This is a genomic window from Acidovorax sp. BLS4 (genome assembly GCF_032929295.1).
In the GTDB taxonomy this organism is placed as follows: domain Bacteria; phylum Pseudomonadota; class Gammaproteobacteria; order Burkholderiales; family Burkholderiaceae_C; genus Paracidovorax.
In genome coordinates, this window is record NZ_CP136797.1 from 3022218 (window position 1) to 3137245 (window position 115028).

At 68.2% G+C, this 115028-nt stretch carries 93 protein-coding genes and 4 tRNA genes; 45 read left to right on the forward strand and 52 right to left on the reverse strand.

What is annotated here, in order from left to right:
- The first annotated feature begins 194 nt into the window (after positions 1-194).
- Positions 195-2045 (forward strand): M48 family metallopeptidase, encoded by a 1851-nt coding sequence (locus R1Z03_RS14035; protein WP_317351889.1) that lies wholly within the window; start codon positions 195-197, stop codon positions 2043-2045.
- A gap of 57 nt (positions 2046-2102) precedes the next feature.
- Here R1Z03_RS14035 and R1Z03_RS14040 read toward each other — a convergent pair whose 3' ends face one another.
- Positions 2103-2729 carry a VOC family protein gene (locus tag R1Z03_RS14040; RefSeq protein WP_317351891.1) on the reverse strand — a complete coding sequence of 209 codons (627 nt, stop codon included), beginning with the start codon at positions 2727-2729 and terminating at the stop codon, positions 2103-2105.
- Positions 2730-2952: 223 nt separating this feature from the next.
- On the opposite strand from R1Z03_RS14040, the gene R1Z03_RS14045 reads away from it, so the two are divergent.
- Complete coding sequence (locus R1Z03_RS14045) at positions 2953-4707, forward strand: ATP-binding cassette domain-containing protein (RefSeq protein WP_317351894.1); 1755 nt, start codon at positions 2953-2955, stop codon at positions 4705-4707.
- A gap of 81 nt (positions 4708-4788) precedes the next feature.
- Here R1Z03_RS14045 and R1Z03_RS14050 read toward each other — a convergent pair whose 3' ends face one another.
- Genes R1Z03_RS14050 through hemC form a run of 4 tightly spaced genes read right to left on the reverse strand, consistent with a single transcriptional unit; the run spans position 4789 to position 9007 of the window.
- Positions 4789-6066: a heme biosynthesis HemY N-terminal domain-containing protein gene (locus R1Z03_RS14050; protein WP_317351897.1), complete on the reverse strand. Its 1278-nt coding sequence runs from the start codon at positions 6064-6066 to the stop codon at positions 4789-4791.
- 22 nt (positions 6067-6088) lie between these two features.
- Entirely contained in the window at positions 6089-7195 is a 1107-nt protein-coding gene (locus tag R1Z03_RS14055) for a uroporphyrinogen-III C-methyltransferase (RefSeq protein WP_317351900.1), read from the reverse strand.
- Positions 7192-8037: a uroporphyrinogen-III synthase gene (locus R1Z03_RS14060; RefSeq protein WP_317351903.1), complete on the reverse strand. Its 846-nt coding sequence runs from the start codon at positions 8035-8037 to the stop codon at positions 7192-7194. The genes R1Z03_RS14055 and R1Z03_RS14060 overlap by 4 nt, the downstream gene beginning before the upstream one ends.
- A gap of 31 nt (positions 8038-8068) precedes the next feature.
- Positions 8069-9007 (reverse strand): hydroxymethylbilane synthase, encoded by a 939-nt coding sequence (hemC, locus tag R1Z03_RS14065; RefSeq protein ID WP_317360372.1) that lies wholly within the window; start codon positions 9005-9007, stop codon positions 8069-8071.
- Between the two features lie 154 nt (positions 9008-9161).
- Here hemC and ppc point away from each other — a divergent pair, with 154 nt between their 5' ends.
- The 4 genes from ppc to R1Z03_RS14085 all read left to right on the forward strand — a co-directional run bounded on the left by ppc (position 9162) and on the right by R1Z03_RS14085 (position 15840).
- Positions 9162-12029, forward strand: a complete 2868-nt coding sequence (ppc, locus tag R1Z03_RS14070) for a phosphoenolpyruvate carboxylase (RefSeq protein ID WP_317351906.1) — start codon at positions 9162-9164, stop codon at positions 12027-12029.
- Positions 12030-12166: 137 nt separating this feature from the next.
- Positions 12167-14362 (forward strand): YccS family putative transporter, encoded by a 2196-nt coding sequence (yccS, locus tag R1Z03_RS14075; RefSeq protein ID WP_317351909.1) that lies wholly within the window; start codon positions 12167-12169, stop codon positions 14360-14362.
- Positions 14363-14557: 195 nt separating this feature from the next.
- Positions 14558-15445, forward strand: coding sequence for a DUF6402 family protein (locus tag R1Z03_RS14080; RefSeq protein ID WP_317351912.1), 888 nt, complete (start codon positions 14558-14560; stop codon positions 15443-15445).
- Positions 15442-15840, forward strand: coding sequence for a hypothetical protein (locus R1Z03_RS14085; protein WP_284425082.1), 399 nt, complete (start codon positions 15442-15444; stop codon positions 15838-15840). Before R1Z03_RS14080 ends, R1Z03_RS14085 begins: the two co-directional genes overlap by 4 nt.
- 37 nt (positions 15841-15877) lie before the next feature.
- Here R1Z03_RS14085 and R1Z03_RS14090 read toward each other — a convergent pair whose 3' ends face one another.
- Together R1Z03_RS14090 and R1Z03_RS14095 are read right to left on the reverse strand one after the other, a co-directional pair.
- Positions 15878-16504, reverse strand: a complete 627-nt coding sequence (locus R1Z03_RS14090) for a LysE family translocator (RefSeq protein ID WP_317351916.1) — start codon at positions 16502-16504, stop codon at positions 15878-15880.
- Positions 16505-16737: 233 nt separating this feature from the next.
- Positions 16738-18201, reverse strand: a complete 1464-nt coding sequence (locus R1Z03_RS14095; RefSeq protein WP_317351919.1) for an AI-2E family transporter — start codon at positions 18199-18201, stop codon at positions 16738-16740.
- Between the two features lie 173 nt (positions 18202-18374).
- Between R1Z03_RS14095 and R1Z03_RS14100 the strand changes: the two genes are divergently transcribed.
- The gene (locus R1Z03_RS14100; RefSeq protein WP_317351922.1) at positions 18375-19091 is read left to right on the forward strand and encodes a hypothetical protein; all 717 of its coding nucleotides are present in this window, start codon (positions 18375-18377) and stop codon (positions 19089-19091) included.
- On the forward strand, positions 19088-19633 hold the full coding sequence (locus R1Z03_RS14105; RefSeq protein ID WP_284405918.1) for a FlgO family outer membrane protein: 546 nt from the start codon (positions 19088-19090) through the stop codon (positions 19631-19633). The genes R1Z03_RS14100 and R1Z03_RS14105 overlap by 4 nt, the downstream gene beginning before the upstream one ends.
- 184 nt (positions 19634-19817) lie before the next feature.
- Here the strand turns inward: R1Z03_RS14105 and flhC are convergent, their stop codons facing one another.
- From flhC to R1Z03_RS14130, 5 genes are all read right to left on the reverse strand, one after another.
- The gene (gene flhC, locus R1Z03_RS14110) at positions 19818-20360 is read right to left on the reverse strand and encodes a flagellar transcriptional regulator FlhC (RefSeq protein ID WP_272564393.1); all 543 of its coding nucleotides are present in this window, start codon (positions 20358-20360) and stop codon (positions 19818-19820) included.
- Between the two features lie 67 nt (positions 20361-20427).
- Positions 20428-20757 (reverse strand): flagellar transcriptional regulator FlhD, encoded by a 330-nt coding sequence (flhD, locus tag R1Z03_RS14115; RefSeq protein ID WP_092740590.1) that lies wholly within the window; start codon positions 20755-20757, stop codon positions 20428-20430.
- Positions 20758-20990: 233 nt separating this feature from the next.
- Positions 20991-21890: a sulfurtransferase gene (locus R1Z03_RS14120; protein ID WP_284428964.1), complete on the reverse strand. Its 900-nt coding sequence runs from the start codon at positions 21888-21890 to the stop codon at positions 20991-20993.
- 131 nt (positions 21891-22021) lie between these two features.
- Positions 22022-22933, reverse strand: a complete 912-nt coding sequence (locus R1Z03_RS14125) for a DMT family transporter (RefSeq protein WP_284428963.1) — start codon at positions 22931-22933, stop codon at positions 22022-22024.
- Between the two features lie 89 nt (positions 22934-23022).
- On the reverse strand, positions 23023-24162 hold the full coding sequence (locus R1Z03_RS14130; protein ID WP_284428962.1) for an aromatic ring-hydroxylating dioxygenase subunit alpha: 1140 nt from the start codon (positions 24160-24162) through the stop codon (positions 23023-23025).
- A gap of 298 nt (positions 24163-24460) precedes the next feature.
- Here R1Z03_RS14130 and xseB point away from each other — a divergent pair, with 298 nt between their 5' ends.
- From xseB to R1Z03_RS14150, 4 genes are all read left to right on the forward strand, one after another.
- Positions 24461-24703: an exodeoxyribonuclease VII small subunit gene (gene xseB, locus R1Z03_RS14135; RefSeq protein WP_284428961.1), complete on the forward strand. Its 243-nt coding sequence runs from the start codon at positions 24461-24463 to the stop codon at positions 24701-24703.
- Positions 24704-24711: 8 nt separating this feature from the next.
- A complete protein-coding gene (locus R1Z03_RS14140; protein ID WP_317360373.1) occupies positions 24712-25653 on the forward strand; it encodes a farnesyl diphosphate synthase in 942 nt (313 codons plus the stop codon).
- 134 nt (positions 25654-25787) lie between these two features.
- A complete protein-coding gene (gene dxs / locus R1Z03_RS14145; RefSeq protein ID WP_317351934.1) occupies positions 25788-27677 on the forward strand; it encodes a 1-deoxy-D-xylulose-5-phosphate synthase in 1890 nt (629 codons plus the stop codon).
- A gap of 293 nt (positions 27678-27970) precedes the next feature.
- The gene (locus R1Z03_RS14150) at positions 27971-29050 is read left to right on the forward strand and encodes a TRAP transporter substrate-binding protein (protein WP_272548513.1); all 1080 of its coding nucleotides are present in this window, start codon (positions 27971-27973) and stop codon (positions 29048-29050) included.
- Positions 29051-29299: 249 nt separating this feature from the next.
- Here R1Z03_RS14150 and R1Z03_RS14155 read toward each other — a convergent pair whose 3' ends face one another.
- From R1Z03_RS14155 to modA, 10 genes are all read right to left on the reverse strand, one after another.
- Positions 29300-29827 carry a hypothetical protein gene (locus R1Z03_RS14155; RefSeq protein WP_317351937.1) on the reverse strand — a complete coding sequence of 176 codons (528 nt, stop codon included), beginning with the start codon at positions 29825-29827 and terminating at the stop codon, positions 29300-29302.
- Positions 29824-31410 (reverse strand): TRAP transporter large permease subunit, encoded by a 1587-nt coding sequence (locus R1Z03_RS14160; protein WP_284425072.1) that lies wholly within the window; start codon positions 31408-31410, stop codon positions 29824-29826. Before R1Z03_RS14160 ends, R1Z03_RS14155 begins: the two co-directional genes overlap by 4 nt.
- 48 nt (positions 31411-31458) lie before the next feature.
- On the reverse strand, positions 31459-31998 hold the full coding sequence (locus tag R1Z03_RS14165) for a TRAP transporter small permease subunit (protein WP_272564385.1): 540 nt from the start codon (positions 31996-31998) through the stop codon (positions 31459-31461).
- Positions 31999-32284: 286 nt separating this feature from the next.
- Entirely contained in the window at positions 32285-32995 is a 711-nt protein-coding gene (locus R1Z03_RS14170; protein WP_284405925.1) for a hypothetical protein, read from the reverse strand.
- Positions 32996-33058: 63 nt separating this feature from the next.
- Complete coding sequence (treS, locus tag R1Z03_RS14175; RefSeq protein WP_284428957.1) at positions 33059-36460, reverse strand: maltose alpha-D-glucosyltransferase; 3402 nt, start codon at positions 36458-36460, stop codon at positions 33059-33061.
- Between the two features lie 15 nt (positions 36461-36475).
- On the reverse strand, positions 36476-38635 hold the full coding sequence (locus R1Z03_RS14180) for an alpha-1,4-glucan--maltose-1-phosphate maltosyltransferase (RefSeq protein ID WP_317351943.1): 2160 nt from the start codon (positions 38633-38635) through the stop codon (positions 36476-36478).
- A complete protein-coding gene (gene glgB / locus R1Z03_RS14185) occupies positions 38622-40547 on the reverse strand; it encodes a 1,4-alpha-glucan branching protein GlgB (protein WP_317360375.1) in 1926 nt (641 codons plus the stop codon). The genes R1Z03_RS14180 and glgB overlap by 14 nt, the downstream gene beginning before the upstream one ends.
- Before the next feature lie 225 nt (positions 40548-40772).
- Positions 40773-41891, reverse strand: coding sequence for a molybdenum ABC transporter ATP-binding protein (modC, locus tag R1Z03_RS14190; RefSeq protein WP_317351946.1), 1119 nt, complete (start codon positions 41889-41891; stop codon positions 40773-40775).
- Positions 41888-42574 (reverse strand): molybdate ABC transporter permease subunit, encoded by a 687-nt coding sequence (gene modB, locus R1Z03_RS14195; protein ID WP_317351949.1) that lies wholly within the window; start codon positions 42572-42574, stop codon positions 41888-41890. Before modB ends, modC begins: the two co-directional genes overlap by 4 nt.
- A gap of 45 nt (positions 42575-42619) precedes the next feature.
- The gene (gene modA, locus R1Z03_RS14200) at positions 42620-43384 is read right to left on the reverse strand and encodes a molybdate ABC transporter substrate-binding protein (RefSeq protein ID WP_372588150.1); all 765 of its coding nucleotides are present in this window, start codon (positions 43382-43384) and stop codon (positions 42620-42622) included.
- A gap of 82 nt (positions 43385-43466) precedes the next feature.
- Between modA and R1Z03_RS14205 the strand changes: the two genes are divergently transcribed.
- Entirely contained in the window at positions 43467-44228 is a 762-nt protein-coding gene (locus R1Z03_RS14205) for a TOBE domain-containing protein (RefSeq protein WP_317351952.1), read from the forward strand.
- A 22-nt stretch (positions 44229-44250) separates the two neighbouring features.
- Here R1Z03_RS14205 and R1Z03_RS14210 read toward each other — a convergent pair whose 3' ends face one another.
- From R1Z03_RS14210 to R1Z03_RS14220, 3 genes are all read right to left on the reverse strand, one after another.
- Positions 44251-44898 carry a hypothetical protein gene (locus tag R1Z03_RS14210; RefSeq protein ID WP_317351955.1) on the reverse strand — a complete coding sequence of 216 codons (648 nt, stop codon included), beginning with the start codon at positions 44896-44898 and terminating at the stop codon, positions 44251-44253.
- Between the two features lie 53 nt (positions 44899-44951).
- Positions 44952-45533, reverse strand: coding sequence for a hypothetical protein (locus tag R1Z03_RS14215; RefSeq protein ID WP_317351957.1), 582 nt, complete (start codon positions 45531-45533; stop codon positions 44952-44954).
- A 257-nt stretch (positions 45534-45790) separates the two neighbouring features.
- A complete protein-coding gene (locus R1Z03_RS14220; protein ID WP_317351959.1) occupies positions 45791-46159 on the reverse strand; it encodes a hypothetical protein in 369 nt (122 codons plus the stop codon).
- Positions 46160-46307: 148 nt separating this feature from the next.
- On the opposite strand from R1Z03_RS14220, the gene R1Z03_RS14225 reads away from it, so the two are divergent.
- A complete protein-coding gene (locus R1Z03_RS14225; protein ID WP_317351961.1) occupies positions 46308-46949 on the forward strand; it encodes an ATP-binding cassette domain-containing protein in 642 nt (213 codons plus the stop codon).
- A 133-nt stretch (positions 46950-47082) separates the two neighbouring features.
- Entirely contained in the window at positions 47083-47715 is a 633-nt protein-coding gene (locus R1Z03_RS14230; RefSeq protein ID WP_284394813.1) for a LysE family translocator, read from the forward strand.
- Positions 47716-47786: 71 nt separating this feature from the next.
- Here the strand turns inward: R1Z03_RS14230 and R1Z03_RS14235 are convergent, their stop codons facing one another.
- The 3 genes from R1Z03_RS14235 to R1Z03_RS14245 form a co-directional block, all read right to left on the reverse strand.
- Positions 47787-48626: a LytTR family DNA-binding domain-containing protein gene (locus R1Z03_RS14235; RefSeq protein ID WP_317351965.1), complete on the reverse strand. Its 840-nt coding sequence runs from the start codon at positions 48624-48626 to the stop codon at positions 47787-47789.
- A complete protein-coding gene (locus tag R1Z03_RS14240) occupies positions 48623-49693 on the reverse strand; it encodes a sensor histidine kinase (RefSeq protein ID WP_272564364.1) in 1071 nt (356 codons plus the stop codon). The genes R1Z03_RS14235 and R1Z03_RS14240 overlap by 4 nt, the downstream gene beginning before the upstream one ends.
- A gap of 74 nt (positions 49694-49767) precedes the next feature.
- Positions 49768-50076, reverse strand: coding sequence for a 2TM domain-containing protein (locus R1Z03_RS14245; RefSeq protein WP_272564362.1), 309 nt, complete (start codon positions 50074-50076; stop codon positions 49768-49770).
- A gap of 258 nt (positions 50077-50334) precedes the next feature.
- Between R1Z03_RS14245 and R1Z03_RS14250 the strand changes: the two genes are divergently transcribed.
- The 5 genes from R1Z03_RS14250 to R1Z03_RS14270 all read left to right on the forward strand — a co-directional run bounded on the left by R1Z03_RS14250 (position 50335) and on the right by R1Z03_RS14270 (position 60786).
- Positions 50335-51801, forward strand: coding sequence for an efflux RND transporter periplasmic adaptor subunit (locus R1Z03_RS14250; protein ID WP_317351970.1), 1467 nt, complete (start codon positions 50335-50337; stop codon positions 51799-51801).
- A gap of 19 nt (positions 51802-51820) precedes the next feature.
- Positions 51821-54943 (forward strand): efflux RND transporter permease subunit, encoded by a 3123-nt coding sequence (locus R1Z03_RS14255; protein ID WP_317351973.1) that lies wholly within the window; start codon positions 51821-51823, stop codon positions 54941-54943.
- Positions 54940-58143, forward strand: coding sequence for an efflux RND transporter permease subunit (locus R1Z03_RS14260; protein ID WP_317351976.1), 3204 nt, complete (start codon positions 54940-54942; stop codon positions 58141-58143). The genes R1Z03_RS14255 and R1Z03_RS14260 overlap by 4 nt, the downstream gene beginning before the upstream one ends.
- A complete protein-coding gene (locus R1Z03_RS14265; RefSeq protein ID WP_317351979.1) occupies positions 58140-59582 on the forward strand; it encodes an efflux transporter outer membrane subunit in 1443 nt (480 codons plus the stop codon). Before R1Z03_RS14260 ends, R1Z03_RS14265 begins: the two co-directional genes overlap by 4 nt.
- Before the next feature lie 202 nt (positions 59583-59784).
- On the forward strand, positions 59785-60786 hold the full coding sequence (locus R1Z03_RS14270; protein ID WP_317351982.1) for a hydrogen peroxide-inducible genes activator: 1002 nt from the start codon (positions 59785-59787) through the stop codon (positions 60784-60786).
- 19 nt (positions 60787-60805) lie between these two features.
- Here R1Z03_RS14270 and map read toward each other — a convergent pair whose 3' ends face one another.
- Positions 60806-61618, reverse strand: coding sequence for a type I methionyl aminopeptidase (gene map / locus R1Z03_RS14275; RefSeq protein ID WP_317351985.1), 813 nt, complete (start codon positions 61616-61618; stop codon positions 60806-60808).
- Entirely contained in the window at positions 61618-61872 is a 255-nt protein-coding gene (locus tag R1Z03_RS14280) for a ParD-like family protein (protein WP_272564350.1), read from the reverse strand. Before R1Z03_RS14280 ends, map begins: the two co-directional genes overlap by 1 nt.
- Before the next feature lie 453 nt (positions 61873-62325).
- On the opposite strand from R1Z03_RS14280, the gene R1Z03_RS14285 reads away from it, so the two are divergent.
- Complete coding sequence (locus R1Z03_RS14285) at positions 62326-63588, forward strand: GGDEF domain-containing protein (protein WP_317351989.1); 1263 nt, start codon at positions 62326-62328, stop codon at positions 63586-63588.
- 86 nt (positions 63589-63674) lie between these two features.
- Positions 63675-64613, forward strand: a complete 939-nt coding sequence (locus tag R1Z03_RS14290; RefSeq protein WP_317351992.1) for a LysR family transcriptional regulator — start codon at positions 63675-63677, stop codon at positions 64611-64613.
- A gap of 209 nt (positions 64614-64822) precedes the next feature.
- On the opposite strand, the gene R1Z03_RS14295 is transcribed toward R1Z03_RS14290, so the two are convergent.
- The gene (locus R1Z03_RS14295; protein WP_317351995.1) at positions 64823-64981 is read right to left on the reverse strand and encodes a hypothetical protein; all 159 of its coding nucleotides are present in this window, start codon (positions 64979-64981) and stop codon (positions 64823-64825) included.
- A 38-nt stretch (positions 64982-65019) separates the two neighbouring features.
- Complete coding sequence (locus R1Z03_RS14300) at positions 65020-65451, reverse strand: VOC family protein (RefSeq protein WP_284428934.1); 432 nt, start codon at positions 65449-65451, stop codon at positions 65020-65022.
- Positions 65452-65655: 204 nt separating this feature from the next.
- On the opposite strand from R1Z03_RS14300, the gene R1Z03_RS14305 reads away from it, so the two are divergent.
- Both R1Z03_RS14305 and R1Z03_RS14310 read left to right on the forward strand, forming a co-directional pair.
- Complete coding sequence (locus R1Z03_RS14305) at positions 65656-66480, forward strand: undecaprenyl-diphosphate phosphatase (RefSeq protein WP_272564344.1); 825 nt, start codon at positions 65656-65658, stop codon at positions 66478-66480.
- 186 nt (positions 66481-66666) lie between these two features.
- A complete protein-coding gene (locus R1Z03_RS14310; protein WP_317352000.1) occupies positions 66667-68007 on the forward strand; it encodes a diguanylate cyclase domain-containing protein in 1341 nt (446 codons plus the stop codon).
- A 72-nt stretch (positions 68008-68079) separates the two neighbouring features.
- On the opposite strand, the gene R1Z03_RS14315 is transcribed toward R1Z03_RS14310, so the two are convergent.
- From R1Z03_RS14315 to R1Z03_RS14330, 4 genes are all read right to left on the reverse strand, one after another.
- Positions 68080-69564: an FAD-binding oxidoreductase gene (locus tag R1Z03_RS14315; protein WP_317352003.1), complete on the reverse strand. Its 1485-nt coding sequence runs from the start codon at positions 69562-69564 to the stop codon at positions 68080-68082.
- A gap of 85 nt (positions 69565-69649) precedes the next feature.
- Positions 69650-71449 (reverse strand): diguanylate cyclase, encoded by a 1800-nt coding sequence (locus R1Z03_RS14320; protein WP_317352006.1) that lies wholly within the window; start codon positions 71447-71449, stop codon positions 69650-69652.
- A 463-nt stretch (positions 71450-71912) separates the two neighbouring features.
- Positions 71913-72728, reverse strand: a complete 816-nt coding sequence (locus R1Z03_RS14325; RefSeq protein WP_317352009.1) for an alpha/beta hydrolase — start codon at positions 72726-72728, stop codon at positions 71913-71915.
- A gap of 43 nt (positions 72729-72771) precedes the next feature.
- The gene (locus tag R1Z03_RS14330) at positions 72772-73599 is read right to left on the reverse strand and encodes a proteasome-type protease (protein ID WP_284394794.1); all 828 of its coding nucleotides are present in this window, start codon (positions 73597-73599) and stop codon (positions 72772-72774) included.
- Between the two features lie 283 nt (positions 73600-73882).
- On the opposite strand from R1Z03_RS14330, the gene R1Z03_RS14335 reads away from it, so the two are divergent.
- Positions 73883-74752 (forward strand): cysteine dioxygenase family protein, encoded by an 870-nt coding sequence (locus tag R1Z03_RS14335; RefSeq protein ID WP_317352013.1) that lies wholly within the window; start codon positions 73883-73885, stop codon positions 74750-74752.
- 61 nt (positions 74753-74813) lie between these two features.
- On the opposite strand, the gene mutS is transcribed toward R1Z03_RS14335, so the two are convergent.
- Positions 74814-77396: a DNA mismatch repair protein MutS gene (gene mutS / locus R1Z03_RS14340; protein WP_317360378.1), complete on the reverse strand. Its 2583-nt coding sequence runs from the start codon at positions 77394-77396 to the stop codon at positions 74814-74816.
- A 439-nt stretch (positions 77397-77835) separates the two neighbouring features.
- Between mutS and R1Z03_RS14345 the strand changes: the two genes are divergently transcribed.
- Positions 77836-80085 carry an aminotransferase class V-fold PLP-dependent enzyme gene (locus tag R1Z03_RS14345; RefSeq protein ID WP_317352016.1) on the forward strand — a complete coding sequence of 750 codons (2250 nt, stop codon included), beginning with the start codon at positions 77836-77838 and terminating at the stop codon, positions 80083-80085.
- Between the two features lie 151 nt (positions 80086-80236).
- Here the strand turns inward: R1Z03_RS14345 and R1Z03_RS14350 are convergent, their stop codons facing one another.
- From R1Z03_RS14350 to R1Z03_RS14370, 5 genes are all read right to left on the reverse strand, one after another.
- Positions 80237-80704, reverse strand: coding sequence for an Lrp/AsnC family transcriptional regulator (locus R1Z03_RS14350; RefSeq protein ID WP_272564333.1), 468 nt, complete (start codon positions 80702-80704; stop codon positions 80237-80239).
- A 196-nt stretch (positions 80705-80900) separates the two neighbouring features.
- The gene (locus tag R1Z03_RS14355; RefSeq protein WP_284428927.1) at positions 80901-81389 is read right to left on the reverse strand and encodes a dihydrofolate reductase; all 489 of its coding nucleotides are present in this window, start codon (positions 81387-81389) and stop codon (positions 80901-80903) included.
- 43 nt (positions 81390-81432) lie between these two features.
- On the reverse strand, positions 81433-82038 hold the full coding sequence (locus R1Z03_RS14360) for a DUF4337 domain-containing protein (protein ID WP_272564330.1): 606 nt from the start codon (positions 82036-82038) through the stop codon (positions 81433-81435).
- A gap of 132 nt (positions 82039-82170) precedes the next feature.
- The gene (locus R1Z03_RS14365; RefSeq protein ID WP_317352019.1) at positions 82171-82737 is read right to left on the reverse strand and encodes a phosphonate degradation HD-domain oxygenase; all 567 of its coding nucleotides are present in this window, start codon (positions 82735-82737) and stop codon (positions 82171-82173) included.
- Positions 82738-82739: 2 nt separating this feature from the next.
- Entirely contained in the window at positions 82740-83486 is a 747-nt protein-coding gene (locus tag R1Z03_RS14370) for a phosphonate utilization associated transcriptional regulator (RefSeq protein WP_317352022.1), read from the reverse strand.
- Between the two features lie 157 nt (positions 83487-83643).
- On the opposite strand from R1Z03_RS14370, the gene R1Z03_RS14375 reads away from it, so the two are divergent.
- The 7 genes from R1Z03_RS14375 (at position 83644) to R1Z03_RS14405 (ending at position 91250) form a co-directional block, all read left to right on the forward strand.
- Positions 83644-84690 (forward strand): putative 2-aminoethylphosphonate ABC transporter substrate-binding protein, encoded by a 1047-nt coding sequence (locus R1Z03_RS14375; protein WP_317352024.1) that lies wholly within the window; start codon positions 83644-83646, stop codon positions 84688-84690.
- A gap of 7 nt (positions 84691-84697) precedes the next feature.
- Positions 84698-85798 carry a putative 2-aminoethylphosphonate ABC transporter ATP-binding protein gene (locus tag R1Z03_RS14380; RefSeq protein WP_317352027.1) on the forward strand — a complete coding sequence of 367 codons (1101 nt, stop codon included), beginning with the start codon at positions 84698-84700 and terminating at the stop codon, positions 85796-85798.
- Positions 85795-87516 (forward strand): putative 2-aminoethylphosphonate ABC transporter permease subunit, encoded by a 1722-nt coding sequence (locus R1Z03_RS14385; protein WP_317352030.1) that lies wholly within the window; start codon positions 85795-85797, stop codon positions 87514-87516. Before R1Z03_RS14380 ends, R1Z03_RS14385 begins: the two co-directional genes overlap by 4 nt.
- 67 nt (positions 87517-87583) lie before the next feature.
- A complete protein-coding gene (locus R1Z03_RS14390) occupies positions 87584-88708 on the forward strand; it encodes a TIGR03364 family FAD-dependent oxidoreductase (RefSeq protein ID WP_317352033.1) in 1125 nt (374 codons plus the stop codon).
- A 50-nt stretch (positions 88709-88758) separates the two neighbouring features.
- Entirely contained in the window at positions 88759-89580 is an 822-nt protein-coding gene (gene phnX / locus R1Z03_RS14395; RefSeq protein WP_317352036.1) for a phosphonoacetaldehyde hydrolase, read from the forward strand.
- 58 nt (positions 89581-89638) lie between these two features.
- Positions 89639-90625, forward strand: coding sequence for a thymidylate synthase (locus R1Z03_RS14400; protein WP_317352040.1), 987 nt, complete (start codon positions 89639-89641; stop codon positions 90623-90625).
- A gap of 112 nt (positions 90626-90737) precedes the next feature.
- Entirely contained in the window at positions 90738-91250 is a 513-nt protein-coding gene (locus R1Z03_RS14405; RefSeq protein WP_317352044.1) for a hypothetical protein, read from the forward strand.
- A 30-nt stretch (positions 91251-91280) separates the two neighbouring features.
- Here the strand turns inward: R1Z03_RS14405 and R1Z03_RS14410 are convergent, their stop codons facing one another.
- Both R1Z03_RS14410 and R1Z03_RS14415 read right to left on the reverse strand, forming a co-directional pair.
- The gene (locus R1Z03_RS14410; RefSeq protein ID WP_284407721.1) at positions 91281-92708 is read right to left on the reverse strand and encodes an FAD-binding oxidoreductase; all 1428 of its coding nucleotides are present in this window, start codon (positions 92706-92708) and stop codon (positions 91281-91283) included.
- Between the two features lie 67 nt (positions 92709-92775).
- The gene (locus R1Z03_RS14415; protein WP_317352050.1) at positions 92776-93228 is read right to left on the reverse strand and encodes a DUF2069 domain-containing protein; all 453 of its coding nucleotides are present in this window, start codon (positions 93226-93228) and stop codon (positions 92776-92778) included.
- Positions 93229-93249: 21 nt separating this feature from the next.
- Here R1Z03_RS14415 and R1Z03_RS14420 point away from each other — a divergent pair, with 21 nt between their 5' ends.
- On the forward strand, positions 93250-94500 hold the full coding sequence (locus R1Z03_RS14420; protein WP_284428914.1) for a YihY family inner membrane protein: 1251 nt from the start codon (positions 93250-93252) through the stop codon (positions 94498-94500).
- Positions 94501-94563: 63 nt separating this feature from the next.
- On the opposite strand, the gene hpnE is transcribed toward R1Z03_RS14420, so the two are convergent.
- The 3 genes from hpnE to R1Z03_RS14435 form a co-directional block, all read right to left on the reverse strand.
- Positions 94564-95907, reverse strand: coding sequence for a hydroxysqualene dehydroxylase HpnE (gene hpnE / locus R1Z03_RS14425; protein ID WP_317352055.1), 1344 nt, complete (start codon positions 95905-95907; stop codon positions 94564-94566).
- Between the two features lie 14 nt (positions 95908-95921).
- On the reverse strand, positions 95922-96761 hold the full coding sequence (hpnD, locus tag R1Z03_RS14430) for a presqualene diphosphate synthase HpnD (protein ID WP_284407717.1): 840 nt from the start codon (positions 96759-96761) through the stop codon (positions 95922-95924).
- 509 nt (positions 96762-97270) lie between these two features.
- Positions 97271-97612 carry a hypothetical protein gene (locus R1Z03_RS14435; protein WP_317352059.1) on the reverse strand — a complete coding sequence of 114 codons (342 nt, stop codon included), beginning with the start codon at positions 97610-97612 and terminating at the stop codon, positions 97271-97273.
- 94 nt (positions 97613-97706) lie between these two features.
- On the opposite strand from R1Z03_RS14435, the gene R1Z03_RS14440 reads away from it, so the two are divergent.
- Complete coding sequence (locus R1Z03_RS14440; protein ID WP_317352063.1) at positions 97707-98453, forward strand: hypothetical protein; 747 nt, start codon at positions 97707-97709, stop codon at positions 98451-98453.
- Positions 98454-98518: 65 nt separating this feature from the next.
- On the opposite strand, the gene R1Z03_RS14445 is transcribed toward R1Z03_RS14440, so the two are convergent.
- The 3 genes from R1Z03_RS14445 to hpnC form a co-directional block, all read right to left on the reverse strand.
- The gene (locus R1Z03_RS14445; RefSeq protein WP_317352066.1) at positions 98519-99421 is read right to left on the reverse strand and encodes an amino acid ABC transporter substrate-binding protein; all 903 of its coding nucleotides are present in this window, start codon (positions 99419-99421) and stop codon (positions 98519-98521) included.
- A 179-nt stretch (positions 99422-99600) separates the two neighbouring features.
- Positions 99601-101001, reverse strand: a complete 1401-nt coding sequence (locus R1Z03_RS14450) for an L-serine ammonia-lyase (RefSeq protein WP_317352070.1) — start codon at positions 100999-101001, stop codon at positions 99601-99603.
- Between the two features lie 238 nt (positions 101002-101239).
- Positions 101240-102169 carry a squalene synthase HpnC gene (gene hpnC / locus R1Z03_RS14455; RefSeq protein WP_372588151.1) on the reverse strand — a complete coding sequence of 310 codons (930 nt, stop codon included), beginning with the start codon at positions 102167-102169 and terminating at the stop codon, positions 101240-101242.
- 50 nt (positions 102170-102219) lie between these two features.
- On the opposite strand from hpnC, the gene R1Z03_RS14460 reads away from it, so the two are divergent.
- The 10 genes from R1Z03_RS14460 (at position 102220) to R1Z03_RS14505 (ending at position 113353) form a co-directional block, all read left to right on the forward strand.
- Positions 102220-103479: an efflux RND transporter periplasmic adaptor subunit gene (locus tag R1Z03_RS14460; RefSeq protein ID WP_372588152.1), complete on the forward strand. Its 1260-nt coding sequence runs from the start codon at positions 102220-102222 to the stop codon at positions 103477-103479.
- Positions 103480-103489: 10 nt separating this feature from the next.
- Entirely contained in the window at positions 103490-106657 is a 3168-nt protein-coding gene (locus tag R1Z03_RS14465; RefSeq protein ID WP_317352075.1) for an efflux RND transporter permease subunit, read from the forward strand.
- 93 nt (positions 106658-106750) lie between these two features.
- A tRNA-Leu gene (locus tag R1Z03_RS14470) sits at positions 106751-106837 on the forward strand.
- 55 nt (positions 106838-106892) lie between these two features.
- Complete coding sequence (gene tig, locus R1Z03_RS14475; protein WP_272564309.1) at positions 106893-108203, forward strand: trigger factor; 1311 nt, start codon at positions 106893-106895, stop codon at positions 108201-108203.
- A gap of 124 nt (positions 108204-108327) precedes the next feature.
- A complete protein-coding gene (gene clpP, locus R1Z03_RS14480) occupies positions 108328-108936 on the forward strand; it encodes an ATP-dependent Clp endopeptidase proteolytic subunit ClpP (RefSeq protein WP_092740460.1) in 609 nt (202 codons plus the stop codon).
- 100 nt (positions 108937-109036) lie between these two features.
- Positions 109037-110302 (forward strand): ATP-dependent Clp protease ATP-binding subunit ClpX, encoded by a 1266-nt coding sequence (clpX, locus tag R1Z03_RS14485; protein WP_317352082.1) that lies wholly within the window; start codon positions 109037-109039, stop codon positions 110300-110302.
- 139 nt (positions 110303-110441) lie between these two features.
- A complete protein-coding gene (lon, locus tag R1Z03_RS14490) occupies positions 110442-112865 on the forward strand; it encodes an endopeptidase La (protein WP_317352085.1) in 2424 nt (807 codons plus the stop codon).
- Between the two features lie 85 nt (positions 112866-112950).
- Positions 112951-113026: transfer RNA gene (locus tag R1Z03_RS14495), tRNA-Gly, on the forward strand.
- A gap of 54 nt (positions 113027-113080) precedes the next feature.
- Positions 113081-113154, forward strand: a tRNA-Cys gene (locus R1Z03_RS14500).
- Between the two features lie 123 nt (positions 113155-113277).
- A tRNA-Gly gene (locus R1Z03_RS14505) sits at positions 113278-113353 on the forward strand.
- A 184-nt stretch (positions 113354-113537) separates the two neighbouring features.
- Here the strand turns inward: R1Z03_RS14505 and R1Z03_RS14510 are convergent.
- Together R1Z03_RS14510 and R1Z03_RS14515 are read right to left on the reverse strand one after the other, a co-directional pair.
- A complete protein-coding gene (locus tag R1Z03_RS14510; RefSeq protein WP_317352087.1) occupies positions 113538-113669 on the reverse strand; it encodes a hypothetical protein in 132 nt (43 codons plus the stop codon).
- A 331-nt stretch (positions 113670-114000) separates the two neighbouring features.
- Positions 114001-115026: an OmpA family protein gene (locus tag R1Z03_RS14515; protein WP_284428904.1), complete on the reverse strand. Its 1026-nt coding sequence runs from the start codon at positions 115024-115026 to the stop codon at positions 114001-114003.
- Positions 115027-115028 lie beyond the last annotated feature (2 nt).

Consider the following 115028-nt stretch of genomic DNA (forward strand, 5'->3'; position numbering starts at 1 on the left):
GCGGGCGCTGGGCCCGGCGGGCGGGCCGGATCTGCTATCGCTTTGTTACCTTTTGCCGAAGGCTGCAAGGGGATGTGAGCAAGATGGCTGCCGATAATCGTCGGCCTCGGAGCCATCGGGCGCACCCGCCAGGGGGTGGCCGGCTCCGTGCCGTGCCGCCAAGGTCCCATTCCCATTCCAACAAATCCGCACCCATGGCCCTTCACCCCTCGCTGCGCGCCGGTCTCGGCAAAGCCTTTCTCTGGTCGGTGCTGTCGCTGTTCGCGGTGCCGCTGGTCACCCTGTTCTTCGCAAACCATGTGCAGCGCGACCTGGACGCCAGGTTCCTCGCCGCCATCGAATCGCGCATCGACGCCGCCACGGACCTGTCCCCAGCGGACCGGCAGGAACAGAAGGACTACTACCGGGCGCATCCACCCTCCACGATCTGCACCGACCGCACGCCCGATGCCCAGGAATACCGCGAGGCCATGTGCCCGCCGTATTCCAACAACTGGCAGTTCTTCGTGGCGCGCACCGTGGCACTGTGGACGTTGGTGGCTGGCGCGCTGGTGCTGGTGGCCGCGCTGGCGCTCGGGGCGCTGGCCTTCGTCAACCGCCGGCTGCAGCACGCGAGCTTCGTGGCCGGCTGGCGCCTGATGACCGCCGCGAGCGCGCTGGAGGTGGTGGTGCAGGGCGCGATGGTGGCCTGGCTGTCGTTCTGGGTGACGGCGTATTTCTGGCACCGCTATTCGCCCAAGCTCATCATGGCGGTGGCGATCGGCGTGGCGGTGGCCGTGGTGCTGGCGGTGGTGGGCATCTTCAAGCGGGTGAACCGCCACAGCGAGGTCGAGGGCGAGCTGGTGCAGGAGGCCGACGCGCCGCTGCTGTGGCAGCGCATCCGCCACATGGCCGCGCGGCTGCAGACCGCGCCGCCGCAGCACATCGTGGCCGGCATCGACGCCAATTTCTTCGTGACCGAAGCGCCCATCCACGTGGCGGGGCAGGCGCTGACCGGGCGCACGCTGTTCGTCAGCATTCCGCTGCTGCGCCTGCTCGACCAATCCGAGGCCGACGCGGTGTTCGCCCACGAGCTGGCCCACCTGGGCGGCGGCGACACCGAAAGCAGCGCGCGCCTGGGGCCGAAACTGGTGCAGTACGACCAGTACCACCATGCCATGCGCACGTCCGGCCTGACGGCGGTGGTGTCCCCGCTGCTGGGCCTGTACCGCCTGATCTTCGAGTGGGCCCTGGCCCGCGACAGCCGGGCGCGCGAGTTCCAGGCCGACCGCATCGCCGCGCAGCTGGTGTCGCCCCAGGCCATCGGGCAGTCGCTGGTCAAGATCGCGGCCTATGCCAGGTACCGCCACAAGATCGAGAGCGACCTGTTCGACAAGGAAGAGCAGCTGGCGGGCGATCTGGGTATCGCGCACTTCATCTCGAGCGGGCTGCCGCCCTATGCGCAGTCGGCGGAGTTCCGCACCGCGATGCAGACGGCCAACGTGCCTCATCCGTTCGACACCCACCCGCTCATGCCCGAACGTATCCGCAACGTGGGCTGGGTGCTGCCCGAATCGGACTACGGCGCCATCGTGGTGCGGCCGCCCGAGCGCACCTGGGCGCAGGACATCCTCACGGCAGACGCCATCGAGCAACGCCTGTGGAGCGACTACGAGCAGGCCTTCGCGCAGGGCCACGAGCGCAGCCTCGCCTACCGCTACGAGCCGGCCACCGCCGAGGAACTGGCGGTGGTGCTCAAGTACTTTCCGGCGCGCCAGTTCGCGCTGAAGGGCGGCCACACGGTGCAGGTGAGCCACGAAGGCATCGCCACGTCGGCGGATGGCACCACGGTGCCCTGGGACGCGGTGAAGGCCATGGCCTTCAAGGACAGCATCCTGGGCGATTCGCTCACTATCACGCACCCGGAAAAAAGCCTGCTGCGCGCCAAGAGCACGAAACTCAAGCTGCCGGGCCTCAAGAAGGACAAGCAGCGCTTCAAGGCGACGCTGGAGCACTACTGGGAGCGCCACCAGGTCATGCGCGGGCGCGAAACGCTGGACGATTGAGCGGCCAGCCCCGGCCCCAGGCTGATGCCCAGGCCGAGGCGCCGCGATGCGGGCCGGTCAGCCCTTGGCGTATTCCGGCCGGTCGTTCTGCGCAGGCTTGAGCGGCGCGGCGCTCTTGCCCTCGGCGCGCTCCTTGCGCCACTGCTCCTTGCGCGCGGTCCACTCGTTCAGGCGCTGGTGGGCCACTGTGCTGTCCTTTTCCATCTGCTGCGCATCGGCCAATTGCGCCGACAGCTCCAGGCGAATGCCGTTGGGATCGAAGAAGTAGATGCTCTTGAAGATGTGGTGATCGGTCACGCCGAGCACTTCGACGCCATGCGCTTCCAGGCGGGCCTTGGTGTTCTCCAGCTCCTGCACCGTGTCCACGCGGAACGCGATGTGGTTGACCCACAGTGGGGTGTTGGGCGAGGGCTCGGCCTTCACGTCGTCGCCCAGGTCGAAGAAGGCGATGAACGAGCCGTCCTTCAGCCGGAAGAAGAAGTGCGTGTAGGGGCAGTACTCGCCCGTGCTGGGCACGTAGTCGCTCTGGATGATGTGGTAGAGCGGCAGGCCCAGGATGTCTTCGTAGAACTGCCGCGTTTCCTCGGCGTCGCGCGCCTTGTAGGCGTAGTGGTGCAGCTGCTGCACGGCGGCGGGCGGGGGCAGGGTGGACAGGTCGGGTTTCGGTCTTGGCACGGCGTTCATGGCGGTCTCCGTCGGATGGATCTGAAAATTGTACTATCCGTAATACATTTCACCTAAGTGAATTTGCGTTGCCGGTCCTGCGGCCGTATAGTCCGGCCCTTCGATCGCTCCGATCGCCGCCACCGAGGTTCTTCACCCATGCGCCTGTAAGCCCCCTCCGTCCGTTCCGCTTTCCCCCCAACAATCCGGGGAGGCGGCCGATTCGATGGCTTGGAGCTTGACCATGGCGACATTCAACGCGGACGCCCGTCCGCACCGCGGTGCAGCGCGCACCGCATCCGTTTCCCTTTCCTCTTCTTCCACGTCTTCTACCCTGGCGGCTTGCGCGCCGGCGCGGGAGGGCGCGCTGCTGCGCCTGGCCCGGGTGCAATGGCGGGGACCCGACGGCGAGGCGCTCTGGGCCGAGCCGCCCACACTCCACCTCGCCCCCGGCATCACCGGCCTGGTGGGCGACAACGGCGTGGGCAAAAGCGTGCTGCTCGCCCTGGCGGCTGGCACGCTGGCGCCGGCCTCGGGCACGGTGGAGCGGCCGGGCCGCCTGCATGCGGTGGACCAGCACCGCGCGGGCGCCACCGTGGCGGCGCTGGCGGGCATCGACACCGTGCTGGGGGCGCTGGCCCGGCTGGAGGCCGGGCAGGGCGATGAAGCCGACCTGCTGCTCGCGGACGGGCAGTGGGACTGCGCGGCCCGCTGGCGGCGCGCGCTCGACGGCGTGGGGCTGGACCACCTGTCCCCGGATCGCGAAGCGGCCTGCCTGAGCGGTGGCGAGCGGGCCCGCGTGGCGCTGGCGGGCGCTTTTCTTTCGGGTGCCGACGTGCTGCTGCTGGACGAGCCCACCAACCACCTCGATGCGCCCGCCCGGCGCTGGCTGCTGTCGGCCCTGGCGGACTGGCGGGGCGCGGTGCTGGTGGCCACGCACGACCGCGCGCTGCTGGAGGCGGTGGACCGCATCGCCGAGCTCACCCCCCAAGGCCTGCGCCACTACGGCGGTGCGTGGGATGTCTATGCGGCGCAGCGCGATGCCGAGGCCCAGGCGGCCCAGGCGGCGCTGCACCATGCGCGCGCCGAACGCGATGCCGCACAACGCGATTTGCGGCGGCAGCACGACGCGCAGATGCGGCGCGCCGCCCGGGGCCGCGCGGCAGGGCAAGACGCGAACCAGTCGCCCCTGCTGCTGGGCCTTCAAAAAAACCGTGCAGAGGCCTTCGCGGGCCGGGAGCATGTGCGCCGCGAAGAGGCGGGCGAGCGGCTGGATGCCGCCGTGCGCGAGGCCGCCGGCCGGGTGGCGCCCGCTGCGGCCCTGGCACTGCCGTTGCCGGACAGCGCCATTCCGCTGGCCAAGCCGGTGCTGCAGCTGGAGCGCGCCGTGCCACCCCTGCCGTGGTCGCCACGGCGCAGCGGCCCGCCCCCAGCGCTCGACGGGGTGTGGAGCGGGCCGGTGCGCATCGCCATCACCGGCCCGAACGGCTGCGGCAAGACCACGCTGCTGCGCATGGTGGCGGGGCACCTCGCGCCCGCCTCGGGCCGGGTGCAGTGCATGGTGCGTACCGCCTGGCTCGACCAGCACAGCGCGGCGCTGCTGCCACCGGGGCTGAGCGTGCTGGAGCGGCTGGCGCAGACCGGCTCGCCTTTGCCGCCCGCCGCCTTGCGCACCCGGCTCGCGCAGCTGGGGCTGGACGCCGCCTGCGTGCAGCGGCCGGCGGGCACCTTGAGCGGCGGGGAGCGCATCAAGGCCGCGCTGGCCTGCGCGCTGTGGAGCGGCGCTCCGGCGCAGATGCTGCTGCTGGACGAGCCCACGAACCACCTCGATGCGCGGGCCGTGGCGGCGCTGCAGTCCGCGCTGGCGTCGTTCACCGGCGCGCTGCTGGTGGTGTCGCACGACCGGCACTTTCTGCAGGCGATTGCACCGCAGGTGGTGTGGGCGTGGGAGGAGGGCGGCTGGAATCTGGATGCGGCGCCGGCGGTCGCGCTGGCGTAACGCGGCCCACGGCCAAGAGCGGAGCGCGGCCTTCAGCGGCCGCAGAGAGGGCGGTGGGCGCAGGCCCCGGCTGGCCTTGTGTCAGGACGCCAGGACCGCGTTCTTCCAGGCCGCGGCCGCCGCCGTGGCGTCGCCGCGCTGCTCGGCCAGTTCGGCCAGGTGGCGCCACGCGCTGCAGCGCAGGCTGGCATCGCCCAATTGCCCCGTGGACTGGGTGAACAGTTGCTGCGCCTTGCCCCACAGCTGGCGCCGCAGGCAGGCCATGGCGGCCAGGTATTGCAGGCGCGCATCGCGGGGGTTGGCCTGCTGGGCCGATTCGATGCGGGCGAGCCAGGCGGCGTCGAGCGCGTCCAGGTTGTTTTCCAGGGCGCGCACCAGCTTGAGCGCCTGGTGGTCGGGAATGGCGTGCGGCAGTTCCACCATGCGTTCCCATACGGGCAGCAGCCACTGGCGCACCTGGCCAGCGTCGCCGCCCAGGGTGCTCAGGCGCTGCGCCGCATGGATGGCCAGTTCGGGCATGGCGCGCTCGGCGGGCTCCAGCGACATCCACACCTGCTGCAGCTGGGCCGGGTCGTGCGCGCCGTTCAGCAGTTCCATGGCCAGGCCGCGCACGATGCTCTGCGCCGCGGCGGGCGAAAACGCCCGGTGCTTGCCCAGCAGCCGCGCGGTCTCCAGGGCTTCCTGCGTTTGATGGGCCAGGCGCGTGGCCTTCAGGCGCGCGCGCAGCGCCAGCGTGCGCCGGGCCGCGCCCTGGGGCAGGGCGGCCAGGCGTTCGAGCGCGGCGTTGGCATCGCGCTCGTCCAGCGACCAGCGGGCCGCGCGCAGGTGCGCGCCTTCGCGCAGCTCCAGCTCGGTGACCGGCGCGCGGTCGGGAATGTTGTTGAGCGCATTTTGCAAATGCGCCTCGCGCGTGGCGCGGTCCTGCAGGGCGTGCGAGCTTTCGGCGGCCACCAGATGGGCCAGCGTGCGCAATTGGCGGCCATGGGGCACGGTCTCGCCCGAGGCCTCCAGCGCGCTCTCTTGCGCGAGGGCGGCGGTCGCGGCCTTGCGCGAGCGGATGAAGCGCCCGGCCAGCAGCTGCGACAGCGCATCGAGCAGCGCCGCGTGCATGGAGCGCTCCTTTTGCTGGGCGCGCCAGCGCCGCGCCTGGCGAGGCAGCTCCAGCAGCGCGGCCAGGGCGCGCAGCGCCGCATACAGCGTGGCGAAGCCACCGACCAGCAGCAGCAGGACGAGGTTGAGCGACAGATCGACGCGGTAGGGCGGCCAGAACAGGGTCACCGTGCCCTGGTTGTTGCCCGCGAACAGCGCGGCCGCGACGGCCACGCCAAAAAGTGCCAGAAACCAGAGTGCGGCGCGCATGGGTGGGCGGTCCTCCGGCGGCTCAGCGGCCCGCCGCGGCCGTGGCCAGGGCGGACAGGGTTTCGTCCAGCGGCGGCAGCTCGGCCGTGCGGATGTGCGACTGGGCCTGCTGCAGCACCGTGGCGGCCATCTGCGTGCGGCGCGACGCGGGGTCGAAGTAGCGGTTGAGCGCGGCGCTGGCGGCGGCCAGGTCGGCGCGGGCCGAGTCGAGCTGGCGGGCCAGCACGCCCAGGCGGGCGTTCATGAGCTTGAGCTTCAGGTTCTCGCGCAGGAAGAATGCCTGGTCGGGCGACACCAAGATGGCCTCGGGCCGGTCGATGCGGCTCACGCGCAGCAGGCCGCGGGCCTCGTCGCGCACGACCTCCCACGCGCGCTGCAGCGCGGACTGCCACCAGGGGCTGGGGGCCGCAGCCGGCGCGGCGGCGTCGCCCGCGGACACCTGGGCATTCATGCGGCGCGTGGCCGCGGCCTGGGCGACGGCGTTCTGCAGGGGCAGCTCGTCCACTTGCCGCACCAGATCGTCGAGCCGCGCGAGCAGGCCGGCGGTGTCGGTCACCTGGGCGGCGCCGATGCGCTCCAGGTCGCGGCCGATGGCACGCGACAGGGGCGCGAGGCGAGGCTGGGCTGCACGTTCGATGCGCTGGTTGGCGCTCTTGAGGGCGGCCACCAGCGGCTCCAGACTGCCGGTCAGCTGGGCCTGCTGTTGGGCCAGGCGGATGCCGGATTCGATGTCCACCACCAGGTTCTCGTCGCGCGAGCGCGACAGGCTCTGCATCAGCTCCTCGAGCTGGGCGCGCTGCAGGGCCACTTCGCTCACGCGGGTTTCGTTCACGGTGAGCCGCGCCGCGGTTTCGCGCGAGACGTCCAGTGCCTGGTGGGCGAGGGTGCGGGCTTCGATGGCCTGGGTGCCGGAGTCGGCGGTCTGCCGCGCCAGCTGCTCCTGGATGGTGTTCAGGCGCTGCCACAGCAGCACGCTGCCCAGCAGGCCGGCCGCGGCCACGAACCCCAGGGCCCAGAGCGCGTAGCGGTTGCCGCTGGCGCCTTTCGCGGGCGCTGCGGGCACGGCCGCACCGGAGGGCGGGGCGGCCAGCGGTGGGGCGGCGGGGGCGGAAGCGGGCTCAAAACTCATGGGTGCGATTCTATCGAGGCGACCACGTCGTCCAGGGCGGGCCGGCACTGGCGCACGGCCCCGAAGCCCAGGGCGTCGGCGGCCTGCGCGATGCGGGGGTGGGTGACCAGCGCGCGGGCCTCGCGCCAGTCCTGGCCGGGCAGCGCGGCGGCGAGATGGGCGATGGCCTCGGAGCTGCTGAACAGCCAGAGCGAGCCGTCCGTGGCGGCCTGCGTGGCCAGGGCCTGCTGCGCGGGCGTGAGCTGCGGCGCGGCGCGCTCGTAGGCGGCGACGAACTCCACCTGCCCACCGGCCGCGGCGATCTGCTGCGCCAGCCATTCGCGCCCGGTGCCGCCCTGGGCGGCGTCCGACGGGCCGTCGGCCTCGCCCTGCGCGCCGCGCACGATCAGGATGCGGTCGCCGGGCTGCACCTGCGGCTGCACCCGCTCCCACAGCGATTCGGAGTCGAACTGCCCGGCCGTGGCCGCGGGCTGGTCGATCCGCGCGGCGGGCATGCCGCTGTCCCGCAGCGCCTGGGCGGTGCCGGGGCCGGGGGACCACGCTCTTGTTTTTATAGCGTCATGCCCTAGTGGATCATGCGCTGGAGGCCGATTGGACTCGAAGAAATAGCGCACGGCATTGGCGCTCACGAACATCACCGCGCGGTAGTCGCCAAAGCCCTCGCGCGCCCGGCGCAGCGCGGCGACCGCGTCGGGGTGGCGGCAGCCGGCGATGGCGATCAGGGGCAGGGCCGTGGCCTCGATGCCGCGCGCGTGCAGGGCCACGACCCATTGCGCGGCATCGCGCTCGGGCCGCGTGACGATGGCGCGGCGGGCGGGGGGCGTGCGGACGGCGAGGCTCAAGGGCGGCACCAGGGGCTGGCGGGGGTGGGGCTCAGCCCGCGGGCTGCGCGCCCTGTGCGCACAGTTGCGCCGCGGCGTCGCTGCCCAGCGCGTCGGCCTGCGCCAGCGTCTGCACCGTGCCGGAGACGGTGGCGCGTACCAGCGGCAGCACGCCGTGCGGGTCGCCCCAGGCGGCGTCGAGCTGCAGCGTGCCGTCGGCCCGCCAGTGCGAGTGCGCGGCCAGCGGCATGGAGCAGCTGCCGCCCATGGCGCGGCTCACGGCTCGCTCGGCCGTCACGCCCAGCCAGCTGGGCAGGTGGGCCAGGGGTGCCAGCGCGGCGATCACGTCCTGCCGGTGGCTGCGCACCTCCAGGCCCAGCGCGCCCTGGCCGGCGGCGGGCAGCATCTCGGCGGGCTCGAACGTGGCGCGGATGCGGTCGTCCAGGCCCAGGCGCTTCAGGCCTGCAGCGGCGAGCACGATGGCGTCGTACAGCCCTTCGTCGAGCTTGCGCAGGCGGGTGTCGAGGTTGCCGCGCAGCGGCTCGATCTTCAGGTCGGGCCGCAGGGCCTGCAGCAGCACCTGGCGGCGCAGGCTGGAGGTGCCCACCACCGCGCCCTGGGGCAGGTCGGACAGGCGCGCGAAGCGGTTCGAGACGAAGGCATCGCGCGGGTCCTCGCGCTCCATCACGGCGGCCAGGTGAAAGCCGTCGGGCAGCTCCATCGGCACGTCTTTCAGCGAGTGCACGGCGATGTGCGCGCGGCCTTCCTCCAGCGCCACTTCCAGCTCCTTCACGAACAGGCCCTTGCCGCCCACCTTGCTGAGCGTGCGGTCCAGGATCTGGTCGCCCTTGGTGGTCATGCCGAGCAGCGTCACGGTGTGGCCGCGTGCCTGCAGCAGGGCGCGCACGTGCTCGGCCTGCCACAGGGCCAGGCGGCTTTCGCGGGTGGCGATCACGAAGGGGAAATGGGTGGGGGTTTCGAAGGGGTTCATCGCGGTAGGAGGGCCGCCGGGCACGGGCGCAAGGCCGGGGGTGCGCGGGGCGGGTGCGCCGGGCGGCGCGGGCAGCGGGGATGCTAGCATGGGCCCGCAGCAGCCGCCGCCCTCTGTCCATGATGCGCCCGAGCGCGCAGGAGACCTTTTCCGCATGAACGCGACCCCCCGCAAGACCGACGCCGCGCCCGCACCGGCCGCCCCCCGCAGGACCGACAAGGACCTGCCGCTGATCCAGGACATCCGGCTGCTGGGCCGCATCCTGGGCGACGTGATCCGCGAGCAGGAAGGGGTCGCCGCCTACGACCTCGTGGAGCAGGTACGCAAGCTGTCGGTGGCCTTTCGCCGCGATGCCGACCAGGAGGCCGACAAGGCGCTCAAGAAGCTGCTCAAGGGCCTGTCGGGCGACCAGACGGTCAGCGTGATCCGCGCCTTCACCTATTTCAGCCACCTGGCCAACCTGGCCGAGGACCGCCACCACATCCGCCGCCGCACCGTGCACGAGCGCGCGGGCAGCGCCCAGGAGGGCAGCATCGAGGTGGCGCTGGCGCGCATGCGCTGGGCGGGCATCGCGCCGCGCACCATCTCGCAGACGCTGGCCAGGAGCTACGTGGCGCCGGTGCTCACCGCCCACCCGACCGAGGTGCAGCGCAAGAGCATCCTGGATGCCGAGCGCGACATCGCCCAATTGCTGGCCGAGCGCGGCGACATCCAGGTGCGCGCCCAGCTGTACAACAGCGCCAAGGACGCGCTCACCCCGCGCGAGCTGGCGGCCAACGAGGCGCGGCTGCGCGCCCGCGTGGCCCAGCTGTGGCAGACGCGCCTGCTGCGCTACACCAAGCTCACCGTGGCCGACGAGATCGAGAACGCGCTGTCGTACTACGAATCGACCTTCCTGCGCGAGATCCCCAAGATCTATGCCGATCTGGAGCGCGAACTGGGCAACCAGCCCGTGGCGAGCTTCCTGCGCATGGGCCAGTGGATCGGCGGCGACCGCGACGGCAACCCCAACGTCAGCGCGGCCACGCTCTCGCTGGCGCTGGGCCGGCAGGCCGAGGTGGCGCTGCGCCACTACCTGACCGAGGTGCACTTCCTGGGCGGCGAGCTGTCGCTGTCGGCCCGGCTGGTGCAGGTCTCGCCCGACATGCAGGCCCTGGCCGAGCGCTCGCCCGACCACAGCGAGCACCGCCAGGACGAGCCGTACCGCCGCGCGCTCACCGGCATCTACGCCCGGCTGGCCGCCACGCTGCGCAACCTGACCGGCGGCGAGGCCGCGCGCCATGCCGTCGCGCCGCAGAACCCCTATCCCGATGCCGAGGCCTTCCTGGCCGACCTGCGCGTGATCGAGGCCTCGCTGCGCTCGCACCGCGGCGCGGCGCTGGCCGCCGAGCGCCTGCACCCGCTGGTGCGCGCGGTGGAGGTGTTCGGCTTTCACCTGGCCACCGTGGACCTGCGCCAAAGCTCCGACCAGCACGAGAAGGTGATCGCCGAGCTGCTGGCCACGGCGCGCGTGGAGCCCGATTACGCGGCCCTGCCCGAGGCCGACCGCCGCGCGCTGCTGCTGCGCCTGCTGGCCGATGCCCGGCCGCTGCGCGTGGTGGGCGCCACGTATTCCGAGCACACCACGGGCGAGATCGCCATCTTCGAGACGGCGCGGCAGATGCGCGAGCGCTTCGGCCCGCAGGCCATCCGCCACTACATCATCAGCCACACCGAAACCGTGAGCGACCTGCTCGAAGTGCTGCTGCTGCAAAAGGAAGTGGGGCTGATGCACGGCACGCTCGATGCCGTGCCGCCCGTGCCGGGCAGCGGCGCCCGCGCCGCCACCACCGACCTCATCGTGGTGCCGCTGTTCGAGACCATCGAAGACCTGCGCAACGCCGCGCCCATCATGCGCGAGCTGTACGCCGTGCCCGGCTTCGCCGCGATGGTGCAGGCCAGCGGCGCCGAGCAGGACATCATGCTGGGCTACAGCGACAGCAACAAGGACGGCGGCATCTTCACCAGCAGCTGGGAGCTGTACCGCGCCGAGATCGCGCTGGTGGAGCTGTTCGACGAACTGGCGGCCAGCCACCGCATCCAGCTGCGCATGTTCCATGGCCGCGGCGGCACCGTGGGCCGCGGGGGCGGCCCGAGCTACCAGGCCATCCTGGCGCAGCCGCCCGGCACCGTGCGCGGGCAGATCCGCCTGACCGAGCAGGGCGAGGTCATCGCCTCCAAATACGCCAACCCCGAGATCGGCCGGCGCAACCTGGAAACCCTGGTCGCCGCCACGCTGGAGGCCACGCTGCTGCAGCCCACCAAGCCCGCCACCAAGGACTTCCTGGAGGCGGCGGCGCAGCTGTCGGTGGCCAGCATGGGCGCCTACCGCGCGCTGGTGTACGACACCCCGGGCTTCACCGATTACTTCTTTAACTCCACGCCCATCCGCGAGATCGCCGAGCTGAACATCGGCTCGCGCCCGGCCTCGCGCAAGCCCAGCCAGCGCATCGAAGACCTGCGCGCCATTCCTTGGGGCTTCAGCTGGGGCCAGTGCCGGCTCACGCTGCCGGGCTGGTACGGCTTCGGCGCCGCGGTGGAAGCCTTTGTCAGGCAGCCCGGCCAGGACCCCAAGGCGCAGATGGCCCTGCTGCAGAAGATGTACCGCCAGTGGCCGTTCTTCGGCACGCTGCTGTCCAACATGGACATGGTGCTGGCCAAGAGCGACCTGGCCCTGGCCTCGCGCTACAGCGAACTGGTGGCCGACACGCGCCTGCGCAAGAAGGTCTTCGGCGCCATCGAGGCCGAGTGGCAGCGCACGGCCGATGCGCTCACCCGCATCACCGGCGACAAGCACCGCCTGACGCACAACACCGCCCTGGCCCGGTCGATCCGCCACCGCTTTCCGTACATCGACCCGCTGCACCACCTGCAGGTCGAACTGGTGCGCCGCTGGCGCGGCGGGCAGGGCGACGAGCGCGTGCAGACCGGCATCCACATCTCGATCAACGGCATCGCGGCCGGGCTGCGCAACACCGGCTGACGGCGGGGATTGGGCGCGGCACGGGAGGGGCTGCGTGCCGTGGTATGGAATCTGCTTGGGTTCCGGCCATCCGGCGCGGGCCTGCGCCATGGTTTTTTCTTTCTCTCTCCGGGGTTGATGCGATCTTGAAAACGGCAATGGCAGGGTGGGCAAGGCGCCTGTGGGCGCAGGATGCGCTGGTGTACGGCGTGCGCGTGTTCATCGCGCTGAGCGGTGCCATGGCCGTGTGCTGGTGGCTGGACCGCGTGCCGCTGGTCACGCCGATCTTCCTGGGCATCATCGCCAGCGCCATCGCCGAGACCGACGACAACTGGCGCGGCCGGCTGCGGGCGCTGCTCGTCACGCTGGCCTGCTTCGCCACCGCCGCGTTCTCGGTCGAGGCCCTGATGCCGTGGCCCCTGTGGTTCGTGGCGGGCATGGCCGTGTCCACCTTCGGCTTCACCATGCTCGGCGCCGTGGGCGAGCGCTACCGCGCCATCGCGCTGGCCACCGTCATCCTGGCGCTCTACACCGCCATCAGCGTGGCGCCCGGCTCCCAGCGCGGGGGCGGCCCGGCCTTGGGCTTCAGCGTGCCCACCTGGCTGCTGGCCGGCGCCACCTGGTACGGCCTGCTGTCGCTGCTGTGGTGCGCGCTGTTCCCGCACCAGCCCGTGCGCCAGAACCTCGCCAAGCTCTACGGCGTGCTCGGCGCCTATCTGCGGCTCAAGGCCAGCCTGTTCGAGCCCGTGCGCGGCGTGGACGTGGAGCGCCGGCGCCTGGCGCTCGCCCAGACCAACGGCCGCGTGGTGTCCGCCCTCAACACCACCAAGGAAAGCATCTTCAGCCGCCTGGGCGCGCGCCGCGAGGCGCCGCCCCCCACCGGCCGGCTGCTGCGCCACCTGAACCTGTACTTCATCGCGCAGGACATCCACGAGCGCGCCAGCTCGTCGCACCACCACTACAACGACTGGGCCGACGTGCTGTTCCACAGCGACGTGCTCTACCGCTGCCAGCGCGTGCTGCAACTGCAGGGCGTGGACTGCACCCGCCTGGCCGAGGCCCTGCAGACGCACGAGCCCTTCGTGCGCGACCCCGCCGGCGAGCGCGCCATGGCCGACCTGCACGACTCCATCGCCCACCTCGAAAGCCAGCGCCAGAGCGCCTGGCAGCGGCCCCTGCGCAGCCTGCGCGCGCTGGCCCGCAACCTCGCCACGCTCTCCGGCCAGCTCGACGCCGCCACCCACCCCGATGGCGGCGAGCGCCTGGGCGACAGCAGTTTGCTGGACCGATCGCCCCGGTCGCTGGCCGATGCCTGGGGCCGCGTGCGCGCGCAGCTGCACCCGGGCACGCCGCTGTTTCGCCATGCCACGCGCCTGTCGCTGGCGCTCGCGGCCGGCTGCATCGCCATGCAGCTCCTCGACCCCGTGCACGGCTACTGGATTCCGCTGGCCACGCTGTTCGTGTGCCAACCCACCTACGGCGCCACCGTCACGCGCGTGTCGCAGCGCGTTGCCGGCACCGCCATCGGCCTGGTGGTCGGCTGGGCGCTGCTCAAGCTCTTTCCCAGCCCGCCGCTGCAGGCGCTCTTCGCCGTGGCGGCGGGCGTGCTGTTCTTCGTCACCCGCACCACGCGCTACCTCACGGCCACCGCCGCCATCACGCTGCTGGTGCTCATGTGCTTCAACCAGGCCACCGGCGAGGCCCACGCGCTGATCCTGCCGCGCCTGCTCGACACCCTGATCGGCAGCGCCATCGCCACCGCCGCCATGATGGTCGTGTTGCCCGACTGGCAGGGCCGGCGCCTGGCCGCCGTGGCCGCGCAGGCCCTGCAGGCCAACGGGCAGTACCTGCGCGAGATCATGTCGCAGTACGCCACCGGCAAGGACGACGACCTCGATTACCGACTGGCTCGCCGCACCGCCCACAACGCCGACGCCGCCTTCTCCACCGCCCTGTCGCACATGCTGCGCGAGCCCCGCCACGTGCGCTCGCATTCGCAGGCCGGCATGCGCATGCTGGTGCTGTCGCACACCCTGCTCAACTACCTCTCGGCGCTGGGCGCGCACCGCGGCCAACTCGCCGAAGGCGTGGACGACCCACTGGTACAGGAGGGCGCCCGCTACGCCGTCGAGCGCCTCGAAGCCGTCGCCCGCGCCCTGCGCACCCGCGAGGCGCTGGAGGGTGACGCAGCCCACGGCGAAACGCTGGCCACCGCGCTGGAACAGGCCGCCGATGCCGCACCGGACACCCTGCGGCTGGTGCAGACGCAACTGGCCCTGGTGTGCCGGCAATTGGCCCTGCTGCAGGCCCTGGCCACGCAGCTGGCGGCGCGCGCTCCGGTGGCGCCGGCATAGAGGCACGGCACGCCCCGCCTGGCAAAACCGTGCCCCATGGGGTTCTAAACCGGTCACCGAAAGCCCTGGTGAAAGTGATTTGCTTTTGGGTTACGTTGCATAACCGGAAAACCGGTTGGCACCGCGCCGCGCGCCTTCTTTGCTCCGAGAATCCGCAGTTCCAAAAAACAGGCGATCACGGACGAGGGAGGTTGCATGAAGGACATGGTCAAGATAGACCAGGGGCGGCTGCGTGCGCAGCTGGAGAAAAAGCTGCCGCCGAAGGTGCGGCTGTTTCAGCTCAACGATATTCCTGGCGTGATGCGCTCGCGCATGGGGTGGCCGGTGGCGGCGGCCTTGATGGAGCGGTGGTTTCGCGGGGCGGCTTTTGAGATGCCAGAACTGATGAAGCGTGGACGCGACCCCTTTGAGCTGTCCCAGTTGGGCTCCTTGCGCCTGGATGAGAGTAACGTCACCATGAATTGGGCTCTCGGCTTTGCACGGGTTCGCGCTGCGATGGTGAAGCTTCAGAAAGAATGGGCAACGCCGTCGGCATTGCTCTTGCTGAAAAAGCGCATCAATGACCAAACGGCAGGGGCCTCTCAGCCATCGAGGTTTGGCAACCTGGCGCAGCCTGCCAAAGTCATTGATGGCACGTGCCAAACCAACTATGTGCACTGTGGCCAACTCAGTGATCCGCTGGATGATTTCTATGGAGCCATGGGAGAAGCCACGCTCAAGATCGCGGTGTCAGGACTTGTCGCAAAGAATAGCTTCGGAAAAACCACTTTCGTTATCGATGAATTGGGTTTCTACCTTCGCGACAGCTATGACTTCAACGATGGTGAAACCCCTTTTCTTTCACAGCCTCTCGGCTTTTGGGGATTTCAAGGAGTGAGTCGTGTGAACGTAGGCCGAGGCATCCCCATCTCTGATCAATGGGTGAATCAAGAGGCGTCCAAGATCCATGGAGATGTTTACTTTGTGCAGAACGAAGATTTCCGCCGGTGGCGCATTCAACATGGCCGAGGTGCAGACTTCGTTGTGCTCTCAGACGTGCACCGTGTTCGCCTTCCGTTTCCCATCAAATTGGATTGGCAATGAAGCTGAATGATTTCAGGAAAATCCCATGCATCGTCTGGTGCTTGGCATTGAATGCACTTGTTTTTCTGGCTTGGTACGCTGCGACGCCCACTTTTTTTGACAGTGAAAACAGCCCTCAGCGCGTCTATCGCCTTGAGTTTCACAAAGCGTCTCTCGTTCAGCGCATCATTCATCACGACTACAAGATGCCCTACGTGGTGCGTTTGTACCGCGTGAATTCCAAAACACTCCTGGGTGAAAGTCAGGTCGTCGATCTTTGGATGAATGGAGAAATCCATTGGTGGTTGAGTCCGCCCAACAATGCGGTACAGGTCGGCAATGATGTGGCTTTCGAGAACATTCCTCCAGAATGCGCCGATCCATCGCCCCCTCCGGCCTGCGACGCAAAACGTTGACGGATGCTCTGCCCGCCCTGATGGATGGCCCCTTACCTCACCCAGGCCGCCGCGCCGTCAACGCCCAGACCCCCGCTGCCGCCAGCAGCGAGCCGCCCGCGACATGGAAGCGCCGCTGTGCCCGTGGCGATGCGAGCAGCTTGCGTGCGCTGCCAGCGAACACGGCATACAGCGTCGCATTGGTGGCGGCCAGCACCACGAAGGTGACGCCCAGTATTCCCATTTGCTGCGTCGCGCTGGCGGCGGGGCTGAGGAACTGGGGCAGGAAGGCCACGAAGAAAACGATGCCCTTCGGGTTCAACGCGGTCACCAGGTAGGTGTTCAGGAACAGGCGCCAGCGGGATGCCGGAGCGGCGGGTGCAGCGATTTCGGTGGCGGAGATTCCGGCACGCAGCAGGCGGATGCCCAGATACAGCAGGTACAGCCCGCCGACCCACTTCACCGCGGTGAACCAGAAGGCGGAGGTCTCCAGCAGCGCGCCCAGGCCCAGCAGCGACACCACCAGCGCGGTCGAATCGCCCAGCGCCACGGCCAGCACCAGCGGCACGTTCGCGCGGCGGCCGTGCGACATCGAGTAGCTGATCACGGTGAGGATGGTCGGGCCGGGGATGACCAGCATCACGGCCGAGGCCGCGACGAAGGCGAGCCAGAGTTCGATGGGCATGGTTTTTTGCTCCTGTGGGCTGGCGTGCGACACGCCTGCGGGGGAAGGCATCGATCGATGGGTCCGAGCGATGCGTGGATGTGCCGATGGCGCCATGCACACCGGCGCCCCCATCATGGAGATTCAGGCGGGCGGACGCAACCCCGGCGACAGGCGAATGGCCTGATCGAAAACGGGCCCGGCCCGGCTGCGGTGCTTGGGCCTTGGCCGGGTGCGTCAGACCTTCCTTCCCTTCAATCCCCCAGCAGTTCCCCCACCGCTCGCAGATCCTCCACCCGGTCGCAGATCGCCTTCACGGCCATCATCACCGGAATGCCCAGCAGCAGGCCCCACAGCCCCCACAGCCAGCCCCACACCAGCACGCTGACGAACACGGCCACCGGGCTCATGCGGCTGGTCTTGCTGGTGAGCCAGGGGGTGAGCAGATTGCCCACCAGGGTGTGGATGACCAGCGATGCGCCGCCGATGGCCAGCGCCATGTCCACGGTGCCGAACTGCAGGAAGGCGACCAGCGCCGAGGCGCCCGTCACCACCACCGAGCCGATGTAGGGCGCGAGGTTGAGCACCCCGGCCACCACGCCCCACACGGCGGGGTTTTCCAGCCCGAGCAGGGCGTACACCGCGCCGGTGGCCACGCCCACCAGCACGCTGGTGAGCAGCTGCACCAGCAGGTAGCGCTGGATCTGGCCGGTGATGTCGTCCAGCACCGCCATGGTCACCTTGCGCCGCTCCAGGCTGTGGCCGGCGATGCGCATGAGCTTGCGGCGGAACAGGTTGCCCGATGCGAGCGCGAAGAAGGTCAGGAAGATCACCACGGTGAGCTGGCCGGCGGCAGACGCCAGGCCCATGGTGCCGCTCCACACGTAGTCGCGGATGTTGAAGGGCGCGCGCTCGATCACCACGCGCTGCACGCCGCGGCGCGTCTGCGGCGGAATGCTTTCGGTGGCGGCCTGCTCGATCTGCGTGGCGGCCTTCTGCATGGTGTCCAGCGGGCTGGGCCCGCCCACGCGCTGGCGCATGGCATCGCGCACCTTGCGCGCGGCCACGGGCACCGAATCCACCAGCTCGGCCGCGCCGTCGCTGAGCGACCAGGCCGCGCCGCCCAGGCTGCCGACGATGCCCATCAGCAGCACCCCTGCCCCGAGCCAGCGCGGGATGTGCCAGCGGTGCAGGGCGGTGACCGCCGGGTGCAGCGCGGTGGTGAGCAGCACGCTCAGCATGAGGGGAATGAACACGGCGCTGGCCCAGTGCAGCAGCGCGACGGTGGCGAACAGGGCCAGCAGCGCGAGCGACATGTTGCGCACGTCGATCGGCATGTTCAGCATGAAGCCCGGCGCTCCAGGCAGGGCTGCGGCGGCAGCGGCCGCGGCCGCCGAGGGGCCGGTGGGCGACGGGGAAGGGGATGGTTCGGGGCGCGGTGATGCGGGCGAGGCCGGCAGCGCGGCGGGTGCGGAAGGGGCCGTGGAGGCGGGCGGCGTGGCCGATCCCCCCTCCAGGGTCCCGTCGGCCAGGGGTTCGGGCGGCACATCGTCGCCGGGCTCGGGCGCGGCGGTGGGTGCGGATGCGGGGTTGGAGGGGGAGATGTCGGAGTGGTCGGGCGGGTCGCCGGCCGGAAGCTGCCCTGTCGTCGCGGAGGTGGGTGGAAGTTGGCGCGCCAGGGGCGGCGTGGGGGGCAGGGGGGCGGCGGGGCGGGACATGCGCGGATTTTGTCGCAACGCCGCTCGAACGCCGCGTAGGCGAGCACCGCAGCAGCGGGGCCGGCGCGTGCGGGAAACCCCGGGTGAAGAAGCCCCCAAGCCCCCTGGCAGCGGGGGAAAAGCCGCGCTGTTCGGCCGATGCCTTGCGCGGGCGGCCGCTAGCATTTGCGGTTATGGAATCTCTTGAAAAACGTGCACGCCCGGCCGCCCGGGCCCCGGCGCAGGGCCGCGAATCCGCTGGCGTGGGGCGTCTGGCACCTGCACGCCGGCTGGCGGGCGGGTGCCTGCTGTCCGCTGCCGCGCTGCTGGCCGGCTGCGCGGCGCCCGATCTGCCGCGCGACGAACTGCACGCGCCTTCCACGCAGAAAACCGCGCGCGCCGTGCAGCACTGGGACGTGCTGGCCCGCGACGTGGCGGAGCGCACGGCGGTGCGGCTGCGCGACTGGCCGCCGGGGGAGTACCCGATCTATCTGCTGCCCGGGCAGGGCGATGGCTTCGACGCGGGCTTTCGCTCGCTGCTGGTGACGCGCCTGGTGGACCGCGGCATCACCGTCTCGACCCAGCCGACCGGCGTGCGCATGGCGGTGTCCACGCAGGTGGTGCAGCACCAGGGCGGCGGTGTGTACGCGCCGCCGCGGGTGCGGCTGTCCGAGGGCGTGGCGGTGGTGCGCGATGCGTCGGGCGCCTACGTGCCGGCGCCGGACGTTCTGCTGGCCAGCGGCACGGCGCGCACCGAAATTTTGGTGACCACGTCCATCGAATCGGACGAGCGCGTGCTGGCGCGCACCAGCGACGTCTATTCCATCGACCAGGGCGACGTGGCGCTGTACCTGCCGCGCGTGCCGGCGGTGGCGGCCACGCCGGTCAAGACGTGGCGGGTGGTGCCATGAGGCGCCGCACCGTGCTGGCCGGCGCGCTGGCGGGCGCCGCGGCGGTGGCCCTCCCGGGCTGCGCGCGGTTCTATTACGGCAGCGCGGCCGCGGGCGGCGTGCAGACCGACCTGCTCGAATTCAACCAGAAGGCCGCGGACATGCTTTTGCAGGGCGCGCCGCTCGATCCGCGCCAGCCGGTGCTGGTCTCCACGCTGGTGCACCTGGACCGGCTGAACGAGTCGTCCCGGCTGGGCCGCCTGTGCTCCGAACAGATCGCCGGGCGGCTGGTGCAGCGCGGCGTGCGGGTGACCGAGCTGAAGCTGCGCGAGAACCTGGTCATGCGGCCCGGCGAGGGCGAACTGCTGCTCTCGCGCGAAGTGCGCGAGGTGAGCCGCGCCCAGGCGGCGCAGGCGGTGGTGGTGGGCACGTACGCGGCCACCCCGCAGACGGTGTACGTGAGCCTCAAGCTGGTGAGCCCCGAGGGCAACGCGGTCATGGCGGCCTACGACTATGCGCTGCCGGTGGACTCGGACATCCGCATCCTGCTGGCGATGCGCTGACGGGCCGGTGGGCGGATGGGGGCTGGGGAGCTTTGGCGTGCCGACCGTCCCGCCGCGCCCACGAAAAAACCCGGCCAGGGCCGGGTTTTCGAATGGTTTGATTTGCTATTGATTTTGTAGCGATATGCCCTAGTGGAATATGCGCTGGAAGGCTTTTTGGCTCAAAGCCTGGTGGTGCAGGGGCTCAGTGCAGCATCAGCGCGCCGGCCGACTTGCTCTTGCCGGCACGGGCGGGCGGATTGCACAGGCCGCAGGTGTAGTTGCGGGCGTTTTCGTACAGCTCGGTGACGAACTGGCCGCTGCACTGCGAGCAGGCGGTGCGGGTCAGCATGCCGGCGTCCACGAACTTCACCAGGCGCCAGGCGCGGGTGAAGGACAGCAGGGGTTCGATCTCGGCGGTGGTGACCTGCTCGTTGTACAGGCGGTAGGCCTTGGTGAGCAGCTCCACCGAATCCAGGTCCACGCCCTTGGACAGGTATTCGTAGATGTTCAGGAACAGCGAGCTGTGGATGTTCTCCTGCCAGGTCAGGAACCAGTCGGTCGAGAAGGGCAGCTGGCCCTTGGACGGCGACTTGCCGGCGATCTCCTTGTACAGCCGGATCAGGCGCTCGTAGGACAGCGTGGTTTCCGACTCCAGCACCTGCATGCGGGCACCCATCTGGATCAGCATGGCGGCGCGTTCGATCTGCTTGGATTCGTTGAGGACGCTCTTGACGGGTGCGGACATGGCTGGCTTTCGAAGAAGGGTGGGCGGCGGCAGGCGGGCGAGGCGGTGAGGGCGGCGGGCGCTGCGCTCAGAGCACTTCGGACACGCGGCTGGCCATCAGGATGTTGGCGTGCAGCGTGTTGGTCGCTTCGTTGCCGACCTTCTTCGGGGTGTTGTGGTTGGTGAGCAGGCTCCACACCAGGTTGTCGTCCACCCGGAAGCTGCACAGCAGCGTGTTGCGGGAGGCCAGCTTGAGCACCTGCGCGGCCGACAGCGATGCGAGGATGTCGGCGGCGTCTTCGTTCAGGCCCAGACGGAAAACAGCTTCCGCCTTGTCCTGGCGGATCAGGGTCTGTGCCAACATCAGGTAGGTGAGGTTGGCTTCGCGGATTTCAGCGAGAAGTTGTTCGGAGGTCATGGTGAATCCTTTTCCTTTAACCGATCTGGCGGGGTTCATGCGGTTTGCATGGTTTCGCGATCCGTTGAAATGGATTGTGAATTCAGCCCAATCAAAAATTAAGTCGGGGTTTGGATGTGCAGCGTGTCTGGTCGGCGCACCGCCCGTGTAGGAAGTTGCCTTACAAAATCCGCAGCGGCTGTCCCACCCTGGAGAGGGGGCCGCCTGCTGCACGGCCGGCCCTCCCGCAGGGGTCAGCCGCGCTCCACGGGGCGGTCAGGAACACTGCACCATTCGCTCCAGCTGCCGGCAAACAGCGTGGTTTTTCCGAAACCGGCCAGTTCCATGGCCAGGACATTCGGGATGGCGCTCACCCCGCTGCCGCACTGGTGCACCACCGTGCCGGGCGCGCGGGCGCCGAGCAGGGCCTCGAACTCGGCGCGCAGTTGCGCGGCGGGCTTGAAGCGGCCATCCGGCCCGAGGTTTTCGCTGAAGGGGCGGTTCAGCGCGCCGGGAATGTGCCCGGCCACGGGGTCCAGCGGCTCGACCTCGCCGCGGTAGCGGGCGGGGGCGCGGGCGTCGATCACCGTCTGGCGGTCCTGCCCCAGGGCGGCCTGCACGTCCGCCGCGGTGGCCAACTGGCGCAGGGGCTCGCCCAGCTTGAAGTTGGACTGGAAGTGCGCCGGCTCGTCGCCGCTGGCGAGGTCCCCGCCCGCCGCGGTCCAGGCCTGCAGGCCGCCGTCCAGCACCGCCACCGCATCGTGGCCGGCCCACTTGAGCATCCACCACAGGCGGCCGCAGTAGTTGGCGCCGTTGCGGTCGTACACCACGGCCTGCATGCCGTTGGTGAAGCCGATGCGCGAGAGCCAGGCTTCGAGCCGGTCGCGGTTGGGCAAGGGGTGGCGCCCGCCCGATGCGGGCTGGTCCGCCTCGGTGGCGACGATGGTGCCGCCCGCGCCGGGCGCGCCATGCTTGGCGCTCAGGTCGCGGTCCAGGTGCGCGTAGAGCGCGCCGGGAATGTGCGATTGGCGGTATTGCTGCTCGCCCAGCGAGGGCTGCGTCAGGTCGAACGTGCAGTCGAAGACCATCCGCGGCGCGCCGCTGGCGATGAGGGATTGCAGTTCGGCGGCGGAGATGAGGGTGGTGTACGGCATGGGACTGAGTCAATCGGTGGCGGACAGGCCCTTATTGTGGTCCGGCGCGGCGGGGGCGTGCGTCGGACAGGCCTGACGGGCGGTCGCGCCGGGGAAAGGCACCTGACTGCGGCAGCGCCGGATCAGCGGCCTCAGTGCTCTTCGGCCGGCGCACCGGGTGCCGCGCGCGCCCGCAGCACGGTGGCCACGATGCCGCTCACCACGATGAGCGCCATGCCGGCCCAGCCGATGGCGGGGATGTCGTCGCCAAACAGCAGCACGCTGTACAGCGCCGCGAACACGATGCCCGAATACTGCAGGTTGGCCACCACCAGCGTGCCGCGGGAGGTGCGCGCGGTGGCATAGGCCCGCGTCAGGCACAGCTGGCCGGCCGCCGCCAGCACGCCGATGGGCAGAAGCCACAGGCTGGGCCAGCCCGGCCATTCCGAAGTGCCCGTGAGCAGCAGGCCCGCGCCACCGGCCACCGCCGAACCCACAGCGAAATAGAACACCGTGCGCGTCTCGGGCTCGCCCAGGCGCGACAGCGCCATCACCTGCATGTAGGCGAACGCGGCGGTGAGGCCCGACAGCAACCCGATCAGGCCGGCGAACATCTGGTGCTGGTCGAGGCTGGGGCGCAGCATCATCACCACGCCGGCAAAGCCCACCATCACGGTGAACACCAGCGTGCCCTGCAGCGGCGGACGCGAACTGCTGCTCGACGGCCGCCAGGCCAGCAGCGCGCCGCCGACGAGGAACGCCGCGATCCACACGCTGCTCATGTAGTTGAGCGTCATCGACGTGGCCAGCGGCAGGTGGGCGATGGAATAGAACCACGAGCCCAGCGAGACCACGCCGATCAGGCTGCGCCAGGCATGCATGCCCGGGTAGTGCGTGCCCAGCTTGACCCGCTGCGAGCGCGCCAGCGCCCACAGGATCGCCATGCCGATGATGCCGCGGTAGCACACCAGTTCGGCCGAGTTGAAATAGGCCGACGCCACCTTGACGCACACGCCCATGCTGGCGAAGAGGAACGCGGCCAACACCATCCAGAGCGCTTGCATGGGAATGAGGGGGTTTGGAGTAAAAGAGGCCGCATGCCCTAGTGGATCATGCGGTGGTAGCTATTGTTTTTATAGCAATCGGATCGGCGTCAGCGCCGGGGTACCGCATCGCCCATGGCGGCGCGATACCACTCGTGGAAGTGCTGCATGCCGTCTTCCATCGGGCTCTGGTAGGGGCCGACCTCGTTGTCGCCGCGCTCGTAGAGGGCGCGGCGGCCGGCGTCCATGCGTTCGCCGATCTCGTCGTCCTCGATGCAGGTTTCCATGTAGGCGGCCTGCTGGGCCTCGACGAACTCGCGCTCGAAGGCGGTGATCTCCTCGGGGTAGTAGAACTCCACCATGTTCATCGTCTTCGTCGGGCTGACGGGGTGCAGCGTGGAGACGGTGAGCACATGCGGATACCACTCCACCATGATGTGCGGGTAGTAGGTGAGCCAGATCGCGCCGCGTTCGGGCAGCTTGCCTTCGCGGTACTGCAGCAGCACGTCGTGCCATTTGCGGTAGATGTCGGAGCCGGGCTTGCCGAAGGTGGAGGCCACGCCGACCGTCTGCACCGAGTAGTGCTTCTGGAACTCCCAGCTCAGGTCCTCGCAGGTGACGAAGTTGCCCAGGCCCGGGTGGAACGGGCCCACGTGGTAGTCCTCGAGGTAGACCTCGATGAAGGTCTTCCAGTTGTAGTTGCACTCGTGCATTTCCACGCGGTCGAGCGAAAAGCCGTCGAAGCTCAGTTCGGCGCGCGGCCCCATGCCGGCCAGGTCGGCGCCGATGTCGCGGCCGTTGTCCTCGAACAAGAGGCCGTTCCACTCGCGCAGTCCGTAGTTGTTGAGGTTCAGGCAGGGGTCCTGCGCGAAGTGCGGGGCGCCGAGCAGCTGGCCGCCGGGCGAATACGTCCAGCGGTGCAGCGGGCACACGATGTTGCCGCCCGCATGGCCCTTGCCGTGGCCCTGCAGGGTGCCGCGGCCCTTGAGCATCACGGCCTGGCGGTGGCGGCACACGTTGGAGATCAGCTCGACGCCGCCCTGCGCGTTGCGCACGAGCGCACGGCCTTCGCCTTCCTGCGGCAGGGCGTAGTAGTCGCCCGCATCGGGCACGGAAAGCTGGTGCCCCACATAGCGGGGCCCGCGCTGGAAGATGGTCTCCAGCTCGCGCTGGAACAGCGCTTCGTCAAAGTAGCTTGAAACTGGTAGTTGGCTTGCGGCCTGCTGCAGTTGAAGACTTAAATCAGACATGGGTGACCTGACCTAAAGACTCCCCACAGGGAGGGTGCGTGAAGTGCACACGGAAAAAAAGAAACCGGCATGCAAGCCGGCCCGAAGGGAATGGGATTGTAGCCGGTGGGGTTATTTCCGCTCCCCCCGTATGTGTATTGGCCGGGCATGCTTGAGCGCGCCGGGCAAGGCTTGCGCGCCGATGGTGTCGCCAAGGTGCCAGCCATTTTCCACGTGCCCCCCACCCGCCTCCGCCCGCCCGAAGGAGGGTGCGCCTAAAATCACCCGTTTTACCTGCGCGTTCGCCGCCCCCCGTTCCATGCCCAAGGCCTCCGCCGTTCCCCCGAAACTCCCCGAACCCGCCAGCTACGAAGCCGCGCTGGAAGAGCTGGAGCAACTCGTGGGACGCATCGAGTCGGGCCAGTTGCCCCTGGAACAGATGCTCGCGGGCTACCAGCGCGGCGCGCAGTTGCTGGCCTTTTGCCGCGGCCGGCTGGAAGCGGTGCAGGACCAGATCAAGGTATTGGACGAAGGAGCGCTGCAACCATGGACGCAGGAGTGACCCCCACCATGGCGGCAGTACCGACCTCTCTGGGCCCATCCACCGTGCCCACTGCGCTTCATGCCCCGTTCGACCTCGGCGGCTGGAGCCATGCGCAACTGGCGCGCGTGGAGGACGCCCTGTCGCGCTGGGTGTGCAGCGATGCGCCCGCGGGCCTGGGCGAGGCCATGCGCTACGCGGTGCTGGACGGCGGCAAGCGCCTGCGGCCCCTGCTGGTGCTGGCCGCCTCGGAGGCCGTCGGCGGCCTGGACGAAGCGGCCCTGCGCGCGGCCTGCTCGGTGGAGCTGATCCACGCCTATTCCCTGGTGCACGACGACATGCCGTGCATGGACAACGACGTGCTGCGCCGCGGCAAGCCCACGGTGCACGTGCGCTTCGGCGAGGCGCGCGCGCTGCTGGCGGGCGATGCGCTGCAGGCGCTGGCCTTCGGCCTGCTCACGCCGGAGGGGCCGCAGGTGCCGCCCGCGATGCAGGCCACGCTGTGCCGCATGCTGGCCCAGGCCGCCGGCGCCGACGGCATGGCCGGCGGCCAGGCCATCGACCTGGCCAGCGTAGGCCGCGCTTTGAGCGAGGCCGAACTGCGCCAGATGCACCGGCTCAAGACCGGCGCGCTGCTGCAGGGCAGCGTGGTGATGGGTGCGGCCTGCGGACAGGCCGCGCCGGCCGCCCTGGCCGCGCTGTCGCAGTACGGCGCCGCGCTGGGGCTGGCCTTCCAGGTGGTGGACGACATCCTCGACGTGACGGCCGATTCGGCCACGCTGGGCAAGACCGCCGGCAAGGACGCCGCGAGCGACAAGCCCACCTACGTGTCGCTGCTCGGGCTCGAACGCGCCCAGGCGCACGCTGGCGAACTGCGGGTCGAGGCGCACGCCGCGCTGGCCGCGAGCGGCCTGCCCGACACGCGCGCGCTGGCGGCGCTGGCCGACATGGTGGTGAACCGCTCGCACTGATGATGGCGGCGCGCTGCGTGCCCTGTGCCGCCATCCCCGCAGACCTCCCCGGTGGCCCCGGCGCACCGGCCCGCACAATGAACGGTCTGCAGCGCTTGCCTGCATGGCGCAAGCAGCTCCTCAAACAATAGCCTATGTCCACGAATTCCTTTCCCCTGCTGCAGACCATCAACGACCCGGCCGACCTGCGCCGCCTGTCGCGCGCCGAGTTGAAGGACCTGGCCACCGAACTGCGCGCCTTCGTGCTCGACAGCGTCTCCAAGACCGGCGGGCACCTGAGTTCCAACCTGGGCACGGTGGAGTTGACCGTGGCGCTGCACACCGTGTTCGACACCCCGCGCGACCGCCTCGTGTGGGACGTGGGCCACCAGACCTACCCCCACAAGATCCTGACCGGCCGGCGCGACCGCATGGGCACGCTGCGCCAGTTCGGCGGGTTGTCGGGCTTTCCGCAGCGGGCCGAGAGCGAGTACGACACCTTCGGCACGGCGCACTCCAGCACCAGCATCTCGGCCGCGCTCGGCATGGCGCTGGCCGCCAAGCAGCGGGGAGAGAACCGCCACGCCGTGGCCATCATCGGCGACGGCGCCATGACGGCGGGCATGGCCTTCGAGGCGCTGAACAACGCCGGCGTGGCCGATGCCAACCTGCTGGTCATCCTCAACGACAACGACATGAGCATCAGCCCGCCCGTGGGTGCGCTGAACCGCTACCTGGCGCAGCTCATGAGCGGCCATTTCTACGCCGCCGCCAAGAACGTGGGCAAGACCGTGCTCAAGCCCGTGCCGCCGCTGCTGGAGTTCGCCAAGCGGCTGGAGCAGCAGGCCAAGGGCATGGTGGTGCCGGCCACGCTGTTCGAGAAGTTCGGCTTCAACTACATCGGCCCCATCGACGGGCACGACCTCGACTCACTCATTCCCACGCTGGAAAACATCAAGGGCCTGAAGGGCCCGCAGTTCCTGCACGTCGTTACCAAGAAGGGCCAGGGCTACAAGCTGGCCGAGGCCGATCCGGTGGCCTACCACGGCCCCGGCAAGTTCGACCCCCGCGTGGGCCTGACGCAGCCCGCCACGCCCCCGAAGCAGACCTTCACCCAAGTCTTCGGCCAATGGCTGTGCGACATGGCGGCCAAGGACGATCGGCTGGTGGGCATCACGCCTGCCATGCGGGAGGGCTCGGGGCTGGTGGAGTTCGAAAAGCGCTTCCCCGGCCGCTACTACGACGTGGGCATTGCCGAGCAGCACGCGGTGACGTTTGCCGCCGGCATGGCCTGCGAAGGTGTCAAGCCGGTGGTGGCGATCTACTCGACCTTCCTGCAGCGCGCCTACGACCAGTTGATCCACGACGTGGCCCTGCAGAACCTGCCCGTGGTGTTCGCGCTCGACCGCGCGGGCCTGGTCGGCGCCGATGGCGCCACGCATGCCGGCGCCTACGACATTCCGTTCGTGCGCTGCATTCCCAACATGAGCATGGCCTGCCCCGCCGACGAGCGCGAGTGCCGCCAGTTGCTGACCACCGCCTTCGAGCAGGACCATCCCGTGGCCGTACGCTACCCGCGCGGCAGCGGCGCGGGCGTGGTGCCCCTGGCCAGCCTGGAAGGGCTGCCGTTCGGCAAGGGCGAGGTGCGCCGCACGGGCGCGACGCCGCAGGGCCAACGCATCGCCATCCTGGCCTTCGGCACGCTGCTGTACCCCGCGCTGCAGGCGGGCGAGGCGCTGGATGCCACGGTGGTCAACATGCGCTGGGCCAAGCCCATCGACACGGCCCTGCTGCTGGAAGTGGCCGCGAACCACGAGGCCCTGGTGACGCTGGAGGAGGGCACCACGCTGGGCGGCGCCGGCAGCGCCGTGTGCGAGGCCCTCAACGCCGCGGGCGTGGTGCGGCCGGTGCTGCAACTGGGCTTGCCCGATGCGTTCATCGAACATGGCGACCCCGCCAGGCTGCTGGCGCTGCAGGGGCTGGATGCGGCGGGCATCGAGCAGGCCGTGCGCGCGCGGTTCCTGGCACCGTCCGCTGCCGCCTGAGACCGCCGGACCCGTTCCGAGACGGCCCGAGGTGGGTGGGCCTTCGCAAACGCGGCACGGGCACTGATGCCCTGGCCCCGAGGCGCCCGCTGTCGATCTCCGAGAGGGGCGCGCGCCCGATGCTTGCAGAACCCTGAATGGGCGAAACGGGTAGGTTCTTTCACGGGAAAACCCGCAAAACCCGCTGGGGGCATGTTCCTACAATCGTCCTCGGCCCACACAGTTTCTTGCCCTGGGCGCACGGTGCCCACCAGCGCCGGGTTCTGCCAACAATATCTCGGAGATCAATCCTCATGGATCGTCGTTCAATCATCAAGCACGCCGGCATCGTCGGCGTGCTGGCCGCGGGCGCGGCCCCTGCAGTGCATGCGCAGGCCAACATCCGCTGGCGCCTCGCTTCGAGCTTCCCCAAGTCGCTCGACACCATCTACGGAACGGCGGAGGTGTTCTCCAAGAAGGTCAGCGAAGCCACGGGCGGCAAGTTCCAGATCTCGGTGCATGCCGGCGGCGAACTGATGCCCGCCTTCGGCGTGGTGGACGGCGTGCAGAGCGCCTCCGTCGAAATGGCCCACACGGCCCCCTACTATTTCTACGGCAAGGACCCGACGTTCTGCCTGGGCTGCGCCGTGCCGTTCGGCCTGAACGCACGCCAGATGAACGCATGGATGTACGAGGGCAACGGCCTGAAGCTCATGCGCGAGTTCTACGCCAAGTACAACATCATCAACCTGCCGGGCGGCAACACGGGCGCGCAGATGGGCGGCTGGTTCCGCAAGGAAATCAAGTCCGTCGCCGACCTGAAGGGCCTGAAGTTCCGCACCAACCCGTTCGCGGGCAAGGTGCTGGAGCCGTTCGGCGTGATCCCCCAGTCCATCCCCGGTGCCGACCTGTACCCCGCGCTGGAAAAGGGCACGATTGACGCGCTGGAGTGGGTGGGACCGTATGACGACCAGAAGCTGGGCTTCAACAAGGTCGCGCCGTTCTACTACTACCCCGGCTGGTGGGAAGGCGGCCCGCAGCTGGACTTCTACATCAACACCAAGGCCTGGGAAGGCCTGCCGGCCGAGTACAAGGCCGTGGTGGAAGCTGCCGCCTCGCACGCCCACGTGACCATGCTCGCCAAGTACGATGCCCGCAACCCCGTGGCCATCAAGCAACTGGTGGGCTCCGGCACCAAGCTGCGTCCCTTCACGCAGGACGTGATGAACGCGGCCTTCAAGTCGGCCCAGCAGATCTACTCGGACCTGAACAACAGCAACCCCGAGTGGAAGAAAATCTACCCCGACTACTCCAAGTTCCTGGCCGACCAGAACGCCTGGTTCCGCTTCACCGAAGGCACGTTCGACCGCTTCATGCAGCAGCAGAAGCTGTAACTGCGCAATCCTCCGAGCCGCCGTGTGAACGGCGGCTTTTTTTTGGGTGCCTGGCTGGTGCGCAAGCACCAACGCAGAGTGTCTGTCGCGTCCCTCGCGGGATGTGTGGGTTGAAACGGGAGCAGGGGCTCCAAGGTTCGAATCCTGGTACTGGTCGCGCCCCCCGTGGGCGCGTGGATCATGCGCCTTGCCGCACCACGGCCATGGCTGCGCACCGCAGGGGCGGCTGGTGGCATTTCGCCCGGCGCTTCAGCGAGTTGTCGGGGGCTGGTCTTCAGAGCGGGCTTGTGGATTGCTGCCCTGCCGGACCACCGCCTCGCCGAATGCCACCAACAAGGCCGGGTCGGCCGAATGCACCCAGGCGATGCTGCCGTTGCGCCGGCGCACGAGCATGCGGGGCGCGACGATGCTGCTCAGCCAGGGCCAGTGCACGATTTTGAAAGTGGCCACTTCGCGGATGTGCACCTTCTTGTCCCACAGCCACGATTGCAGCAGGGCGTCGCCCGTGAAGCGCGTGCGGCTGAACACCATCCACCAGCCCACCCAGGCGATCAGCACACCGGCCATGCAGAAAGTGGCCAGGCTGGTGAAGGACCACTGCGCGCCGCGCAGCGCGGGCACGGACCAGGCCGCGAACGCGCCAAGCGCCACGACGATGGCCACGGCCAGCCCGCGCACCGCGGGCGGGTAGGCGGCGCTTTCCAGCCAGGTGCCCCCGGCACCGCCCGGTGCGTCCGCTGCATCCGCAGGGGGCACGTTCGGGGAGTTGCCCGTCATTGCGGCGTGCTGGCCGCGCCTTCGGCGGGTGCGGCGTCCGGTGCTGGCTCGGGCACCGGCATGGCGGGCTCGGCACCGGGTTCGGCGGCCGGGGCGGCGCTGCCCGCTGCGGGCTTTTCACCGGTGCCGAACGGGTCATCCATGTTGATGGTGGGCTCGGCGGACGAGTCGGCCGGCATCTCGAGCTGCACCTTGTCCAGGTCGACCACCTGCTCCTTGTCCAGGAAGACGGTCACTGTCTGCGGGAAGAAGATCACGATCGCCACCAGGATCAGCTGCATGATCACCCAGGGGATGGAGCCCATGTAGATGTCGCTGGACTTGACCGGTCTGTCGATGCGTTTTTCCTTGAACAGCGTGTCCGAGATGCCGCGCAGGTAGAACAGTGCGAAGCCGAAGGGCGGGTGCATGAAGCTCGTCTGCATGTTCACGCACAGCAGCACGCCGAACCACACCAGGTCGATGCCCAGCTTGTGCGCCACGGGGCCCAGCAGCGGCAGGATGATGAAGGCGATCTCGAAGAAGTCGAGGAAGAACGCCAGGAAGAAGATGAAGATGTTCACCACGATCAGGAAGCCGATCTGGCCGCCTGGCAGGTCGCTCAGCAGGTGTTCGATCCAGATGGCGCCATCCACGCCCTGGAACACCAGCGAGAACACCCGCGAGCCGATCAGGATGAACACCACCATGGCCGTGAGCCGCATGGTGCCGTCCATCGCTTCCTTGATGAGCTGCCACGTGAGCCGCTTGTGGATGGCCGCCAGGATCAGCGAGCCCACCGCGCCCATGGCACCGGCCTCGGTCGGCGTGGCGATGGCGTGGTCCATGAAGGGCAGGCCACCCATGGAGCCCAGCACCGCGAAGATCAGGATGGCCGAGGGAATGATGCCGCGCAGGCACTTGCCCCACAGGGCCCAGCCGTGCAGCGTGCGCGCCGTCTTGGGCAGGCCGGGCACGTACTCGGGGCGGAAGCGGCCCAGCAGGAAGGTGTAGATGGCGAAGATCAGCACCTGCAGGATGGCGGGGCCCCAGGCGCCCTTGTACATGTCGCCCACCGACCGGCCGAGCTGGTCGGCCATGACGATCAGCACCAGCGAGGGCGGCACCAGCTGCGTGATGGTGCCCGAGGCCGCCAGCACGCCGGTGGAGTAGCGCATGTTGTAGCCGTAGCGCATCATCACCGGCAGCGAGATCATGGCCATGGCGATCACTTGGCCGGCGACGGTGCCGGTGATGGCCCCGAGGATGAAGCCCACGATGATGACCGAGTAGCCCAGCCCGCCGCGCACCGGGCCGAACAGCTGGCCCATGGAGTCGAGCATGTCCTCGGCCAGGCCGCATTTCTCGAGCACCGCGCCCATGAGCGTGAAGAACGGAATGGCCAGCAGCAGGTCGTTGGACAGGATGCCGAACATGTTGATCGGCAGGTTCGCCATGAAATTGGCCGGGAACCAGCCCATCTCGATGGCGAAGAAGCCGCTGAACAGGCCCAGGGCCGCGAGCGAAAACGCGACCGGGAACCCGATCAGCATGATCACGATCAGCCCCGCGAACATGATCGGGGCAAAGTTTTCCATGTGCATTCTGGTGTCGTCCTGAGAGAAGTCGGTGGGGCAGGGGCGGGCGGGTGCTTACTGCACCGGCTTCTCGTAGTGCGTGTTCATCTGGATGTCGCCGCGCAGGTAGGCCACGCGCTTGATGATCTCGGCCACGCCTTGCAGGAACATCGCGCCGAAGCCCAGGGGCATCAGCAGCGCGGCGGGCCAGCGGATCAGGCCGCCGATGTTGCCGGACATCTCGCCAGACACCAGCATGTGCCAGAAGAACGGCGCCGTCAGCCAGGTGAGCAGTCCCATCACCGGCAGCAGGAAGACGATCAGGCCGAACAGGTCCACCAGCACGGGCTTCTTGCCGCGCAGCCGGCCGTAGATGATGTCCACGCGCACGTGCTCGTTGAGCTTGAGCACCAGCGGCGCGCCCAGCATCACGGTGGTGGCGAAGAGGTACCACTGGATCTCGAGCCAGGCGTTGGAACTCATGTCCAGGCCGTAGCGGATGATCGCGTTGGTGGCGGAAATCAGAGCGGCGGCGAGCACGGCCCATCCGGCCACCTTGCTGAGCTTGGTGGAAATCCAGTCCATGCCCATGGCCAATTTGAGGAGTCCTGACACGGTTTGTCTCCTGGAGAACTTGGGGAATTATTGAAATACGGCGGCCCGGCCGCTGCGCGTGGACGCAGGGCCGGCAGTGGCGCCGATCGTACTCCCGGGCTGCTGAAAAAAGCCTGACGCTGGGGGGTGGGGTTTTCCCGTGCGGCTTGGCCCTGTGCGCCGCGCCATGCAACGGCGGGGCGAAAAAAACCCCGCGACACAGCGCGGGGTAGAGGCGCCCAGAGGGCGTGGAAGGGGCCGTCTCAGCAGCCTGGTGGGCAGCGCCGTTGACGCGGCCGGGCCGGTGTCATGGAATGCGCTGGTCGTCGCCCGCGGGGCCGTCGCCCGGGCCGCGCTTGCGCGGCCACCAGTGCTCGATGCACTCGGCCGCGCGGTCCTTGCCCCCTAAGCCGAAGGCCAGCGCCAGGGCGAACACCGCGCCGCCCAGCACGATGAGGAAGCTCTGGCGCACGATGTCGCCGCCGATGCGCAGGTGGTCGAGCGCGATCAGCACGACGAAGGCCACGATCGCGTACTGGGCCAGCTTGCCCAGCAGCACGGTTTCCTTCAGGCCGCTGCGCCGGCCCTGCGCGGCCACCATCTCGCCGACGAAGCGGCCGAAGTACGCGCCCAGCGCGAGGATGATGAGCGCGATGAACAGGTTGGGCACGAACCACACCACGCGGCTGAGCAGCGCGGTCACGTAGCTCAGGCCCAGGCCGTTGAAGGCGATGAGCAGCGAGGCGAGGATGACCAGCCAATAGACCAGGATGCCGAAGATGCTGGTGGTGTCGCCCTGCACGCCGCCTTGCTTCAGAAAGCCGTCGAGCCCGGCGCGCTGCGTGAGCACCTGGAAGTTGATCGCGCGCAGCCCGCGGGTCACGGCGAAGCGCGCCGCCTTGGCCACCAGCCAGCCGGCTGCGACGACGAGCAGGGCGATGAGAAGCCGCGGCAGGAATGCGCTGACCTGCAGCAGCATGGCGCGGGCCGGTTCCAGATGAATGCTGAAATTTTCCATGGAGGGTGCCCTCAATTGATCGGGTGAACGTGGACGGTCGTTGACGGGCCGGGTGACGGGCGCCTACGGTGCCGCAGGGGCGGGCGAGGGCGAGGCCGCGGCGCCGATGAGCGCCAGCAGCCCCTGCAGCGGCACCTGCGCCCAATCGACGCGGTTGCCGAGTTCGTAGCGCAGCTCGTACAGCGCCTTCTCGATCTCGAACAGCGCCACGATGGCGCCGTCCGGCACGGGGGCCACCTCCAGGTGGGCGCCGGGGTGGGTGGCCGGGGCGCTGGCCTCCGCGGCATAGGCCTCGAGAAACGCGGCGCGCGTCTCGCGTTCCCATTGCTGGGCCGCTTCGTCCAGGCGCAGCATCTCCTCGGTGGACTGGGTCATCCGCTTGAGCGCGGCCCAGCGGGCGTAGTTGAACGAGCGCAGCATGCCGGCCACGTCGCGCAGGGGCGAGCTCTTGGCGCGGCGCTGCTCGAAGGTGCGGCCAGGTTCGCCCTCGAAGTCGATGATGACGAAGTCGTTGTCGGTCACCAGCACCTGGCCCAGGTGGTAGTCGCCGTGGTAGCGCGTCTTGTGGCCCGAAGGGGTCACGCCGGTACCCTGGCCGATGCGGTCCATGAGGGTGGCGCGCCGGGCCAGCAGGGCCTGGGCATCGGTGCGCGCGGCGGGGGGCAGGTCGGCCATGCGCTGCTCCAGCAGCGCCAGCGTGTCGGCCGCCTCGGCCAGGGCCCGCTCATGGAAGGCCTGCACGTCCTGCGCGGTGACCGGCTCCGGATCGAACGCCGGGTTGCCGGTGCGCAGCGCGAGTGCCCGGTGCAGGCCGGCGGTGCGGCGGCCGAGGGTTCGCACCAGCGCGAGGAAGCCTCCATGCACGTCCGCTGTGGCGCCCGAGGCGATGCGCGTGTCTTCCAGAAACCGCTCCAGGTAGCCCAGGGTGTATTCCCAGCCGTCGCCCTGGTTGGACACGTAGGACTGCACCAGGGCCAGCGTCATGGTCGTGCCGTCGCCCGCGACGTACTCGACCGCGCCGCCCACCGGCACGCAATGCTCGAAGCGCGCGGCCTCGGTCAAGAAGCGGCCCACCTCCAGCTCGGGATTGACCCCGTTGCGCACGTGCCGGTAGCCCTTGAGGAACAGCTTTTCGCCCAGGGTGACCACGGTGTTGCTGCTCTGCGCGCCCGGGCGGCCCACGGTGAGGTCGTCCAGCCCCTGCGCCATCCCGGCGAAGGCCACGGTGCTGCGAAAACGCAGCGTGCCGCCGCGGTCGGTTCCCAGTTGTTCGTTGGCACCGATGGCCCGCACCACCGCGCGGCAGAAGGCCTCGTCGTGGAAGGCGTCGCCCATCACGCCCACGTTGGCCTGCTGGCGCACGCGCGCCACGCCGCCGGGCGAGAGCCGGCGCATGCGCTCTTCATCGCCTTCTTCCCATGCCAGGGCCAGGGGAACGAAGTACGAGGCAGGCGGCGTGGACGGGGCCTCGACATTCAGGATCGGCAGCATCCATTCATAGCCGCCCTCGGTCTTCCACACGGTGTGGTCCTGGATGCGTGCGCGCTCGATGGCCGTGCCCTTGCCGGCGTACCAGCGCTGCAGCTCGATGTAGCGCGGCAGCGTGTCGGATTCGAATTGCACGCGCATGCGTTCGGCCATGCCGATGCGCCAGGGCATCACGTTTTCGCGGAAGAAGCTGGTCCAGCCGTCGAACAGCACCAGCACCGGGCGCTCCTGCAGGTCGAGCCCGTCCTGGTGCCAGGACGGCACCTGCGCCTCGGTGGACAGGCGGAACCAGTAGAACCCGTAGGAGTGCAGCGTGAGCAGGTAGGGCAGGTCGCCGATGGGCGGGAAGGTGACGCGGCCCAGCATTTCCAGTGGGGCGCGCCCCTTGTAGGCCGACAGGTCCAGCTCCACCGGCTGGGCGGCGCGAGACAGGTTGAACACGGTCAGGATCACGTCGTCGCCGTGTTCGCTGATGTAGGCGAGGATCTTGCGGTTGCCCGGCTTCAGGAAGATGCGCCGGCCACGCCCGAAGGCCCGGCTGGTCTTGCGCACGGCCAGCATGCGGCGGGTCCAGTTGAGCAGCGAACTCTGGTCGCTGGCCTGGGCCTCGACGTTCAACGCCTCGTAGCCGTACACAGCATCCATGATGGGCTGCAGGTACAGCCGCTGCGGGTCGGCGCGCGAGAAGCCGGCGTTGCGGTCGGGGTTCCACTGCATCGGCGTGCGCACGCCGTTGCGGTCGCCCACGAACACGTTGTCGCCCATGCCGATCTCGTCGCCGTAATAGATGATGGGCGAGCCGGGCATGGACAGCAGCATGCCGTTCATGAGCTTCACGCGGTCGATGTCGTTTTCCATCAGCGGCGCCAGGCGGCGGCGGATGCCGAGGTTGATGCGTGCGCGCATGTCGGCGGCGTACATGGTGTACATGTAGTCGCGTTCCTTGCTGGTCACCATCTCCAGCGTCAACTCGTCGTGGTTGCGCAGGAAGATCGCCCACTGGCAGCCGTCGGGAATGTCGGGCGTCTGCTGCAGGATCTCGACGATGGGGTGGCGGTCTTCCTGGGCGATGGCCATGTACATGCGCGGCATCAGCGGGAAGTGGTAGGCCATGTGGCATTCGTCGCCATCGCCGAAATACTCGCGCACGTCCTCTGGCCACATGTTGGCCTCGGCCAGCAGGAAGCGGTTCTTGTATTCGGCGTCGATCGCGGCGCGCAGCCGCTTGATCACCGCGTGCGTCTCGGGCAGGTTCTCGTTGCTGGTGCCGTCGCGCTCGATCAGGTAGGGGATCGCGTCCAGCCGGAAGCCGTCCACACCCATGTCGAGCCAGAAGCGCATGGTCTTGAGCACGGCCTCCATCACCAGCGGGTTGTCGAAATTCAGGTCCGGCTGGTGGCTGAAGAACCGGTGCCAGTAATAGGCCTTGGCCACGGGGTCCCAGGCCCAGTTCGACGTCTCGGTGTCGGTGAAGATGATGCGCGTGCCCTGGTAGATCTGGTCGGTGTCGCTCCACACGTAGAAGTCGCGCTCGGGCGAGCCGGGCGGCGCGGTGCGCGCGCGCTGGAACCAGGGGTGCTCGGCGGAGGTGTGGTTGATGACCAGCTCGGTGATCACGCGCAGGCCGCGCTGGTGGGCCGCGTCCAGCATCTCGCGGAAGTCGTCCAGCGTGCCGTACTGCGGGTGGACGTCTTCGTACTCGGAGATGTCGTAGCCGTCGTCGCGCAGCGGCGATGGGTAGAACGGCATCAGCCAGATCGTGTTGACCCCGAGGTCCTTCACGTAGTCGAGCTTGGCGGTCACGCCCTTGAAATCGCCCACCCCGTCGCCGTTGGTGTCGAAGAAGGCCTTGACGTTAAGCTGGTAGATGACCGCGTCCCGGTACCACTGGGGATCGTCGCTGGTGTCGATCTCCGTGTTCTCGGGGGTGACGGCCGGCTCTGGCTCGGGCAGGGGGTGGACCAAAGGTGCATTCATGGGCGGCTCTTCTTTTTATTCAAAATGGTCGAAGTCGTCGTGGCGGCCGACGCGCCGGCGCACCACGAACACGTGGGCGGGCGAGCGGTGCGGGTCCAGCAGCACGTAGTGCGCATCGCCCTGCCAGACGAATCGCTGCTGGCTCAGCAGGTCGTGCATCTGCCAGTCAGTGGGAGGGGGTGCGGGCTGCGAGGCCGGCATGTCGGACGTGGAGGGGTCGGTGGCCGCGATGTCCGCCGCCGACAGCCGCAGCCAGCCCGACTGCGGGTGGTGCGGGTCCAGGTTGACCACGGTGACCACGATGTTCCGTCCGTCAGCGGAGTGCTTCATGTAAGCCAGCAGCTGGTCGTTGTCCACATGCAGGAAGCGCAGCCTGTGGTCCGCATGCAGGGCCGGGTTCTCGCGCCGGATCTGGTTCACGCGGGTGATGAAGGCGCGCAGGTTGCCGGGGCGCTCCAGGTCCCAGTGGCGCAGCTGGTACTTTTCGGAATCGAGGTATTCCTCGCTGCCCGGCCCGCGCGGCAGGTGCTCCAGCAGTTCATAGGCCGGGCCGTAGATGCCGTAGCTGGCGGCCAGCGTGGCGGCCAGCACCAGCCGTGCCATGAAGACGGCCGGCTCGCCGCCCTGCAGGTGCTCGTGCAGGATGTCCGGCGTGTTGGGCCAGGCGTTGGGCCGGAAATACTCGCGGCCCGGTCCGGTGGACAGCTCGGTGAAGTACTCCGTCAGCTCGTGCTTGGTGTTGCGCCACGTGAAGTAGGTGTACGACTGGGTGAAGCCCCGCTTGGCCAGCCCGTGCATCACCTTGGGCCGCGTGAAGGCTTCGGCCAGGAAGATCGTGTCCGGGTGGTCGCGCTGGATCTCGGCGATCACCCATTCCCAGAACGGAAAGGCCTTGGTGTGCGGGTTGTCCACCCGGAAGATGCGCACGCCCTCGCCGATCCAGTGCTCGAACACGCTTTTGAGTTCGCTCCACAGGCCGCGCCAGTCGTCGCATTCGAAGTTGAAGGGATAGATGTCCTGGTACTTCTTGGGCGGGTTCTCGGCGTACTGCACCGTGCCGTCCGGGCGCCAGCGGAACCAGTCGGGGTGTTCCTTCACATAGGGATGGTCCGGCGCGCATTGGAAGGCAATGTCCAGCGCCACTTCCAGGCCCTGCTCCTTGGCGGCCACGACCAGCCGGCGAAAGTCCTGCACGGTGCCCAGTTCGGGCAGGATGGCCTTGTGCCCACCCTCCTTCGCGCCGATGGCCCAGGGGCTGCCCACATCGTCGGGCCCCGCGGCCAGGGCATTGTTCTTGCCCTTGCGCTGCTCCCGCCCGATGGGATGGATGGGTGGGAAATACAGTACGTCGAAGCCCATGGCCGCGATATCGGCCAAGCGCGCCTCGACGTCGCGGAACGTGCCGTGCACGCCCGCGGTGGGGGAGGTGGAGCGGGGGAACAGCTCGTACCAAGTGCTGTAACGGGCCCGCTCGCGGTCGGCCCGCAGCGGCAGGGCGTCGGGGTAGCGCACCTCGAAGCGGCGGTCGGGGTGGCGGCGCATCGCCGCGGCGGCGGCTTCGTCCAGCGCCAGGGCCTTGAGCATGTCTGCATCGCCCTCGGCCTGGGCGCCGCGTTCCAGGGCCTGTGCCCAATCGGTCAGGTCGCTGCGGTCGCGGGCGGCGCTGGCACGCTGGGCGGCCGCCAGGGCTTCCGCCGCGCCCACGCGCGCGGCGACGCGGATGTCCTGCGGATCGACGCGGCGTTCGAGTTCCCGGCGCCAGGATTCGAACGGGTCCACCCAGGCGGACACGGTGTAGCGGTACAGGCCTGGCTCGGGCGGGGTGAAGTCGGCCACCCATTCGTCGTTGCCGCTGGCCTCCATGGCCACTTCGGTGGCGTCTGCGGGGGCTGTGGTGGCGTTGCCATCCCGGTCGCGCCACCACTGCAGCGCCACGCGCAAGACGTCGTGCCCGTCGGTGAAACAGTGCGCGGTGATGCGGGCCGGTTCGCCGGCCACGCGCTTGGCGGCAAAGCGACCGCCGTCCACGCAGGGGAGCACGGCTTCGACCACGGCGCGCACACGGCCGTCTGTACCGCCGATCAGGGTCACCAGAGTGGACGGGCTCGCTGGCGACGCCGCAGAGGCATTGGCCGCAGGGCGGAAAGAAGAGGGCAGGGTGTCAGGCTTTGGCATGGCGCGCAGGCTCCTGTCGGAAGATAAGGGTGGAGAGCGGCGGCAGCGTGAGGCACAGCGATTGTTCCCACTGGTGCGACCGCACAGGCGCGGCCTCCACGCCGCCCAGGTTGCCCCAGCCGGCACCGCCGAACTCGCGCGCGTCGCTGTTGAGCAACTCCTGCCAGTAGCCGGAGGACGGCACACCCACCAGGTAGTTGGTGCGCGGCACGGGCGTGAGGTTGCAGACCACCAGCACCGGGCCGGCGCCGTCTTCCCGCGCCGCCCGATGGCTGGGCTTGCGCAGGAAGGCGATCACGCTCTGCCCGGCGTCGTCGGCCTCCACCCATTGAAAACCCTCCGCCGAAAAGTCCACTTCATGCAGAGCGGGCTCGCTGCGATAGACGCGGTTGAGTTCGCGGATCAGGCGCTGCACGCCACCGTGCAACGGGCTGTCGCACACCCACCATTCGAGTTCGCCTTCATGTGTCCACTCGCGGCGCTGGCCGAACTCGCCGCCCATGAAGAGCAGCTTCTTGCCCGGGTGCGACCACATCAGGCCGAACAGCGTGCGCAGGTTGGCGAACTGCTGCCACTCGTCGCCGGGCATCTTGTTGATCAGCGAGCCCTTGCCGTACACCACTTCGTCGTGCGAGAGCGGCAGCACGAAGTTCTCGTTGAAGGCATACACCAGCGAGAACGTGAGCTTGTGGTGGTGGTATCGACGGTTGACCGGGTCTTCCTTCAGGTAGGCCAGCGTGTCGTGCATCCAGCCCATGTTCCACTTCATGCCGAAGCCCAGGCCGTTCATCTCCACGGGGCGCGAGACCATCGGCCAGGCGGTGGATTCCTCCGCGATGCTGACCGTGTCCGGGTGGTCGCGGTAGACCGCTCGGTTGAGCAGCCGCATGAACTCGATGGCTTCCAGGTTCTCGCGGCCGCCGTGGCGGTTGGGTATCCACTCGCCGTCCTTGCGGGCGTAGTCCAGGTAGAGCATGGACGCGACCGCATCCACGCGCAGCCCGTCCAGGTGGTACTTGTCGAGCCAGAACAGGCCGGAGGAGATGAGAAAGCTGCGCACCTCGTGCCGGCCGTAATTGAAGATGGCCGAGCTCCATTCGGGGTGGAAACCCTGGCGCGGGTCCGAATGCTCGTACAGGTGGGTGCCATCGAACTCCGCCAGCCCGTGGGCGTCCACCGGAAAGTGGGAGGGCACCCAGTCCAGCAGCACGCCGATGCCGCGCTGGTGCAGGTGGTCCACGAAGTACATGAAGTCCTGCGGGGTGCCGTAGCGCGAGGTGGGCGCGAAGTACCCGGTGGTCTGGTAGCCCCAGGAGCCATAGAACGGGTGTTCGGTGATGGGCATCAGCTCCACGTGCGTGAAGCCCAGGGACGTCACATAGTCCGCCAGTTCATGGGCCAGTTCGCGGTAGTTCATGAACTGGCCGTTTCGGCGGCGCCAGGAGCCGGGGTGCATCTCGTAGATGGACATCGGCGCATCCAGCGCGTTGCGCGGCCCGCGCGATGCCATCCAGTCGCTGTCGCCCCATTCGTAGTCGAGCGACCAGATGCGCGATGCGGTGTTGGGCGGCAATTCGGCACACACGGCGAAGGGGTCGGCCTTTTCGAGCACGCGGCCCCCGTTGTGCGACACGATGCGGTATTTGTAGGCTTGGCCGTGCGCGGCGTGGGGGGAGGCTCCCTCCCAGATGCCGCTGCCATCGGACCGGGCGTGGAGCACATCCGCATCGGGGTTCCAGCCATTCCAGTCGCCGATGACCGAGACCGATGCGGCGTTGGGTGCCCAGACGGAAAAGTCCGCGCCGCCGCCCTCGCTGCGCAGGTGGCAGCCCATGGCCTGGTAGAGGCGTGAATGCGTTCCTTCGCGAAGGAGATAGGCGTCGTGGGCGGTCAGCAGGGCGGTGTGGGGCAAAGGCACGGGCTTGGATCCTTGGGGGAGTGGGCGCTCCGCGGCGCAGGGCGCGCCAGCGCAACCGGTTCACAAAACCCATTGGGGCACGTCCCGCGGGGTCGTCGCTGCGCGGGAGTGGCGCTTGGGTTTGTAGGACAGCGCCTATTCGGGCAGCATTGGGAACGCATGGCCCGATAGTGCCTTCCCTCGGCGCGCAGCGGCCGTGCCGCCCCTGCACGGCAGGGGTCAAACGAGCAGCGCCACGCCCTTGATCTGCGCGAAAACCGGCAGGCCCGGGGCCAGCCCCAGGGTGCGTGCCGAGCGCTGGGTGACGCGGGCGAGCAGGGGCGTGCCCTGGGCATCGAGCGCCACCATGGCCAGCCCCGGGCCGTCCTCGCGCAGCGCCACCACCCGCGCCGGCAGCACGTTCAGCACGCTGCTGCGCACCGGCGCGGCCAGCGCCACCGTCACATCGCGCGCCTGCACCCGAAAGCGCACGGCCGTGCCCGGCGGGTGGGGATCGGCGGTGGCCACCAGCAATGCGCCGCCCCCGGGCAGGCGAACGTCCATGAGTTGGTCCGCCGCGTCGTAACCGTCGACCCTGCCCTCGGCCACGGTCGCCGCCGTGTCGCCCTCGGCGAGCGGCAGGTCCAGCCGCGCCAGGAGGGCCGGCGCGGGGCCGCTCGCCAGCACCCGACCGCCGCCAAGCAGCACCAGGTGCTGCGCCAGCCGGGCCACTTCGTCCTGCGCATGGCTCACGTACAGCACGGGAATGTCCAGTTCGCGCTGCAGGCGCTCCAGATAGGGCAGCACTTCGGCCTTGCGCTGCGCGTCCAGGGCGGCCAGGGGCTCGTCCATCAGGAGCACGCGGGGGCTGGCGGCCAGGGCCCGGGCCATCGCCACCCGCTGGCGCTCGCCCCCCGACAGGGTGCTTGGCTGGCGGGCCAGCAGGGGTTGCAGCCCGAGCAGTTCGACGGCCTGCTCCAGCGACACCTTCCTGCGCGCCGGGGGTGTGCGCCGCAGGCCGTACTCGAGGTTGCGGCGCACGTCCAGGTGCGCGAAAAGGCTCGATTCCTGGAACACATAGCCCAGCGCCCGCTGGTGCGTCGGGAGCCACAGGCGCTGCGCGTCGTCCTGCCACACCTGCCCATGAACGGCCACGCGCCCCTGGGCCCGCTCCAGGCCCGCCAGGGCCCGCAGGCAGGTCGTCTTGCCACAGCCCGAGGGGCCGTAGAGCGCCGTGACGCCCCGGCCGGGAAGGGACAGGTCCAGGTCCAGCACGAAGCCGCCCGGGCGCTGCAGCCGCAGGCGGGCCTCGATGGTGCCTTCGCCCGTGCAGGGCAACCGTCCCGCACCGGCCGTCATGCCGCGCCCCTGCCGGGCCGTGCGGGCTGCAGCCAGTGCAGCAACAGCAGCACCCCGAACGAGAACACCACCATGCTCCCCGCCAGCCAGTGGGCCTGCAGGTATTCCATGGCCTCCACGTGGTCGTAGATCTGCACCGACACCACGCGCGTCACGCCGGGAATGTTGCCGCCGAGCATGAGCACCACGCCGAACTCTCCCACCGTGTGCGCAAAGCTCAGCACCCCCGCCGTGAGAAAGCCCGACCGCGCGAGCGGCATCCCCACGGTGAAGAAGCGGTCCCACGGGCCCGCGCCCAGCGTGGCGGCGGCCTCCATCGGCCGCGCTCCCACCGCCTCGAATGCGCGCTGCAGCGGCTGCACCGCGAACGGCAGCGAGTACACGACCGATCCCACCAGCAGACCGGCGAAGGTGAAGGGCAGGGTGGCCAGGCCCATCGACTGCATCGCGCGGCCCACCGGGCCGTTGGGCCCCAGGGTGAGCAGCAGGTAGAAACCGATCACCGTGGGGGGCAGCACCAGCGGCAGCGCCACCACCGCCGAGACCGGGCCGCGCCAGCGCGACGGCGTGTGCGCCAGCCACCAGGCCAGTGGCGTGCACAGCACCAGCAGCGTGAGCGTGGTGAGCGCGGCCAGCCGCAGCGTGAGGCCGATGGCGGCCAGGTCCTGCGCAGAAAAAGGCATCGGCAGCGTGTCGGTCCGGCGGCTTTGGCGGGTGCGGGCAGGGGCTCAGAGCCCGTAGCCGTAGGCCCGGATCACCTCGCGCGCCGCGTCGCTGCGCAGGAATTTCATCAGGGCGATGGCGGCGGGCTGGTCCTTGCCCGTGGCGAGCAGGACGGCATCCTGCCGGATGGGGTCGTGCAGCGCCTCCGGCACCTGCCAGGCCGAGCCCTTGGCGATCTTGCCGCCTTCCATGACCTGCGACAGCGCCACGAAACCCAGCTGCGCATTGCCCGTGGCCACGAACTGGTAGGTCTGCGCGATGTTCTCGCCCGTCACGAAGCGCGGCTTAAGGCGCTCGCCCAGGCCGAGCTTTTCCAGCGTCTGCACGGCCGCCAGGCCATAGGGCGCGAGCTTGGGGTTGGCGACGGCCAGATAGGTGAAATCGCCCGCCTTGAGCACCTGGCCCTGGTCGTCCACGTAGCCTTCGCGCGGGCTCCACAGCACCAGCCGTCCCACGGCATAGGTGAAGCGTGATCCCTGCACAGCCTGGCCCTCCTGCTCCAGCCGGGCGGGCGTGGTGTCGTCGGCGGACAGCAGCACCTGGAACGGTGCGCCGTTCTTGATCTGCGCATAGAACTTGCCGGTGGCCCCGAACGACAGCACGGCCTTGTGGCCGGTGGCCTGCTCGAACGCCGCGGCGATCTTCTGCATCGGCGCCGTGAAATTGGCCGCGACGGCGACGGGCACCTCTCCGGCATGGGCCGAGGCCAGGCCCGCCAGGACCATGCCGGCAGCGGCCAGCAGTCGGGAGGGGGCGGAGGCAAATCGCATGGCGCTATTCCTTGGATGAATAGCGGTCGAGTATAGCGACGGGTTTCCCGGGCAGCCCCGGACAGCGCGGCATGATGCGCCCATGACAAAGCGGCTTTCCCTCTCCGATGCGCTGGGCCAGGGCATGGCGCACCCGCGCATCGACATCCTGCGCCAGATCGGCGTGGGCGGATCGATCTCGCAGGCCGCGCGGGCCGTGGGCGTGAGCTACAAGGCGGCCTGGCAGGCGGTGGACGCGCTCACCAACCTGGCGGGCGTGCCCCTGGTGGCGCGCGCCGTGGGCGGCACCGGCGGTGGCGGCGCGCAGCTGACCCCGGCGGGGCACGAATTGCTGAACGCGGCCGATGCGCTGGAGGAGGCCCGCCGCGAAGTGCTCGCTCGGCTGGCGCACGGCCCGGGTGGCGCGCCGGCACTGGCCCGACTGGCGTTGCGCACCAGCCTGCGCAACCAGTGGCCCTGCACCGTGCGGGCGCTGGAGCCACTGGGGCCCTTGGTGCGCGTGCATCTGCAGGGCGAGGCGGCGCCCGGCCTGGCGCTGCGCGCGCGCATCACGCGCGAGAGTGCCGAGCTGCTGGCACTGCGTCCGGGCCTGCCCGTGCTCGCGCTGTGCAAGGCCGCGGCCGTGCGCGTTCAGGCCGGTTTGCCGGCATCGGCTGCCGACAACGCCTGGCCGGCCAGGGCATCGCGCGTGTCGCGCGGGCCGGCGGGCGACGAGGTTTCGGCCACGCTGGACGCCGGGGTGCACATGGTGGGGTTCGCGCCCCCGTCGAGCGGCCTGCGGGCCCGTGCTCGTGTGGCGATGGCGGTGGACGAGTCGGCCGTGGTGCTGGCCGTCACGGGGTGACCGGATTTCGACTGGGTCCGGGTCACGGAGCGGTCTTGTCCAGGCTGCGCCGAAGCGCCTCGATGTCCTTCGGCTGCAATGGCATGAACTCACGCACCGTGGGGGCTTCTGGTGGGGGGTGGGCGAGTTCGTTTTCGCAGCGATCCAGGTTGCTCCGGATGGCCGCCCGCGTTGCCGCCGAAAGGGTGTAGCGCTCCCGCTCCACGGCCCGGAAGTATTCGGCCAGGGTGAGGTGGGCGCATTGGGTGAGCAAGGGGATCTGTGCGCTGGCTTGATCCAGGCTGAACGCGCTGCAGGGGGGCGGGGAAAGATACAACTGGAACAGCCGCAAATGGGCATCGGGACTGGTGCGGACCACGCGCTGCATGACGGACTCCACTGTGCGCGCGTCGAAGCCGGGAACCTTGTCGCAGTAGGCGTCCATGCTGCGACGCAACTCCAGGCCGATGCGCGCGCCGTGCATGGCTTTCAGATGCCACTCGTAGGCTTGGTCGAAGGGCGGAATGCCTGCCAGGTAATTGCCGTAAGCCCACTGCGCAGGGTTGTCGCCGCTTTCGGCGCGGCGTTGCAACTCCATCAGGCAAAAGCCGTGATACGAGTATTCATCCTGCTGGTCGCAGGTGACGGCGCTATCGATCCACCACCACGCGGTCCAGGCGCCGACCAGCAAGGAAAGGACCAGAGCGATTCGGGTGCCTGCCCCCCATTTTTTCCACCGGCCAATCATCGGCGCTTCCCCATTTTCTGCATCAAGGCCCCTTTCAGCAGATCGCCGGTATCGCGCGGAGAGGTTGGGGCCGTTGCAATGGGTTGTCCATCGGGCCCCCAGGTTCGCCATAAGCCTGGACGCAACAGGTCGGGAATGGGGAGCATCGCCAATACGCCCGGGAGCTTCTCGAAGGCCCCTTGCCCCACCGCAGAACCGCCCAGCGGGTAATTCCAGGTGGTTGTGGTGGGCGCCGTGACATGCGTTCGCAACACTTGGGCCAATTCACTTGCGATGCCATCGGACGTGGCTCCCGCATTGCATGCGTCGATCAAAACCGGCTCTCCGTGCCAGAGGCCGCTGCGCCGGATCGTGTCGGCCACTTCCATGCCATGGATCATTCCCTGAATGCTTTTTGCTGTGGCATGGGCAAATACATACACATAACCCGCAACACCCTTTTCCCTGAGTCCGGATTGATAGAGCACCTTATCCCCGGGCTGGATCAGGATGATCTTCTTCCTGATCGGGTCGATGGTCGCGATTTTTCGGACCCTCTTTTGCGAAGCATCGAGGCCTTCGAAGACCTGTTTGATCATTCCCTTTCCTGGTCCATATTGCATTCGCCCGTTGACCACGGGTTCTGCGGGCTCGCTCCGCAGCCATTGTGTCCATGCCATTGAAATTCGATTCGTGATGCCGTGACATGGCGAATCGCACGGGTCTTTGAATGCCACGCTCACGATTCACCTCCCTTTTTTCTGCCCGTCTTCGCAGGCCGCGGGATGATAGCGGCATGCGCAATGGGGATGACGGTCGGGGATCGCTGGCCCGCGCTCACGGCTTCATCGGGTGCTCACTCGCCTCCGAAGCGCGGTCGGAACTCCTCGCAGAACGCCGCGTTACCGCTGATCGAGAGCGTCACCGTATGCCGCGGTGCTGCGGGCTTGCCGGCGGTGGAAACGAGGCGCCGGGTGGCCTCGTCGAAAACCAGGGACTGCACGGCGGAGACCTCCCGTACGGCCTGCAGGTCGTAGTCCCAGGCGGCGCCGTCCTCGATGGCGCCGTTCTGGTTCGGGAAAGTGGCGTGGGCCCAGCCCAGCACCTGTGCGATCTCCGCGTGCAGGGCCGGCAGGTGCTCTTCGGTCACGCTGGCCATGGCATCCCAGGTGCCGGTGCCTTCGTCGTCCTCGCTGTAGTCGAATTCCAGGTAGCGCAGGGTCATGGGTTTCAGGTTTGTGGAAGGAAGGCGCCGGGGGCGGCGCGGCAGGGGGCATTTTCGGGCAGGTTTGGCCGCGCTTTGCCACAGAATGTGCAGCGCCCACGCACGTGGGCGGCTCCCTCGACCACCCTTCGCTCCTGTGAACCCCGCCATGCCCGACTCGACGACACCCTCTGCCACTTTGCTGTGCGACGGCCTGCGCTTTGCCCATGCGCAGGGCCCGGCCGTATTCGACGGCTTCACCGCCCATGCCGCGCCGGGCGCGACGCTGGTGCGGGGCGACGAGGGCTCGGGCAAGACCACGCTGCTGCGCCTGCTGGCCGGGGAGCTGCAACCCCAGGGCGGCACCGTCTGGCGGAACGGGCAGCCGTGCAGCGACCGGGCCGCGAAGGAGTCGGGCGCGGTGTTCTGGGCCGACCCGCGCGCGACGGCGCTCGATGGCACCAGCCCGGCGGCATGGTTCGGTGCGCTGGCCGGCCGCCATCCGGCATGGGACGCTTCGGCGCTGCAGGCGCACGTGGCGGGGTTCGGGCTGGAAAGCCACCTGCCCAAGGCCATGGAGCAGCTGTCCACCGGCACGCGGCGCAAGGCGCTGCTGGCGGCCGCTTTCGCGTGCGGGGCGCCGCTGGTGCTGGTGGACGAGCCGGTGGCCGGCCTGGACCGTCCCTCGGTGCAGTACCTGCAGCAGGTGCTGGCGCAGCGGGCGGCGCAGGGCGGGCCGGGCAGCGTGCTGGTGGCGCACTACGATGCGCTCGCGGGCGTGCCGTGGAACGCGGTCATCGATTTGCCCTGAGGGTGCCGGCAACGCCGTGCACCACCCGCCGCCGCGCGGGCTCGCAGCCGGGGCCTTCCCCGCCTACACTGCGATCCTTCTGCGCTGTTGCCTGTTTGTTTCTTTCCCTTCCGTTGCCATTCAGGAGCCTGGTATGGACGCCCTTCTTTTCGCACCCGTGGCCGTGGCGATTGCGCTCACGCCCGGCCCCAACAATTTCTGCGGCCTGAACAACGGCATCCGGGCCGGCGTAGGCACGGCGCTGGTGGCCACCATCGGGCGTGCGGCGGCGTTCGCCATCTTCTTGACGGTGTCCGCCGTGGGTCTGGGCGCGATGCTGCTGGCCTCCGAGGCGGCCTTCACGGTCGTGAAATGGGTGGGGGCGTGCTACCTGTTCTGGCTGGGCTGGAAGGCGTGGCGCAGCCGGGAGTTCGGCGGGCTGGAACTGGTGGAGGGCAGCGAGGCCACGCCCTCGGCGGCTGCGGTGCCGATCCGCTCGCTGATCCTGCAGGAGTTCCTGCTGGGCATCACCAATCCCAAGGCGATCATCCTGTTCGCCGCGGTGTTTCCCCAGTTCATCGACCCCGCCCAGCCCGCGGCGCACCAGTTCCTGGTGCTGGGCTCGGTGTACCTGATGGCCGAGTTCGTCTCCACCGCCGTGTACGCCACGGGCGGGCGGCAGATCCGCCGGGTGATCCGCTCGCAGCGCGGCGTGGTGCGGCTGAACAAGGCGACGGGCGGATTCTTCATGGGCGCCGGCGGGCTGCTGCTCGCGGCCAACCGCTGACTTTGTGATTCGGCGGGCCGGCGGCGCTTGCTGCCGGGTCGCTTCGCCTCGGCTTTTGTGCCATTCGGGCGCTACATCGCCTTGAAGCGGTGGGCGTAGAGCCGGCTCACCGCCAGGGTTTCTGGCCGCTCGCGCAGGCGCAGGTGCAGCCGCCCTGATTCGTCGCGCACGGCTGAGGCGATGGCGCTGGCGCGCACCAGGGTGCCGCGGTGCACCTGCCAGAAGGTGTTCGCGTCGAGCTGGGCAGCCAGTTCCTTGAGGGGCGTGCGGATCAAGTACTCCTGCGTGGCGGTCAGCACGCGCACGTACTTGTCGGCCGCCTCGAACACCACGACGTCCGCCACCGGCACCAGGTGGATCTGCGCGCCGCTGCTGGCCTGGATGACGGTGAGCGGGGCGGGGTGCGCCGCCGCACCGGCCATGCCCGGCGCAGCGGCCCCGGGCAGCGCCACCAGTGCGCGCAGGCGGGCCAGCGTGGCCTCGAAGTCCAGCGCGGCGGGCGCGGCCTGCCGTGCGAGGGTGGCCTGCAGCTTCTGGACGGCCTTGCGCAGCCGCTCGGGCTGCACGGGCTTGAGCAGGTAGTCCACGGCCTGGGCCTCGAAGGCCTGCACGGCGTACTGGTCGTAGGCGGTCACGAACACCAGCGCGGGAAAGGGCGTGTCGGCCGGCCAGGCGTCGGCCAGCTCGGCGGCTGCCTCCAGGCCGCTCTGGCCCGGCATGCGGATGTCGAACAGCAGCACGTCGGGCCGCAGGTCCAGCGCCTGCTGCACGGCCGCGAGCCCGTCGCCCACGGTGGCGGCGATCTGAAGGTCCGGCCAGGCCCGGGCCAGCTCCTGGCGCAGGGCGGCGGCCAGCAGCGGTTCGTCTTCGGCGATCAGGGCGCGGGGCGCGCGGGAGGGCGGCAGGTTCATGGCAGCGGGGGATTCAAGGGAAATACGGCCCTGGCGCATGTTCCACTAGGGCGTTGTGCTATCAAATTAATAGTGCCTTGCTCGCCGTACAGCGTGTGCAGCCGCTCGCGCACCTGCTGCAGCCCGAAGCTCTGGCGCGCCGGGCCGGGTGGCCCGGGCGGTGCGGTGCCGCCTGCGGCCAGCCCGGCGCCCGAATCCTGCACCAGCAGTTCCAGCAGGCCGTCGGGCAATGGCCGGGCGGCGATGTGGATGCTGCCGCCTTCCACCTTCGGCTCCAGGCCGTGGCGGATGGCGTTTTCCACCAGCGGCTGCAGCAGCAGCGGCGGCACGGGCACGCGGGCGAGCGCTTCGGGCAGGTCGAGCGTGTAGGCCAGGCGCGGGCCCATGCGCACCGACATCAGCTCCAGGTAGTCGCGCAGCCGGGCGAATTCGTCGGCCAGCGGATGCAGCGTGGCCCGCGAGGCGCCGAGTGTGGCGCGCAGGTAGTCGATCAGGTGGTCCAGCATGGCCTGGGCGCGGGGCGGGTCGGCGGCGATCAGCACGCGCAGGTTGGACAGGGTGTTGAACATCATGTGCGGCTCCAGCTGCGCCTCCAGCAGCTTGAGGCGCGCCTCGGCGGCGTCGCGTTCGACCTCGGCGATCTTGCCTTCCAGGAAGCGCGATTTTCCCTGGGCGTAGAAGAAGAACGACAGCGCCAGGCACGCCAGCACCGTCGTCACCATGGCCGAACTGGGGCCGCCTGCCGACGCCAGGGTCAGGCCGGGGTGCATGCTCTCGCGGTAGGCATCGCCCAGGGCCGAGCCGAACTGAAAGCCGATGGAGCCGCCCACCGCGACCAGCGCCCAGCCGCGCCAGCCCAGGGGCCACGGGATGGGGCTATGGCGTGAGAGCCACAGGCGGCCGATGTCGATCAGCAGCCAGCTCGGTAGGCCGATGGCCAGGGAGTACACGAGCTGCACGTCCCACGGTCCCCGGCCGTAGGCGAGCTGGATGCCGGCGATGGCGGCGCAGAACGCGGCGATCACCAGCCCGTGGCGAATGGATTGGCGAAGGCTGAAGTGCTGCATGGCGGCGCTGGAGAAAGGAAAAGCTTCTGGTGGGCCGATTGTGGGGGCACTCCTGGCGGCGGCCGTGCGCCCGGTCAGCGCCGCTGCAGGGCCTGGCGCAGGGCGGCGCGCTCGCGCTCCAGCAGGCGGGCGTGCAGCCGCCCGCCCGGCAGCGCCAGCCACACCGCCGCGCCATGGATCGCCAGGCCCAGGCCCCAGCCCAGCGCGGGAAACACCGCCCAGTGGCGCCCCTGGTAGGCGGCGAGGGCGGCCAGCGCCAGGTTGACGCACAGGTACACGCAGGCGTGCAGCAGCCAGCCCATCTTGGCACCGGCCCGCTTGCGGGCCAGGCGGTCCAGGTCGTCCTGGGGGGCGAGATCGTCGGGGGTGTGGAAAGCGGGCATGGCGGCTCCTTGGGGATCGGGGTGGGAGGGGAGGGAATGGCCGCACTGTGCGCCCGGCCGCCCGGTCCGGCCAGCGCCATGCGACGAACCGCCCGCCGCGCGGCGCGAACCGCTGCGCCGGGCGACAGATTTACCTTTCTTCGCACAGCAGCCAGACAATCGGTACGCAGAGCCCCTACGATTCGGCGTGCCCCCCGTGCTGCCCCGCCGGCCGCCCGGGACGGACCTTTTCCGCGACACGCCACGCCAGCCATTTCCATGAATCCACAACCACACGACGCGCCCGTTCCCAACCCGCCGCCTTCCGCCCACCGGCCGCCCTCGCGGCGATCGCGCTGGCTCGGCACGCTGCTGATGCTGGCCGTGGTGGCCCTGCTGGGCGGCGGCGCCTGGTATCTGGCGCAGCGCAGCACCGCCCCGGCGGGAGCGATGCGGGGCGCGGGCGGTCCCGGGGGGCCGGGCGCGCCGGCGGGCCCGGGTGGTCCCGGGGGGCCGGGCGGGCCCGGTTTCGGCGGCGGCGGGCGGGCCATGGTCACGGTGGGCGAGGCCACGGCACGGCAGGCGTCGCTGCCGGTGGTCATCGACGCGCTAGGGACGGTCACGCCGGTCACCACGGTCACCCTGCGCCCGCAGGTGTCGGGCGTGCTCACCCAGGTGCTGTTCACCGAAGGGCAGATGGTCAAGAAGGGCCAGGTGCTGGCGCAGATCGACCCGCGCCCCTACGAGCAGGCCCTGATGCAGGCGCAGGGCACGCGCCAGCGCGATGAGGCGCAGCTCGACAATGCCCGCATCACCCTGGAGCGCTACCGCACGCTGCTGTCGCAGGACTCGATCGCGCGCCAGGATGTGGACACGCAGGCCGCGCTGGTCAAGCAGCTGCAGGGCACGGTGATGACCGACCTCGCCCAGGAGAAGACCGCGCGCCTGAACCTCGACTACACCCGCGTCACCTCGCCCGCCACGGGCCGCATCGGCCTGCGCACGGTGGACGCCGGCAACTACGTGAGTGCCGGCGAGGCCACGGGCATCGCCACCATCACGCAGATGACGCCGATCGATGTGCAGTTCTCGGTGCCCCAGGACCGCGTGACCGACGTGCAGGCGTCGCAGCAGGGCGCGCAGCCGCTGGCCGTGACGGCGTTCGACCGCACCCGCACCACCGAAGTGGGCAAGGGGCAGTTTTCCACGCTGGACAATCTGGTGGACACCACCACGGGCACGGTCAAGGCCAAGGCCCGGTTCGAGAACGCCAACGGTGCGCTGTTTCCCAACCAGTTCGTGAACGTGCAGCTCCTGCTGCGCGAGGTGCCGGCCGTGGTGGTGCCGGTGACGGCGGTGCGCACGGGCGCCAATGGCGACTTCGTCTATGTCATCAACGAAGACCGCACGGTGTCGCTGCGCAAGGTCAAGCGTGGCCAGGCGACGGTGGGGCTGATGGCCGTCACCGAGGGCCTGAAGGCCGGCGAGCGCGTGGTGACCGAAGGCGGCGACCGTTTGAAGGACGGTGCCACCGTGCAGCTGCAAGGCGCGCGCGGCCCGGCCTCCGCAGCCAGCGGCGCCGCCGGTGTCCAGCCGCGCCGCGCACGGGCCTCGGGCCCGCGCGGGGAGGGCGAGGCCCGGGGCTTCGGCCCCCGTGGCGAGGGCCGTGGACCGGAGGGCGAGCGCCGCCAGCGCCCGCCGCAGGAGGGCGCCCAGCCCGGGGCCTCCGCCCCGCAGACCCCTTGACGACCGCCCGGCCCCACTTATGAGTCCGTCGCGTCCGTTCATCGAAAGACCCGTCGCCACTGCGCTGCTGATGGTGGCCATCGTGCTGGCCGGCCTGGTCGGCTTCAAGCTGCTGCCCCTGTCGGCGCTGCCGGAGGTGGACTACCCCACCATCCAGGTGCAGACCCTCTACCCCGGTGCCAGCCCCGAGGTCATGAGCCGCACCGTGAGTGCGCCGCTGGAGCGCCAGTTCGGGCAGATGCCGGGGCTGGCGCGCATGTCGTCCACCAGCGCCTCGGGCGTGTCCATCGTCACGCTGCAGTTCGGCCTGGGGCTGGCGCTCGACGTGGCCGAGCAGGAGGTGCAGGCCGCCATCAACGCCGGATCGTCGCTGCTGCCCACCGACCTGCCCGCGCCGCCGGTGTATGCCAAGGTGAACCCGGCCGATGCGCCGGTGCTCACGCTGGCCGTCAGCTCCGACACACTGCCGCTCACCGAAGTGCAGAACCTCGTGAACACGCGCCTGGCGCAGAAGATGAGCCAGGTGCCCGGCGTGGGCCTGGTCAGCCTGGCCGGCGGGCAGCGGCCGGCCGTGCGCATCCAGGCCGACACCAAGGCGCTGGCCTCGTACGGCATCGGGCTCGACACCTTGCGCACGGCCATCACCTCGGCCAACGCCAACAGCGCCAAGGGCAGCTTCGACGGGCCGCAGCGCTCCTACAGCATCAACGCCAACGACCAGCTGGTGACGGTGGCCGACTACAAGAACCTCATCGTCACCTGGAAGAACGGCGCGCCCGTGCGCATGACCGACGTGGCCCGCGTGGTGGACAGCGCCGAGAACAACCGCCTGGGCGCCTGGGCCAACGAGACCCCCGCCATCATCCTGAACGTGCAGCGCCAGCCGGGCGCCAACGTGATCGCCACCGTGGACAACATCAAGAAGCAGCTGCCCGAGCTGCAGGCCGGGCTGCCCGCCTCGCTGAAGGTGGAGGTGCTGTCGGACCGCACCACCGGCATCCGCGCATCGGTGCACCACGTGGAGATGGAACTGGTGCTGGCCGTGCTGATGGTGGTGCTGGTGATCTTCTTTTTCCTGCACAGCCTTCGCGCCACGGTGATCGCCAGCCTGGCGGTGCCGATCTCGCTCATCGGCACCTGCGGCGTGATGTACCTGCTGGGCTATAGTCTGAACAACCTGAGCCTGATGGCGCTCACCATCGCCACCGGGTTCGTGGTGGACGATGCCATCGTGATGATCGAGAACATCGCCCGCTACATCGAGGAGGGCGAGCCGCCGTTCCAGGCCGCGCTCAAGGGCGCCACGCAGATCGGCTTCACCATCATCTCGCTCACGGTGTCGCTGATCGCGGTGCTGATTCCGCTGCTGTTCATGAGCGATGTGGTGGGTCGGCTGTTCCGCGAGTTTGCGGTGACCCTGGCGCTCACCATCCTGATCTCGGCCGTGGTGTCGCTCACGCTCGTGCCCATGATGTCCGCGCGCTGGCTGAAACCCGAGCCGCCGCACGGCGAGCGGCGTGGCTTCGGCGGCGCGGTGCAGCGCGGCTTCGACCGCGTGATCGCGCGCTACGACATCTGGCTGCAATGGGTGCTGCGCCGCCAGGGCGCCACGCTGGTGGTGGCGCTGCTCACGATGGCGCTCACGGCGCTGCTGTACGTGGTGATTCCCAAGGGGCTCTTTCCCACGCAGGACACGGGCCAGCTGCAGGCGCGCGTGGAGGCCTCGCAGGACGTGTCGTACGCCCGCATGAGCGAGTTGCAGCAGGCCGCGGCCCGCGCCATCCTGGCCGATCCGGACGTGCAGTCGCTCAGCTCCTTCATCGGGGTGGACGCGGCCAACAACACCATGCTGAACGCCGGGCGCATGCTGATCAACCTGAAGGCCGACCGAGACGGGCAGGAGGCCGTCATGCAGCGCCTGCGCGACCGCGTGCGCGCCGTGGCCGGCGTGACGCTGTACCTGCAGCCCACGCAGGACCTGACCATCGACGCCGAGACCGGGCCCACCGAGTACCGCCTGTCGATCGGCGGGGTGGATTCGGCGCAGGTCAACGAATGGACGAACCAACTGGTGGAGCGCCTGCGCACGGTGCCCCAGGTGCGCAACGCCACGTCGGATGCGGGCGCGCAGGGCCTGTCGGCCTACGTGGACATCGACCGCAACACGGCCTCGCGCCTGTCGGTCACGGCCAGTTCGGTGGACGACACGCTCTACAGCGCGTTCGGCCAACGCATCGTCTCCACCATCTTCACCGAGACCAACCAGTACCGCGTGATCCTGGAGGCGCAGCAGGAGCATCTGGACAGCCCCGAGGCGCTGGGCACCCTGCAGCTGCGCACGGGCGGCGGCACGCCCACGCCGCTGTCCGCCGTGGCCACCATCCGCGAGCAGCTCGCACCGCTGCAGGTCACCCGCGTGGCGCAGTACCCGGCCGCCACGCTGGGCTTCGACCGGGCTGAAGGCGTGTCGCTGGGCAACGCGGTCGATGCCATCCGCGCGGCGGCGCAGGAGATCGGCGTGCCGGCGGGGCTGTCGATGCAGTTCCTCGGGGCAGCGGGCGCCTACGAAAAATCGCTGTCCAGCCAGCTGTGGCTCATCCTCGCGGCCATGGTGTGCGTGTACATCGTGCTGGGCGTGCTGTATGAGAGCTACATCCACCCGCTGACCATTCTGTCCACGCTGCCCTCGGCCGGCGTGGGGGCCTTGCTGATGCTCATGGTGACGGGCAACGATCTGGGGGTGATCGGCATCATCGGCATCATCCTGCTGATCGGCATCGTCAAGAAGAACGCGATCATGATGATCGACTTCGCCATCGACGCCGAGCGCCAGCAGGGCATGGTCCCGCAAGAGGCCATCCACCAGGCGGCGCTGCTGCGCTTTCGCCCGATCCTGATGACCACGCTGGCCGCGCTGTTCGCCGCGTTGCCGCTCATGCTGGGCTGGGGCGAGGGGGCCGAGCTGCGCCGACCGCTGGGGCTGGCCATCTTCGGCGGCCTGGTGCTGAGCCAGATGCTCACGCTGTTCACCACGCCGGTGATCTACCTGGCCTTCGACCGGCTGGGCCGCCGCTGGACGGGCCGGGGCACGGCCGCCGCGCCCGCGCAGTCCGGCGCCGCGCCCTCCGGGCCCACGCCATGAACCTGTCGCGCCCCTTCGTCGAGCGCCCGGTCGCCACCGTGCTGCTGACCATCGGCATGGCGCTGGCGGGCATCGCCGCGTTCTTCGTGCTGCCGGTGGCGCCGCTGCCGCAGGTGGACTACCCGGCCATCTCGGTGTCGGCCAGCCTCGCGGGCGCCAGCCCCGAGACCATGGCCACCAGCGTGGCCACGCCGCTGGAGCGCCGGCTGGGCGTGATCGCGGGGGTGAACGAGATGACGTCCAGCAGCTCGACCGGCTCGGCCCGCGTGAGCCTGCAGTTCGATCTGAGCCGCAACATCGACAGCGCCGCGCGCGAGGTGCAGGCGGCCATCAACGCATCGCGCGTGGACCTGCCGGCCACGCTGCGCAGCAACCCCACCTACCGCAAGCGCAATCCGGCGGATGCGCCCGTCATCATCCTCACGCTGACCTCCAAGACCCGCACACCGGGCGAGATCTACGACGCGGTCTCCAACGTGGTGAGCCAGCGCATCTCGCAGGTGGCGGGCGTGGGCGAGGTCGAGATCGGCGGCGGCTCGCTGCCCGCGGTGCGCGTGGAGCTGCTGCCGTTCGCGCTCAACCGCTACGGCATCAGCACCGAGGACGTGCGCGCAGCCATCCAGGCCTCCAACGCCAACCGCCCCAAGGGCGCCATCGAAGGCGACGGCAAGCGCCTGCAGATCTACACGCCTTCGCCCTCGCGCAAGGCGTCCGACTACGCCTCGCTGGTGATCGCCTGGCGCAACAACGCCGCCGTGCGGCTGGGCGACGTGGCGCGCGTGGTCGATGGCGTGGAGAACACGCGCACGCTGGGTCTGTTCAATGGCGACCCGGCCATCATCGTGCTCATCACGCGCCAGCCGGGCGCCAACATCATCGACACGGTGGACGGCGTGCGCGCGCTGCTGCCCGACCTGCAGGCGCAGCTGCCGCAGGACATCCAGGTGTCGGTGGCGTCGGACAGCACCAATTCCATCCGATCGTCGCTGCGCGAGATCGAGTTCACGCTCATGGTCTCCATCGCGCTGGTGGTGCTGGTGGTGGGCCTGTTCCTGCGCAAGGCGCGCGCCACGGTCATTCCGGCGGTGGCCACGGTGGTGTCGCTGCTGGGCACCTTCGGCATCATGTATTTTCTGGGTTTCAGCCTGAACAACCTGAGCCTGATGGCCCTCACGGTGGCCACCGGCTTCGTGGTGGACGACGCCATCGTGGTGCTGGAGAACACCAGCCGCCACATCGAGGCCGGCATGGACCGCATGGCCGCGGCGCTGCTGGGCGCACGCGAGGTGGGTTTCACGGTGCTGTCGATCAGCCTGTCGCTGGTGGCGGTGTTCATCCCGCTGCTGTTCATGGACGGGCAGGTGGGGCGCCTTTTCCGCGAATTCGCGGTCACGCTGTCGGTGGCGGTGGCGATCTCGCTGGTGATCTCGCTCACCACCACGCCGATGATGTGCGCGTGGCTGCTGCGCTCGGAAGACCCCGCCCAGGCCAAGCCCCCCGGCCGCTTCGCGCGCTGGGCCGAGCGGGGCTACGACGGCATGCTGCGCGGCTACGCCCACAGCCTGGACTGGGCGCTGGCGAGCAAGGCGCTGGTCATGCTGGTGCTGCTGGCGGTGATCGGGCTCAACGTGTACCTGTTCACCAAGATTCCCAAGGGCTACTTTCCGCAGCAGGACAACGGCCAGCTCAACGGCGGCTTGCGGGCTGACCAGAGCATCTCCTCCGACGCCCTGGCGCGCAAGCTGCGCCAGGCGGTGGGCATCATCCGCAACGATCCGGCGGTGGACACGGTGGTGGGCTTTTCCGGTGGCGGGCGGGCGGGCGGGGGCTTTCTGTTCGTGAACCTGAAGCCCGTGGGCGAACGCGTCGACAGCAGCAACGCCGTGATCGGGCGCCTGCGGCCGCAGCTGGCGCAGATCACCGGCCTGCAGGTGTTCCTGAGCCCGGTGCAGGACCTGCGCATGGGCGGGCGCTCCAGCAATTCGACCTACCAGTACACCCTCAAGAGCGACAACCTGGCCGACATGCGGCTGTGGGCCACGCGCCTGGCCGAGCGCCTGAAGCAGGAAGAGCTGCTGACCGACGTGGACACCGACCAGGCCGACAACGGCGTGGAGACCTATGTGGAGGTGGACCGGGCCAGCGCCTCGCGCCTGGGCGTGAGCGCCTCGGCCATCGACAGCGCGCTCTACAACGCCTTCGGCCAGCGCTCGGTGGCCACCATCTACGGCGAGCTGAACCAGTACTCGGTCATCATGGAGTGGGCGCCGGAATACACCAAGGGCCCGCCGGCGCTGGCCGACATCTTCGTGGCGTCCAACCCGACCGGGGCCACCGGCACGGCCGCCAATCCGGGCCAGCGCGGCGCCTCCACGGGGCAGGTGCTGAGCAACACGGCATCGACCATGGTTCCGTTGAGCGCCATCGCCAAGGTGGTGGAGCGGGCCTCGCCCACCTCCATCAACCACCAGGACGGCGAACTGGCCACGACGATCTCGTTCAACCTGGACGGGAACACATCCCTGAGCCAGGCGAGACAGGTCATCGAGCAGGCGGAGGCCGACATCGCCATGCCCACCAACGTGCGCGGCAGCTTCCAGGGCACGGCCCTCGGGTTCCAGCAATCGCAGTCGCAGCAGTTCTTCCTGATCCTGGCGGCCATCGTGGTGATCTACATTGTGCTGGGCGTGCTGTACGAAAGCCTGATCCACCCCATCACCGTGCTGACCACCTTGCCCTCGGCCGGCGTGGGGGCGGTGCTGGCGCTGCTGCTGTTCAACATGCAGTTCACCATCATCGCGCTCATCGGCGTGTTCTTGCTGATCGGCATCGTGAAGAAGAACGCCATCCTCATCATCGACTTCGCGCTGGAGGCCGAGCGTGCCCGGGGCCTGTCGGCGCTGGAGGCGGTGCGCGAGGCCTGCATGCTGCGCTTTCGTCCCATCCTGATGACCACGCTGGCCGCCGCGCTGGGCGCCTTGCCGCTGGCCATTGGCTTCGGGCAGGGCTCCGAGTTGCGCCAGCCGCTGGGCGTGGCCATCATCGGCGGCCTGATCGCCAGCCAGCTGCTGACCTTGCTCACCACCCCGGTGGTCTACGTGCTGCTGGACAAGCTGCGCCGCCGCTCCGCCAACGAACACCAACTGAGCCGCGCGGCCCCGCCTGCGGGTGCCGCTGCGTCTCCACTGCAACAACCATGACATCCGCTTTTCCCTCCCTTGCCTGGGCACCCCGCGCCGTGCGCGTGGCCTGCCTGGGCGCGCTGCTGCCCCTGGCCGCCTGCTCCGTGGCGCCCGTGTACCAGCGCCCCGAACTGCCCCTGCCCACCGCCTTCAAGGAAGCGGGGGCGGTGTGGCAGCCCGCCGCGCCCGCCGATGCGATCGACCGCGGCGACTGGTGGACGCTGTTCCAGGACGACGACCTGAACCGCCTCGCCTCGCAGGTGCAACTGTCCAACCAGAACATCGCGGCCGCCGTGGCGGCCTACGCCCAGGCGCAGGCGCTGGTGCGCGAGCAGCGCGCCGGCCTGTTGCCCTCGGTCAGCCTGTCGGGCAGCGGCTCGCGCGCGGGCGGCGAGGGCTCCACCCGCCGCGGTACCACCACCCAGGCGGCACTGGGTGCGGACTGGGCACCCGATCTGTGGGGGCGCCTGGGCGGTGCAGTGGACAACGCCAGCGCCAATGCCCAGGCCAGCGAAGCCGATCTGGCTTCCGCCCGGCTGTCCGCCGTGGGCTCGCTGGTGTCGGCCTATTTCCAGCTGCGCGAAGCCGATGCCGAAATCGACCTGCTGCAGGCCACCGTGCAGGGCTACGAGCGCAGCCTGCAGATCGCCCAGAACCGCTACGCCGCTGGCGTGGTGGCCAACTCCGACGTGCTGCAGGCCCGCACCCAGCTGGCCAACGCGCGCGCGGACCTCGCCACCATGCAGCAAAACCGCGCCCGCTACGAACACGCCATCGCCGTGTTGACGGGGGTGGCACCGGCCTCGTTCACGCTGCCGCCCGCGCCCTGGAACATGCGGGCCCCCGAGGTGCCCGCAGGCATTCCGTCGACCCTGCTGCAGCGCCGTCCCGACATCGCTGCGGCCGAACGTGCGGTGGCCGCGGCCAATGCGCAGATCGGCGTGCAGCGCTCGGCCTATTACCCCAGCCTGAGCCTCACGGCCTCGCTGGGCCGCAGCGGCACCAGCGTGGGCGATCTGTTCAGCGCCTCCGGCGCGCTGTGGTCGCTGGGGCTGTCGGTGGCGCAGACGGTGTTCGACGGCGGCGCCATCGCCGCCCGGGTGGAAGGGGCCGAGGCCGCCCGCGACGCCCGCGCGGCCACCTACCGCCAGACGGTGCTGACCGCCTTCCAGGCCGTGGAGGACCAGCTCACCGTGCTGCGCACGCTGCAGGCGCAGGAGCCTTTGCGCCAGGAAGCCGTGTCGGCCGCCAACCTCACCGAGCAGCAACTGCTGAACCGCTACCGCGAGGGCCAGGTGAGCTACACCGAGGTGGTGACGGCCCAGGTCACCGCGCTGTCGGCACGGCGCGCGCTGCTGCAGCTGCAGGTGAACCGACAGCTGGCGGCCGCCACGCTGGTGCAGGCGCTGGGTGGGGGATGGCAGGCGCGGTGGGAAGGCGGGGCAGGGGCGCGGTGAGCGTCTGGTGAAGCGGTTGGAAACCAGCGGTGGCCAGGAGGGTGCTACCGTGCCCCCGGTGCACCTCCGGTCCTGGCGCAGGCAATGACGCGATGCCCGCATCGGCGTATTCAGTCGGCGCAATGAAATCAGCGTAATACTTGCTTCATGGATTGGTGTTAAACCGATTCACCCCAGCTGCCGTCCCTTTTCGCCCCAGACAATGACGCTCACCGAACTCAAGTACATCGTCGCCCTTGCGCAGGAAAAGCGTTTCAGCCGCGCAGCCCACCTTTGCAATGTCTCCCAGCCCTCGCTGTCGATGGCCATCAAGAAGCTGGAAGAGGAACTGGAACTCAAGCTGTTCGAGCGCACGGCGGGACAGGTGTCGGTCACGCCGGTGGGTGAGGAGATCGTCTACGAGGCCCGGCGGATCCTCGAGCATGCGGCCGCCATCCAGAAAATCGCCCAGCGCGGCAAGGACCCGCTGGCCGGCACGGTCAAGATCGGCGTGTCCTATACCGTCGGTCCGTATCTGCTGCCCGAGCTGGTGCACCACTCCAAGGCCCGCACGCCGCAGATGGAGCTCATTCTCAAGGGCAGCTTCACGGAGCGGCTGATCGAAATGCTGGGCACGGGGGAGATCGATTGCGCCATCATGGCCGAGCCCTTTCGCTCCACCGGGCTGGCCAAGGCGGCCCTGTACGACGAACCCCTGATCGCGGCGGTGCCTGCCTCGCACATCCTGGCGCGGCGTGAAAGCGTCTCCACGACCGAGCTGCAGGGCGAGACGCTGCTGCTGCTGGAGGCGGACGAGAGTTTGCGGGAACACCTGGAAGCACTGAGCCCGGAGGCAGCGCCGGCCCTGGGCGATGCGGAAGGGGTGAGCCACACCTTCGAAGGCTACTCGCTGGAAACCATCAAGCACATGGTCTCGCGCGGCATGGGCATTACCCTCGTGCCGCGCCTGTCGGTGCCGCAGGACCAGATGCACTCGGGCTACAAGCGGCGCAAGGACGATGAGCATCCCGCCGAAAAGCGCCGCCGCAACGACGACAACCAGATCCGCTACCTGCCCATCCAGCAGGAATCCGGCCAGCCGCCACCCGTGCGTCGGATCGTGCTGGCCTGGCGCAGGAGCTTTCCCCGCTACGAGGTCATTGCCGCCCTGCGCAATGCGATCTATGCGTGCGAGCTTCCCGGCGTCACGCCCATTCTGAGGTAGAGGGGCCGCTGGGCTGGGATCAGGGACCTGGCTTGCCGGCGGTCAGGGGCGGGTAGGTGCCCGTCCCTTCGGGCCAGGCGGTGAGCACCTCGTACCCCTCGGGCGTGACCGCCACCATGTGTTCCCACTGGGCGGAGAGGGATCGGTCCTTCGTCACCACGGTCCACCCATCGGACAGTTGCCGGGTCTCGCGTCTGCCCGCGTTGAGCATCGGCTCGATGGTGAACACCATGCCCGGTTCCAGCCGCAGCCCCTCTCCGCGGCGGCCGTAGTGCAGCACTTGCATATCTTCGTGATAGACCTGACCGATGCCGTGTCCGCAGTACTCGCGCACCACGCTGAAGTGCTCCCGGTGAGCCACGGACTGGATGGCATGGCCAATGTCGCCCAGCGTCCCTCCGGGTCGGACCTGCTGGATGCCCGCCCGCAGGGCTTCATAGGTCGTCTCCACCAGGCGCCGGGCCAAGGTACTGGGGGCGCCGACGAAGTACATGCGGCTGGTGTCGCCGAACCATCCATCCTTGATGACGGCGACATCGATGTTGACGATGTCGCCCTGCTGCAGGATCTTGTCGGGCGAAGGGATGCCATGGCAAACCACCTGGTTGACGGAGGTCAGGATGGTCTTGGGGTACCCCTGGTAGCCCACGTTGGCTGGAATGGCGCCCTGGACATTCACGATGTGGTCATGGCAGATGCGGTCGAGCGCCTCGGTGCTCACGCCGGGCACGACGTGGGGTGCCACCATGCTGAGGACCTCCGCGGCCAGTTGCCCCGCCTGCCGGGCCATCGCGATCTGCTCGGCCGACTTGATGCGAATGTCGCTGGTCATCAGTGTTGCCCGGGCGAGGAGGGGGCGGGCTTGCCCGAGGAGGCCGTTGCAGCCACCGAGATGTCCAGTCCCCCGGCGAGCTCGGCGCGGATCAGCAGTTGGCAGATTTCCCGGTGGTTCAACTCCGGATACAGCTCGGTGAGCATGCCGACGCGCATCCAGTGCTCGGCCTGCGCATTGATCGATCGGCTGAGTGCGTTGCCTGCCACGCGCAGGTTTTCGTGCATCAGATCCGAAATTTTGACGATTCCCATCAGTCACCTCTATACGATACGTATGTGAAGTATATGTGTTTCATATGGTTTTTGATGGCTTCTCACGGGTTGGATCCGTGACTGGGAAACCAAGCAACCTCCTTTGACCTTTAAGCTGCCGCTCTTTCCAATCGCCAACGGGTGTTTACCGCGCAACTCGGTTCGCATTCGTTGAAACGAGAGCACGCGACCCGGTTACGCTCGGAGCCCGCGCCGGGGCGCGCGTTGCCGTGCGACGGGCTGCTGTCTTACTGTTTTATTGAGTAAAGGCTTGTAGGCAAGGTCCGTTTTAAACCGCCCACTGTCTCGATTTCCTGAATGGGATGTCGAGAAAGCCTATCAATTGCGCTTCGACTATTGTCCTGAATGAACCAATATGTAATATTGGCAATGAAATTTTGCTTATCACTGGTCAAGGCGCGAGCATCGGTTCGATCGTAAGGAAACACTTCCATGGGTTTTAGGGATTTATGGGACACGTTACGTGCCCGCCGGCGCATGCGCTTTGAAAATACGGATGCGTTTCCAATGAGCGAAGAGTTGCACGAACTCGAGCCCTCCACGCATTCACCCCAATCGGAGCTGGGGGTGGCTTTGATGCTGCGGCGGCGCATGGACCGCCCCCGCACGCGGATGGTGCCGGTCCTGCTGTGCTTGCTGTATCTGGCTTGCGTGCTGGTTTACTTTGCCCTGGGCGTGGTGGGCTTTTCCACGGTGCTGGTGGTCGCGGCCCTCATCGCATTGCTGGTGGTCGCTTTCATGGGCCTTTTCTATTTGGGTGTCCACGAGCATTTCGCCGACCGCCAAATGCGGTTGCCCATCGTGATCGGCTCGGCGGGCGCATTGCTTCTGGTTTTTTATCTGGAGCCCGTCACGCAGATCGCTCTGGCGCCGTTTTTGTTCGTGGTCATGGCCTATGGCCTGTTCACCCTGTCGCGCAACATGGCACTGGCGGTGTGCGTCGGTATCCTTGCGGTCTACGGAGCGATCAGCGGTTTGCACTATGCCCAGGACGAGAATGCCGCATTGCTGCGCCTGGAAGTACTGCACATCGTGTCGCTGGCACTGGCATTACCCGCCTATGTGCTGTTGATGGGGCGTGTGCGCATGTTGCACCGGTTGCTGCAAAAGAAAAGCAGCGAAGTACGCTCCATTACCGAAAGCGCGCGCCGTGATGCCCTGGCGGGATGCCTGAATCGGCGGTCCGTCCTGGCCGCCCTCGAAGAGCAAAAGCAGTTGGCGGACGAAAGCGGCATTCCGCTTTGCCTGGCCGTGGTGGATCTGGATCACTTCAAGCGGATCAACGACGAAATGGGCCACCTGGAGGGGGACGAAGTGCTTCGCACCTTTGCCAAGCTGGGGCAGGGCGCCGTGCGGGCTGACGATTTCTTCGGTCGATACGGCGGCGAAGAATTCCTGGTGATCTTTCCCGCGACGCCCTTGCTGCCTGCGCTGAACACCTGCGAGCGCATCCGCGTGCAGGTGGAGTCGCACGCTTGGGAAAACCCCCGCCTGCGGGGCCGGGTGACGGTGTCGATCGGTGTCACCCAATACGTGCTGGGTGAGACTGCCCTCGAGTTCTTCGCCCGTGCCGATGCCGCGATGTACATGGCCAAGCAAGGCGGGCGAAACCAGGTCGTGGTGCAGGAGCCCGTGGGGGCCGGCAGTGCTGCCAATGATGAAGAGGTGCAGGTGCCGTCGCACGGCTACTTCTAGGCGGGCTCTCCTGCGGCGCTCTGACTGAGCCACCAGAAAATCAGCGGTTTTTTGGGTTTTCCATCGATTTCTGGGATGCTTCGGAGATGATCCCCGAGCTCAAGACCCTCATCGCGGTTTGCAGATACGGAACCTTCGCGTCAGCGGGGGAGCAGATCGGACTGACCCAGTCGGCCGTCAGCAGCCAGATCAAGCGGCTGGAGGACGCGTTGGGATTTCCCCTGTTCGACAGGACCGGCCGTTCTGCAACGCTGAATGCGGCCGGACAGACGACTGTCGAGCGTGCGGAGGTCATCTGCGCGCTCTTTTCAAGGCTCGGTGATCCCCCCGATGAAAGCGCCACGCAAGGTGTTCTGCGCATCGGCTCCATTGCCTCGGCGCAGCCGACGCTTGTGGCCCGTGCGCTGGAGGGACTGAGGCGCCTGTTTCCGCAGGTCCGCGTGCATGTATCTCCCGGTGTCTCCATGCGGTTGATGGACGATCTCGACGCGGGAAAAATCGATGCCGCGGTGATGATCCGCCCTCCTTTCGGCATGCCCCCCGACCTGGCGTGGCAATCGCTCGTCCACGAGCCCTTCGTGCTGATCGTTCCCAAGGAGGAGACGGCGCGCAAGGATTGGCGTACCTTGATCCAGGCTCGGCCATTTCTTCGCTACGACCGGGTCTCGTTCGGTGGCCGAATGGTCGAAGGTTTCCTGCGGCGCCAGGGCCTGGCGGTCAATGAGGCCGTCGAACTGGATGAGATTCCCGGACTCATTCATCTCGCATCGAAAGGGGTGGGCGTTGCATTGGTTCCGCTGGTGGAAGCCCACCTGCCGTTGCCCGATGGCGTGCGTGTGATCTCGCTGCAGGAACACACCTTCCATCGTGAAATCGGGTTGCTCCAGCGTCGGGCCCAGAGCCGTTCGCCGTTCGTCGCCCACTTCTCGCGCAGCCTGGCAGAGGCTTCGCAGATCGGCCGCGTGAAGGCTCCCGCCGGGGCCAAGGCGCAAATGCTGGCCTTCCGCCGTCCCAAAGCGCCATAGCAGGGATACCGCGGTGGCGTGGTCGGCCCCGATGGCAGCCTTTTCCCTGTCGACCCGGATCACGGCCGTGGCGGATGTGATGACCAGACCGTCCGTCCGGGCCGCGATCTCCGGGGCCTGCCCCTTCTTTTGCGCAAAGTCCAACAGGTTGGCCACCGTACCGTTTCGAAAGAGCGCAATGCGGGTCCGTGGCGTCACCGGTCGCTATCTCACCTGAAGCCGGTCGGGTTGCACAGCCCCTTCGTGAACGGCATGGCGCCGGATACATCGCGAATGCCCACCGTGACCGTCGCCGACTCCCTGATCTTTTTCAAGGTATCGGTTTGTGCAGAGGCCGAAGCCGCAAGCGCCATGCGCACCGCGGTCACGCCAGCGCGGGTGGTGAGGGAAGGTGCATCGCGCGTTCTCACTTGGCGAAGAGCGAACCCAGGTCTGCGAAAGCCTTCATCTCGATGGCATTGCCCGAGGGGTCCAGGAAGAACATGGTTGCCTGCTCGCCAGGTTCGCCTTTGAACCGGATGTACGGTTCGATGACGAATTTCGTATGCACCGCGGCCAGCTTGTCTGCCAGCGCCTGCCATGTGTCCATGGGCAGGATGGCGCCGAAATGCCGAACGGGGACGTCGTGCCCGTCGACGGCACTGCTCGCCCTGTGGCCGCATTCCTCGGGTGCCAGGTGGGCGACGATCTGATGGCCGTAGAAATCGAAATCGACCCACTCCGGAGCGCTTCGCCCTTCAGGACAGCCCAGGAGCTGCCCGTAGAAAGCGCGGGCTTCCGCGATGTCGCGGACGGGAAAAGCAAGATGGAAAGGAATGCGTGCAGGGGTGTCTGTCATGGCGTCGCCGTGGTGTGGAAGTTCGACATGACCCAGACTTTAGAAAACAAAAGGCATAACCGAAAACGATATATCTTCTTGCTGAGCACCAATGGAATTGATGCTTGAGCCGAGGCGAGAAGGCCGCCGTGCCATGGCGCTCCGGGATCTTCCGCCGCTCTTGCCGCGCGCCGATAATCCCGCCTGTCATTTCAAGGAGCGCCAGTGGATGTCGTATTGTTGGTCAAGGCCGCCATCATGGGGGTGGTCGAGGGCCTGACCGAGTTTCTTCCCATCTCTTCCACCGGGCATCTGATCCTGGCGGGTTCATTGCTCGGGTTCGACGATGCCAAGGCCAAGGTCTTCGATATCGCCATCCAGACCGGGGCGATCTTCGCGGTGATTCTGGTCTACTGGCAGAAGATCCGGGCCACCGTGGTGGCGCTGCCCACGCAGCGGCAGGCGCGGCGCTTCGCACTCAACGTGATCATCGGATTCCTGCCCGCCGTGGTGCTGGCGCTGATCTTTGGCAAGCTCATCAAGGAGCACCTGTTCACGCCCGTGGTGGTGGCCAGTACGTTCATCCTGGGCGGCTTCGTCATCCTGTGGGCCGAGCGCCGTTCGCCCCGCGCGGTGCGCGTGCACGAGGTGGACGACATGACGCCGCTCGATGCCCTCAAGGTGGGGCTGGCGCAGTGCCTGGCCATGGTGCCTGGCACGAGCCGCAGCGGCGCCACGATCATCGGCGGCATGCTGCTGGGGCTGTCTCGCAAGGCGGCCACCGACTTCTCGTTCTTCCTGGCCATCCCGACGCTGATCGGTGCGGGGGTCTACAGCCTGTACAAGGAGCGGCACCTGCTGACGGTGGGCGACGTGCCATTGTTCGCGGTCGGGCTGGTGTTCTCGTTCATCAGCGCCTGGCTCTGCGTGCGCTGGCTGCTGCGCTACATCAGCACGCACAGCTTTGTGCCGTTCGCGTACTACCGCATCGGCTTCGGCATCGTGGTGCTGGTGACCGCCTGGACCGGGTGGGTGACCTGGGCGGATTGACGGGCGCCGGCCACTCGCGCCAGCGGCGGCCCGCCAGCCCATCCGCTGAGGCATTGGTAACAGAAAGTGATAAGCTGCCCCGCGCAAGCCGGAATGCCGGGGAATGGCAGCGGCAGGCTGCCGCAGCGCCCCTTTTAGCCCCGGTTGCCCACGCCGCCAACGACAACAGTCAAAGGTTCCCGCCGTATGACGCCAAACGAGCTGCCGGGATTTCGCACGCTGCCCGCGTCGAGGGCGGCTGCCGAGTTTTCAGCCGAAGAGATGCTGGGGCTGCTCACACGCAGCGTGGGCGCCACCGTGGCGGCGGTGAACCGGCAGCAGCGCGTGGTGTACGTGAACGACGAATACGCCCGCTGGTTCGGCGCGCCCGCCTCGGAGCTGGTGGGCAAGACGCTGCTGGAGCTGTACGGCGACTACAACCATTCGCGCTTCATGCCGTTCGTGGAGCGGGTGTTGCGCGGCGAGCGCCTGAACTACCAGCGCCTGGTGCACAACCCCGAAGGCTTCGAGGAGTGGCGCACCATCTGCCTTGCGCCCTGGCGCAACGCCCAGGGCGAGATCGACGGCTTCGTCACCACGGCCCTGGATGTGCATGAGCTGCAGGTGACCATGAATGCCTTGCGCGCGGCCAACCAGCGGCTGTCTTCGCACATGGACAACAGCCCTCTGGCCGTGCTGGAGATGGACCACGAATTGCGGCTGCTGCACTGCTCGCGCCGTGCCATCCAGCTGATGGGCTGGGAAGACGTGGTGCAGATCGAGGCGCGGTCGCTGCTGGCATTGCCGGGCACGGCGGCCATGGACGAGAACCTCACCCAGGCCCTGGCCAGCCTGCAATCGGGCCGCGAATCCCAGAACCGCGTGGAAACCTGCTTTCTGCGCGGCGACGGCACCGAGATGCACTGCGAGTGGTTCAACTCCGCGCTCACCGACGCCGAAGGGCGGGTGACCTCGATCATGTCGCTGGTGCAGGACGTTTCTTCCAAGATCGAGATTTCGCGCCAGCAGCAGTATCTGGCCAATCACGACTCGCTCACCGGCCTGTACAACCGCTCGGCTTTCCACCGCCGCTGCGAGCGGTCTCTGGAGGCCGCGCGCCACCAGGCCGGCACGGTGGCGCTGCTTTTCATCGACCTGGATGGCTTCAAGAAGATCAACGACGAGCAGGGCCACAAGGTGGGCGACGAGGTGCTGCGGCTCGTGGCCAAGCGCCTGGGCAACGTGGTGCGCGCGCAGGACACCGTGGCACGCCTCGGGGGCGACGAGTTCCTGGTGATGCTGGACACCGACGTGGACCATGGTGCCCCCCACAGCCTGGGCCACCGCATCATCGATGCCCTGGGCCAGCCGATGCGGGTGGAGGGGCGCGACGTGCGCGTGGGCGCCAGCATCGGTGTGGCGACGTATCCGCCCATCGAGGGCGATATCGAGGTGCTCATGGGCCGGGCGGACCAGGCCATGTATGCCGCCAAGCGCGCGGGCTCGGGCTGCGTGCGCTACGCCGAGCCGCCTGCCGAGCGGCCTTGACCGAACGGGCGGCCTGGCCGGCATGCCGCCCGTCCTCGCGGCGAGTGGCATGTGCGGCTTGCACGCTCCGGATCAGTCTTTCGGAGGCGGCGGCAGCGCGATGCTCTGCGCGTAGTGGAAGAAGTTCGTCGGGTCGTACTGCAGCTTGACCTGCTGCAGCTTGGCGTACGTGGGGGCATCCCAGTAGGCATCGGCGAAGTTCTCCAGCGTGGCATCGGGGTAGTTCTGGTACACGGCACCGCACAGCCACGGCTTGACCAGCTCCATCAGGCCTGCCAGCCACAGCTCCATGTGGGCGCGCTCTTCTTCGTCGCGCCAGAACACGTCCACCACCAGGTCGCAGTCCATGTGTCGGTGGATGAAGGCGCTGTCGGCCGCGGGGTAACGGTTGATGGCGCCGCCATAGGGCTCCAGGTAGGCGAGCGACCAGGTGTTGGGCGAGGTGCTGAAGTAGTCCACCAGCTGCTGCCACTGGGCCTGGGTGACCGGCTGCGCGATGTACGCGCTGGCCTTGGATTCGCAGATGTGCGCGGGCAGGTGGTCGGGCAACTCGTAGGGCTCGTTCTCCAGGTAGCTGTTCATGTCCGGGTAGGTGCCCGTCTTGTCCACCAGCAGCTTCGCGCTCGGCACGGCCAGCAGGGAGGCGATGGCGTGCATGCCATCCTCGCGCGAACCGCAGAACATGCCCTGCACCATGTACACGGGCTTGCCGTTCAGGTAGCCCAGATTCATCATGTAGCCGAGCGTGTCGGGCGCGCCCATCTTCATGTAGCTGGTCTGGAAGAGTTCCAGCACCTGCGCGGCGTGCGCCGCATCCCAGCTGATGGACCATGCCCACACCTGGTCGAGCGGCACCATGCGGTAGGTCACCTGCAGCACCACGCCGAAGTTGCCCCCCGTGCCGCCGCGCAGCGCCCAAAAGAGGTCCGGGTTCTCCGTTTTGCTGGCCGTCACGGTGGTGCCGTCGGCCAGCATCACGCGCATCGAATCCACCAGGTCGCTCTGGATGCCGAAGGCGCGCGAGGTGTAGCCGTAGCCGCCCCCCTGCACGAAGCCCCCCACGCACACGTTGCCGCAGGCGCCGGTGGGAACGTGCCAGCCGGTGTGGTTCATCGCGGCATTGAACTGTTCGAATTGCGTGCCGGGCAGCACATGCACGAGCGCCTGGGCGCGATCCAGCACCACGCCGCAGAGCAGGCTGAGGTCGATCACCATGCCGCTGTTGACCGAATAGCCGGCGGTGCTGTGGCCGCCCGAGCGCACGGCCACCCAGGCGTTGAAGGTGCGGGCGTAGGCCAGGCACAGCGCCACGTCGGTCTCGCAAGCGCAGTACACGATGACCCACGGGTAGGACTGAAAGGCCGGGTTGGACTCCTTTCGGTCCTCTTCGTATCGCGGATCGCCGGGAACGACGATGCGCCCGAGCAGGCCGTCTTCCAGCGCGGCCAGCGCCTGCCAGGGGGTGGGATCGTCTGCGGGCTGGCTGGCGGCCAGTGCGTTCAGGTGGGCGACGCGGGCGTCCTTGGCAATGCGGGCGGGACTCTTGCGATGGGCCATGGGGTGAAGCTCCTTGGGTGGTTGGACGATGGACGGAAAAAGGGTGCTCGAGGTGGAGGGGCGGTGAGGGTCGGCCGGGGCGGCACTAGGCGGAAGACAGCGCCAGGTCCCCGGTGTTGCGCCGCACGCAGAACTTGCCGCTTTGCTTGCCGGTGTACATGGCGGCATCGGCCAGCTTGATCAGCAGGGCCGGCTCGGTGGAGTCCAGTGGCGCCAGGGCATACCCGATGGTCAGGCCCACGTACAGTTCGAGATCGCCCAGCACGATGGGGGTGCGAAATGCATCCAGCAACTGGTTGCCGAGCGCATGCGCTTGCTCGGGGCTGGCCAGGTCATTGGCCATCACCACGAACTCGTCGCCGCCGATGCGGGCGACGGTGTCGGTGTGGCGCAGGTGTTCGTGCAGGCGCGCCGTCACCGCCACCAGCAGTTGGTCGCCCACGTCGTGTCCGTGGCTGTCGTTCACCGGCTTGAAGCCGTCCAGGTCGAGCATGTACACGGCCGCCAGATGCTCGGGCGTGCAACGGGCCATGGCGGCCGCCAGCGCCAGGTCGAGCCCGCGCCGGTTCGCCAGGCCGGTGAGCGGGTCGGTGTGCGCGAGCGAGCGCATGGCGTCGCGCTCGCGGCGGGCATCGCGCGCGGCCCGGCCCAGCGCCGCGGTGCGCAGCCCCAGCACGCGCATGAACAGCAGCATGTCCACCACCGTGCCGATCTGCAGGGCATGCAGCGTCCAGCCGTTGGCCGGCAGCAGGCCTTGCGACAGGCCGGCCATGGCAGCCGCCGCGATGAAGAACGCGGCGGCTGCCAGCAGCAGCGTGGCACCCAGCGGATCGCGCCGCCGCGCGCGGGCCCAGGCCACCGGCACGCTCATCAGCCAGGGCAGGGGGCCCAGGGCGGTGAGCAGCACCATGGCCATGCGCGTGTCGATCCCGTCCACGAGAAAGGCGGCGCCCAGCACCGCGCTGACCGCGGCACCGCCCTGCATGGCACGAAAGAAACCGCCACGCGCCTTGCCCTCCAGCAGGGCCTGCCCGAGGAACAGGAAGGTGGTTGCCAGTGCCGCGAAGCCGCACAGGGTCGCGATGTGCAGTTCGATCCAGAGCTGGTCGCGCCAGAGGTACTGTGCCCCGATCCCGAAGAGCTGCAGGCAAAAGCCCGCGCTTGCCGCGACGAGCAGCGCGTAGTGCAGAAAGAGCCGCTCGCCTCCTCCGATCCATTGCCCCAGGCTGTAGATCAGCAGGCAAAGGGCCAGCCCGGCGAACAGGCCCTGCAGCATCTGCTCGGCGAGCGCGTCGGAGAGAAACTGCGGGGCCTGCGCCACGGTGGCGGGCAGGACCATGCTGCCGCCCGTGCGCACGCGCACCAGCAGTTCGTAGGGCACGCCGGCGGTCATCTTGAGGCCCATCGCCGGGGTGCGCGATTGCCAGGGACGCTGGCTGAACGGGCGCATGTTGCCCATGGCGGCCTGCTGCACGATGCGGCCGCCCTGCGCCAGATAGAGGTCCACCTGGTGCAGGGCGGGGTAATCGATGTTCACGACCCACTCCGTGTTCGCCCCCGCCTGGTTGATCAGCGTGGCGCGCAGCCACAGGGCGCCCGCATGCACTCCGAGCGATCCGCCCGTGTGGGCCGGTGCGGCGAATGCGGCAGGGTTTGCCAGGGCTTCCTCGGCCGTCAGCGCCGCGGTGCGGTCGGCCCGCACCGTGAAGGTGTGCCACAGGTTCACGGACGGCATGCCATCTCGGAGCACCAGCGGTTGCGCGGCCTGGGCGGCGGGGGCGAGCAATGCGGACATCACCACCACCACGCACCCCGGAAGAATGCGGCGCAGCCAGCACCGCAGGAAGGTTGGAGACCACGGATGCAGGCGGGAAAACAGGCGCATGGCAACGGTGGCAATGGGAGAGGCGCGATGGCTTGGGCGTCAGCGCACCGTGCGCGAATGGCGGGCGCAGCGCCCGCCGGAGGGTGCCGGGCGATGTGTCATGTGCGCAAGCCGCCGCAGGGCGGGCAGAGGGCCATGCGGGGCCGGGAAGCAGCGCAGCGGGGGCGGACGGTGTGGGTACGGGGCATGCTGTATCACGTTGTAACGCTGCCGCAGTGTAGAAGAACTTTCTCCGCAGATTCCATTTTTTTGATGGTGCGGTGCGTGGGGCCCACGAAAAGCGGGTGCCAGGCAGCGGCGGGCGGCGGGCGGCGGGCGGCGGGCGGCGGGCGGCACCGGCCATGGGCGCGACCTTTCATACGGCGGATGCGCTCTGCGTCCTCGTGCTTGATTTCGGCAGATCGTCTGGGCGGCACTCTCGCACGGTGCGGAGCCGGCACAGGGCGATCAGGGAGCCGACGGATCAGGCGGCCCGGACCGCCATGAGATTCAACAGTGCGGCCTCGATGGCGGCGGCCGTGGTCTTGGGCTGCTCCATCGGGAACAGGTGGCTTCCGTCGAGCACCATCACCCGCCCCTGGGTGATGGACAGCGTCATCGCCATGCCCACCTGCCGCACCTCGGCCGATGAGCGCCCGCCAATGAACGCCGCAGGGCAGCGCAGCGGGTGCGCTCGCAGCAGCTGCGACAGGTTGTGCGGCAGGGTGTTGTAGATGGCGGTCTCCACGGCCCGGTCGAAATGCAGCATGTGCCGGCCCTCGTGCTCGCGCAGGCCGTGCTGGATGTAGTCGCGCAGCACCTCGCCGTCCCACTGCGCGAAGGCCTTCTTCTTGCGGAAATGCTCCAGCGCCTCGTCGGGGCTGGCCCAGGCATTGCGCCGGGCCCGGCTGACCTTGCCGGGCGACACGGCACCCACCAGCTGCGTCTGCTTGGCCATGCCCAGCGCACTGGCGCGCCAGCCGCTGATGAGGGGCGAGTCGATCATCAGCACGCCGCGCGCCAGTTCGGGGTTGCGTGCGGCGGCCATCACGCTCAGGAAGCCGCCCAGCGAGTGGCCCACGAAGAACACCGGCCCGCCCACGCGTTGCACCTGCTCCTGCGCGAAATCGGCCAGCTGCTGCACCAGGTGCGGCCAGTTGTTGGTGACGGGGTACTCGGGCGCATGCCCGTAGCGGTCCAGCGCGCTGACATCGAAACCCCGGTCCTTCAGGTGGCGAAACAGCACCGAGTAGGTGCCTGCCGGAAAGCTGTTGGCGTGCGAGAAGACGATGGGGAGCATGGGGCTTCGGCGGCTGCTGCTGTGGCGGCGTGCCGCCAGGGCGTCAGACGAGCTTGTCGCGCGGGTTGGTGATCTTCTTGATCGGGCGGCTGCGCGACGGCTCGACCTTGATCGGCACTTCGGTCAGGCCACCGTGCCATGCGGGGTCTTCGATGCTGTCGAACACCTCGCGCAGCTTCTCGCCCCAGCTGTTGTGCAGCATGCGGAAGTAGGGGTTGTGCTCGTCGATGCAGACGATCTTGTCGGTGGCGAACTGGCCCACCTCATACACCACCAGGTCCAGCGGCAGCCCCACCGACAGGTTGGACTTGAGCGTGCTGTCCATGGACACCAGCGCGCACTTGGCGGCCTCGTCCAGCGGCGTGTCGGGCGTCAGCACGCGGTCGAGCACGGGCTTGCCGTATTTGGATTCGCCCACCTGGAAGTACGGCGTCTCGGACGTGGCTTCGATGAAGTTGCCCGCCGAGTACACCTGAAAGAGCCGCATGCCCTCGCCCTGGATCTGCCCGCCGAACACCAGCGAGACATTGAAGTCCACACCCGAGCGCTTGAGCGCAGCGCCGTCGCGTTCATGCACGTGGCGCACGGCGGCGCCCAGCACGCGGGCGGCATCGAACATGCTCTTGGCATTCCAGATCGTCATCGGCTCGCCGCCCTCGCGGTCGGTGAGCTGCTCGGACTGCAGGATCTCGCGCACCGACTGGGAGATGCTCAGGTTGCCGGCGGACAGCAGCACCATGAATCGGTCGCCCGCCTTCTCGTAGATCATCATCTTGCGAAAGGAGCTGATCTGGTCCAGGCCCGCATTGGTGCGGGAATCGGACAGGAAAACCAGTCCGGCGTTGAGCTTGATGGCGACGCAATACGTCATGGAGGGCAATTGGGGGACAAAGGGTCGAGTGTAGGCGTTGTCGCCGTTGCGCTGCGGACTTGCCCCAAGACGGTGCGGCAGAAACAGGGGACAAACAGTGCGGCGTGTCGCCAATGTTTCAGATGATTTCGCAATATGAAAAGACATTCGCATTTCCGGACATCGGCTTCGCGTGTCGGGCGGGATTCCGCCTTGTGGTTCGAAGAATGGCGGGTGGGTGGCGACACGGTGGATCGCCGTTGTTCTCCCGCTTTTTCTTCCTCATCCACTCTTTTTCCAAACCATGACGACCAGCTCCATCTCTTCCCCTTCCCGTGCCGTTTCGCCCCGTTCCGAACGCGCCGAAGTCGCCGATACCGCCTCTTCGAACAAACGGCCTGCCGGTTCGAGCCAGCCGGGCGGCGATGCCCGCCTGGACGGCCTGCAGGCGCGGTCCCCGGACGCCAGCGCGGAAGGTGCTTCGGCCAAGCGCCCACGCACCTCGCTGCTGGGCGCGGATTCGGGCATCGCAGCCCGCGAGGCCAAGCTCGACAAGGTGTACACCACGCTGTCCCTGCAAGCCCGGCAGACCCACGCGGCCAACCAAAAGCGCCTGGAAGCCGGCGTTCAGAAGCTTTTGCAAAATGCCTCCGTGCAAGCCGAGATCGCGGCGGGCAAGGACGTGCGCGATTGCGTGGCGGACGCCCTCAAGAGCCTGCTGGAGGAAGCCCAGTTGTCCACAGATATTTATAAGCCCAAGGACGCCACACAGTTGGCGGGTTACGGTCGCTATCTGCTGCACAGCCACGCGAAGGAGGGAGAGTCGTTCTGCCTGCAACTGTTCGCGTTCGATGCCAGGCAAAAGACCCCCATCCACGACCATCCCAACGAGTGCGCTTCTTTCATCCTGAAGGGCAAGTTGTCGGAGCGGATCTACCGACCGACCGGCGAAACGAAAGACAACACGCCGCTGGCCGAAAAGACCGAAAGAAATGCGCGGACAGAAGCGTCGTTGGCCGGCTTCGGGCCTGACGAGCTGGGCGTGCCCCACAGCCTCAAGAACAAGTCCGGCGCCATCGCTCTGTCGGTGCACCTGTACCGCGACATGGATGGCCTGTCCGAAGGCCAGCAGATCGCGGCCAAGACCAAGTTCGAACGCACGGGCAAGGAATAGAAGCCCGCGGTTTCTCCAGCCGAGTAAGTCAGCCTCGCCTGAGGTCGATGGCCTGCGCGGCCTAGCCCCGTACCAGCCGCTTGAGCTGGTACAGCGCGTCCAGCGCCTCGCGCGGGCTCAGGGTGTCGGGCTGTAGCTCGGCCAGCGCCGCTTCCGCCGGGCTCACCAGCGGCCCCTCGGCCTCGGGTGGCTCGGCGAACAGGTCCACCTGCGTTTCGCCCTCGCCGGCCCGCTCTTCCAGCGCGGCCAGCGTGTGGCGGGCATGGTTCAGCACCGGGCCCGGCACGCCCGCCAGGCGGGCCACGTGGATGCCGTAGCTGCGGCTGGCCGGCCCCGGCTGGATCTCGTGCAAAAAGACGATGTTCGAGCCCGACTCGGTCGCGCCCACGTGCACGTTCACCGCGTGCTGGTGGCGCGCCGACAGCTCGGTCAGTTCGAAGTAGTGGGTGGCGAACAGCGTGAACGCCTTGGTGCGGTCGTGCAGGTGCGTGGCGATGCCGCTGGCCAGCGCCAGGCCGTCGAAGGTGCTCGTGCCGCGCCCGATCTCGTCCATCAGCACCAGGCTGTGCGGCGTGGCCGAATGCAGGATCTGCGCGGCCTCGGTCATCTCCAGCATGAAGGTCGATTGCGCGTTGGCCAGGTCGTCGGCCGCGCCGATGCGCGTGTGGATGGCATCGATGGGCCCCAGGCGGCACGACGTGGCCGGCACGTGGCTGCCCATGCTGGCCAGCAGCACGATCAGCGCCACCTGCCGCATGTAGGTCGATTTACCGCCCATGTTCGGCCCGGTGATCACCTGCATGCGCGTGTTGGCGTTCAGCCGCGTGTGGTTGGCGATGAAGCTGCCGGACGAGGTCTCGGCCAGCCGCGCCTCCACCACCGGGTGGCGCCCGCCCTCGATCTCGATGCAGGGCTCGGGCGCGAACTGCGGTGCGCACCAGTGGAGCGTGAGCGAGCGCTCGGCCAGCGCGCACAGCACGTCCAGCGTGGCCAGCGCATGCGCCAGCCGGGTGAGGGCGGGCACATGCGGCTGCAGCCGGTCCAGCAGCTGCTCGTACAGCCATTTCTCGCGCGCCAGGCCGCGCTCCTGCGCCGACAGCGCCTTGTCCTCGAAGGTCTTGAGTTCCGGCGTGATGAAGCGCTCGGCGTTCTTGAGCGTCTGGCGGCGGCGGTAGTCGTCGGGCACGCGGTCCAGGTGGCTGCTGGTCACCTCGATGTAGAAGCCATGCACCTTGTTGAACTGCACGCGCAGGTTGGCGATGCCGGTGCGCGCCCGCTCGCGCGTCTCCAGGTCGAGCAGGAAGGTGTCGCAGTGCGTCTGGATGCCGCGCAGCTCGTCCAGCTCGGCGTCGAAGCCCGGGGCGATCACGCCGCCGTCGCGCACCAGCGCCGCCGGCTCTTCATGGATGGCCGCGCGCAGCAGTTCGCCGCAATCGACCGGCGGACGCAGGTGGTCGAAGATCTGGGCCAAAAACGGCTCCGAAGCATGGAATACCCCGGCAAGATGCTCTGCTTTTTGTAGCGTCTTGCACAGGCCCAGCAACTCGCGCGGGCGCACCTGCCGCAGTGCGATGCGGGCCGTGATGCGTTCCACGTCGCTCACGCCGCGCAGCTCACCGCGCAGCGCCTGCCATGCGCCGGTGCCCGAGGCCGTGCCGCGCAGCGCCTCCGTGGCCGACAGGCGCTGGCGGGCCTCGGTGCGGTCGCGCCGCGGCTCCAGCAGCCAGGTCTTGAGCAGGCGGCTGCCCATGCCGGTCATGCAGGTGTCCAGCAGCGAAAAGAGGGTGGGCGCGTCTTCGCCCCGCAGCGTGCGCGTCAGTTCCAGGTTGCGGCGCGTGGCCAGGGGCAGGGCGATCAGCTCGTCGCTCTGCTGCACGCGCACGCCGTGCACGTGGGTGAGCGATCGGCCCTGCGTGTGCTCGGCATAGGCCAGCAGCGCGGCGGCGGCGGCGTGGGCCTGGGCCAGGTCCTGCGCGCTCCAGGCGGCAAGGCTGGCCGCGCCCAGTTGCTCCAGCAGCTTGCGCTCGCCCAAGGCGGCGTCGAACTGCCAGTCCGGCCGCAGGCTCAAGGGGCAGGCGAAGGTGCCGTTCTGGCGCAGCGCCTTCAACTGCTGCTCGAAGCGCTCGGTCACGCCTGCGCTGTAGATCACCTCGCTCGGGCCTATGCGCGCGATCCAGGCGCCCACCTCGTCGTGCGTGCATTCGGCCAGGTGCACCAGCCCCTGCGTCACGCTGAGCCACGCCAGGCCGCAACGCGCGCGGGGGCCCTGGTGCACCGACAGCAGCAGCGATTCGGCCTTGTCGGACAGCAGTTCGCTGTCGGTGAGCGTGCCCGGCGTGACCACGCGCACCACCTTGCGCTCCACCGGCCCCTTGCTCGCGCCCACTTCGCCCACCTGCTCGCAGATGGCCACCGACTCGCCCATCTTGATGAGCCGGCCCAGGTAGTTCTCCAGCGCGTGGAAGGGCACGCCGGCCATCACCACCGGCTGCCCGCCGGACTGACCGCGCTGCGTGAGCGTGATGTCCAGCAGCCGCGCGGCCTTCTCGGCATCGGCGAAGAACACCTCGTAGAAATCGCCCATGCGGTAGAAGACCAGCGTGTCGGGGTACGCGGCTTTCAGGGCGAGGTACTGCTGCATCATCGGCGTGTGGTGCGAGAAGTCGCTGCCCAGATGCGGCGCGGCGGGCGCGGGCGTGCCAGGGGCGGATGGCGATGCGGTGATGGGGGCGTTTTCTGCCGGCTGCTGCATGTTCTGGGTTCTCTCGACTTCACCGGGATCGCGGAGCGCGCGACGGCCGCTCGCTGCTGGCAATCCCCTGCGGGGTGGCATCGCGGCACCCGCTCGGTCAGCGGCCGGCCGCGGCGAACCCGCTATTGTGGACGAGCGCCCTGGCGCAAGCGGGCCTACCCACCGCATCGGCAGTGCCTTGGCCGGCAGCCGCCGCCGTGCCCCGGGCCTTGCCAAAGCATGGGTGGATGGATGCTGATTTCAAATAAAGCCAGAAAATAAGAAAAATATTCTCAATATGGCTCACTAACATGGTTGCTGTTACCCGGATCAACGGAAATCAAGCAGCGCCATGGAAATCTACCTCGACGCCAACGCCACCACGCCCGTCCTGCCCGCCGCCCGCGATGCCGCCCTGGCCGCGATGGCGGACGACTACGGCAACCCCAGCAGCACGCACAGCACCGGCCTCAAGGCCCGCGCGCTGATGGATGCGGTGCGGGCCCGGGCCCGCCGGGTGGTCGGTGCGCCTTCGGGCCAGCTGATGTTCGTGAGCGGCGCGACCGAGGGCATCCAGACCGCCGTCCTGTCGGCCCTGGACCATATGCGCAGGCAGCGCGCCGCAGGCGGCGACGGCGCCGCGGGGCCGCAGTTGCTGCTGTACGGCGCGACCGAGCACAAGGCGGTGCCCGAGGCGCTCCGGCACTGGAACACGCTGCTGCAGCTCGGCCTGCAGGTGTTGCCCATTCCCGTGGCGCACGATGGCCGGCACGACCTCGACTGGCTGCGCGCCCATGCGCCGCGCGCCGCGCTGGTGTGCACCATGGCCGCCAACAACGAGACCGGCGTGGTCAGCGATCTGGCGGGCATCGCGCAGGCGATGGCGGGCAGCGGCGCGCTGTGGCTGGTGGACAGCGTGCAGGCCCTGGGCAAGATGGCGCTGCAGTTGGCCGACCACCCCATCGACTACGCCACGTTCTCCGGCCACAAGCTCTATGCGCCCAAGGGCATCGGCCTGCTGTACGTGCGTGAGGGCGCGCCGTTCACGCCCATGATGGCCGGCGGTGGGCAGGAGGGCGCCCTGCGCTCGGGCACCGAAAACATGGCGGGCATCGCTGCCCTGGGCGCGGTGCTGGCGGCGCTGCAGGGCGGCACCACGTTCCAGCCGCCATCGGTGCTGGCGGACTACCGCGCGCAGCTGGGCGCGGCGCTGGAGGCGGCCTTCCCCGGCCTCGTCTTCAACGCGCCGCCCGGGCTCTGCCTGCCCACCACGCTCAACTTCTCGGTGCCGGGCGTGGGCTCGCGGCTGTTGCTCGACCTGTTCGACGCCGCGGGCGTGCGCGTCAGCGGCGGCTCGGCCTGCAGCGCGGCCAAGGCCCAGCCCAGCCACGTGCTGCAGGCCATGCAGTTGCCGGCCTGGCAGGCGGACTCGGCCGTGCGGCTGTCGTTCGGCCCGGCCGCGGATGCTGCCTTCATCGGCGAGGCCTGCGCCCGCATCCGCGCGTGCGGCGAATCGCTGCGTGCCAGTTGCCTGGGCCCGGCCCAGCCGGCCGCGCTGCCCGTCGAAGGCGTGACCCGTTTCGTGGTCGATGGCGCATGCTGCTACCTGGTGGCCGATGCCGCCAGCCGCCGCTGCGCCGTGATCGATCCGCTGCCCGAGCTGACCGAGCGGCTGGCCCAGCTGGTGCGCTGCCAGGGCTACACGCTGGCGGCGGTGCTGGACACCCACAGCCACGGCGACCACGTGTCATCCGCCGCCGCGCTGCGTGCCGCCCTGGCCGGCCATCCGGCCGCGGACGCAGCCGTGGATGCCCTGGGCTGGCCGCAGCCCGCCGAGCGGATCGACCTGGGTACGCTGCACCTCACCCGCCTGGCCACGCCGGGCCACACCGAAGATGCCACGGCCTATCTGCTGCACGGCGCGCAGGGCCTGCGCCTGGCGTTCGTGGGCGACACCGTCATGCCGGGCGCGCTGGGGCGCAGCGATTTCGCGCAGAGCGCGCCGCTCGCCTTCGGGCCGTCGCTGCATCGCATGGCGCAACACCTGGGCACCCGGACGCTGCTGCTGCCCGCGCACGATGAAGACCACCGCTTCGCCACCACGCTCGCCACGGAATGCGCCGCCCAGCCGCTGCTGGCACAGGTGCTCGACGGGCGCCTGGACGCCCCGGGTTTCGCGCAGGCCAAGGCGCGGCTGGAGCAGGGCATGGCACCGCAGGAGGCCAGCGGCCAGCCCATGCTGTGCGGCGTGCGTGTGGACTCGCCGTGCGCATCCGCCGCGGGCAGCGACATGGCGCCCGCCGCGCTGCAGGCGATGCTGCAGGCCCCGCAGCCCGCCCTGCTGCTGGTGGACGTGCGCGAGCCCTACGAGCAGCGCCTGGGCCGGGCGCCCGACCTGGGGGCACCCGTGCAGCGCCAGGCCGTGCCGCTGTCGGCCCTGGTGAACGCGCTGCCCGAATGGCTGGCCCTGTCGCCCGACACGCCCGTCCTGTTCTTTTGCCGCAGCGGCAACCGCAGCGCGCAGGCGGCCAAGGCGCTGCGCCGGCTGGGCCACGCCCGGGCCTGGAGCCTGGCGGGCGGCATGGCGCTGTGGCGCAGTTGACGGGCGGTGCGCCTGGCCGGTGCGCAGGCATGCGGCCAAAAATGCCTCCAGCACAATCAGTACTAGGGCATGTTGCTATTAAAAATATAGCAAATGCCTGGTGCGGCCAGATGGCGGGCGGGTGTGCCTGCCGCCCCAGGGCCGCAGATGCCTACCGCGCGTAATTGAGCGGCAGCGCCGTGGTGAACTTGATCTCTTCCATCGCGAAGCTGGAGCTGATGTCGCACAGGTGGTTGCTGGCGATCAGCTTCTTGTAGACCCGGTCGTAGGCCGCGATGTCGGGCACCACCACGCGCAGCAGGTAGTCGATCTCGCCGCTCATGCGGTAGAACTCGACGACCTCCGGCATGACCTGGATGGTGGCCTTGAACTTGTCGAACCACTCCTGCGTGTGGGTGCTGGTGCGCACCGACACGAACACCGTCACGCCGACGTTGACCTTCTGCGCGTCGACCAGCGCCACGCTCTTCTTGATGACGCCGCTCTCCTTGAGTCGCTGCACCCGGCGCCAGCACGGCGTGGTCGAGAGCCCCACCTTGGCGGCGATCTCGGCCCCTTGCTGGTCCGCGTCTTCCTGCAACAGATCCAGGATCTTTTGGTCAATGGCGTCTAGTTTCACGTTGGGCTCGGCTGGAAATTCGTAGGAAGGAAGGGGGTCGCCTTGGCCGGCGAGCGGTGGCGTCGGGGCCTGGGTCAGGCGCCTTCGATTCCGCCACGCGGATTTTGCATCGACTGAATGGTCACCGCGTGCCTGAAGGCCCGGACGCACCCCTCGAACCCGGCCGTACTCGGCCCTTTCAGAGGGGCGGGGTTTTTCAGCGCCGCTCAAGCGTCAGGAAAGTGTAAGGCAGGCCGCCCGCACTCCGATGGCTTTCGCGGGCGGTTTCCACCCATTCGGGGCCCAGTTCGGGCGCATAGGCATCGCCTTCGAACGCCTGCCCGATCTCGGTGGCCTCGATGCGCATGGCCAGCGGCAGGGCCTGCGCGTACAGCTGCGCGCCGCCGATCACCCAGGTGGTGGGGCCCTCGGCCTCGGCCATCCGAAGGGCCTCGGGCAGGCCCGCGGCGCGGCGGGCGCCTTCGGCCTGCCAATCCGGCTGGCGCGTCACCACGATGTTGGCGCGTCCCGGCAACGGCCGAAAGCGCGGCGGCAGCGAATCCCAGGTCTTGCGGCCCATCACCACGGGGCAGCCGTTGGTCAGCCGGCGAAAGTGCGCCAGGTCTTCCGGCAGGTGCCAGGGCATGGTGCCGTCCTTGCCGATCACGCCGTTGGCGGCGCGCGCATAAATCAGGTGCAGGGCCATGGGAGAGGGCTTTCGCAAAGACGGGAAGAGGGGGAAGCCGCGCTCAGAAATGCAGGAACGCCATGGTGCCGACGCCCAGGCCGATGGCGGCCACGCCGTACATGCCGTATTCCAGCCACTTCTTGCGCGTGAGCAGCGCGATGGCCGCCAGGGCAATGGCCACCTGCAGCGCGGTGGTGGCCTGGGCCCAGCGGTGGTGCTGGTGCATCTGGGCCTCGCTCTGGTGGTCGAAGTCGAGCGACTCGCGCTCCAGCTTCTCGGCCTGCGTCTTGATCTCGTTCTTCTCGGCCTCGTAGCGGTCCAGCTTGGTCTGGTAGCTGCCCTTGCGGTCCTCGGGCGCCAGGTCGCGGGCCATTTCGGTCAGCGATTGCTTGGTGCTCTTGGACTGGAAGTAATTCCACTGGTTGGAGGCCTCCGTCTTGCGGATGGCTGCGTCGTTCTTCAGCAGCCCGGCATTGGCCTGCGTGGCCCCGCCCATATACGAAAAGATGGCGCCCACCGTCGCCACGATCGCGGTGAACATGGCGATCTTGCTGGTGGACGATCCGCCGCCCTCGTGCGCGTGGGCCTCGTGGGGGCCGTGGCCCTGGCTGGCATGCTCGACCGCATGGTCGTGGGGGCCGTGTACGTGAAATCCGCCGGAAGACATAGTGAGTGGATGGTGGAAAGCGTCGGTTGGGACGGGAAAAACGGGGCGGAACCCGAAGGCGCCGTCCCACTGAAGGGTTCGCAACGGGGCGCCATCTTAGAGCGTGTCGGTGACCTGCCGGCGCCGCAACGCTCAAGCCGATCCCGCAGGCCGTGGCAGGCGGCACCGCGCCGCAATGCCCAGGAAGTGCGCCAGCCCCGGCGTGACCAGGCCCTCGACCTTGGCCTGGTCGTCCCACAGCCGCAGGCGCACGGCCTCCTCAGCGTGCGGACGACCGATGAAGGCCCGGGCCTCCTGCGCACCGAAAACGCCGCCCTGCAGCACCAGGCTGCGCTGCGAGTCGGCCGACAGCGCCGACCGGTAATGCGGCCGGGTGGCGCACAGATAGCGCTTGGCGTCCACGTGCCAGCGGATGGCCTCGAGCACACGGTCCCCGAACAGACCGCGCAGAAAGGGCAGGGCGCTGAACTGATGCAGGTCGTCGATGCCGTGCGCCGTGGGGGTGTCGCCATGGTCCTGCAGCAGGTGGCCCAGGTCGTGCAGCAGCGCCGCGGTGATGAGTTCGTCGTCCGCGCCCGCCTGTTGCGCCAGCCAGGCGGTCTGCAGCGCGTGCGCGGTCTGCGTGACCGGCTCGCCGCTGTACTGCGTGCCGCCATGGCGCTCGAACAGCAGGGCGATGTCGTCGAAGGCCAGCGGCATGGTCAGGCCTCGGCGGTGGTGCGAGTGGCCCGCCGGCGCGCCGGGGCCGGCGCGGCGAGGGGGGCTTCTGGCGCGGGGTGGTAGTTCTGCAGGGTGCGTTCGCGGCTGTTCATCACGTGGTCGAACATCGCCTGGCCCGCGGCCTCGGCATTGCGCGCCGCGATCGCCTTGACGATCTGCCGGTGCTCGCGGGTGTACACCGCCATGGATTCGACGGTGAGGTTGCGGCGCCGGATCAGCGACAACTCCTTGATGAGGCGCCGGTAATGGGCGGTGAACTTGGCGTTTCCGGCCAGCTGCAGCAGGGCGTCGTGGAACTCCAGGTTGAAGCGGTGGAAGTCCTGCGCGTTGCCGGCCTTGGTGGCCGCGTCCATGGCATCGACCCATTGGCGCAGCGCTTTCGTCTGGGCGGCGGTGCAGGTTTCGGCGAGCTTGCGGCCGATGTACATCTCCATCACCGCGCGCAGCTCGAAAATCTCCAGGGCCTCGTCCAGCGCGATGTCGCGCACGAAGACGCCGCGGTTTTTCTCGGTGCGCACCAGGCCGGCCTCGTCGAGCATGCGGAACGCATCGCGCACCGGGCCACGCGACACGCCCAGGCGGGTGGCTAGGGTGGATTCGGTCAGCTTCTCCCCGGGCTGGAACTCGGAAGCCAGGATCATGCGCTCGATCTCGTTTTGCACGAGGCCGGCGAGCGAGTTGCCCTGAAGCTGTGCGATGGCGGCGTTCGTGGGGCTCTGGACGGCCATGGATCAAGTTCTCCCAAAAAAGACGATTTTGCAGATTGTCTACGATCTACAAAAAACAATCGGCCCGACATGGCCCTCATTTTGCTTGGCAAGAATGTCATGAGGATGACACGGGCGGGCACCAAAGTTCCACCCGTTCAACCCCTGGAGCATTTCCATGCAACGCATCCCACGGCCGCTTTCCGCGGCAATTCTCGGACTGGTCCTGGCCGCTGCGGCTGGCTCGGCCTTCGCGCAAAAGCAGCAGCTGATCGTCTATACCGCCCTGGAGACCGACCAGCTCAAGGCCTACCAGGAAGCGTTCAATGCGGTGAACCCGGACATCGAGATCAAGTGGGTGCGCGACTCCACGGGCGTCATCACCGCCAAGCTGCTGGCCGAGAAAGCCAACCCGCAGGCGGACGTCGTCATGGGCGTGGCGGCCACCAGCCTGGCGCTGTTCGACCGCAACGGCATGCTGGAGCCCTACGCGCCGCTGAACATCGACGCGATCATGCCGGCCTACCGCGACAAGAAGAACCCGCCCGCTTGGTTCGGCATGGACGTGTTCGGCGCCACCGTGTGCTTCAACACCGTGGAGGCCAAGAAGCGCAACATTCCCCTGCCCACGACCTGGAAGGATCTGACCCGGCCCGAGTTCAAGGGCCAGGTGGTGATGCCCAATCCGGCGTCCTCCGGCACCGGCTACCTGGACGTGGTGTCCTGGCTGCAGATGTGGGGCGACGAGGGTGGCAAGGGCGGCGGCTGGAAGTACATGGACGCGCTGCACGAGAACATCGGCCAGTACACGCACTCCGGCTCCAAGCCCTGCAACATGGCGGCTTCCGGCGAGTACGTCGCGGGCATCTCCTTCGAGTACCGCGGCCACACCAACAAGGCCAAGGGCGCTCCGATCGAGCTGGTGTTCCCCAAGGAAGGCCTGGGCTGGGACCTGGAAGGCTTCGCCATCTACAAGGGCACCAAGAAGCTGGACGCGGCCAAGAAGCTGGCCGACTGGGCGTCGTCGAAAGATGCCATGAAGCTCTACGGCAAGAACTTCGCCATCACCGCCCAGCCGGGCATCGCGCCCAAGCTGGCCGGCATTCCGGACGACTATGAAGCGCGCCTGATCCGGCTCGACTTCGACCAGGCCGCCGCCAGCCGCGAGGCCACGCTGGCCGAATGGTCCCGGCGCTACGACAGCAAGAGCGAAGCGAAGAAGTAGAAAACCGATGGACAACGACGACGGCAGCTTCCTCGCGCTTCGCGGGATTCACAAGCGATTCGGCGCTTTCACCGCGCTCGGCAGCATCGACCTGTCGATCCGCCAGGGGGAGTTCGTCTGTTTTCTCGGGCCGTCGGGCTGCGGCAAGACCACCTTGCTGCGCATCGTGGCGGGGCTGGAAACCCAGACCGCCGGCCGCATCGTGCAGGCGGGCCGGGACATCTCGGTGGCGCCGCCGGCCGAGCGCGACTACGGGATCATGTTCCAGTCGTATGCGCTGTTTCCCAACCTGACGGTGGCGCAGAACGTGGCCTACGGGCTGGTCAACCGGCGCGAGGGACGCGCGCGGATCGCGGCGCGCGTGGACGAGCTGCTGCACCTGGTCGGGCTGCCGGGCAGCGGGCCGAAGTTTCCTGCGCAGATGTCGGGCGGCCAGCAGCAGCGCATCGCGCTGGCGCGCGCCCTGGCCACGTCGCCGGGCCTGCTGCTGCTGGACGAGCCGCTGTCGGCGCTGGACGCTACGGTGCGCGTGCACCTGCGCAACGAGATCCGGTCGCTGCAGCGCAGACTGGGCGTGACCACCATCATGGTCACGCACGACCAGGAGGAGGCCCTGTCGGTGGCCGACCGCATCGTGGTCATGAACCACGGCGTGATCGAGCAGGTCGGCACGCCCATGCAGGTCTACCGCGAACCCGCATCGCCCTTCGTGGCGGACTTCGTCGGCAAGGTCAACCGGCTGGACGCGGTGGCCGAGGGCGGCCACTGGTTCCGCTGCGGCGACAAGCGCCTGCAGTGCGTGCCCGGCGCGGGCACGGAATTCCGGCCGGGCAGCGCGGTGTCGCTGTACCTGCGGCCCGAGGACCGCGTGGTCGGTGCCGCCGTGCAGGACGACCCGCTGCAGTGCGCCGGCACCGTGCGCCACATCGAGTTCCTGGGCGGCAACTGCCTGGCCGAGATCGACGTCGACGGCCTGGGCGGACAGCCGCTGCAGCTGCAGTATTCGCTCAACCAGATGGACGAGTTCGGGGTGCGCGAAGGCACGCGCGTGCGCTTCGCCCTGCGCGCCGACCGGCTGCGCGTGTTCGCCACCGGCGCCGCCGCATGAGCGCGGTGGCGGCGGCCGTTCGCGCGGCGCCCCTGCACCAGCGGGTGCATTGGAGCGACCGGCTGGCCCACCTCGGCCTGCTGGGCGTGGTGGCGCTGCTGGGCGTCGGACTGGTGGCGCCGCTGCTGCTCATCCTGTCGAAGGCGCTGGATGCACCGCAGGGCGGGGCGGTGTCGGGGCTGGGGGCCTTCACCGCCTACCTGGCCTCGCCCGCCTTGCTCACCAGCCTGTGGAACAGCGTGTGGGTGTCGCTGCTGGTGACCGCCATCGTGCTGCCGCTGGCCTTCGCCTTCGCCTATGCGCTGACCCGCAGTTGCATGCCGGCCAAGACGCTGCTGCGCACGGTGATGCTGCTGCCGCTGCTGGCGCCTTCGCTGCTGTCGGCCATCTCGCTGATCTACTGGTTCGGCAACCAGGGCGTGGCCCGGGACTTCTGGACGGCGCTGGGGTTCACCGGCATCTACGGCGCATCGGGCATCGTGCTGGCCGAGTGCTTCGCGGTGTTTCCGCACGTGCTGATGATCCTGGTCACGGCGCTCTCGCTGGCCGATGCGCGCCTGTACGAGGCGGCCGATGCGCTCGGCACCGGCACGCTGCGCAAATTCTTCACCATCACCCTGCCGGGCGCCAAGTACGGGCTGATCTCGGCCGCGCTGGTGTGCTTCACCCTGGTCATCACCGACTTCGGCATTCCCAAGGTCGTGGGCGGCAACTTCAACGTGCTGGCCACCGACGTCTTCAAGCTGGTCATCGGCCAGCACGACTTCCAGCGCGGCGCGGTGGTGGCGCTGCTGCTGTTGCTGCCGGCGGTGCTCACCTTCGCCATCGACGGTCTGGTGCAGCGCCGGCAGACCGCCACCCTCACGGCGCGCGCCGTGGCGCTGGTGCCGCGGCGCGCGCGCGGATTCGATGCGGCCATGGCGCTCTATTGCCTGTGCATCGCCGCCCTGGTGCTGGCCATGTTCGGCATGGCGGTGTTCGCCTCCTTCGCCAAGCTGTGGCCGTACAACCTGTCGCCCAGCCTGGACCATTACGTCGCGGGCCTGATCGATGCCGACCTGGCCGATGCCCTGGCCAACAGCCTGAAGCTCGCCTGCGGCACGGCGGTGGTGGGGACGGCCGTGGTGTTCGTCGGCGCCTACCTGCTGGAAAAGACCCGGGGCCTGCAAGCCCTGCGGCCGGTGGTGCGGCTGGCGGCCATGCTGCCCATGGCCGTTCCCGGCCTGGTGCTGGGCCTGGGCTACATCTTCTTTTTCAACGCGCCGGCCAACCCGCTGCACGGCCTGTACCAGACGCTGCCGCTGATGGTGCTGTGCACGGTGGTGCACTTCTACACGACCGGCCACCTCACCGTGGTGACGGCGCTCAAGGCGCTGGACGCCGAGTTCGAAGCGGTGTCCGCCTCGCTCAAGGTGCCGCTCTACAAGACCTTCTGGCGCGTGACGCTGCCCATCTGCCTGCCGGTGCTGCTGGACGTGTCGCGCTATTTCTTCATCAGCGCCATGACGACGATCTCGGCCGTGGTGTTCCTCTACTCGCCCGACACCCGGCTGGCCTCGGTCGCCATCCTGAACCTGGACGAGGCCGGCGACACCGGCCCGGCCGCGGCCATGGCGGTGCTGATCGCCGCCACCTCGGCGGTGGTCACGCTGCTGTACCTGGCCGCGGGCCATGGGGTCGAGCGGCGCACCCAGGCCTGGCGGGCACCGCTCCGATGAAGGCGATGAACCTCTGAAAACACAGCGCGCAGCGAAGAAGACCGCCCTGCCGCCTGGAAAAAGCACCATGGAAACCCACCCCACTTTCGACGTGATCGTCGTCGGCGCCGGCATCGTCGGCCTGGCCCATGCCTACACCGCCGCCCGGCGCGGCCTGAAGGTCTGCGTGGTCGAGCGCGACGCGGCCTGCGTCGGCGCCTCGATCCGCAACTTCGGCTTCATCACCGTCACCGGCCAGGGTGCGGGCGACACCTGGCGCCGCGCCCGACGGGCCCGCGAGGTGTGGGGCGAGGTCGCGCCCCAGGCCGGCATCGAGGCCGTGCACCACGGCCTGTACCTGACGGCATTCAGACCCCAGGCCCTGTCCGTGCTCGAACAGTTCATGGGCACCGAGATGGGCGAGGCCTGCGAACTGCTCGGCGTGGCCGAGGCCGCCCGCCGCGCGCCCGCGCTGCAGCTGGAGGGCGCCCAGGGCGTGCTCTACAGCCCGCACGAGATGCGGGTGGAATCGCGCACGGCCATCGGTTTGCTGACCCAATGGCTGGCCGAGGCGCATGGCGTGGTGTTCCGCTTCGGCGAGGCGGTGCTGGAGGTCGCCACGCCGCGGGTGCGCACCGCGCGCGCCGTGCTGCACGCCGAGCGCGTGGTGGTCTGCACCCATTCGGACATCCACGGCCTGTTCGCCGAGCGACTGGCGCCGCACAGCCTGCGGCTGTGCCTGCTGCACATGCTGCGCGTCATGCCCGAGCCCGGCCTGCGGCTGCCCGGCTCGGTCATGGCCGACCTGAGCCTGGTGCGCTACCGGGGCTACAGCGACCTGCCCGCCGCCGCCGCGCTGCGCGAGCAACTCCAGCGCGAAGAGGCCGAATCGCTGGCCAACGGCATCCACCTCATCGTGGTGCAGAGCGCCGACGGCTCCCTGGTGGTGGGCGACTCGCACCACTACAGCGCCGCGCCCCAGCCCTTCGCCGACGAGCGGGTGGACGACCTCATCCTGCGCCACCTGCGCGACACGGTGAAGCTGCAGGCCTGCCGGGTGACCGAGCGCTGGGTGGGCATCTACCCCTCGTCGGCCACGACCGACTGCCTGATCGACCGGCCCGACGACGCCACCCGGCTGGTGATCGTCACCAGCGGCACCGGCGCCAGCACCGCCTTCGGCATCGCCGAGGACACCTTCGGCGCCTGGTGAGCCGTCTTTCACCCAACCCTTTCCCCACCGCGCCACGATCAGGACACGACATGGGCATGCCTCCTTCCACCACCACGCTGAGCGCCGTCGTCTTCGACTGGGCCGGCACCATCCTCGACTTCGGCTCCTGCGCGCCGATGGGCGCCTTCGTGCGGCTGTTCGAACAATTCGGCATCCGGATCGGCATCGAGCAGGCCCGCGGCCCGATGGGCGTCGCCAAGTGGGACCACATCCAGGCCCTGAGCCTGCTGCCCGAGGTCGCCCGGCAATGGGAGCACCTGCACGGCCGGCCCTTCGCCGATGCCGACATCGACCACCTCTACGAAGTCTTCACCCCCATGAATGCGGCAGTGGTGGCCGATTTCGCCGATTTCATTCCCGGCGCGCTGGACACCGTGGCCGCGCTGCGGGCCCGGGGGCTGAAGATCGGCTCCACCACCGGCTACAACCGGCCGATCATGGACATCCTGTCGCCCATCGCCGCGGCCAGCGGCTATGCGCCGGACAACCTCGTCTGCGCGGGCGACCTCGTAGCGGGCCGCCCTTCGCCGCTGATGATGTTCCGCTGCTTCGCCGACCTGGGGGTGTGGTGGCCCGCCACGGTGGTCAAGGTGGACGACACCGAGGTCGGCATCCAGGAGGGGTTGCACGCGGGTACCTGGACGGTGGGCGTCGCCGTCAGCGGCAACGCGATGGGGCTGCCGCTGGCCGAGTGGAACGCACTGCCGCCGGCCGCGCAGCAGGCCCGCCGCGAAGCGGCCGCTGGCAAGCTGCAGGGCGCGGGCGCGCATTACGTGATCGATTCGGTGGCCGACCTCCTGCCGGTGATCGACGACATCGCCGGCCGCCTGGCCAAGGGCATCCGGCCCTGAGGCGCGCTGCCGGACCCCCTTGCGCTACGATTCCGCCCTTGGCTCGTCCCTTCGGCACATGAAACAGTACCTCGACCTCGTTCAGAACATCTTCGACAACGGCAGTTGGCAAGACAACCGCACGGGCGTCCGCACCCTGAGCCTGCCGGGCGCGATGCTCCGGTTCGACCTGCAGGAGGGCTTTCCCGCCGTCACGACCAAGAAGCTCGCCTTCAAGTCGGTGGTGGGCGAGTTGGTGGGCTTTTTGCGCGCACGCCGCAGCGCGGCCGATTTCCGGGCGCTGGGCTGCAAGGTCTGGGACCAGAACGCGAACGAGAACGCGCAGTGGCTGGCCAACCCCTACCGCCTCGCCGAGGACGACCTGGGTTCAGTGTACGGAGTCCAGTGGCGCCAGTGGCCGGCCTACAAGCTGATCGACCCGGCGCTGCCGCAGGGCCCGGCGCAGATCGCGGACGCGCTCGGCCGGGGATACGAGGCCATCGGCACGCTTGGCGGCGAGGACGGCAAACCGGCTGGCGTGCTGCTCTACAAGGCCGTCGACCAGCTCCGGCAGTGCCTGGACACGCTCATCCAAGACCCCGGCAGCCGCCGCATCCTGTTCCACGGATGGAACTGGGCGCAGCTGGACGAAATGGCCCTGCCGCCCTGCCACCTGCTGTATCAGTTCCTGGCCAATCCGGGCAGGAAGGAAATCTCGCTGTGCCTGTACATCCGGAGCAACGATGTCGGGCTCGGCACGCCGTTCAACCTGGCGGAAGGGGCGGCGCTGCTGCACTTGGTGGGCCGGCTCACGGGCTACACGCCGCGCTGGTTCACGTACTTCATCGGGGATGCGCACATCTACGAGAACCACGTGGACATGCTTCGCGAGCAGCTCACGCGCGAACCCCACCCGCTGCCCAAGCTGGTGCTGTCCGACCGCATCCCGGACTACGCCGTCACCGGCACCTACGCGCCCGAATGGCTGGAGGCGGTCGAGCCGTCGGACTTCTCGCTCGAAGGCTACCAGCACCACGCCCACATCACGGCCCCCATGGCCGTGTGATATCGCGGGGTGGCGTGCCGAAACGCCCATGGGCGGCAGGGGCGCGATGGATTCGGGGGCATCAGCGGATAAGCTCGCCGGTTGCTTCCCCGATTCCAAGGAAATCCGCCCCATGCGCCTTTCGTCCTCTTTGCCATTGTTCGCCGCAGCGGTGCTGGCCGCCGGCTGCGGCACCCACGTGCCGCTCACGCCCTCGGCCTCCACGCCCTCTCCCGCCAAGCCGGCCGCGTCCGCTGCGACGGCTGCGGCACCGGCCGCCGCCAACCGCTGGGCCAGCGTGCAGGCGCAGGTGGGCCGCAAGCCTTCGGAGGGCGCGGACTTTCTGCGCACCGGCCCCATGGGGGTGCGGGTCAAGGAACTGCTCGGTCCCGTCAACCACCCGGAGTTCCTGCAGAACATGGCCGTCAGCACGCCGCTGCGGCAGGAAGGCGGCCTGCTCTACATCACCGGCCGCCGGTCGAGCCAGCCGGACGCCCAGGCGGCGGCTGTGGTGGTGGACCCGTCGCGCGACGCGATGCGCGTGTGGCTGCAGACGGGCGACGAGGAATGGGACGTGCAGGATGCCGGCGCGCCGGTGCCCCTGCCCGCCGACGTGCGCAAGGTGCTGGAAGACGCGCGGCGCTGATCCCGTCGGGCCGCCCCGGTGGCCCGGCCGTCAGGCGCCGTGCACCGGCAGCATGCAGTGCGGGTTCATCAGCCCCTGCGGGTCCAGCGCGCCCTTGATGGCGCGCATCATGGACAGCGCCACGGGCGACTGGTACTTCTCCAGCTTGTCCACCTTGAGCGCGCCCACGCCGTGCTCGGCCGAGAACGAGCCGCCGAACTGCGCCACGGCTTCGTAGACCAGATGGTTCACGCGGGCTTCCTCGTCGCGCAGGAAGGCCTTGGCATCGCCCTCGGCCGGCGCCTGCACGTTGTAGTGCAGGTTGCCGTCGCCCAGGTGCCCGAAGTTGACCAGCCGCACGCCGGGAATCTCGCGCTGCAGCAGCGCGTCGGCGTATTCGACGAAGGCGGGGATGCGGGGGATCTGCACCGAGATGTCGTGCTTGATGTTCAGCCCTTCCTCGGCCTGGGCCAGCGGAATGTTTTCGCGGATGTGCCAGAGCTGGTGCGCCTGCGCCAGGTTCTCGGCCACGACCGCATCGGTCACGCAGCCGGCCTCGAAGGCGGTTTCCAGCAGCGATTCGAAGCGCGTGCGGGCGTGCGCCTCCGACTCGCTGTCGCTGTTTTCCAGCAGCACGCCGTAGGGCACGTCTTCCTGGTCGATGAAGGGCACGCGCAGCTGCGGCATGTGCTTGGCCACCAGGCTCAGGGCGAAGCGGCCCATCACCTCGAAGCCGGTCAGGCCCGCGCCCAGGTGCTTGTGCGCCAGGGCCAGCAATTGCACGGCGTGTTCCATCGACGGCACCGCGGCCCAGGCCGTCAGGCTGGCGGCGGGCTGCGGGTAGAGCTTCATCGTCGCGGCGGTGATGATGCCCAGCGTGCCTTCACTGCCGATGAACAGGTCGCGCAGGTCGTAGCCGGTGTTGTCCTTGCGCAGGCCTTTGAGGCCGTCCCACACCTCGCCCTGCGGCGTGACGACTTCCAGTCCCAGGCACAGGTCGCGCGTGTTGCCGTAGCGCACGACCTGCGTGCCGCCGGCGTTGGTGGCCAGGTTGCCGCCGATGGTGCAGCTGCCCTCGGCCGCGAGACTCAAGGGGAACAGCAGCCCCGCCTTCTCGGCCGCGTCCTGCACGTTCTGCAGGATGGCGCCGGCCTCCACGGTGAGCGTCAAATTGTCGGCGTCCACCGCGCGGATGGCGTTCAACCGCGTGAGGCTCAGCAGCACCTGCGTGCCGGTCTCGTCGGGAATGGAGCCCACCGCCAGCCCCGTGTTGCCGCCCTGCGGCACGATCGCAGTGCCGGCGGCGGCGCAGGCGCGCACCACGGCGGCCACCTCCTGCGTGCTGCCGGGCCGCACCACGGCCAGCGCCTTGCCGCGCGCGCGGCGGCGCCAGTCCTGCTCCCAGGCGGTGAGGTCGCCTTCGGTGAGTACATGGGCGGCGCCGACGGTCTGGCGCAGGGTGTCGATCAGGGTGGACATGGTGTTCTCGAATGCTCGCGAAAAACGGGGAATGGAAGGGGCGTGGGGCGAGGCCGTTTTGGGGTGTTCAGGGCGTGGACGGGGCCGGTGTCGCCGCGGCCGCGGCCGCACGTGCGTGCTTCTGGCGCAGGCGCACATGCAGCGCGCAGGCGGCGAACAGCGCCAGGCACAGCGCCACTTCGACCAGCGCGAGCCACCGGCCCGGGGCCGGATCGCTCCAGGCGCGCACCACGCCTTCGGTGAAATAGAGCCACACCACCAGGCTCACCCAGCGGTAGGTGTACATGCGGTGCTTGAGCAGCCCGGCCAGCGGAAACGCCAGCGGCAGCGCCTTGAGCGCCAGCCACGAGCCGCCGGGCCGCAGCGGGCTGAGCCACAGCTCCCAGGCCAGGCTGAGCACGATCAGGCCGAGCAGGCTGCCCACGGCGAGCCACCGGGTGGCCGACACGTCGGGGGCGGCCGGGGCGCCGGTGCCGGATGCGGCGCGGTGCGCGCCGGGAGAGAGGGGGGAAGAGGCCATCGGGGTGGCATCATATCGGCCATGCCTTTAGCCCCACTCGCGCAGCGCTTCGAAGCCGTCCTGGCCGATCTGTCGCACTTTCCCTGGCGCACCACGGCGCATACCCTGCGCGAGCGCTTTCGCGAGGACCGCCTGGGCCTCACCGCCAGCAGCCTGACCTTCACCACGCTGCTGGCGCTGGTGCCTTTCTTCACCGTGGCGCTGGCCGTGTTCACCGCCTTTCCCATCTTCGGCACCCTGCAGACGGGGCTGCAGCGCTGGCTGGTGGACAGCCTGGTGCCGGACAGCATCTCGCGCCAGGTGCTGGGCTACCTCACGCAGTTCGCGGCCAAGGCCAGCGGCCTGGGCGTGGCGGGGTTTTCGATTTTGCTGGGCACGGCGCTGGCGCTGGTCCTGACCATCGACCGCACCCTCAACAACATCTGGCGCGTGCGCCGGCTGCGGCCCCTGGGCCAGCGCGTGCTGATCTACTGGGCCGTCATCACGCTGGGGCCCCTGGTGCTGGCGGCGAGCCTGGCGCTCACCACGTCGGTGGCGTCCTCGGCCTCGCGCGGCCTGCACGACGCGCTGCCCGACAGCGCGCGGCTGCTGTTCGATTCCATCGAATTCCTGCTGCTGGCCGGCGGCACCGCGGCGCTGTACCGCTACGTGCCCAACACGCAGGTCAAATGGCGCCATGCGTGGTCGGGTGGCGTGTTCGTCTCGGTGGGGATCGAGGTGGCCAAGAAGGTGCTCGGCCTGTACCTGGCCTCGGTGCCCACGTATTCGGTGCTGTACGGCGCCTTCGCGACGCTGCCGATCCTGCTGGTCTGGATTTACGTGGCCTGGGTGATCGTGCTGCTGGGCGCGGTGGTGGCGGCCTACCTGCCCAGCCTGCTCAACGGGGTGGCGCGCCGGGCGAGCGGCCAGGGCTGGACCTTCCAGCTGGCGGTGGAGGCGCTGCAGGCCCTGCACCGGGCGCACGAGACACCGGCCCGCGGCCTGCGAATGAGCGCGCTGTGCCAGGCGCTGCGCGTGGATGCGCTGCAGCTGGAACCCGTGCTGGAGGCGCTCACCGCCCTGGACTGGGTGGTGCAGGTCAACGAAACCGCCGCCGGCGTGCCCGAGACGGTGGAGCCGCGCTACCTGCTGGTGGCCGATCCCGCCGCCACGTCGCTGGAGCCGCTGGTGCAGCGGCTGCTGATCGAGCGGGCCGACAGCCTGGAGCGTTTCTGGGGCAACACGGGCGTGTCCGTGCTCAAGATGGCGGATGTGCTGCCCCGCCCGGCGTGAGTCACGGCGGGCATTTGCTATTGTTTTTGTAGCTATATGCCCTAGTGGAATCTGCGCTGGAGCCTATTTTTTGCCCAGCTGCTGCCCGACCGCCGTGCCCGCCAGCACCGCGCCTTCCAGCGTGGCGGGGTAGGGCCCGCGCACATAGTCGCCGCAGGCCCACAGCCCCGGCGCGATCGCGTTGGACGGGCGCTGCAGGGCCGGCGTGCACGCGAAGGTGGCGCGCTTTTCCACCACCGTCTGCACCAGGTCCAGCGCCGGCAGGCCCAGTTGGCGCATGGCCTGGCGCAGCACCTGCTGTTCGCGCTCGGCACGGTCGCCCTCGAAGGCGCTCACCACCAGGGCCAGCAGGCCCGGCGGGCCGCCCAGCACACCGCGGTCGAAGGCGAACTGGGCCGGTTCCTGCGCCGAAGAGCGCAGGGCCAGCATGGGGCTCTCCAGCACGGGCCCCTGGGCGCCCGGCACCCGCGCATAGACGGTGGCGATGGCGGTGAAGCGCATCGCCTGCGCCACGGCCGCCCAGTCGTACAGCGCGGAGCACAGCGCCTTGCGCGGCGCGGCTTGCTCTGAGCCCGCGCACGCGGCCACCAGCCTGGCCGCATCGCTGCTGGGCAGGGCCAGCACGGCGGTGTCGAAGGCCTCGCCATCGACCGTCCAGCCGCTCGATGGCGGTGACTGGGGCGCGATGGCCTGCACCCGGCGCGCCCGGTGCACGGTGTGGCCCTGGGCCTGCAGCCATTGCGCGGCGGGTTCGGGAAACAGCGCGCCCAGGTCGGTGCGCGGCAGCAGCAGGTTGGAGCCGCCGCGCCCGCTGAAGAGCGCATCGCGCAGCACGCGCAGGAACACCGTGGCGCTGGCTTCGGCGGCGGGGGTGTTGAGCGCCGAGACGCACAGCGGCTCCACGAACTCGGCCATCAGCTGCGGCGGCAGGCCCTGGCTGATGGTCAGCACCGTATCGCCGGGCGCGCAGCGGAATCCGCCCAGGCCCCACATCCAGCGGGCGGTGGTGGTCATCAGCGCCAGCCGCTGGCGCAGGCCCCAGCCCCGGGCGGTGGCAATGCCCCACACGGCGTCCCAGGGGGGCGCGATGTCGGGCAGGCGGATGCCCTTGCCATCGGCGAAGCGCAGCGACAGCGGCAGGCGCAGCAGGGCCGCTTCCGGGTCCACGCCCACCTGCGCCATGAGGTGCAGGCACTCGGTGTAGGCGCCGATCAGGATGTGCTGGCCGTTGTCCAGGGGCGGCGGGGCGCCCGGCGCACCGGGCGCATCGGTGGCGGGCAGGGCGCGCGCGCGGCCGCCCAGCACGCGGGTGGCCTCGAACACGGTCACGCTGTGCCCCGCCTGCGCGGCGGCCACCGCCGCCGCCATGCCGGCCCAGCCGCCCCCGATGATGGCAACACGTTGCATGGAAGAAAGCCGGCTCAGAGGCGTCCGAGGGCCTGCACCTTCCAGGCCAGCCACAGCTTGCGCAGCGGCGTCAGGCTCACCCGCTGGTGCAGCACCTGGAAGCCGTCGTGCTCGATCTCGCGCAGCAGGGTGCGGTAGATGCTGGCCATCATCAGCCCGGGCTTCTGGGCGCGCCGGTCGCCCGTGGGCAGCAGGGCGAGCGCTTCGTCGTAGAGCCGGTGCGCGCGCTCGGCCTGAAAGCGCATCAGCGCCGTGAACCGCTCGGAATACTGGCGCTTGAGGATCTCGTGCGCCTTCACGTCGAACTGCTGGAGCTCGGCCACGGGCAGGTAGATGCGGCCCATCATCGCGTCCTCACCCACGTCGCGGATGATGTTGGTGAGCTGAAATGCCAGGCCCAGGGTGTGCGCGTATTCGGTGGTGCGGTCGTCGGTCTGCCCGAAGATGCGCGCGGCCACCTCGCCCACCACGCCCGCCACCAGTTGGCAGTAGCGCGACAGGCCGGGAAAGTCGAGGTAGCGCGTCTGCTCCAGGTCCATCTGGCAGCCGTCGATCACGGCCTGCAGGTGGCGCTCCTCGATGCCGTAGGCCGCCACGTGCGGCATCAGCGCCTGCATCACCGGGTGCGTGGCACGACCGGCAAAGGACTGGGCCACCTCGGCCTGCCACCAGGCCAGCTTGGTGCGGGCCACGCCGGCATCCGAGACTTCGTCCACCACATCGTCGACCTCGCGGCAAAAGCCATAGAAGGCCGTGATGGCGGCGCGCCGTGGCGCGGGCAGGAACAGAAAGGCGTAATAGAAGCTGCTGCCCGAGGCGGCGGCTTTTTGCTGGACGTACTGTTCCGGTGTCATGGGGCGCGATTCTCCCATGGGCGCCCGGGCTCGGCGGCGAACCGGGCTGGCTCGGGGCAGGGGCCGGCCTGCGGCCAGGCCAGGGGAGGGTGCCTTCGCATTCCTGCTCGCGCTTTCGGGTGGCCGTGCCGTGCTCGAACAGAGCCTGCCTACAGTGCATTTCAAGCGGCGATTTCCCGATGCGAGGCACGGCGAGCGACCGCCTCGAAAGGTTTTTCCATGTCCCTCAGTTCCAAGTTCGCTTCCAAGGTCTTATCGGCGGGCAACCGCTTCGTCAAGGAGGTGGCGTCGAAAACGACGGGTCAGGCCAAGACCCCATCGGGTGCCGCGCAGTCCCGGCCGCAGCAGGACACCGTGTTCTCCAAATTGAGTTCGCGTAACAATGGCGCGGCCGCCCGTCCGCAAGGCTCGCAGTCGCAACAGCCCCGGGCCAACCTGCAGTCGTTCCGGCCGGGCAACCAGCAGGCTGGCCTCGCTGGCCAACAGCAGCAGCGTGTGCAGACCCCAAGTTACCAGCACGCCACGGCTGCCGCGACTTCTCCGCGGAAACAGCAGCCCGGGCCCGCGAGCTTGAAGATGTTCGGCGATGGGCGCAGCAATGCACCTGCTTCCCAGCCGGGAGTGCACCGCACGTCGATGCGCCCCACCGGTTCGTCCAGCTCCCTCAGCTCGCTGAGCTCCTGGGGTTCCTCCAATTCTTCGAGCTCCCTCAGCTCCTGGAGCTCCACCAGTTCCTCGGGCTCTTCGAGCCCGTCGAGCCCCTCACGCCCCACGAGCCCGTCGCGCCCCTCGACCCCGACGAGTCCTTCGCGTCCCACGACCCCTGCAAGCCCCACGCGTCCGACGAGCACGGCGCAAGCTGCAAGGCCTCAGCAGGCAGCCACCTCTGCGAGTTTCGGGCGGACCAGGCCCCAGTCCTCGGAAGCCGATACGGCCCAGCCCAAATTGCAGTTCATCCGCGGAACCCGGCAGGTCAAGGCGCAATACCTGGAGGCCAAGGCCCGCATGGAGGCCGTGATCAGGGAGCACCATCAGGTGGACACGGCGTTGGACAACGCGACCGATGCCATGCCCGACAAGGAGTACGACGCACTGAACGCACGGTATGAGACCCTGTCCGCTCAGAAAAAGGCAGCGGTCCGTGAACACAACGCCCTTCGCAACGAAATGGCGAGGATGAACATTCCTGTGGTGCACCATGTGAGCCAGGCACTGACGGCCAACCTTCCGATGCTGGAGAAACTGGCGGACCTGTCCGGCAAGTTCACCAAGGTCGATCAGACGGGCATGGCCTTCGATCTGGAGGGCACGATGCGCCGAAGCGGCGCGAAGATGGTGAGTACCTTCAAGACCGCCCAGGAGTTCGACGAACTGTCGGGCCAGCGCGATGCGATCATCAAGAGCCAGGCCCAGCTCAAGCAATTGCTCGCCAGCGACGAGATGGACGGCCTGCGCTATGCCGATCCCAAGCTGCATGCCTCACTCAGCCAGATGGCGAAGATGGACCTCGGCCAGTCTTTCCGCAAGCTGGACGCCCTGCAAAGCGTGGCCAAGGACATCGAAGAAGCGTTCGACAGCCAGGGGCTGTCGTCAATGCTGTACTCGACTCCCAGCACGCCAGAAGAAATTCGGGAGCGCAAGGAAAAAGAGTTGCGAGAACACCAGGAGGCGATCGACCAAGGCTACATGTAAGCCGGTGGACCGGGGGCCATCGGCTCCGGGCCCCCACTGCCTGCCGCCATGGTGGCAGGCGGGCCTCAGAAGGCGATCTGCTCCACACCCATGTCGCTCGGCCGGCGCAGCGCCTCTTTCATGAACATGCTCATTGGGAGCATGCCTTGCTGCTCCACGCTGAACCACTTCTTGTACAGCGCGGCCATCTCGCCGCCCTGGATCATGCGGCGCGTCACGCGGTCCACCAGTTCCTTGAACTTGGGATCGTCCTTGCGCAGGCCGATGCTGTAGGGCTCCAGCGACAGGCGCTTTTCCAGGAACTGGTAGTCGTCCACGTTCTTGCCCAGGCGGGTGAGCGGAATCCAGATGCCCGCATCGTCGGCGAAGGCGGCATCGGCCTCGCCCTTGACCAGCGCGCCCACCACGTCGATCGTGCTGTCGGCCAGCACGTAGTTGAAGTGGCGGTTGTAGGTGCGCTCGTTGGCGCGCAGCAGCCCTTCGTTGGTGGTCTTGCCCTGCACGGCGATCTTCTTGCCCTGCAGGTCGTCCAGTGTCTTGATGCCCGAGTTCTTGCGCACGAGGAACGAAGAGGTCGCCACGAAGATGTGGTGGCTGAACGCGATCTCCTTTTGCCGCGCGGCCGTGTTGGCGGTGCCGCCGCACTCCAGGTCCACCACGCCGTCCTTCACGTCGCTGATGCGGTTCTTGCCGTCCACCAGCAGGTAGTGCACGCGCAGGTCGGGGCGTTTGAGCTCCTTCTTGATCTCGTCGAAGACCTGCAGGCACACGTCTACTGTGTAGCCCTTCACCGCGCCGTTGGCGTCCTTGAACGAAAACGGCAGGGACTTTTCGCGGTGGCCCAGCTTCAGCTCGCCCGAGCTGGCGATGCGCGCCAGGGTGTCTTCCGCCCACGCGGGGGCAGCGCTGCCGAACGCGGCCAGGGCCGCCATGAGCGCCCAGGGGCGCAGTCGAGAAAGGAAATGCATGGGTGGAGGCGAAAAGGCGGATGAAGGGGCGGCGGATGCGCCGGTGCCCGCACGGGCGAAAACCGCAAAGTGTATGTGCGTGTAACGAAAAAGGCAGGGCCTGCCCGCGCGCCCGCGTGCAGGTGCGTCTTATCTTCACCACACCGGCGATGGCGCAGCCCCGGGTTGGGCGCCCTCACTCAGCACTCGACCACGTTCACCGCCAGCCCGCCGCGCGAGGTTTCCTTGTATTTGCTCTTCATGTCGGCACCGGTCTGCATCATGGTCTTGATGACCTGATCGAGCGAGACCATGTGCGTGCCGTTGCCGCGCAGGGCCATGCGCGCGGCGTTGATGGCCTTGATCGCGCCCATCGCGTTGCGCTCGATGCAGGGGATCTGCACCAGCCCGCCCACCGGGTCGCACGTCATGCCCAGGTTGTGCTCCATGCCGATCTCGGCCGCGTTCTCCACCTGCGCGGGCGTGCCGCCCATCACCGCCGCCAGCGCGCCGGCCGCCATCGAGCAGGCCACGCCCACCTCGCCCTGGCAGCCCACCTCGGCACCCGAGAGCGAGGCGTTTTCCTTGTAGATGATGCCGATGGCACCGGCCGTGAGCAGGAAGTCGGCGATGCCGTCCTCGTCGGCGCCGGGCACGAACTTCACGTAGTAGTGCAGCACCGCCGGGATCACGCCGGCCGCGCCGTTGGTGGGCGCGGTCACGACGCGCCCGCCCGCCGCGTTCTCCTCGTTGACGGCCATGGCGTAGAGGTTGATCCAGTCCAGCATCGACAGCGGATCGCGCAGCGCCTCATCGGCGCGGCCGGACAGCGTCTGGTGCAGCTGGCCCGCGCGGCGCTGCAGCCGCATGGGGCCAGGCAGGCTGCCGTGGCTGGCGCAGCCGCGCTGCACGGCGCCGGCCATCGTCTGCCAGATCTGCAGCAGTCGCTGGCGCACGTGCGCGCGGCTGTGCCAGTGCCCTTCGTTGGCCAGCGTGACGGCGGCGATGCTCTGCCCGGTGGCGGCGCATTGGGCCAGCAGTTCGGCGGCGGTGCGGTAGGGGTGCGGCAGTCCCATGCCGGAACCTGCTGCGCCCTGGTCCAGGGCCTCGACGCTGTTGAGCACCCGCTGGCCGCCTTCGTCCACCACGAAGCCGCCGCCCACCGAGTAGTAGGTGCGCGTGAGCAGCAGTTCGCCCTGCGCCCCATGGGCATGCAGGCTCAGGCCGTTGGGGTGAAACGGCAGGCTCTTGCGCCGGAACAGCAGGTGCTCCTTTTCGATGAAGGCGATGTGGTGCGTGCCCAGCAGGTCGATGTGGCCGCCCGTGCGGATCGCCTCGACTGTCGGGCCGATCCGGTCCGGGTCGATGCGGTCGGGCTCGTGCCCGGCCAGGCCCAGCAGCACGGCGCGGTCGGTGCCGTGGCCGATGCCGGTGGCGGCCAGCGAGCCGAACAGCTCCACCACCACGCGGTGCACGGGCGCCAGGCCCATGCAATCGCGCAGGGCGACGGCGAACTGCCGCGCCGCGATCATGGGGCCGACGGTGTGGGAGCTGGACGGGCCGATGCCGATCTTGAACAGGTCGAAAACGCTGACGGACATGGCGGGCAATGAGGGCTGTGGGGCGCGCAGGCTAACCGGCTGGCGGGGGCCGGGCATGCTCGCTATCCCGGGGCGGCCTTGCGCGAGGCCTGTGCCTTACCGGCTCAATCAAAATCGATTGCTACAAAAAATATAGCGTCATGCCCTAGTACTCATTGTGCTGAAGGCCGATTCGATGCCTGGATTATCGGCCTACAGAGCCGCGACTGAAGCCGCGCTTGCCGGGCATGAATTCGCCTTACATCGCCACGGCCCGGCCCAGCATGCGGGCCCAGTCCAGCGGGCGCAAACGCGGGCGGGTGTGCAGGCTGTCGCCGTCGAGCGCCTCCACCTTGTCCAGGATGCGCAGTCCGCCCTGCACGACCAGGCGCAGCTCCCAGCCGGCGCGCCCGGGCAGGCGGTGCACCAGGGGCGCGCCTTGGTCCATCAGCCCGCGCGCCCAGGCCGCGCAGTCGTTGACCAGCGCGCGCGTGGCGGGCGTGGTGCGCAGCGTGGACAGGGCTGCGCGGTCCACGCCGTGCGCCGCGCAGTCGGCGTCGGTGAGGTAGTGGCGCCCGCGCGGAATGTCCACGCTCAGGTCCTGCCAGAAGTTGATGAGCTGCAGCGCCGAGCAGATGGCGTCGCTGCGCGCGAGCGATTCGGCATCGTGCACACCGTAGAGGTGCAGCAGCAGCCGGCCGACGGGATTGGCCGAGCGCCGGCAGTAATCCAGCAGTTCGGCCCGGTCGGCGTACACGGCGCCGTCCCGCGTGCGGGCGATGTCCTGCGTGAACGCGCTCAGCAGGTCGGCCAGCAGCGGCACGGGCAGGGCATGGCTGCGCAGCACGGCCTGCAGCGGGCCGAAGATGGCGGCCCAGCGCGCGCCGGGTGGGTGGCCGGCGGCGATGGACTGCAGTTCGGCCCCATAGGCCGCCAGGTCCGCCAAGCGCTCGTCCGGGCCGGCGTCCCCTTCGTCAGCCAGGTCGTCCGCGGCGCGGGCGAAGGCGTAGATGGCCGCGATGGGCTGGCGCAGGTGCGGTGGGCACAGCAGCGAGGCCACGGGAAAGTTTTCGTAGTGCGTCACGGCCGGCGCCTGGGGGGTGCCGGGCGGTGCGGAGCGGGGGCGGGGATCGGAGGAGGGAAGCGTCACGGCGCGATTGTCGCTTGACAAGGTGACGGGGCTTCTCATAGATTACTAACCAGTCAGTCATTAAAACGAACCGCTTTCCCGGAACCAGCATGAACACCTCTGTCGCGCCGCGGCTTTCCCGGCCGTTCCCCTCGCAGCCCCGTCACGGGGCATTTTCTTGGGTGCAGCGCGCGATGGGGGGGCTGGCCGTCGGCGCGGCCGTCCTCGCGGGCGTGGGCTGCTCCAAGCCCGAGCCCGCCCCCGAGCCGGTGCGCTCGGTCAAGCTGCTCACCGTGGGCGCCGCCCCGCTGAACACCCAGCTCGAATATGCCGGCGAGGTGCGCGCGCGCATCGAATCGCGCCTGGGCTTTCGGGTGGCGGGCAAGATCGTGCAGCGCCAGGCCGAACTGGGCCAGCGCGTGCAGGCGGGCCAGGTGCTGGCCCAGCTTGACCCGCGCGACTACCAGCTGGCCGCCGACGCGTCGCGCGCGCAGGTGGCCTCCGCCGCCACGCAACGGGACTTGGCCGCCGCCGATTACCAGCGCTACGCCGCGCTCAAGGCGCAGAACTTCATCAGCGGCGCCGAGCTGGAGCGCCGCGCCTCCACCCTCAAGGCCGCCGAGGCATCGCTCGACCAGGCGCGTGCGCAACTGGCCTCGCAGGGCAACCAGACCGGCTACACGCGGCTGGTGGCCGACGTGTCGGGCGTGGTCACCAGCATCGATGCCGAGCCGGGCCAGGTGGTGTCCGCCGGCACGCCGGTGGTGCGCATCGCCCAGGACGGCCCCCGCGACGTGGTCTTCGTCGTGCCGGAAGACAAGGTCGCCCGCGTGAAGGCCGGCCAGCCGGTGGCCGTGCGGTCGTGGTCGGGCGGCGCGCCTTTGACCGGCCGGGTGCGCGAGGTGGCGGCCAGCGCCGATGCCGTCACCCGCACCTTCCAGATCAAGGTGGCCATCGAGGGCGCCGAGGCACCGCCGCTCGGCGCCACCGTGTACGTCACGCCCGAGGCCCTGGGCCAGGCCGGCCAGCAGGCCATCAAGCTGCCCACCAGCGCGCTGCGCCAGGACGGCCAGCAGACGGCCGTGTGGGTCTTCGACGCCGCCAGCGGAACCGTGCGGTCGCAAACCGTGCAGATCGCCACGGCGGACGGCAACGAGGCCGTGGTGGCTTCGGGGCTGGCCCCGGGCATGCAGGTGGCGGCCACGGGCGTGCACGTGCTGTCGCCCGGCCAGAAGGTCGTGCCGTACCAGCCCAAAACGCCTGCAGCGCAATCCAGTCCAGCGCAGACGGCTGTCAATGGCGTGGCAAGTCCCGCCAGTGCCGCGGCCTCCGGCCCGGCACCCGCCGCGACCGCATCGTCCGCCCGCTGAAGGCCGCTCCATGACGCAGATCCAGCCGAAAGAGGGCTTCAACCTCTCCAAATGGGCGCTCGACCATCCGGCGCTCACCCGCTACCTGATGATCGTGCTGATGCTGATGGGCTTTGGCGCCTACTTCCAGCTCGGGCAGGACGAGGACCCGCCGTTCACCTTCCGCGCGATGGTGGTGCGCACCTACTGGCCCGGCGCCACGGCGCAGCAGGTGGCCGAGCAGGTCACCGACAAGCTCGAACGCACGCTGCAGGAGGTGCCGTACGCCGACAAGATCCGCAGCTACTCCAAGCCCGGCGAGTCGCAGATCATCTTCAACATCAAGGACTCGTCCAAGTCCGGCGACGTGCCCAACGTCTGGTACACGGTCCGCAAGAAGATCGGCGACATGCGCGCCACCCTGCCGCAGGGCGTGCAGGGGCCGTTCTTCAACGATGACTTCGGCGACGTCTACGGCGTGATCTACGCGCTGGAGTCCGAGGGCTTCAGCTACGCCGAGATGAAGACCTTCGCCGACGACGTGCGCCAGCAACTGCTGCGCGTGCCCGACGTGGCCAAGGTCGAGCAGTTCGGCGTGCAGGACGAAAAGCTCTACATCGAAATCTCGCAAAAGCGCCTCGCGCAGCTGGGCCTGGACATGAACCAGGTGCTGTCGCAGCTGGGCCAGCAGAACGCGGTGGAAAGCGGCGGCATCATCCAGACGCCGCAGGACCAGGTCCAGGTGCGCGTGGCCGGGCAGTTCGGTGCGGTCGAAGACCTGCGCGCCATGCCGATCCGCGGCGCCTCGGGCGCGCAGCTGCGCCTGGGCGACATCGCCGATATCCACCGCGGCTATGTGGAGCCGCCGGCCGTGAAGGTGCGCCACCAGGGCCAGGAAGTGATCGCGCTCGGCGTGTCGATGGCCAAGGGCGGCGACATCATCCGCCTGGGCGAAGCGCTGAAGACCGCCACGCAGAACATCGAAAAGACCCTGCCGGCCGGCGTGCGGTTCGTGAACGTGCAGGACCAGCCCAAGTCGGTGTCCTCGTCGGTCAACGAGTTCGTGAAGGTGCTGATCGAAGCCGTGGTGATCGTGCTGGCCGTGAGCTTCCTGGCGCTGGGGCTGCACAAGCGCCCGGGCCGCCATCCGCTGTGGAAGCGCTGGACGCTGGACGTCCGCCCGGGCCTGGTGGTGGGCATCACCATTCCGCTGGTGCTGGCCGTCACGTTCCTGGCCATGTGGTACTGGAACATCGGGCTGCACAAGATCTCGCTGGGCTCGCTCATCATCGCGCTGGGCCTGCTGGTGGACGACGCCATCATTGCCGTCGAAATGATGGTGCGCAAGATGGAGGAGGGCTACGACAAGGTGCGCGCCGCCACCTTCGCCTACGAGATCACCGCCATGCCGATGCTGACCGGCACGCTGATCACGGCGGCGGGCTTCCTGCCGATCGGCATCGCCAAGTCGGTGACGGGGGAATACACCTTCGCGATCTTCGCCGTCACGGTGATCGCGCTGGTTCTGTCGTGGCTGGTCTCGGTGTACTTCGTGCCGTACCTGGGCACGCTGCTGCTCAAGAAGCCGCCGCACGTGCACACCGGCCCGGACGGCCAGCCGCACGAGGCGTTCGACAGCGGGTTCTACAACATCTTTCGCCGCTGCGTGGACTGGTGCGTACGCTACCGCTGGATCACCATCGGGCTCACGGTGGCCACCTTCGCGCTCGGCATCGTCGGCATGGGCCGCGTGCAGCAGCAGTTCTTCCCGGATTCGAGCCGCCCCGAAATCCTGATGGACATCTGGTTCCCGGAAGGCACCTCGTTCGAAGCCAACGAAGAGGTCACGCGCCGCGTCGAGCAGCGCCTGCGGGCCGAGGCGGGCGTGTCCACCGTCAGCGTGTGGGTGGGCTCAGGCGTGCCGCGCTTTTATCTGCCACTGGACCAGGTCTTCCCGCAGACCAACGTGTCGCAGTTCATCGTGATTCCGCAGGACCTGCGCGTGCGCGAGTCGCTGCGCGTCGGGTTGCCCGAGCTCATGGCGCGCGAGTTTCCCGAGGTGCGGGCGCGTGTGAAGCTGCTGCCCAACGGGCCACCCGTGCCTTACCCGGTGCAGTTCCGCGTGGTGGGCACCGATCCCGCCGTGCTGCGCGCCCGGGCCGACGAGGTCAAGGCCATCCTGCGCGACCACCCGCAGATGCGCGGCGTGAACGACAACTGGAACGAATCCGTCAAGGTCATGCGCCTGGAAGTCGACCAGGACAAGGCCCGCGCCCTGGGCGTGACCAGCCAGTCCATCGCCCAGGCCGCACGCACCGTCTTCACCGGCACGACCGTGGGCCAATACCGCGAGGGCGACAAGCTCATCGACATCGTGTTCCGCCAGCCGCCGGACGAACGCAAGGCCATCACCGACGTGGCCAATGCCTACCTGCCCACGGCCTCGGGCAAGTCGATTCCGCTCACGCAGATCGCGCGGCCGGTTTTCACCTGGGAGCCGGGCGTGATGTGGCGCGAGAACCGCGACTACGCCATCACCGTGCAGGGCGACGTCATCGAAGGCCTGCAGGGCGCGACCGTCACCGAAGCGCTGGTGCCCGGCCTGCGGCAGCTGGAGGCGAAGTGGCATGCGGCCGGCCAGGGCGGCTACCGCATCGAGGTGGCGGGTGCCGTGGAGGAAAGCTCCAAGGGCTCGGCCTCCATCGCCGCGGGCGTGCCGATCATGCTGTTCATCACGTTCACCCTGCTCATGCTCCAGCTGCACAGCTTCAGCCGCGCGGTGCTGGTGTTCCTCACCGGACCGCTGGGCATCGCCGGGGTGGCGGGGGCGCTGCTGCTGCTGGGCCGGCCGTTCGGGTTCGTGGCGCTGCTGGGGGTGATCGCACTCATGGGCATGATCCAGCGCAACTCCGTCATCCTGATCGACCAGATCGAGCAGGACCGCGCGCGGGGCGTGCCCGCGTGGGACGCCATCGTGGAGTCGGCCGTGCGCCGGCTGCGCCCCATCGTGCTCACGGCCGCCGCGGCGGTGCTGGCCATGATCCCGCTGTCGCGCAGCGTGTTCTGGGGCCCGATGGCCGTGGCCATCATGGGCGGCCTGATCGTGGCGACGGTGCTCACGCTGCTGGCGCTGCCGGCGATGTACGCGGCCTGGTTCCGCGTGAAAGAGCCTGATCCGCATGCGCCGAAACCGGCGTGACCGGAGGCGGTCCGCCGACAAGGTAAAATCGAAGGTTGACCAATTTCACACAGGTGGCCGGCCCTGCCGGTCGCCTGTTTTGTCTGTAAGTTTGCGCGGGTGGCGAAATTGGTAGACGCACCAGGTTTAGGTCCTGACGCCAGCAATGGTGTGGGGGTTCGAGTCCCCCCCCGCGCACCACGGTGCGGCTGCAAAAGCAGCCGTCACGGTCCCCCATATTCATAGAGGAAGAGCCATGGCCGTTACTGTTGAAACCCTTGAAAAGCTCGAGCGCAAGATCACGCTGAGCTTGCCCCTCACCGCGATCCAGTCCGAGGTCGACTCGCGCCTCAAGCGCCTGGCCCGCACCGTGAAGATGGACGGTTTCCGTCCTGGCAAGGTGCCGATGAACGTCGTGGCCCAGCGCTATGGCTACTCGGTCCAGTACGAAGTGCTGAACGACAAGGTTGGCGAGGCGTTCGCCCAGGCCGCCAACGAAGCCAACCTGCGCGTGGCCGGTCAGCCCCGCATCACCGAAAAAGACGGCGCTCCGGAAGGTCAGGTCACCTTCGACGCCATTTTCGAAGTGTTCCCTGAAGTCAAGATCGCCGATCTGGCCGGCGCCGAAGTCGAAAAGCTGTCCGCCGAAGTCACCGACGCCGCCATCGACAAGACCATCGACATCCTGCGCAAGCAGCGCCGCAGCTTCGCCCAGCGTGCGCAAGCCGCCGCCGCCGAAGACGGCGACCGCGTGACGGTCGACTTTGAAGGCAAGATCGATGGCGAAACCTTCTCCGGCGGCAAGGCCGAAGACTTCCAGTTCCTGGTCGGCGAAGGCCAGATGCTCAAGGAATTTGAAGACGCCGTTCGTGGCATGAAGTCCGGCGAAAGCAAGACCTTCCCGCTGGCCTTCCCCGAGGACTACCACGGCAAGGACGTGGCCGGCAAGACGGCTGACTTCATGGTCACCGTGAAGAAGATCGAAGCCGCCCACCTGCCCGAAGTGAACGAGCAGCTCGCCAAGTCCCTCGGCATCGCCGACGGCACGGTCGACGGCCTGCGCGCCGACATCAAGAAAAACCTGGAACGCGAAGTCAAGTTCCGCCTGCTGGCCCGCAACAAGCAGGCCGTGATGGACGCCCTGGTGTCCAAGGCCGAGCTGGATCTGCCCAATGCCAGCGTGCAGGCCGAAATCGCCCGCCTGCTGGAAGGCGCCCGTGCCGACCTGAAGCAACGCGGCATCAAGGACGCCGACAAGGCCGAAATCCCGGAAGACGTGTTCCGTCCCCAGGCCGAGCGCCGCGTGCGCCTGGGCCTTGTGGTGGCCGAACTGGTGCGCGCCAATGAACTGCACGCCAAGCCTGAGCAACTGAAGGCCCACGTGGACGAACTGGCCGCCAGCTACGAAAAGCCGGAAGACGTCGTGCGCTGGTACTTCGGCGACCGCCAGCGTCTGGCCGAAGTCGAGGCCGTCGTCATCGAAAACAACGTGACCGACTTCGTGATGGGCAAGGCCAAGGTGACGGACAAGTCCGTTTCCTTCGACGAACTGATGGGCCAGGGCTGATGCGCTGCTGCCGCCGGACCGCCCGATTGCGGTTTCTGGCGGCTGGATGACATCGGGGGCTTGTGCTTGCGTGCACAAGCCCCAATTCATTTCTGGGTACAGTATCCGCATGACAGGAGAAAACATGAGTGCACTGGAAACACAAGCCTTGGGCATGGTCCCCATGGTCATCGAGCAGTCGGGGCGTGGCGAACGCTCCTACGACATCTATTCGCGGCTGCTGAAAGAGCGCATTATTTTTTTGGTGGGCGAGGTCAATGACCAGACCGCCAACCTCGTGGTGGCCCAGTTGCTGTTCCTCGAAAGCGAGAACCCCGACAAGGACATCTCGTTCTACATCAACTCCCCAGGCGGCAGCGTCACGGCCGGCATGGCGATCTACGACACCATGCAGTTCATCAAGCCCGATGTGTCTACCATGTGCGTGGGCTTTGCCGCGAGCATGGGCGCCTTCCTGCTGGCCGCCGGTGCCAAGGGCAAGCGGTTTTCGCTGCCGAACTCCAAGATCATGATCCACCAGGTGCTGGGCGGAGCCCGCGGCCAGGCGACGGACATCGAAATCCACGCACGCGACATTCTGCGTACCAAGGATCAGATGAACCGCATCCTGGCGGAACGCACCGGACAGCCCCTGGACAAGGTCAAGAACGACACGGAGCGCGACTACTTCCTCACGGCCGATGAAGCCAAGGAATACGGTCTGGTCGATCAGGTGATCGCCAAGCGCCCCTGATCGCTCCGCAAGGGAATACGCGGCGTTTTCCCCAGGGAAGACGCCGTTTTTTATTTCGTTATCATCCCGACAACGTTCCGCAACACGAGGCATTGCCCCCATGGCCGAGAAAAAAGGCTCTTCCAGCGAAAAAACCCTTTACTGCTCCTTCTGCGGCAAAAGCCAGCACGAGGTAAAGAAGCTGATCGCCGGTCCGTCGGTTTTTATCTGCGACGAGTGCATCGACCTGTGCAATGAAATCATTCGCGACGAGCTTCCCGCAGCCGACGGCACGCGCGAATCGCGTGGCGACCTTCCCACCCCCGCGGAGATCAAGGCGAACCTGGACAGCTACGTCATCGGCCAGGACTTCGCCAAGCGCACGCTGGCCGTGGCCGTGTACAACCACTACAAGCGGTTGCGCCACAAGGACAAGGCCGGCAAGGACGATGTGGAGCTGTCCAAGAGCAACATCCTGCTGATCGGCCCCACCGGCTCGGGCAAGACACTGCTGGCCCAGACGCTGGCCCGCATGCTGGACGTGCCTTTCGTGATGGCGGACGCCACCACCCTGACCGAAGCCGGCTACGTGGGTGAAGACGTCGAGAACATCGTGCAAAAGCTCCTGCAAAGCTGCAACTACGAGGTGGAACGGGCCCAGCGCGGCATCGTCTACATCGACGAGATCGACAAGATTTCCCGCAAGTCGGACAACCCGTCCATCACGCGCGACGTGTCGGGCGAAGGGGTTCAGCAGGCGCTGCTCAAGCTCATCGAAGGCACCATGGCCAGCGTGCCCCCGCAGGGTGGCCGCAAGCATCCCAACCAGGACTTCCTGCAGATCGACACGACGAACATCCTGTTCATCTGCGGCGGCGCGTTCGCGGGCCTGGAGAAGGTGATCGAGAACCGCACGGAGGCCTCGGGCATCGGTTTTGGCGCGTCGGTCAAGAGCAAGAAGCAACGGTCCCTGACCGAGGTGTTCACCGAGATCGAGCCGGAAGATCTGATCAAATTCGGCCTCATTCCCGAACTGGTGGGCCGCATGCCCGTCGTGACGGCCTTGGCCGAACTCAGCGAAGATGCGCTGGTCCAGATCCTGACGGAGCCCAAGAACGCACTGGTCAAGCAGTACAACAAGCTGCTGTCCATGGAGGGCGTGGATCTGGAGATTCGCCCTGCGGCGCTCAAGGCCATTGCCCGTAAGGCGCTCGCCCGCAAGACCGGCGCCCGTGGCTTGCGATCGATACTGGAGCAATCGCTGATCAGCACCATGTTCGACCTTCCCAATGCCACCAATGTGGAAAAAGTGGTGGTGGACGAGTCCACCATCGAGGAAAACAAGGCGCCCCTGCTCGTGTACCGAGAGGCCGCCAAGAAAGCCTGAGGCGCGGCCCGCCGGTAACGCAGCAGCCGCCTGCAGTCCTCTTCGCCTGCAACCCATCGCCTTCGCTTCACCGGTGATCTTGGTGGGTTGAAAAATCTCGCTGTTGGACCATATTCCAAGCAGCTTCATGAGGATTTCCATGTCCGGACACACCCCACTGCCTGCCACCCCCATCGACCTGCCGTTGCTGCCGTTGCGCGACGTTGTGGTCTTCCCCCACATGGTGATCCCACTGTTCGTGGGACGCCCCAAGAGCATCAAGGCGTTGGAATTGGCCATGGACGCCGACCGGCGGATCATGCTGGTCGCCCAGAAAACCGCCGCCAAGGACGAGCCGCTCGTCTCGGACATGTTCGACGTGGGTTGCGTTTCCACGATCCTGCAGATGCTGAAATTGCCCGATGGCACCGTCAAGGTGTTGGTCGAAGGGCAGCAGCGAGCGCTCGTTTCCGCCATCCAGGACAACGAAACGCATTTCACCGCGACCGTGGCGCCTGTGGAAGCGCAGGAGGGCGAGACCAAACCCAGCGAGATCGAGGCCCTGCGCCGCGCGGTGATGCAGCAGTTCGACCAGTACGTCAAGCTGAACAAGAAGATTCCTCCGGAAATCCTCACCTCGATCTCCGCCATCGACGATCCAGGGCGTTTGGCGGACACCATTGCCGCCCACCTGCCGCTCAAGCTGGAAAACAAGCAGGTTGTGCTCGACCTGTCGGATGTGAAGCTGCGCCTGGAAAACCTCTTCGAGCAGCTGGATCGCGAAGTAGACATCCTCAATGTCGACAAGAAGATCCGTGGCCGCGTGAAGCGCCAGATGGAGAAGAACCAGCGCGATTTCTATCTGAACGAGCAGGTCAAGGCCATTCAGAAGGAACTGGGCGAAGGCGAGGAAGGCGCGGACATCGAGGAGATCGAAAAGAAGATCAAGCTCGCAAAGATGCCCGCTGATGCGCGAAAGAAGGCGGACAGCGAGCTTAAAAAGCTCAAGCTCATGTCGCCCATGTCGGCCGAAGCCACGGTGGTGCGCAACTACATCGAAGTGCTCACCGGGTTGCCCTGGAGCAAAAAGACCAAGATCAAGCACGACCTTGCCAATGCCGAGGGCGTGCTCAATGAAGACCACTACGGCCTCGACAAGGTCAAGGACCGCATCCTGGAATACCTCGCGGTCCAGCAGCGCGTGGACAAGGTCAAGGCCCCTATTCTGTGCCTGGTGGGGCCCCCTGGCGTTGGCAAGACCTCGCTCGGGCAGTCGATTGCCAAGGCCACCGGGCGTAAATACGTGCGCATGGCGTTGGGCGGGATGCGTGACGAAGCGGAGATCCGCGGTCACCGCCGGACCTACATCGGCGCCATGCCGGGCAAGGTACTGCAGAGCTTGAACAAGGTCGGTACGCGCAACCCGCTGTTCCTGCTGGACGAAATCGACAAGTTGGGTACGGATTTCCGGGGCGACCCTTCGAGCGCCCTGCTGGAAGTGCTCGATCCCGAGCAGAACCACAAGTTCGGCGACCACTACGTCGAAGTCGATTTCGATTTGAGCGACGTGATGTTCGTCGCCACCTCCAATTCGATGAACATCCCGCCGGCGCTGCTGGACCGGATGGAAGTGATCCGCCTGTCGGGCTACACCGAAGACGAGAAAACCAACATCGCCATGAAGTACCTGCTGCCCAAGCAGATGGGCAACAACGGCGTCAAAGACGAGGAGCTGCAGGTCACCGAGTCGGCGGTGCGGGACGTGGTTCGCTACTACACGCGCGAAGCAGGGGTGCGTTCGCTGGAGCGTGAGTTGTCCAAGATCTGCCGCAAGGTGGTCAAGGGTTTGCAGCTCAAGCAACTGACGCCGCAAGTCGTGGTGACCGCGGACAACCTCCCCGACTATCTTGGCGTGCGCAAATACACCTATGGCCGTGCGGAGCAGCAGAACCAGGTGGGGCAGGTGGTCGGCTTGGCATGGACCGAAGTGGGGGGCGATCTGCTCACCATCGAAGCGGCCACCATGCCCGGCAAAGGCGTGATCACGCGCACCGGTTCGCTGGGCGATGTCATGAAGGAGTCGGTGGAAGCGGCACGAACCGTGGTGCGTAGCCGCTCTCGCATGCTTGGCATCAAGGACGAGACCTTTGAAAAGCGCGACATCCACATCCACGTGCCTGATGGTGCAACGCCCAAGGATGGACCCAGCGCCGGCGCGGCCATGACGACCGCTTTCGTTTCGGCGCTGACCGGGATCCCTGTGCGAGGCGATGTGGCGATGACCGGAGAAATCACCTTGCGAGGCGAGGTGACGGCGATCGGTGGGCTGAAGGAAAAGTTGTTGGCGGCACTGCGTGGTGGCATCAAGACCGTCTTGATCCCCGAAGAGAACGTCAAGGACCTGCAGGAGATTCCTGAGAACGTGAAGAGCGGGCTGGAAATCGTGCCGGTGAAGTGGATCGACAAGGTGCTGGAAGTGGCGCTCGAGCGCAAACCGATCGCGCTTACCGATGAAGAAATCGCTGCGGCAGTGCCTGCGCCAGAGGAAAAAACCTCTACCACTGCAGGCTCTGTGAAGCATTGATGGAAATTTGTCGAAAGCCTCCAAAAATTGCGCTACAATTCATCCCATCGATGCAAACGTTGTACAATGTGAGGCTTCGGTAAATGCGGGAATAGCTCAGTTGGTAGAGCGCAACCTTGCCAAGGTTGAGGTCGAGAGTTCGAGACTCTTTTCCCGCTCCAATTTCCAAAAAAGGGGAAGCACAGCTTCCCCTTTTTGCCAAGGGAAGCAGGTTTGGCGCGGTAGCAAAGCGGTTATGCACCGGATTGCAAATCCGTGTAGGTCGGTTCGACTCCGGCCCGCGCCTCCAGCACTGATCGCGAAAGCGGTTTTGATGCACGGAACAAGAACATTCGGTTGTTCTGGTTGAGTGGTTAAAATTGGTGCTATAATTTGAGTCTTGCTAGGTTGGTTGAAATCAATTTGGCAGCATGCGGGAATAGCTCAGTTGGTAGAGCGCAACCTTGCCAAGGTTGAGGTCGAGAGTTCGAGACTCTTTTCCCGCTCCAATTTTTACGCCCTGGACTTTAAGTGAAGTCCAGGGCGTATTCGTTTGACGGTGTTCTTTTCTGTGGAGCACCCAGCACTTCTGCTGAAAATCCAACCCCTCAGTCACTTTTTCAGTACTTAAAACAGTACTGGAACGTTGGGTGTCTTAGTGCTCAGGTTTCGACTGTTCCCTCTGCTACTCAATCAGGCGATGGCGTTCCCCAGGCGGCTCTGCAGTGCAATCAGGAACGATGGCAAAAGTACTGTTCCCTGGCGGGAGTCAGTTTGTTGCTCGTGGTGGGGGCAACGGTGAAAAGTGATGTTTTCGGTCTTCATGGTTTAGCCAAGGCTTTACCTTGCCATTGGCCTGTACCCAAAAGCAGCCTCTGACAGGCAGGAGTTTGCGGGTCAACTCTGGCTGCAACTATTTGCCAGCGGCGCGACTCAGCTCCCAGTTTCTGTGCAGTGATGAAAAAGCGTTTGCCACTCAAACGTGTGAGGCGTTCCGGTCCAGGTGGTACTCCAAGTACGGAGCCTTAAGACTGGCAACCAGAGGATGGGATTACAGGCAACTCGAAAGGGATACCCACGGACTAAGAAACTGCCCATTTCGATTGGCGAATGTGCGAACGTGATTGCTCTGCAGAGTAGTTGGCGCTTGTCAGGCTCATTGCTGTCTCACTAACTCTACCCGGCGGTTCTGCGACTTGCCATTCTCGGTGGCATTGTCTGCCACCGGATCAGCGCTGCCAAAACCAGCCGATGACAATCTGGCCGTGTCGATACCCCTTGCGGTAATTGCTGCAACTACGGCCTTGGCTCGGCCATCCGACAGCGTCTTGTTTCGGGCTGGGTCACCAGTGCTGTCGGTATAGCCGTTAACGGCCAACTTCAGCGATGCATCTTGCTTGAGCAATTGCACGACCTGCGCAATCTGTGGCAGCGAGTCAGGAAGGATTTCGGTTTTGTCTGAGTCAAAGTTGACATGCAATGTCACTTTGCCAGTTTTGTCGATCTGCGACTTCAGTTCGCTGGCAGGCAACAAACGGGCGGTCACTTCCAACGGCTTGGTCTCGGCGATAAGAAGTCCGCCGCCAAATTGGTAGCTGCACAAGTGGATCCAAATGTCGCGATCAGCCCGGTGGACAACGAATACCTGTGCAGGATTGTTCCACACGTCACCCAAACCACTGTTGTACTTGAGCGCGATATCGCGTGGCCACTCTTTGATTTTCTGTCCAACTTCTTCGGGGAGTTTGCCATCAAAGATCTTTTTGCCGCCCAGTGCGGAGACCACCGATTCGATGTTTCGCTGAAGTTCCAGGTCCGAGAACGTTTTGCCTTCGGCCGCGCTGATGTGCGCCGACCAGACCCTGCCTTCTACCGGTTCCAGGCGATCGCCTGTCCAAAATGGCACTTGGTCGAAATCGGCCATGTCCGGCGCACTTCCGGTGACATATCCGCTTGGAAGCGCGATATAAGGGAAAGCACCCAGCGGTACGGTCGATACTGGAAGGCTGGATGGTTTGAAGGCATGGCCGGCCGCTTTCTGTGCAACGTCCGGACTTGGGGCACTCGCAACGGTCACCGCTGGCGAAGCTGAATGGCTTTGCAACGTCTGGTCCTGCTTCTTACATGCACCAAGGCCTATTGAGATGGCCATAATCCACATCGCGGTTACTGCTTTTTGCACAG

Bases quoted from the DNA above. Each gene is read 5' to 3' on its own strand.
- R1Z03_RS14090 (WP_317351916.1), bottom strand. From the start codon at position 16,504: ATGCCCATCGAACTCTGGCTCGCCTTCGTCGCGGCCTCGGCCGTGATG.
- hpnC (WP_372588151.1), bottom strand. From the start codon at position 102,169: ATGAGAAGCCCCGTCACCTTGTCAAGCGACAATCGCGCCGTGACGCTT.
- R1Z03_RS14365 (WP_317352019.1), bottom strand. From the start codon at position 82,737: ATGCCGCTGGCCTTCGACGACATCGCCCTGCTGTTCGAGCGCCATGGC.
- R1Z03_RS14100 (WP_317351922.1), top strand. From the start codon at position 18,375: ATGGAATCTCTTGAAAAACGTGCACGCCCGGCCGCCCGGGCCCCGGCG.
- R1Z03_RS14180 (WP_317351943.1), bottom strand. From the start codon at position 38,635: ATGCCAAAGCCTGACACCCTGCCCTCTTCTTTCCGCCCTGCGGCCAAT.
- R1Z03_RS14265 (WP_317351979.1), top strand. From the start codon at position 58,140: ATGACATCCGCTTTTCCCTCCCTTGCCTGGGCACCCCGCGCCGTGCGC.
- clpP (WP_092740460.1), top strand. From the start codon at position 108,328: ATGAGTGCACTGGAAACACAAGCCTTGGGCATGGTCCCCATGGTCATC.
- R1Z03_RS14240 (WP_272564364.1), bottom strand. From the start codon at position 49,693: ATGCAGCACTTCAGCCTTCGCCAATCCATTCGCCACGGGCTGGTGATC.
- R1Z03_RS14405 (WP_317352044.1), top strand. From the start codon at position 90,738: ATGCGCCTTTCGTCCTCTTTGCCATTGTTCGCCGCAGCGGTGCTGGCC.
- R1Z03_RS14355 (WP_284428927.1), bottom strand. From the start codon at position 81,389: ATGGCCCTGCACCTGATTTATGCGCGCGCCGCCAACGGCGTGATCGGC.
- R1Z03_RS14250 (WP_317351970.1), top strand. From the start codon at position 50,335: ATGAATCCACAACCACACGACGCGCCCGTTCCCAACCCGCCGCCTTCC.
- R1Z03_RS14280 (WP_272564350.1), bottom strand. From the start codon at position 61,872: ATGGGAATCGTCAAAATTTCGGATCTGATGCACGAAAACCTGCGCGTG.
- R1Z03_RS14380 (WP_317352027.1), top strand. From the start codon at position 84,698: ATGGACAACGACGACGGCAGCTTCCTCGCGCTTCGCGGGATTCACAAG.
- R1Z03_RS14170 (WP_284405925.1), bottom strand. From the start codon at position 32,995: ATGGAAAATTTCAGCATTCATCTGGAACCGGCCCGCGCCATGCTGCTG.
- clpX (WP_317352082.1), top strand. From the start codon at position 109,037: ATGGCCGAGAAAAAAGGCTCTTCCAGCGAAAAAACCCTTTACTGCTCC.
- R1Z03_RS14450 (WP_317352070.1), bottom strand. From the start codon at position 101,001: ATGTCCGTCAGCGTTTTCGACCTGTTCAAGATCGGCATCGGCCCGTCC.
- R1Z03_RS14050 (WP_317351897.1), bottom strand. From the start codon at position 6,066: ATGCGCGCCGCACTCTGGTTTCTGGCACTTTTTGGCGTGGCCGTCGCG.
- hpnE (WP_317352055.1), bottom strand. From the start codon at position 95,907: ATGCAACGTGTTGCCATCATCGGGGGCGGCTGGGCCGGCATGGCGGCG.
- mutS (WP_317360378.1), bottom strand. From the start codon at position 77,396: ATGATGCAGCAGTACCTCGCCCTGAAAGCCGCGTACCCCGACACGCTG.
- lon (WP_317352085.1), top strand. From the start codon at position 110,442: ATGTCCGGACACACCCCACTGCCTGCCACCCCCATCGACCTGCCGTTG.
- R1Z03_RS14410 (WP_284407721.1), bottom strand. From the start codon at position 92,708: ATGTCCACCCTGATCGACACCCTGCGCCAGACCGTCGGCGCCGCCCAT.
- R1Z03_RS14445 (WP_317352066.1), bottom strand. From the start codon at position 99,421: ATGCATTTCCTTTCTCGACTGCGCCCCTGGGCGCTCATGGCGGCCCTG.
- R1Z03_RS14160 (WP_284425072.1), bottom strand. From the start codon at position 31,410: ATGCACATGGAAAACTTTGCCCCGATCATGTTCGCGGGGCTGATCGTG.
- R1Z03_RS14290 (WP_317351992.1), top strand. From the start codon at position 63,675: ATGATCCCCGAGCTCAAGACCCTCATCGCGGTTTGCAGATACGGAACC.
- modA (WP_372588150.1), bottom strand. From the start codon at position 43,384: ATGCGATTTGCCTCCGCCCCCTCCCGACTGCTGGCCGCTGCCGGCATG.
- R1Z03_RS14225 (WP_317351961.1), top strand. From the start codon at position 46,308: ATGCCCGACTCGACGACACCCTCTGCCACTTTGCTGTGCGACGGCCTG.
- R1Z03_RS14215 (WP_317351957.1), bottom strand. From the start codon at position 45,533: ATGATCAAACAGGTCTTCGAAGGCCTCGATGCTTCGCAAAAGAGGGTC.
- R1Z03_RS14150 (WP_272548513.1), top strand. From the start codon at position 27,971: ATGGATCGTCGTTCAATCATCAAGCACGCCGGCATCGTCGGCGTGCTG.
- R1Z03_RS14140 (WP_317360373.1), top strand. From the start codon at position 24,712: ATGGCGGCAGTACCGACCTCTCTGGGCCCATCCACCGTGCCCACTGCG.
- R1Z03_RS14040 (WP_317351891.1), bottom strand. From the start codon at position 2,729: ATGAACGCCGTGCCAAGACCGAAACCCGACCTGTCCACCCTGCCCCCG.
- ppc (WP_317351906.1), top strand. From the start codon at position 9,162: ATGAACGCGACCCCCCGCAAGACCGACGCCGCGCCCGCACCGGCCGCC.
- R1Z03_RS14465 (WP_317352075.1), top strand. From the start codon at position 103,490: ATGACGCAGATCCAGCCGAAAGAGGGCTTCAACCTCTCCAAATGGGCG.
- R1Z03_RS14385 (WP_317352030.1), top strand. From the start codon at position 85,795: ATGAGCGCGGTGGCGGCGGCCGTTCGCGCGGCGCCCCTGCACCAGCGG.
- R1Z03_RS14230 (WP_284394813.1), top strand. From the start codon at position 47,083: ATGGACGCCCTTCTTTTCGCACCCGTGGCCGTGGCGATTGCGCTCACG.
- R1Z03_RS14055 (WP_317351900.1), bottom strand. From the start codon at position 7,195: ATGAGTTTTGAGCCCGCTTCCGCCCCCGCCGCCCCACCGCTGGCCGCC.
- R1Z03_RS14045 (WP_317351894.1), top strand. From the start codon at position 2,953: ATGGCGACATTCAACGCGGACGCCCGTCCGCACCGCGGTGCAGCGCGC.
- R1Z03_RS14285 (WP_317351989.1), top strand. From the start codon at position 62,326: ATGGGTTTTAGGGATTTATGGGACACGTTACGTGCCCGCCGGCGCATG.
- R1Z03_RS14390 (WP_317352033.1), top strand. From the start codon at position 87,584: ATGGAAACCCACCCCACTTTCGACGTGATCGTCGTCGGCGCCGGCATC.
- R1Z03_RS14105 (WP_284405918.1), top strand. From the start codon at position 19,088: ATGAGGCGCCGCACCGTGCTGGCCGGCGCGCTGGCGGGCGCCGCGGCG.
- R1Z03_RS14260 (WP_317351976.1), top strand. From the start codon at position 54,940: ATGAACCTGTCGCGCCCCTTCGTCGAGCGCCCGGTCGCCACCGTGCTG.
- R1Z03_RS14400 (WP_317352040.1), top strand. From the start codon at position 89,639: ATGAAACAGTACCTCGACCTCGTTCAGAACATCTTCGACAACGGCAGT.
- R1Z03_RS14375 (WP_317352024.1), top strand. From the start codon at position 83,644: ATGCAACGCATCCCACGGCCGCTTTCCGCGGCAATTCTCGGACTGGTC.
- R1Z03_RS14245 (WP_272564362.1), bottom strand. From the start codon at position 50,076: ATGCCCGCTTTCCACACCCCCGACGATCTCGCCCCCCAGGACGACCTG.
- R1Z03_RS14035 (WP_317351889.1), top strand. From the start codon at position 195: ATGGCCCTTCACCCCTCGCTGCGCGCCGGTCTCGGCAAAGCCTTTCTC.
- R1Z03_RS14325 (WP_317352009.1), bottom strand. From the start codon at position 72,728: ATGCTCCCCATCGTCTTCTCGCACGCCAACAGCTTTCCGGCAGGCACC.
- xseB (WP_284428961.1), top strand. From the start codon at position 24,461: ATGCCCAAGGCCTCCGCCGTTCCCCCGAAACTCCCCGAACCCGCCAGC.
- R1Z03_RS14095 (WP_317351919.1), bottom strand. From the start codon at position 18,201: ATGTCCCGCCCCGCCGCCCCCCTGCCCCCCACGCCGCCCCTGGCGCGC.
- phnX (WP_317352036.1), top strand. From the start codon at position 88,759: ATGGGCATGCCTCCTTCCACCACCACGCTGAGCGCCGTCGTCTTCGAC.
- R1Z03_RS14080 (WP_317351912.1), top strand. From the start codon at position 14,558: ATGAAGGACATGGTCAAGATAGACCAGGGGCGGCTGCGTGCGCAGCTG.
- tig (WP_272564309.1), top strand. From the start codon at position 106,893: ATGGCCGTTACTGTTGAAACCCTTGAAAAGCTCGAGCGCAAGATCACG.
- R1Z03_RS14255 (WP_317351973.1), top strand. From the start codon at position 51,821: ATGAGTCCGTCGCGTCCGTTCATCGAAAGACCCGTCGCCACTGCGCTG.
- R1Z03_RS14310 (WP_317352000.1), top strand. From the start codon at position 66,667: ATGACGCCAAACGAGCTGCCGGGATTTCGCACGCTGCCCGCGTCGAGG.
- R1Z03_RS14460 (WP_372588152.1), top strand. From the start codon at position 102,220: ATGAACACCTCTGTCGCGCCGCGGCTTTCCCGGCCGTTCCCCTCGCAG.
- R1Z03_RS14370 (WP_317352022.1), bottom strand. From the start codon at position 83,486: ATGGCCGTCCAGAGCCCCACGAACGCCGCCATCGCACAGCTTCAGGGC.
- R1Z03_RS14345 (WP_317352016.1), top strand. From the start codon at position 77,836: ATGGAAATCTACCTCGACGCCAACGCCACCACGCCCGTCCTGCCCGCC.
- R1Z03_RS14420 (WP_284428914.1), top strand. From the start codon at position 93,250: ATGCCTTTAGCCCCACTCGCGCAGCGCTTCGAAGCCGTCCTGGCCGAT.
- R1Z03_RS14205 (WP_317351952.1), top strand. From the start codon at position 43,467: ATGACAAAGCGGCTTTCCCTCTCCGATGCGCTGGGCCAGGGCATGGCG.
- R1Z03_RS14125 (WP_284428963.1), bottom strand. From the start codon at position 22,933: ATGCAAGCGCTCTGGATGGTGTTGGCCGCGTTCCTCTTCGCCAGCATG.
- R1Z03_RS14510 (WP_317352087.1), bottom strand. From the start codon at position 113,669: ATGAAGACCGAAAACATCACTTTTCACCGTTGCCCCCACCACGAGCAA.
- R1Z03_RS14315 (WP_317352003.1), bottom strand. From the start codon at position 69,564: ATGGCCCATCGCAAGAGTCCCGCCCGCATTGCCAAGGACGCCCGCGTC.
- R1Z03_RS14270 (WP_317351982.1), top strand. From the start codon at position 59,785: ATGACGCTCACCGAACTCAAGTACATCGTCGCCCTTGCGCAGGAAAAG.
- yccS (WP_317351909.1), top strand. From the start codon at position 12,167: ATGGCAGGGTGGGCAAGGCGCCTGTGGGCGCAGGATGCGCTGGTGTAC.
- R1Z03_RS14330 (WP_284394794.1), bottom strand. From the start codon at position 73,599: ATGACGTATTGCGTCGCCATCAAGCTCAACGCCGGACTGGTTTTCCTG.
- R1Z03_RS14130 (WP_284428962.1), bottom strand. From the start codon at position 24,162: ATGTCTGATTTAAGTCTTCAACTGCAGCAGGCCGCAAGCCAACTACCA.
- R1Z03_RS14415 (WP_317352050.1), bottom strand. From the start codon at position 93,228: ATGGCCTCTTCCCCCCTCTCTCCCGGCGCGCACCGCGCCGCATCCGGC.
- modC (WP_317351946.1), bottom strand. From the start codon at position 41,891: ATGACGGCCGGTGCGGGACGGTTGCCCTGCACGGGCGAAGGCACCATC.
- R1Z03_RS14155 (WP_317351937.1), bottom strand. From the start codon at position 29,827: ATGACGGGCAACTCCCCGAACGTGCCCCCTGCGGATGCAGCGGACGCA.
- flhC (WP_272564393.1), bottom strand. From the start codon at position 20,360: ATGTCCGCACCCGTCAAGAGCGTCCTCAACGAATCCAAGCAGATCGAA.
- map (WP_317351985.1), bottom strand. From the start codon at position 61,618: ATGACCAGCGACATTCGCATCAAGTCGGCCGAGCAGATCGCGATGGCC.
- R1Z03_RS14220 (WP_317351959.1), bottom strand. From the start codon at position 46,159: ATGACCCTGCGCTACCTGGAATTCGACTACAGCGAGGACGACGAAGGC.
- hpnD (WP_284407717.1), bottom strand. From the start codon at position 96,761: ATGACACCGGAACAGTACGTCCAGCAAAAAGCCGCCGCCTCGGGCAGC.
- R1Z03_RS14320 (WP_317352006.1), bottom strand. From the start codon at position 71,449: ATGCGCCTGTTTTCCCGCCTGCATCCGTGGTCTCCAACCTTCCTGCGG.
- hemC (WP_317360372.1), bottom strand. From the start codon at position 9,007: ATGAACCCCTTCGAAACCCCCACCCATTTCCCCTTCGTGATCGCCACC.
- R1Z03_RS14335 (WP_317352013.1), top strand. From the start codon at position 73,883: ATGACGACCAGCTCCATCTCTTCCCCTTCCCGTGCCGTTTCGCCCCGT.
- R1Z03_RS14085 (WP_284425082.1), top strand. From the start codon at position 15,442: ATGAAGCTGAATGATTTCAGGAAAATCCCATGCATCGTCTGGTGCTTG.
- R1Z03_RS14360 (WP_272564330.1), bottom strand. From the start codon at position 82,038: ATGTCTTCCGGCGGATTTCACGTACACGGCCCCCACGACCATGCGGTC.
- dxs (WP_317351934.1), top strand. From the start codon at position 25,788: ATGTCCACGAATTCCTTTCCCCTGCTGCAGACCATCAACGACCCGGCC.
- R1Z03_RS14120 (WP_284428964.1), bottom strand. From the start codon at position 21,890: ATGCCGTACACCACCCTCATCTCCGCCGCCGAACTGCAATCCCTCATC.
- R1Z03_RS14235 (WP_317351965.1), bottom strand. From the start codon at position 48,626: ATGAACCTGCCGCCCTCCCGCGCGCCCCGCGCCCTGATCGCCGAAGAC.
- treS (WP_284428957.1), bottom strand. From the start codon at position 36,460: ATGAATGCACCTTTGGTCCACCCCCTGCCCGAGCCAGAGCCGGCCGTC.
- modB (WP_317351949.1), bottom strand. From the start codon at position 42,574: ATGCCTTTTTCTGCGCAGGACCTGGCCGCCATCGGCCTCACGCTGCGG.
- flhD (WP_092740590.1), bottom strand. From the start codon at position 20,757: ATGACCTCCGAACAACTTCTCGCTGAAATCCGCGAAGCCAACCTCACC.
- R1Z03_RS14300 (WP_284428934.1), bottom strand. From the start codon at position 65,451: ATGACAGACACCCCTGCACGCATTCCTTTCCATCTTGCTTTTCCCGTC.